Genomic DNA, 112,128 nt, shown 5'->3' with positions numbered 1-112,128 from the left:
GCGGCCGTTGGTGAACTCCTCGACCTTGTCCTGCTCCTTCATGGTGAAGCTGCCGGGGGCGATCACGCCGTCGTCCCAGAGTCCGCCGATGAAGTCGACGGCGGAGGTGACGTCCTCGTTGGTGAGGTCCGGCTGGCCGTCCTTCAGCATGGTGCCGCCCGAGGCCCAGGCCCAGGACATGACGTCGTTCTGCACGCCGTTCGGAGCCTCGAGGGAGAGGGGGAGCACCCAGCCGGAGGCGTCGCCGTCGAGGTCGGAGACCTTGCCGGCCGCATCGGCGAACTCGGTGCGGGTCTCCGGAGGTGCTGCCACGCCGGCCTGGGACAGGAGGTCGTCGTTGGTGAACATGGGATAGACGAAGTTCACGACCGGGACCATGTAGGTCTTGTCCTCGACCTTGACCTGGCTCACGAGCTGGCTGTCGTCGAAGCCAGCCTCGTCCAGGAGCGGGGTCAGGTCGGCGATGACACCCTGCTCGGCGAAGTCGCTGACCCAGGCGCCGTCCAGGCCGACGACGTCCGGCATGGTCCCGGAGGCGGCTCCCGCGAACAACTGCTCCTTGGTGGAGGCGTAGGGGCCGCTGACGAGGTCGACGGTGATCTCCGGGTTGGCCTCCTCGAACGTGTCGATGAGGGCGCGGAACTCGCCGTCGGGAAGTTCGGGTTCCCACCACTGGGCGAATTCGATGGTGACATCTCCGCCCGCTTCCTCGGCGCCGCTCGAACCGCCTGAACCGCAGCCGGTGAGCGCGACGATCGATACCGCGGTGGTGGCAATGCCCGTGAACAGGGTGACTCGGTTACGCATACGCCGATGGGTGGACATCAGGTCTCCTCGTTGAGATAGTGCAGGATTTCGCTCGCTTATGCTGTTTCTTGCGTCTTTCACCACGAGTGTGCACTTGCTCCTGCTCCTCCGTCAAGGGTTTCCGGGTCGCGATTACGCGTCGGATCGGTATCGGATGCCCACTGAAGGCGCCAGAGTCTGCAGTTTCATGCGGTTATGCTGCATCTTCTGCAGGGCGTGTGTTACGAATGGGTGCATGACTTCGCAGGAACTGCAGCGCTCGCGGCGCCTCCCGGCGGGCAGGAAGGCCGATCTGGCCGCCTATGTCGACGAGGTGGGGCGGGTGACGGTCGCGGACCTCGCCGCCCATTTCGATGTGTCCATCGACACCATCCGGCGGGACCTCGACCAGCTCGACCGCGAGAACGTCCTGGTCCGTACCCATGGAGGGGCCGTGAGCGCCGCCGAGCGGGCAGGGCGCGACCGGGAGATCGACGTGCGGCTCAGCATGCAGACCGCGGAGAAGGAGGCGATCGCCCAGCTCGCCGTCGAACTGGTGACCGACGGATCGGTGCTGATGATCAATGCGGGCACCACGAGCCTCGCCGTGGCGCGGGCCCTGCGGAACCACCGCAACCTGACCATCGCCACGAACAACCTGCGCATCCCGGCCGAGATCTCGCCGGCGGTGTTCCGGGATCTCTATCTGTTCGGCGGAGCCGTGCGCACCCTGACCCAGGCGACCACGGGTCCCGTGACCCTCAGGATGAACGCGAACACGCCCGAGGTGGACATCCGCTGCGACATCGCGCTCATCGCCGTCGGAGCCGTGGACGCGTCCGGCTACTCGGCGTCGAACCTCGGTGACGCGACGATGATGGCCGACATGGTGCGCCGGGCGGATCGCACCGCCATCCTCGCGGACTCCACCAAGCTCGGCCGCCGGCTGTTCGCGCAGATCGTCCCGCTGGAGGGTGCCGACTACCTGGTGACGGACAAGGCTCCCGACCCCGCGCTCGCGGCGGCGCTCGAGGCGGCGGGGGTGACGGTGCTGGTGCCCGAGGCGGGGTGACTCCCAGCCCCGCCCCGGGCCGCGGACCGGCCTGCTAGGAGCCCGCCTTCTCCTCGATGATCTTCACGAGCGCGGCGTCGTCGAGCTTCTGCCACGGTGAGGCGTCCGAGCCCTGCACGGCGGCTTCCGGGCTGTCGCTCTGGCTCCACCACTTCGCCTCGTACACGCGGCCGTCCACGAGGATGCGGGCGCCCCGCTCGTACACCGTGGCCGGATCCCACGCGGGGTACAGGTCGGCGGGAGCGGTGACCGCGGGAACGGGACGCTCGTCGGGCAGCACCGGCCCGAGCAGCGTCCAGGGGGTCTCCTCCGCCTGCAGCACCGGATCGTTGGGCAGGTCGCCCTGCGTCCAGTACTTCGCCACGTACACGTTGCCCTGCCACACCACGCGGTCGTCCTCGCGGTAGGTGCCGACGTCGGACCAGATCGGGTAGGGGCTCGTCTCGGGATCGTCCTCGACCAGGGCCTCCGGCGACTCCTCGGCCACCGGCACCTCGGCGAGCGTCGCCGCGCGGCCGGTGAAGCCCTCACCGAGCAGCGGTGCGAAGAGCATGCCCTGCTGGTCGACTCCGCTGCACGCATCGGAGACCACCGTGGTGTCGGCGTAGTTCTCGCTGCAGGTGCCGTCGCGGTTGAGCGACCACATGGACATGCGGCCCACACCGCGCTCGGCGGCGAACGTGTTGAAGGCCTTCGCGTCGTCGAGTGTGAAGACCTCGCCCTTGACGTCGTTCTGCCCGATCATCGGCGTGAGGCCGATCTTCCGCCACGCTGCCTGCGGCCCGAGCTCCTTGCCGGCCCGCTCGTACAGCACCTGAACCTGGCGGTGGGTGGCATCGGCCGCGTTCTGCGACGCCGTGAGCATGTCCGTGCCCTCCGGGCGGCTTCCCCCGTAGTCCATGGTCATGACGTTCACGCCGGCGAGGTCCACCCCGGCCTCGAGGAACTGCGCGACGGCGGCGGTCCCCTCGGCGGTCAGTCCCGTGGGCGCGACCGGCAGGGTCAGCCAGACATTCAGGGGGGTGTCGGTGTCGGCGCGCTCGGCCTGCAGGGCGGCCATGGCCTCCGCGCGGCGCTCCCCGGCGGCGGTGTCCTTCAGGTTCTCGCCCTCGATGTCGAGGTCCACCGTGGACAGCGAGTACCGGTCGACGACGGCTTCGTACGCGTCCTTCAGGTCCTCGGGGTCGGTGCACGCGGTCGCGAGCTCGTCGTTGAGCAGGCCGCCGAACGAGACGGTCACCTCGCCGCCGTCCTGCACCAGGCGGGCCACGCGCCGGTCGAGATCGAGCGCCACCTCTGCCTCGTCGAGTCCGTAGAAGGTCCCCCACGACGGCTCGCACGGGTCTGTCGTCGAGGCCACGATGAAGGACAGCATCACCGAGTTCCCCGCGTCCGCGGACGGGACCTCGAACGCGTAGGCGGGTGTGGCCGTCACGTCGACGTAGCCTGCGAAAAAGGCGCCGGTGCTCTCGGCGGACTTGGCGTCCTCCCAGCGGTTGAAGCCGGTGAGGCCGCCGACGGCGACACCGCCGAGCACGACGGACAGGACAGCGAGGCGGACGACGGACAGCTTCCGGCCAGGAAAACGAGCAGACACAGGAACCCCAGATGACAGCCTCGAACGAGGCGGGAGAGCGCACTTCGGATGCGCGAGACGCTTGAAGCGTAGGGGAAAAAAGGGCCGCCGTCACCCCTGTCGCTAACGCCGAACCGATGCGGGCCGATGGTGGAGAGTGACGCTGTCTGCCGCCGGGGCGATGGAAGGCGTTCACCCGTCCCACGACCGCCGAGGAAGCAATGTCCAGATCCCGCGATGCCGCCGAGTACCGAGCCTCCAGACGACAGGCACGAGCGCAGTCCGACGCAGCGCCGGCCGATGCGGCCGGCGCGTCCGCGATGCCGTCGTCGCCCGCCGCCCAGACCGCCATCCTCGAGCTGGCGGCCGCGGCCGCCCCCGATACGGCACCGCCGCGCCGACGCCAGTGGGGTGCCGAGCGGCGCTCGGAGCCGCTGTCGATCGTGCACCCGACGCCGTCCTCGCGGAAGATCGCCCTGGGCCGGCTCGGCATCGTCATCACGGTGCTCGCCTGGCTCACCTACATCGTCACGACGATCCTGCGCCAGTTCGCCAACAACCCGAACGCGGGCTTCCGGTTCCAGGTGGAGGCGACGTCGTACCTGATCGTGGTCACGTTCCTGACGTTCTCCGCGCTCATGTACCTGCTGGCGCGCCAGGGTGCGCTGTACCGGTTCCGGGACCACAAGCGCGTGCCACGCGGTGAGCTGGACCGCCACTTCGCCGACCACCACGAGGGCATCACCGTGCTGGTCCCCTCGTACGCGGAGGAACCCGCGGTGGTGCGCGCGACGCTGTGGTCCGCCGCGCTGCAGGAGTTCCCCAACATCCGTGTGGTGCTGCTCCTCGACGATCCGCCGCATCCCACCGACCCCGCGGTCCGCCAGCGCCTGGACGCCACCCGGGCGCTGAGCTTCGAGATCGAATCGAGCCTGCTCGAGCCCTCCACCCGCGCGACCGCGGCACTGGCCGCGTTCGAGGCGCGACTGGCCGCCCACGACGGCGACGACGCGTCGTGCTCCGAACTGCCGGCGGTCATCGCCGCCTACGAGGACGCCGCGGCGTGGCTCGAGGACATGGCCGACTCCGAGCGCGTGGAGGACCACGTGGACGAGTTCTTCGTGGACCTCGTGATCATGGGCCTGGCGCGCGAACTGCGGCTCACCATCTACGCACTGAACGCCGCCCACGCGCAGTCCCAGGCGCCCGAGCCGGCACGCGTCCGCGAGCTGTACGTGCGCCTGGTGCGGATCTTCAACACGCGGCTCGAGACGTTCGAGCGGAAGGCATACGCGTCCCTGTCCCACGAGGCGAACAAGGCCATGAACCTCAACGCCTACATCTCCCTCATGGGGCAGCGGTGGCAGAAGGAGCACACCGCCGCCGGGACGGTGCTGCGGCCCATGGGTGCGGCGGACGGCGGTGACGTGGCCGACGACGTCCTCGACGTGCCCGACTCGACCTACCTCCTGACCCTCGACGCCGACTCGCTGCTGCTGCGCGACTACTGCCTGCGGCTCGTGCACCTGCTCGAATCCCCTGGCAACGAGCGCATCGCCGTCACGCAGACGCCGTACTCGTCCTTCCGCGGAGCGCCCACGCGCATCGAGCGGGTGGCCGGCGCGACGACGGACATCCAGCACATCCTGCACCAGGGCATGTCCTACTACGGGGCCACCTTCTGGGTGGGTGCGAATGCCGTGATCCGTAAGCGCGCGGTGGAGGACATCGTCGAGGTCGACAACGTGGGCGGCTTCGAGATCAAGACGTACATCCAGGACCGCACGGTCATCGAGGACACCGAGTCCAGCGTGGACCTCGGCACGCACGGCTGGACGCTCATGAACTACCCCGAGCGCCTCAGCTACAGCGCCACGCCGCCGGACTTCGGCTCCCTCGTGGTGCAGCGGCGGCGCTGGGCCAACGGTGGCCTGCTGATCCTGCCGAAGCTGTGGAACCAGCTACGCCGGCGCCGCCACCTCCGTGAGCAGGTCCTCGCCCGCGAGGTGCTGCTGCGCGTCAACTACATGGCGTCCATCGCCTGGGCGAGTTTCGGGCTGCTGTTCCTGCTCGCGTACCCCTACGACAGCAGGCTCCTCAGCCCGGTCGTCTTCCTGGCCGCTGCCCCGTACTTCCTGGCCATGGGCAGCGACCTCCGCGACTGCGGGCACCGGTTCTCGGACATCTTCCGGATCTACGGCTTCAACCTCGTGCTGCTGCCCGTCAACCTCGCGGGCGTGCTGAAGTCCATCCAGCAGGCGTTCACGGGGGAGAAGATCCCGTTCGTCCGCACGCCCAAGGTCAAGGACCGCACCGCGGCGCCGGGCCTCTACGTGGTCATCCCGTACGCGATCGTGGCGTTCTCGCTGCTCACCCTGGCCCGCGACGTGATGGAGCGGAACTGGGGCAACGCCGTCTTCGCGGGGCTCAATGCGCTGCTCGCGGCCGGCGCCATCCGCGCGTACATCGGCATCAAGAACTCGATGGTCGACATGGGGCTCGGCGTCCTGAACTGGCTGTACGTGTCGCCGCGGAAGAAGAAGGTCGAGGAGTCGAAGGTCATCGCGAAGACGGCCGAGGAAGCCGACTGGGAGTCGATCCTGTACCACGGCGACCGCCGCCTCAACCGGGACCTGCGGTCCGGCAACGACCGCCGTCGTCGTGCGGGGGTGCGGTAGGGCACCTGTCGGCCCCGCGGCTCCACCTCGGGAGCCGCGGAATCGTATCGTCCGCGCATGAAGACGCCCCGGGAGTCCATCCCGGGGCGTCTTCGTTCTCCTGCCGGTGGACCGGCCGCTCAGCGCTGCAGTGCCGGCCGCTTCGGGTTGAAGGCCCAGCCCGGGAGGAGGAACTGCATGCCCACCGAATCGTCCCGGGCGTCGAGCCCGTGCTGCAGATACAGTTCGTGGGCGGACTGCAGCGCATCCCGATCGAGCTCCACGCCCAGGCCGGAGCTGGCCGGCACCTCGATGTAGCCGCCTTGGATCTGCAGCGGCTGCTTCGTGAGGGGCTGGCCGTCCTGCCAGATCCAGTGCGTGTCCAGAGCCGTCACCCGCCCCGGTGCTGCCGCGCCGACCTGGGTGAACATGGCCAGGGAGATGTCGAAGTGGTTGTTCGAGTGGGAGCCCCAGGTCAGCCCGAAGTCGTCGCACAGTTGCGCCACCCGCACGGACCCCTGCATCGTCCAGAAGTGGGGATCGGCCAGGGGGATGTCCACGGCGTTCGAGCGGATGGCGTGGGCCATCTGCCGCCAGTCGGTGGCCACCATGTTCGTTGCCGTCTGCAGTCCCGTGGCCCGCTTGAACTCCGCCATGACCTCGCGACCGGAGAAGCCGTTCTCCGCGCCGCACGGGTCCTCCGCGTAGGCGAGGACGTCCTCCAGGCCCGAGCACAGCCGCACGGCTTCGGCCAGCGACCACGCACCGTTGGGATCGAGGGTGATGCGAGCGTCGGGGAAGCGGGCGGCGAGCGCCGTGACCGCAGCGATCTCCTCGTCGCCGGCGAGGACGCCGCCCTTGAGCTTGAAGTCCTGGAACCCGTACCGCTCCTGTGCGGCTTCCGCCAGTGCCACGACGGCGTCGGGCGTCATCGCTTCGCTGCGCCGGAGCCGACCCCACCGGTCCGACGGGTCGTCGCCGTCGAGATAGGGCAGGTCCGTCGCTCCCGCATCACCGATGAAGAAGAGGTAGCCGAGCATCTGGACGCGGTCGCGCTGCTGGCCGTCGCCGAGGAGTTCAGCGACGGGAACGTCCAGATGCTGTCCGAGCAGATCGAGCAGGCAGGACTCCAGGGCGGTCACGGCATGGATGGTGGTGCGGAGGTCGAAGGTCTGAAGTCCCCGCCCTCCGGCGTCCCGATCGGCGAAGGTCCGGGCGACGGTCCGCAGCAGGCTGCGGTACGCCGCGACCGGTCGGCCCGCGAGGAGTGCCGCAGCATCCTCGATCGTGGCGCGGATCGCTTCACCGCCCGGCACCTCGCCGAGGCCCGTGCGTCCGTTGCTGTCCGTCATGATCGCGATGTTGCGGGTGAAGAACGGGCCGTGCGCGCCACTGAGATTCAGCAGCATGCTGTCGTAGCCGGCGACCGGCACGACCTCGACCGATGTGATGACGGGTGCCTGATCGGACACGGTTCAGCCCTCTGCCCGGACCGTGCCGTCGATCCGACGGTTCAGCGACCACGGGTTCGCATCCTGCAGCGCTGCCGGAAGGACGGCGTCGGGAAGATTCTGGTAGCTCACCGGACGCTGGAAGCGGGCGATGGCGAGCGTGCCCACCGAGGTGGAGCGTGAATCCGATGTCGCAGGGAAGGGGCCGCCATGGACCATGGCGTGGCCCACCTCCACCCCGGTCGGCCAGCCGTTGAAGAGGATGCGCCCGACCTTGCGCTCGAGCACGGGCAGGAGGTCCGCTGCGGTCGGATGGTCGCCGTCCGCCGCATGGACCGTCGCCGTCAGCTGGCCCTGCAATGCTTCCAGGCCCATGCGCAGCTCCTGCTCGCTCGCGTAGCGGACGAGGACTCCCGCTGATCCGAAGACCTCTTCCTGGAGCGTCGGGTCAGCGATGAAGGTGCTGGCCGAGGTACTGAACAGGGCAGGTGCGGGGGCGTTCTCGGTATCGCCCGGCCGACCTTCCGTGACCAGGTCCACGCCGTTCCTCGTCCGGAGATCGTCGATCCCGGCCTGGCAGGACGCGGCGATCCCAGCGGTGAGCATGGTGGCACCCTGTGCGTCGCCGAGCAGGGAAGCGGCCGCGGAGACGAAGGCGTCCCCGTCGGCCCCGACAGGTACGAAGACCAGTCCGGGATTCGTGCAGAACTGGCCGGCCCCCATAGTGAGGGAGGCGACGAAACCGGCAGCGAGCCCCTGCGGGTCGGCGAGGAGTGCTCCCGGCAGGGCGATCACGGGGTTGATGGAGGACATCTCGGCGTAGACCGGAATGGGCTCGGGCCGCGCTGCCGCTGTCGTCATCAGGGCGATGCCTGCGGCGCGCGAACCCGTGAAGCCGATGGCCTTGATGCGCGGATCGGCCGCCAGCGCCTGTCCGACCGAGGCTCCGGCGCCGAAGACGAGGGAGAAGACGCCTGCCGGCAGGCCGCTCTCGGCAACCGCCTGGCTGATGGCCTGGCCGACGAGCTCGGCGGTCCCGGGGTGAGCGTTGTGGGCTTTCACGACGACGGGGCACCCGGCGGCGAGAGCCGAGGCGGTGTCGCCGCCTCCTGTGGAGAACGCCAGGGGGAAGTTGCTGGCTCCGAAGACGGCCACCGGACCGAGCGCGATGTGCCGCTGGCGGATGTCGACCCGCGGCACAGGCGAGCGGTCCGGTTGTGCGGGATCGATCCGGGCCTGCAGGTGGTCGCCGTTGCGGACGACGCCCGCGAAGAGGCGCAGCTGGCCCACGGTGCGGCCGCGCTCACCGGACAGGCGGGCGGCAGGGAGTCCCGTTTCCAGGACGCCGCGTTCGGTCAGTTCGTCCCCCAGCGCGTCGATGGTGTCCGCGATGCGCTCGAGGAGGGCGGCCCGCACCTCCGGGCTGGTGGCGCGAAACACGTCGAAGGCCTCGGCTGCCGCCGTCGTCGCTGCCTCGAGCTCGCTTCCGGTCACCAGGCCGAAGGCCGGCTCGAGGTCCTGCCCGGTGGCCGGATCGACGGCACGGATGGTGCCGGCGGATCCGGTGACGGGGGTTCCCGCGATGATGGATCGGCCGGTGACGGCGGGGCGGGTCGTGGTGTCCATGGTCGGGCTCCTAGCTGATTCGCTTGATCAGGCCGGCGAGTTCTGCGCGGTCGGCCTCGGTGAGATTCTGCAGGGGCGGCCGTACGGGCCCGCCGTCGCGCCCTGCGCAATCGAGGCCGGCCTTGATGATCGACACCCCGTAACCCTTCACCCGGTCGCGGATGTCGAGGTAGGGGATGACGAAGTCGTTCAGCTTCTCGTAGACCGCGGTGCGGTCCTGGGCGATGACCGCCTTATAGAAGGACAGCGCGAATTCGGGGACGAAGTTGAACATGGCGGAGGAGTAGGTGCTGACGCCGAGCTGGAGCAGCGGGAGCGCGAAGGTCTCCGCCGTCGGCAGGCCCCCGATGTAGATGAGACGATCCCCGACGCGGGCGTAGATACGGGACATCTGTTCGATGTTGCCGATTCCGTCCTTGAAGCCGATGAGGTTCGGGTTGCGGCTCGCCAGGATGTCGACGGACACGTCGGTAAGCACCGCGTTGGCCCGGCTGTAGACGATGACGCCGAGGGACGTCGAAGCGCAGACGGCGCTGACGTGTTCGATCAGGCCGGCCTGATCCGCTTCGGTGAGGTAGGGCGGCATGAGCAGGATGCCGTCGGCTCCAGCTGCTTCGGCAGCCCGGGCGTGCTCGATGGCGGAGAACGTGCCGCCCGTCGCGGGAGCGATGACGGGCACCTTGCCGGCGACCTCGTCCACCGCGACCCGGACGACGGTGTCGAGTTCCTGTGTGGTGAGCGAGAACCCTTCGCCGGTGCCGCCCGCAGCGAAGAGCCCGGCGACGTCGAAGCCGGACTGCCAGGCCAGGTGCTCCCGGTAGCGCGTTTCGTCGAATTCGAGGGTCGGCGTGAAGTGCGTGACCGGGAAGGAGAGCAGACCGGACTTCACGGTCGTCGCGAGTTCAGCCGGATTCAGTGGAGCCACGGGGATGTCCTTTGGGATGCGGCGCTGCAGTGCGCCGGGAGGGGGGTGGAATGGGTTCAGCGTAGGGATGGCCGGACGAGGGTGTCCAAGACCGGCTTCGCATCCGCGGATACCCGACGGGTATCGATGGAGGGCAGGGACCTGTTTCGGAGCATCAGTGTTTGTCGTCGCGCAGCCGCGGTTTGACCGAATGCACGGCGCACCCGGCCTCGAGGATGACGCGCTGCGCGGTACTCCCCAGGAACAGCTTTCCCACCCGGGAGCGCCGCCGCACCCCGATGACGACCAGCTCGACGTCGTCCTCGTAGGACAGATCGATCAGGGCGTCCGCGGGATCCTCGTCGGCCCGGAGCGGATGCAGGCGGGCTGTCGGGCCGGCGGCAGAGGCCTGGGCCAGCAACTGGCGGATCTCCGCGTCGGCCTCCGGCGTCTGCTGATCGGTTGCCGGTCCCACGACGAGCAGGTCGCAATTGCGCAGGAGCGCTTCGCTGATGGCGGCGAGGGCGGCGGTTCTGCCCTCGTCCGTTGGTACATAGCCGACAAGAATGCGCATGCGGTGCTCCTGGGATAGCGGATCGGTCTAGGTCACGGGCGTCAGCAGGGTGCCGTCCGCGAGGTATTGCCGCAGATTCTTCAGGGTCAGGTCGGCCATGGCGGCACGGGTCTCGTGCGTGCCGCTGCCCAGGTGCGGAAGGAGGACGACGGACTCGAGGGCCATCAGTTCCGGCGGCACCGCGGGTTCGTCCTCGAAGACGTCGAGTCCCGCTCCTGCCAGGGCGCCGGTGGTGAGGGCCTCGACGAGCGCACTCTGGTCGACCACGCTTCCGCGCGCGACGTTGATCAGGTAGCCACGTGACCCGAGGGCGCTGAGTTCGGGAGCCCCGATCAGATGGTGCGTCGAGGCGCCCCCTGCGGCGGCGACGATCAGGACGTCGGAGGTCTGGGCGAGCTGCAGCAGGGACGGTACGTATTCGTAGGGACTGCCGGTCACCTCCGACCGATTGTGGTACCTGATCGTGCAGTCGAAGCCTTCGAGGCGTCGGGCGATGACCGACCCGATTCTTCCGAGGCCCACGATGCCGACCTGGCGGTGGCTTGCCTGGGTCGCGAGGGGGAAGTTGCCCTTCGTCTGCCAGTCGCCCCGGCGGACGAAGCGGTCAGCGGCGCTGATTCCCCTCAGCACGTCGAGGTAGAGTGCCAGCGCCGTGTCGGCCACGCAGTCGTTGAGGACCTCCGGTGTGTTGCTGACGGAGATACCCCGTTCGACGGCCTGCTCGACGTCGGTGGTGTCGTAGCCGACGCCGAAGTTGATCACTGCGCCGAGGTTCGGCAGGGCCTGCATCAGGTCCGTGCCCACGCCGGTGCGGCCTGACGTGACAGCGACGGTGATGCTGCTCGCGTGGTCGGCCAGGAACGCGCTCCTGCCCGCGCCGGCGGGCAGCTCCAGGGCGTCGTGGTCGCGGGTGATCGCGGTCTGCACCATCGGCATGAGTGGACCCACTTGCAGCACTGCATTCTGGACTGTCATGAAACGAGACTAGATTTTGTATCGATGCACTAACAACACGAAAGTAGCATCATCTGATACCTCGGAGGCATGGATGGTGAGATCGATGGCGGAATCCGCGGAATGGCGGCGATGAGTGGCGCCGATCACAGCCCGAGCGGGCATTTCCGGCTGGAATCGGCGCATTTCGGGCGTCTTGACGGGTCTGGGGCCTCTCGCCATGCTTCTAGGACCAGCACGGCCGTCGTCCATTCGGGCGGATCCCGCAGCACAGGCACCCAGACACCAGCCTGCTACACACCCGAGGAAACCAATGAAGTCTTCTTCTGCATCGCACGCCCCGCGATCGAATCCCGTCATCCTTTCGACCGTCGCGGTGGGTAGCGCGCTCCTCCTGAGCAGCTGCTCCGTCGCCAACTCGGAACAAGCCGAAGGTGACGGTGCAGCAGCATCGGACACCATCCGCGTCGTCCTCTCCCAGGAGCCACCGACCCTGGAGGCCTGCGAGGCGAACCTCACCTCCACGGGAGTCGTCGTCCGGTCCAACGTGACCCAGCCACTGGTCGAACGGAATCCGACGACCGGCGACCTCGAGCCCCTGCTCGCCACGGAGTGGGAGGCGACCTCGGACACCGAGTGGACCTTCAAGCTCCGCGACGACGTCACCTTCCATGACGGCACGCCCTTCACCGCGGAAGCCGCCGCCTTCACGATCGACCGGGCGGTGAACTCGGATCTCGGGTGCAACGTGGAGGGTTACGTCTTCGGTGACGACGACCTCGTCGTCGAAGCCGTCGACGACACCACGCTCACCGTGACGACGGCCACGCCGGACCCCATCCTCCCCCTGCGCCTGTCCTTCGTGGAGATCGTCCCGACATCGACCAGCACCTCGGAGAAGGTCCGCGAGCCGATCGGGACGGGGCCGTACGCGATCGAGCAGTGGGATGCCGGCCAGCGCATCACGCTCGCCGCGTACGAGGACTTCTGGGGAGACGCCCCGGCCTACTCGAAGGCCGAGTACCAGTGGCGCTCGGAAGGAACCGTTCGCGCCGCGATGATCACCAGCGGCGAGGCGGACGTCGCCATGGGCATCGGGCCCGACGACGGTGTCGGCGATCTCGGGGTCAGCTACCCCAACAACGAGACGATCGCACTGCGCCTGACCGGCGACATCGCCCCGCTCGACGACATCCGCGTCCGGGAGGCCATCAACTACGCCATTGACAAGGAGACCATCGTCGGCAGCCTGTACGAAGGCACCGACAAGGTCGCCGCACAGCTCGTCCCCGCGGGCATCGTGGGTCACGACGAGGACCTCGAACCCTGGCCGTTCGACCTCGACCGCGCCAAGGAGCTGGTGGCGGAGGCCAAGGCCGACGGTGTCCCCGTGGACACGAAGATCACCCTCGTCGTGCGGAGCGCGCAGTTCCCCAAGGTCACGGAGCTCTCCCAGGTCCTCCAGGAACAGCTCAGCCAGGCCGGCCTCAACGTCGAGCTCAAGACGGTCGAGACCTCCCAGCACCTCCAGTACCAGCTGCGGCCCTTCGTCACGAACGAAGGCCCGATCGCACTCCTGGTCCAGCACGGCAACCAGGCAGGAGACGCGGCGTTCACCGTCGAGCAGTACATGCTCAGCACCGGAGCCCAGAGCACGTTCGGGACCCCGGAATTCGACGCTCTCATCGCGGACGCCGGGCTGACCGAGGGAGAGGACCGTCAGGCGGCCTACGAGGAGGTCTTCGGCTACCAGAACGAGAACGTCGTGCAGTTCGCCACGATCGCCCACCAGACCGGCATCATCGGGAAATCCGCGAACGTGGACTACGAGCCGAACTCCTCATCCGGGGACGAGCTGCGCCTGTCCGAGATGACCCCGGCCAACTGATCACACCCTTCACCGGACCGAGGACGGAATCATGCTCGTCTACCTGAGAAAACGCATCATCTCCAGCCTGTTGCCGCTCGTCGTCGTCGTTGTCGGGGTCTTCGCGCTCGCAAGGCTCACCGGCAATCCCGCGAGCCTCTACCTGCCGCTGAATGCGACCGACCAGATGCGAGCGGACTTCACGGCCCGGCAGGGCCTGGACCAGCCATTGCTGGTCCAGATGGCGGACTACTTCGGTGGCGTCCTCCGGCTCGATTTCGGTGAATCGCTGCGCACGGGGGAGCCTGCCGCCGCGATGGCGCTCCGCGCGTTCCCCGCGACCCTGCAGCTCGCCGCGACCACGATGGTGATCGCCATCGTGGCCGCGGTGCTGGTGGGATGCTGGGCTGCGCTCAAGCCCAACGGGATCGCCGACCGCATCTCCAGTTTCGTGTCCATGGCTGCCGCGTCCATCCCGGACTTCTGGCTGGCCATCGTCGGGATCTGGATCTTCGCGATCACCCTCGGGTGGCTCCCGACGTCGGGGGTCAGCGGTGGGGAGGCGTGGATACTGCCGATCGCAACGCTCATGCTGCGGCCCTTCGGCGTGCTCGTCCAGATCGTCCGCGGCGCCATGGTGTCGGCCCTCTCCGAGCCCTACATCAAGCTCGCCCGCAGCAAGGGGGCCAGTGACGCGCGGGTCGTGAGCCACCACGCCCTCCGCAACGCCGCAGCCCCTGCCCTGACGGTGGCCGGCGACCTGACCGTGGGCCTGGTCAACGGCGCCGTCGTCGTGGAGACCATCTTCGGGTGGCCCGGCATCGGCAAGCTCATGATCGACTCCATCCTCCAGCGGGACTTCGCCGTCCTGCAGGCAGCGGTCCTCATCACGGCGATTGCCATCTTCGTCCTGAACATCCTCATCGATCTCGGCTACGCACTGCTCGACGCGCGCGTCCGACCCACCGTCAAGGCCTAGGAGGAACCATGGCTACGCCTCTGCTGCAACCCGAAGGCCACCAGCATCCCGAGACCGACCCGCCCGCGCCGGCCACCGCTCCGGCCGCGGACGTCCGCCCGGTCCCGGCGCCTCCGGCACAGGACCTGGGGGACAAGAAGCTGTCCCTCTTCCGGCTGCTGCTGCGCGACAAGTTCGCGACCCTCGCCGCGCTGGTCCTGGTGTTCGTGGGACTCGTCGCGGTCCTCGGGCCGATGCTCGTCGGGGATCTCGCCACCCGGCAGGACCTGCTGGCCGCCAACAAGCCGCCGTTCTCGCTCGAGGACGGCTGGGGGTATGTCCTGGGCAGCGACTCGCTCGGCCGGAGCATGCTCGGCCGCCTGGTCATCGCGACGCGGACCACCATCTCCGTCGCGCTTCCCGCCGTCGGGATCGCCCTGGTCATCGGTTCACTGTGGGGAGTCTGGGCCGGCTACCACCGCGGCCTGCGGGAGACCATCTCGATGCGGATCGCCGACGTCATCATGAGCTTCCCGTCGCTGCTGCTCGCCGTCGTGGTGCTGTACGTCTTCAACCCGAGCCTCGGCAACATCATCCTCATCCTGGCGATCACCCGGATCCCGATCTACCTCCGGACGGCGCGCGCCGAATCCGCTGAGCTGCAGAGCCGCACGTTCGTCGATGCGGCCCGGACGTTCGGCTCCAGACCGACCGCCATCATCGGCCGGCACGTGATCCCGATCGTGCTGCCCACCCTGCTGACCCTCGCGACGCTCGAGTTCTGCTACGTCATGCTCGCCGAATCGTCCCTGAGCTTCCTGGGCATCGGCATCCAGTCGCCCGATGTCAGCTGGGGCCTGATGGTGTCCCAGGGCCGCCAGTACCTCCAGACGGCGTGGTGGCTCTCGATCTTCCCCGGTCTGGCGATCGTCATCACCACGATCGCTGCGAACATCCTCGCGGCCTGGCTGCGCATCGCCACGGACCCCGCCCAGCGCTGGCGCCTGTCGCTACCCCGCACACGTGGAGGCCGGCGCTTCGGTACGGCCCTGAAGGGAGCTACCAAGTGAGCACCATCGATACGGCATCCACCCCGAGCCCCGTCCTGGACGTGAAGGGGCTGTCCGTCACGCTCCGCACACCGCGCGGAACCGTCCGGGCGGTCAACAACGTCAGCTTCCAGGCCCAGGCGGGGAAGACCCTGGCGCTGCTGGGCGAGTCCGGATGCGGGAAGTCCATGACCGCGAAGGCCATCGCCGGTCTCCTCGACCCGGTGGCCGAGGTCGAGGAGGGCCAGATGATCCTCGACGGCCAGGACCTCGCCACCATGACGGCGCGGCAGCGCCGGAAAGTCGCCGGTCCCCAGCTCGGCATCGTCTTCCAGGACGCCCTCACGGCCCTGAACCCCGTCTACAAGGTGGGGACCCAGCTGGGAGAGGCTTTCCGCATCCACCAGAAACTCTCCGCCCGGCAGGCACGCAGCAAGGCCGTCGAGCTGATGCAGAGAGTCGGCATCCCGGAACCGGAGTCCCGGGTCGACGCGTACCCGCACCAGTTCTCGGGCGGCATGCGCCAGCGCATCCTCATCGCCATGGCGGTGGCCCTGAACCCGAGCCTGCTGATCGCGGACGAACCCACGACAGCCCTGGATGTCACTATCCAGGCCCAGATCATGGCGTTGCTCAGGAGCCTGCGGGAGGAGAACAACCTCGCGGTCGTCCTCATCACCCACGATCTCGCCGTCGTCGCCGAGGAAGCGGACACGGTCGCCGTGATGTACGCCGGGAACGTCGTCGAGACGGGGACCGTGGCCGAGGTCTTCGCGAATCCCCGCCACCCCTACACCAGGGGCCTGCTCGAGTCCGTACCGGTGGACGCCGTCCGCGGGTCCACCCTGTCCTCCATTCCCGGGAACCCCCCGGAACTGCACAACGTCCCCTCGGGGTGCGTCTACCAGTCCCGTTGCCCGCTGGTGCAGGAGGTCTGCAGGATCACCCGGCCCGAATTGCTGCCGGTCCGTCCGGCGTCCGCCACTGCCGCACCGGGCGTGCACCTTCCCGGCACCGTCGCGCAGGCGGCAGCCTGCCATTTCAGCGAGGAGCTCGCGCATGTCTGAAACACTCGTCGGAGCCGTCCGCGACCAGCAGCCGCCGTTGCTGGACGTCAGGGACGTGACGAAGACCTTCCACGTCGCCAAGAGTCCCTCGGGCAACAACCGCCTCCGTGCCCTGGACGGCATCAGCCTCACGCTCGGCCGTGGCGAGACGCTCGGACTCGTGGGGGAGTCCGGGTGCGGCAAGTCGACGCTGGCGCGGACGCTGATGATGCTCGAACGACCCGATGCCGGCACGGTCCTGTTCGACGGCACCGATCCTTTCGCGATGCATGGCAAGGAACTGCTGGCCTGGCGGCGCCGCGTCCAGATGGTGTTCCAGGATCCCTTCGCGTCACTGAACGCGCGCATGACCGCCGGTGAGATCATCTCCGAGCCGTGGCGGGCGCACCGGGACATGTACCGTTCGTCGAAGGATCGTGAGGCCCGGGTCCACGAACTGCTCCACCTGGTGGGCATGCGCCCCTCGGACGCGCGGAAATCCCCGCAGGAATTCTCCGGTGGCCAGCGCCAGCGCATCGGCATCGCCCGCGCACTGGCGCTCGACCCGGACGTCATCATCCTCGACGAGCCCGTCTCCGCCCTGGACCTCTCCGTCCAGGCGCAGGTCCTGAACCTGCTCAACGAACTCCAGGAACGCCTGGGCGTGTCCTACATCTTCATCTCGCACGACCTCTCGGTGGTCCGCTTCGTCGCCGACCGCGTGGCGGTGATGTACCTCGGCCGCATCATCGAGACCGGAACCGCCGAGGAGGTGTTCGACAGCCCCCGCCACCCCTATGCGGCGGCCCTCACCTCCGCCTCGCCCCGGCTGGACCGCTCGACCGCGGGACGGGAGAAGATCATCCTCCGCGGTGAGATACCGTCCCCGCTCGATCCGCCATCGGGCTGCCGCTTCCGCACGCGGTGCTGGCAGGCACAGGACATCTGCGCCGAACAGGCACCCCCTGCGGACCAGGCGCCGGGCAGCCCCCTGCACCTGTCGGAATGCCATTTCCCGCTCGACACCATCCGGGTGCGGAGTGGGGAGCTCACCCCGACCCCTTGAGCCCCGCCGACTACGCCCTCATCGGCGCGGTGATCTTCGCGGCGACCGCGCTCCAGGCCTCCATCGGGTTCGGCATGGGCATGCTGGCCGCCCCGGTGATCGCCCTCGTCGATCCGCACCTGCTGCCCGGCACGGTGATCCTGCTCGCGCTCATCGTCACCGTGCTGGTCACCATCCGGGAGCGCGTGGACCTCGATCTCCACGGGGCGGGGTGGGCGCTGGTGGGACGCATCCCGGGCAGCGTCGCCGGGGTCCTCCTCGTCGTCGCACTCCCCGGCCCGGGTCTGTCGCTGCTGGTGGCCCTGGCTGTCCTGTCAGGGGTCGCGTTCGCCGTGCTGGGGTGGACACCGGCGCCCAGGCGGAGGAACCTCATCGCGGCGGGAGCGGCGTCCGGGGTGATGGGAACCGCCACGTCCATCGGTGGTGCCCCCATGGCACTGATCTGGCAGAAGCTCGACGGCGCACGGCTCCGCGGCACCATGAGCGCCTTCTTCATGGTCGGCAGCGCCGTGTCGCTGGGCGGCCTCGCCCTCGCCGGCGCGATCACCCGGGAGATCCTGCTCCTCGCCCTGTGGATGGTCCCGGTCGTCCTGGCCGGATATGTGGCCTCGCGCTACCTCAACCGGTTCCTGGACCAGGCCCGGCTCCGACTCCTCGCGCTGACCGTGTCGGCCCTGGGAGCCGTCCTCCTGCTGGGCCAACTCGTGCTCGGCTGAATCAGCGGCCCGCGCGGACCACATTCACCAGGGGCACCCCGTCGGCCAGGCGGGCGACATTCGCTGCGATGTCCGCCGCCCGCCGCTCGAACGTCACCGACGCGTGTCCGGAGTAGTGCGGCGTGAGGACGGCGTTGTCCAGGGAGGTGAACGGATGCCGGGCGGGTGGCATGCCGCCTCCTGGAGGCGCCTCCCACCACACATCGATCGCCGCGCCCGCGATGGATCGGTCGCGCAGGGCGGCGAAGAGGGCGCCTTCGTCCACGATCGGGCCCCGTGCCACGTTGATCAGCAGCGCCGAGTCCTTCATGGCGGAGAGCTCGGAGCTGCCGATCAGGCCTCGCGTGGCCTCGTTCAGGGGTGCCGAGATGACGACGACGTCGGATGTCGCCAGCAGCCGGGTCAACTCCGCCGTCGATCCCACCCAGTCGAGGACCAGGTCGGCAGGCGTCGGTCCCTCGGGATGACTCCGCACCGCGTGTACCCGCATGCCCAGCGCGGACGCGAGGCGCCCCACCTCGGCGCCGATGGAGCCGAGTCCCACGAGGCCCAGCACCTTTCCCTCCAGCGTGGGATGGAACGGGACGTCCGGCGACGTCGCGATCGTCCTCCACACGCCCGAGCGCAGCTCCCGGTCCACCGGGAGCACCCGACGTGTCAGCATGAGTGTCACCATGAGCACGTGCTCCGCGATCGGACGCGCATGGTGGAAGGTGTTCACCACCGATGCCTCCGGCCGGAGAGCGTCGAGTGCGATCTTCTCGAAGCCGGCGCCGGTGACGTGCACCATCCTGACGCTGTGGGCGGCGGACGCCAGCTCCTCCGGGAGGCGGGAGCAGACGACGACGTCGGCGTCGCCCAGTGCCTCGCGCTGCTGCGTCGGATCCGAGCCGGCGGCCATGACCCACTCGTGGTCCCCGGTGGACCGCAGGACGGATTCGAACCGGCTGATGATCGGATCGGTCACGACCACCTTCAACGGGGAGCGGCCGCGGTTCACCACCGGGGGCTCGCCGGCTCGAACTCCGGGTGGAGGCTCTGCATGTACCCGGTGTCGTCGCGGCTTCGCAGCCCGCACTCGAGGTACTGCTGGTGCAGGGAGTGCAACGCGTCCTCGTCGAGTTCGACGCCGAGTCCCGGCAGGGTGGGCACGGCGATGGAGCCGTCGACGATCTCGAGCGCGCCGGGATGGATCACGTCCTCGCCCGGTTCCTTCCACGGCCAGTGCGTATCGCACGCGTAGTCGAGGTTGGGTGTCGCGGCGGCGAGGTGGACCATCGCCGCGAGACTGATGCCCAGGTGCGAGTTCGAGTGCATCGACAGGCCGAGACCGAAGGTGTCGGTGATCGAGGCCAGTCCCTGGGAGCGCCGCAGGCCTCCCCAGAAATGATGGTCGGACAGGATCACGTCCACCGATCCTGCCGCCACGGCCGGTGCCACATCGGCGAAGCTCACGACGCACATGTTCGTCGCCAGCGGCATGGGGACACGCTGTCGGACCTCGGCCATGCCCGGTATCCCCGGCGTCGGATCCTCCAGGTACTCGAGGATCCCGGCGAGTTCCGTCCCCACTTCCACCGAGGTCTCCACGGACCATGCGGCGTTGGGATCGAGCCGGAGCGGTAGCTCGGGGAACTCGGCGCGCAGGGCCCTGATCGCCGCAACCTCCTGGTCGGGGGCGAACACGCCGCCCTTGAGCTTCAGGGCCCTGAACCCGTAGGTGCCGACCATGGTGCGTGCCTGCCGGACGATGCCCTCGGGATCCAGCGCCTCCCCCCAGGAATCCGGGGCGGCGCCGGGGTGGTTGGCCCATTTGTAGAACAGGTAGCCGCTGAAATCGACGGCGGTCCGGATGGCGCCGCCCAGCAGGTCGCTGACGGGACGGCCGAGGAGTTTGCCCTGGATGTCGAGGGCTGCGACATCGAAGGGGGACAGGACGCGGTCGGCGGTGCTCGATCCCGTGACCATCCCGCTCATGCCGTGGCCGCCCTGGGTGGTGTCGGCGGCCAGGGCCGCCGCGACGCGGGCCCTCAGTTCGTTGATGTTGAAGACGTCGCAGCCGAGGACGGCATCCGCAGCACGGTGGAGCCGGGCAAGATGCGCCTGATCGCCGTACGTCTCGCCGAGACCGGAGACCCCTGCATCGGTGGTGACCTGCAGGATGGCGCGCAGGGCGAAGGGTTCGTGGACTCCTACCGTGTTGAGCAGGGGTGGGTCCCTGAACGCCACGGGCGTGATCTCCACGCGGGTGATGGACACGAGTCCGAGCGAGGTTTCCGGGGCGATGTGCTGACTCACTGTGTCTCCTACGGATGGAAGCGTCGACGCTGCTGCTCTGAGTCGACGGTAGGCCAGGATATTGATGCGCGTCCAAGCTAATGTGGACACCACCCGATGCAGGAAGGGTATCGATGTTCACTCTCATTCAGCTCCAGTCCTTCGTCGCGGTCGCCGAGGAGCTGCACTTCGGAGCAGCCGCCGAGCGCCTCAACATGACGCAACCTCCGCTGAGCCGCCAGATCCAGATCCTCGAGAGGGAGGTGGGGTCGCAGCTCTTCGACCGCAGCAGCCGGCGGGTGGAGCTGACCGCTGCCGGCACCGTGCTGCTCCCGAGTGCGCGGCAGATCCTCGATCTCGCCGCGAAGACCGAACTGGACGTCCGCCGGGTCGCCAACGGCAGCGCCGGATCGGTGACCATCTCGTACACGGCGATCGCGGGCCAGACCGCACTGCCGCAACTCCTGCGCCGGACCGCCGAGGAGCAGGCCGGAGTGTCCCTGGTGCTCCGCGAACTGGTGTCGACGGACCAGATGGACGGGCTGGTGAACGGCAGCGTGGACATCGGACTCCTGCGCCCCATCGTCGTCCGGCCCGGCGTCCTGACCCGCCCGATCATGCAGGACCGCCTGGTCATCGCGACACCCGCGGACAGCGACATCGCGGTGGACGGCGACTCCCTGCCGTTGAGCGCCCTCAGGGACAGCCCGCTCATGATGTACTCGACGGCCGAGGCGCGCTACTTCCACGACCTCGTGCTGCGGCTGTTCTCCAGCGCCGACGTCCACCCCCGGATCACCCAGTACGCGAGCCAGGTGCCCGCCCTGCTCGCCTTCGTGCAGGCGGGCCTGGGGGTGAGCCTCGTTCCGGCGTCGGCCCGATCCTTCGCCCCGGCGGACGTCAGGTTCTACGAGATCGAGGACTCACGCACCGTCCGCAAGCTCAACCGGGTCGAACTGGACGTCGCGTGGAACGAGAACACCACGAACCCGGCCGTCCTCAAGCTCCTGGACCTCCTGCCCTGAGCTGCGGGGTGCGGGTGCCGGCCTCAGGTCCCGCAGTAGGTCGTGTATCGCCCGAAGTCTCCCGGTGCCCCGGCGGCGTAGCGCTCCAGGCCGGGGCGCTCGTCGAAGGGTGCGCGGACGACGTCGACGAGCAGGTCGAGCGGCTCGAGGTTCCCCGCGGTCGCGGCCTCGAGGGCCTCCTCGACGAGGTGGTTCCGCGGGATGTACACGGGGTTCGCGCGGTCCATCGCGTCCGCGTCGGGGCCGAGCGCGAGCCAGCGCGCGGCCCACGCGTCGAAGGCCGCGACGTCGAGCACCGTGTCCCGTGCCGGCCGGGCGTCGCCGCGGACCACTGAACCGAGCCCCCGGAAGAAGGACGTGTAGTCCACGTGGTTGTCCTGCAGGAGGGTCAGCACGTCATGGGCCAGCGGGGAGGCGACCTCGTCGGCGACGTCGTCGGGCAGTCCCAGCTTGGTCCTCATGCCGGCGAGCCATGCGCCGCTGTAGCGGGGGCGGAAGGTCTCGAGCGCACCGACGGCGAGCTTCACCGCCTGCTCCTGGTCGTCGAGCAGCGGTACCAGCGCCTCGGCGAGCCGGGCGAGGTTCCACTCGGCGACGATCGGCTGGTTGGCGTAGGCGTACCGGCCGCCGTGGTCGATGGAGCTGTAGACCGTGGAGTAGTCGAAGACGTCCATGAACGCGCAGGGACCGTAGTCGATGGTCTCGCCCGAGACGGTCATGTTGTCCGTGTTCATCACACCGTGGATGAAGCCGGCGAGCATCCACTGCGCCACGAGCGACGCCTGCACGGCCACGACCGACTCGAACAGGGCCAGGTACGGGCGGTCAGCGGACGCAGCCTCCGGGTAGTGCCGGCTGATGGCGTGGTCGGCGAGGCGCTGCAGGAGGTCCTGGTTGCCGGTCGCCGCCGCGTACTGGAAGCTGCCCACGCGGAGGTGGCTGCTCGCGATGCGCGCCAGGACGGCGCCGGGGAGCAGGGTCTCACGGCGCACCGCACGCCCGGTGGCGACGACGGCGAGCGAGCGGGTCGTCGGGATGCCGAGCGCCTGCATCGCCTCGCTGACGATGTACTCGCGCAGCATGGGGCCGACGGCGGCGAGACCGTCACCGCCGCGGGCGAACGGGGTGCGCCCGGACCCCTTGAGGTGGAGGTCGCGGAGTCGGCCCTCGGTGTCGGTGAACTCGCCCAGCAGCAGCGCCCGCCCATCACCGAGGCGCGGGTTGAAACTGCCGAACTGGTGCCCGGAGTAGGCCTGGGCCACCGGCGTGGCGCCCTCCGGCACCGAGGTGCCGAGCAGCAGGGCCAGGCCCTCGCGGGTGCGGAGGAACTCCGGGTCGAAGCCGAGCTCGGCCGCGAGTGCTTCGTTCAGGGCGAGCAGCTGCGGATCGGGGGCCTCCTCCGCCTGCCAGGCCACTGCCATCTCGGGCAGTTCCCGCGCGAAGCGACCATCGAAGGTGACCCTAGAATCTGTAGGCACGCTCATCTCTCCACCGTACGCCCGGCTCCTCGGGGTCTGTCACGCCCCGCAGCCGGTGCAGCACGCACTTGTGCCCGACCCGGGTGGCCCTCCCGCTACCGGGAACCCTACGATGGCCGACATCAGGCGCGGCCCTCGACGGCCGGCACCGACAGTTCCAGGGAGGGTTCACGGATGCCGAACGGCGACGACGCAGCACGGCGGCTTGCGGAGCGGATCCTGCGGGAAGCCGTGGGCGCGCGCGTCATCTGGGACTTCGACGGCGTCGTCGGGCACACCGAGCCGCTGCACGAGGCGAGCTACCGGGACCTGGCGGAACGGCGCCGTCACGAGTTCGCCGACGGTTTCTTCGGGGATCTCGTCGGGCACACCGAGCAGTGGATCTGGGAGCGTGTGATCTCCGAGGGTTTCCCGGCGTCCGAGCAGGAGATTCCCGCGCTGCACAGCGAACGCGGCGAGGTGGTCGCCGCGTCCGCGCTGCGCGGGCTGGACCCGTCCTGGCTCGCCGCCTCCCTCATGCCGGCCCTCGACGGCACGGCCTCCGAGCAGGTGGTGGTCTCCAACGGGGACCCGGACCTGATCGCGGCGCTGCTCGGGCAGTGGGGGCTCGCCCGGTTCGTCCGGATCGCCCGCCGCGAGCACGGGCGCGACAAGGAGGCCATCTTCCGCGACCTGTGCGTTCCGCCCTGCGTCGTGCTGGAGGACAGCGACACCTATCTGGCGCTCGCGCGGACCGCGGGGGCCGTCACCGTAGGTGTCCGGCACTCCCACAATCCGCGCGCGGTCCTCGACGCGGACCTCGTCACCCACCTCTGAGGACCGGGGCGGGCTGGTCACACGAGGCTGGTCAGCCCGCCCTGGGCGGCGACCGCCCGCTCTGCGAACTCGGAGAACCGGCGCGTCGCCGGCGAGAGGTATCCGTGCTTCCGCTGGACGAGGGCGATCGTGTCGTAGAGGGGATCGGCGAAGGGGAAACTCCTCACAGTGTCCTCGCGCCGCAGGGACTCGAGGATGCCGCGGGCCATGAATGAGTCCCCTGCCCCGGCGGCCACGAGACTGTAGGCCGTCTCCGCGTGCTCGACCTCCATGTCCGCCTCGATCGAGAGGCCCGCCAGGTTCGCCCGGTCCTGCAGTTGCCGCCGGGTGGGATCCTTCCACCCGGCATGCGCGTCGTAGAGGACGAGTTTCGCGGACGCCAGTTCGTGGATGCTCACCGGCCCGGCCTCGGCGGGCCGGGTGGAGGAGATGAAGCGCACCTCGTCCTGCGCCAACTGGCGCACCTCGAGATGCTCGGTGTCCACGGGCAGCACGACGAGACCGCACTCGATCTCCCCGCTGGCCACCGAGGCCGCGACGACGTGCGAGTTCAGCCCGATCATCCGGACCCGGACGCCCGGGTACTTCTGGTGGAACTGCACGACGAGGTCCGCGAGGTCGTAGTTGGCGGCGTATCGCAGCACCCCGAACGTCGAGACTCCACCGTTGAGTGTCCTCAGTGCCTGCACGGCCTCGGACCCGCGTCGCGCCGAATTGACGCAGTCCAATGCATGGGGATGCAGTTCCTCGGCCGCAGGAGCGGGGGAGAGGCCCTTGGAGTTGCGGGTGAACAGCGGCACACCCAGCTCCTGCTCGAGACGTGAGATCAACTCGGAGGCCGATGCCTGGCTGATCCCCAGCTCCCGGGCGGCAGCGCTCAGCGAGCGGCAGCTGTAGGCGGCGAGGAATGCGCGGAGCTGATTCAGCGTCATAGGGGAAGGCTATATCCTGCATCGGCGAAGGGTGGGTTCCCCTATGCATTTTCCCGCCCTAGGCTCTGCGCATGGAACTAGACGCACACCACGCCTCCTTCATCGGAGGTTCCTACGAGTGCCTGAAGACCGCCGCGATCGGTGGAGTGCCGGCGCAGCGGCTGCCGAAGGTCGTCGAAACGGTATCGGAGATGCTGTCGGTCATCGAGAAGGGCGGGCGCGACGCCGTCACGGAGTACTCGCGGGTCCTCGACGGGTGGGGCGGAGGCGACGTCGAGATGGACGCGGACTCGCTGCGCCGGACCGGCGACGCCCTGACGCCGGAACTGCGCGCAGCCCTCGAGGCCGGTGCCGAGCGGACGCGGACGTTCGCCAGCCTGCAGCGCCGGCACCTGCAGGACTTCGAGGCGGAAATGATGCCCGGGGTGGTGGTCGGGCACAGGTACATCCCGGTCCAGCGCGTCGGCGCCTACCTGCCGGCCGGGCGGTTCCCCATCCTCGCCAGCGCCTTCATGACCGTGGGCGTGGCGAAGACGGCGGGCGTGCCCACGGTGATCGCCTGCTCCCCGCCCACCTCCCCGACGGCCGGCAATCCCGCGGTGTTCTACTCCGCCCACCTCTCGGGCGTCGACCGCGCCTTCGTGGTCGGGGGTGTCCAGGCCCTGGCGGCCATGGCCTTCGGGCTGCTGGGCGAGCAGCCGATGGACATGCTCGTGGGCGCCGGCAACGCCTACGTGACCGAGGCGAAGCGGCAGCTCTTCGGGCGGGTCGGCATGGACCTGCTGGCGGGTCCCTCCGAGGTGGCCGTCATCGCCGACGACACGGCCGATCCCGTGATCGTGGCGGCGGACCTCCTCGGCCAGGCGGAGCACGGCCCCCAGTCGCCGGCCGCCCTCGTCACGACGTCACGGGACCTCGCCCTGGCCGTGATCGCCGAGGTGGACCGCCAGCTCGTGGACCTCAGCACGCGTGACATCGCCGGGGCCGCCTGGCGGGACTACGGGACCGTCTACGTCGCCGAGGACAACGCGACCGCCGTCGAACTCATGGACGTGCTCGCCCCCGAGCACCTGGAGGTCATCACCGCTGACGACGACTACTTCCAGCAGAACCTGACGAACTACGGCTCGCTCTTCCTGGGGCCCTGGTCCACCGTCGCCTACTCCGACAAGGGCATCACCGGGACCAACCACGTCCTGCCCACCGGTGGTGGCGCGCGGTCCTCGGCGGGACTGTCCGTGTCGAGGTTCCTGAAGCCCCTCACCTTCCAGCGCATCGATCGTTCCGCGACGATGCAGCTGGCCCCCCTAGTGTCCGAGATCTCCGCCTACGAGGAGATGGAAGCGCATCAGCGCACGGCCGACCTCCGCATCACCCGATTCGGGAACGACTCAGCATCGACCAAGGAGCAACCATGAACAGCAGGCGCGCATTCACGTCCTTCGCAGCCGGTGCACTGGGGATCGCACTCACCCTGACCGCATGCGGCGGTGGGGACTCCGGCGGCAGCGAGGGTGGCGGAGGCGACGGCGAAGCCATCGAGTCGATCACCATCGCCACCTCCAACGACGCTCCCTTCTCCTTCACGGACGACGCCGGCGACCTGCAGGGCATCGACGGCGAGATGATCAACTGGATCGCGGACAAGAAGGGCTGGGAGGTCGAGGTCTTCGTGTCCGAGTTCGCCACCCTGATCCCGGCCATCAAGGCAGGGAAGGCCGACGCCGTCGTCGACGCCATGTACATCACCGATGTCCGCAAGGAAGAGGTGAACTTCACGGACACCTGGTACCAGCAGGGCGAAGGCATGGTCGTCCCGGGAGACTCCACCATGACCAGTCGCGACGACGCCAAGGGCACCGTGATCGGCGTCCAGACCGGCACCACCTTCATCGAGCTGGCGGAGTCGCTGGAGCCGGAGGAGATCAAGTACTTCGACTCCCAGGCCGCCCTGCTGACGGCGGTCGAGAACAAGCAGGTCGACGTCGTCTTCACCGACGCCGCCGTCGTCGCCTACAGCCTGGTGCAGAACCCCAACGACGCCATCAAGATCGTCGACCCCTACGAGCCCTACTTCCCCGGCCTGATCGGTGCCGCGGTGCCGAAGGAGAACACGCAGCTGCTGGAGGAACTCAACTCCGGCCTCGCCGAGCTGAAGGCGTCCCCGGACTACATGGAGATCCTGACGAAGTACGGTCTGACCGAGAGCAACGCCGTCGACTGACCGTCCCGTCCCGTTCCACCGAGGTTGAGAGGAAGGTCCGGTCATCGAGTTCATCCAGAGCACGCTCAGCTACTTCCCGCGCCTGCTGGCAGCCGCACCGATCGTCATCCAGCTCGCCCTGGGGGCGATGGCCCTGGCGCTCGTCCTCGGGCTGCTGCTGGCACTCGCGCGGATCTCGAAGTCGAAGATCCTGCGCGGCATCGGCCTGGTGTACATCGAGGTCATGAGGGGCACGCCCCTCCTGGTCCAGCTCGTCTACATCTTCTTCGTCCTGCCCGCCATCGGGGTGAACATCGATCCGGTCCCGGCGGGGATCCTCGGCCTGGGCCTGAACTATGCGGCCTACCTGTCGGAGGTTTTCCGTTCGGCGATCCTCTCCGTCGAGGCCGGCCAGACGGAAGCCGCCCTGTCCCTCGGCTACACGCCCGGCCAGGCGCTGTGGAAGGTCGTCCTGCCGCAGTCCTTCATCGTGTCGCTGGGGCCGATCGGCAACTACTTCATCGCGATGGTGAAGGACACGGCCCTGACGTCGGTCATCGCCGTGACCGAGATCCTGAAGACCGCGAACGTCATCAACGCGCAGACGTTCGAGACGACGCAGGTCTACACGGCGGCCGCCTTGCTGTACCTGCTGATCAGCCTCCCGCTGTCCCGCATCGTGAGTGCCCTGGAGAAGAGAGCGAGGGTCCATGTCTGACGAAGTGATCGTGAGTGCGCGGGACGTCCACAAGACGTTCGTGGTGACCAAGACCCCGAGCCTGCTGCAGCGCCTCCGGGGGCAGCGGCGGGAGGTCAATCGGATCGAGGTCCTGAAGGGCGTGGACCTGGACGTCCACAAGGGCGAGACCGTCGTCATTCTCGGCTCCAGCGGGTCCGGCAAGAGCACCCTGCTCCGCTGCATGAACAAGCTCGAGACGATCGACGACGGCCGGATCCTGGTCAACGGCCACCTCGTGGGATACGAGGAGCGGGACGGGAAGCTCGTCGACGAGAAGGCGTCCATCACCGCGCGGAAGCGGACCGACCTCGGCATGGTCTTCCAGCAGTTCAACCTGTTCCTGAACAAGACCGCCCTCGGCAACGTGATGGCACCCCTGCAGGACGTCAAGAAGATGTCCCGGGACGAGGCGCAGCAGCACGCGCTCGACAACCTGAAGAGGGTGGGGCTGCTCGACCGGAAGGACAACTACCCGTCGAGGCTGTCCGGAGGTCAGAAGCAGCGCGTCGCGATCGCCCGCGCCCTCGCCATGGATCCGAGCGTCATGCTGTTCGACGAGCCGACGTCGGCCCTCGACCCGGAACTGGTGGAGGAGGTGCTGGCGGTGATCAAGGCGATCGCCGCCCAGGGCACCACGATGGTGATCGTGACCCACGAGATGCAGTTCGCGCGGGACATCGCGGACATCATCGTGGTCATGGACCAGGGCGTCATCGTCGAGAAGGGGACGCCCGACGAGGTCTTCTTCCGGCCGAAGCATCCGAAGACCTACGCGCTGCTCCGGCGGTCGGGGCTGACCGTGGAACCTCCCGGGACGGCCTAGCACCCGGGCACCGGAGTTCCCTCCCGCTGTCTGGCCGCGACCGGGCGGGCGGCGTAAACTCGTAAGCCACCTGATGTTTCGGGTGCAGAGGCGGAATCGAAGGAGATCGGCATGGGCATCAGCAACATGGTCAAGAACGCAGCGGGCCGCTACCTGGGCAGGTCGGGAACCGGCACCACACCCACCACCGGTCGGACGCGAGGCGGCGGGATGAACGCCGGACGGCGCGGCACGCCGATGCCGTCGGGCAAGGTGGGCGGCATCCTCCGCAACCTGCTGAACCGGAGGTAGTAGCCGGGCCCGGGCGCTTCCCCAGGGAATAGCGCCCGGGCCCGCCGCCGTTCTACCGGACATGCAGATAGAGATCTGGTCCGATGTGAAGTGCCCGTGGTGCTACGTGGGCAAGCGCCGTTTCGAGAAGGCCCTCGCGACTTTCCCGCACAGGGACAGAGTCGAGGTGACCTGGAAGAGCTACCAGCTCGACCCGGACCTGCCCGACCACTACGAGGGCACCGAGCAGCAGTACCTCGCCGAGCGCAAGGGCATCGCCCCCGAGCAGGTCACGCAGATGTGGCAGCACCTGGCGCAGCAGGCCTCGGGTGAGGGCCTGGACTTCGACTTCGACCGCATCGTGGTGGGCAACAGTTTCACCGCGCACCGCTTCCTGCACCTCGCCAAGTCCCGGAGTCGGGGCGACGCGGCCAAGGAAGCCGTGATGTCCGCCCACTTCGAGAAGGGGCTGGACACGTCCGACGTCGATGTCCTCGTCTCCCTCGGCACGGGCATTGGCCTCGACGAGGCCGAGATCCGCGACACCGTCGCCGGTGACCGCTTCGCCGACGACGTGCGCCGGGACATCGAGGAGGCCCGCACCCTCGGCGTGCAGGGCGTGCCGTTCTTCGTCGTCGACCGCAAGTACGGGATCTCCGGCGCCCAGCCGACCGAACTGTTCCGCCAGGCTCTCGACCAGGCCTGGCAGGAGTCGCACCCGCTGGTGTCCCTCACGCCGTCGGCCGACGGACCGGCGTGCGGTCCCGACGGCTGCTAGCGGTCCACACCGGACGACGGCGGCCGCGCGGCCACCGTCGCAGCGGCCGTCAGCGCCGCGAGGAGCCCCGGGCCATCCTCTTCAGGTCGTCCTGCACGCGCGCTAGTTCCCGCTGACGCTGGAGCTGCAGTTCGTCGGCGCTCGGCTGATGGGGCCGAGCCGGCTCGGGCTCGGGCAGGGGCGGCGCATCCGCCTCGTCCTGCAGGGGGTCGAAGAACAAACCGTCGCGGTGCATGAAACCTCTTCCAGCTGTCGGTAGCTGTCCCCGACACTAGCGTGGCCGTGTTTCCGGCTTTTTTCGTACCGCTCGGAGGTCAACCGGCTCCGGAGAGGCGCGCGACCACCGCTCCGCCGTCGTCGAACCGGGTGATGGCCCATCCGATGCCGCCCACCGCGTAGAGCGAGACGGGCACCAGCAGGCACCACTCCCGGACCGACCCCGCATTGCCGAGGAGCGGTACCGCGATATTGCCGTTCGGCCGCCACACCTGCGCGATGACCGGCAGGCCCGCCAGGCTCCGCGGCCGCCGGATGCGGAACGGGTACACGGGATTGCAGCCGCCGGTGGTCAGCATGTCGCCGAGGATATGGACCACGACGCCGATGCCGACCGCGAGCGGGAACCAGAACTGCTCCTCGGGGGCGAACGCGGTGACGAACGCACCCGCGGTCAGCCCGACGGCCCACGGCGAGCGACGCATGCTGTCGGGGATGATCTTCAGGGCCTTCGCCGCGAAGGACACGAGCAGGACCGTGAGCAGCCCCGCACCGGGATAGATGGTGCCGAAGTCGGTGGTCCCGACCGTCCAGAGTCCGGCGACGAACGCCACGGCGACGAACGCGGCCACGCCGAGCAGGGAGTGGGTGCCGCGGCGATGGCCGCCGGAGATCGCGCCGACACCGGCGCAGAACAGGTTCGACAGCGGCGGCAGGGAATGGGCGATCGTGGCGCTGTGGTGGTCGGCGTCGGGCAGCAGTGCCGCGCCCGCGGTGACCAGTGCGCCGGTGACGACGCCGACCGGGCTGACATCGAGCAAGCCGAACCCGAGGGTGACCGACTCGGGCAGCGCCGACAGCAGGAGGCCCGGATGCACGTCGATCCGGGTGGTGGCGGCAACCCAGGCGGCGGCGCCGCAGGCAGCATGGTGGGCGCCCATCATGGCGGGGAGTCCTTTCGGTGAGACCACGCCGGGCCGCGGGGAGCGGCCGGCGGTGAAATCCCATCCTGACGCGTGCCACCGTCATTCCTGGAACCGCTGCGGGAAGCGCTAGTGCGGGCGGTCCTGCCGCGTCCGCGCACCGCGCGGCGTGCCGGCCGACCGCAACCAGGCCTCGGCGTCGTCGCCCGTGCCGGTGGGCAGGTCGATCTTCTCGAGGCGCTTCTGGTAGCTCGCCGTGATGTCCCGTTGGATCCGCAGGCGGGCCTCGTCGCCCGGGAGGGCACGGCCTCCCGCGATCCGGTCCGTGATCTCGATCCGCCGCGCATAGGAATCGGCGATGCGCGCCGCGAGATCGTCGAGCTGCGCCGACTGCGGCTGGTGCGTGGTGGGCGCGGGTGAGCCGAGCACCCGACGGCGGATCCTGGTGACGATCTTCATGGTGCTGACCCCGCTGCTGATCCGGGTCTGCCGCACCCCGTTGTCCGGCGGACCCAGGCGCCGTCGCCGACGCCTGTCCGGCAACACTATCGGAATGACGCCGGACCGTCATCGGTTTCACGAAGTATGTCCCTTCTCTTCACCGGCCTGTCCGTCCTCGACCGCGCACAATCCCGGCTCGGTACTCCCGAGGCGGAGACCCTCCAGCGGGTCGTCGAGCGCGCGCGGCAGGCCGAACGGCTCGGCTACCGTCGGTTCTGGGTGGCGGAGCACCACGGTGTGCCCGGCATTGCCGGGTCGGTGCCCGCGGTGCTGGCGGCGGCCGTCGCGTCCCGCACGACGGCGATCCGCATCGGTACGGGCGGCATCATGCTCCCGAACCACCAGCCCCTGGTCGTAGCCGAACAGGCCGCCACGCTGAATGCGTTGTTCAGCGGTCGCTTCGACCTCGGCATCGGGCGCTCGCTCGGCTTCACCCAGGCCGTGCGGACGGTGCTGCGGGCAGGCAGGGAGGAAGCGGACCGGTTCGAGCAGGACATCGCCGAACTGCTCGCCTTCCTCGGCGGCACGGCGCCGGTCACCGCGCGCCCGCAGGATGGCGGGCGCACGCCCGTGTTCGTCCTGGCCACCGGCCAGGGCCTGGACATCGCGGCACGGGCCGGCCTCGCCGTCGTGCTCGGCGGGCCCGCCCTGTTCCGGAACGGCAATGCGGCGCTCGAGCGGTACCGCACCGCCTTCCGCCCGTCACCGTGGTGGGAGGAACCCCACGTGACGGTGTCCGTCAACGTCGCGGTGGCGGCCACGACGGCGCAGGCGCGGCAGCTGCTCCTGCCCGAGGCCCGTGCGCTCGCCGTCTCGCGGACCCGGGGCTACTTCCCGCCGCTCGAGGCCGCCGGCGACGAGCCCCTCTCCGCGCGGGAGGAGGGGTACGTCGCCGAATCGCTCGCGACCGCCGTGTACGGGACGCCCGGCGAGGTGTCGCGGCAGCTCATCGACCTGCAGGCGCGGACGGGCGCCGCCGAGCTGCTCGTCGCCGGTGGCGCGTTCGACCTCGAGGGGCAGGCGGCGTCGGACGAGCTGCTGGCGGAGCTGGCAGCGGCCTAGGCCGTGCCGGATCCCGCGACGACGGCGCCGCCCGGGAGTCGAGCTGCTGCGCTGCTCCGCTCCAGCGACGCCCTTGCCCGTCCCCCGGAGGGGATGTCCACCGCCACGCCGATTAGTAAGCATGCTTGCTATAACGTGGGCGCCGCTCCTACCCTGAGGTTCACCCGCTCCTCGCGGCCGATACCGACGACAGGACTCCGCATGCTCACGATGAACGACCTCGACCCGCTGCTCAGGCACCGCAGCACGGTGGTCACCGGCGAGGGGGACAAGGTGGGCACGGTGGGCGTGGTGTACCTCGACGATGCCGATGACCGGCCGTCATGGGTGACCGTCCACACGGGCCTCTTCGGGACCCGGGAGTCATTCGTGCCCCTCGAGGGTGCATCCGTGCACGGGCGCGACCTCGTGGTGGCCTACCCGCGCGACCTCATCAGGCACGCGCCGTCCGTCGACCGCGACGGCCACCTCAGCCCCGAGGACGAGGCTGCGCTGTACCGGCACTACGGGCTGCGCGGAGCGGCTCCGGTCCCTCGGTTCGCCGCCGCTGAGCCGGTAACCGAACACGCTGCCGTGCGTACGACGACGCCGGCAACCGAACACGCCGCCGACGAGGCGGCGACCGAACACGCCGCCACGCGCACGACGACGCCGGGAACCGAATCCGCCGTCGCCGGGCCGGCAACTGAACATGCCGCCGCCGAGCCGGCGACCGAATCCGCCGCCGCGCGCACGACGACGCCGTCGGCCGCTCCGGAGGCTGCTCCGGGGGCCGCTCCGGACGCGGCGACGGGGGAGACCGCAGCACGCGCGATGCACACGGCAGGAACGTCCGACGCGACACCGGCGCCCACGACCGCCCGGACGCAGGGTGGGACGCACACGCATGACGAGGGCGGCACCCCCTGGGTGGTCCGCTCGGAGGAACGACTGCGCGTCGGGACCGAGCAGTACGAGGCCGCCCGCGTGCGTCTCCGGAAGTACGTCGTGACCGAGGAGGCCACGATGACCGTCCCGCTGAAGCGGGAGGAGATTCGGATCGAGGTGGAACCCATCTCGTCGCCCGTGCGCCTGGAGGCCGAGGGCGTACCGTTCCAGGAGCAGTCCGTGGAACTCGTGGCACACGAGGAACTCGCCGTCCTGAGCAAGGAGACGGTGCCCGTCGAGCGCGTGAGCATGAGGACGGTCGAGGTGGCCGGCAGGACCACCGTGCGGGAGGAGGTGCGCAAGGAGCGCATCGCCAGCAGCGCGGACGGGGCTGCGTCGGTCGGCAGGGGCCGGGGGCTCGGTTCCTCCAACCGTGGAACCACCGCCGGTGCGGATGCCGACGCGTCGACGAGGATCGCGACGAACAGCACGAACGCGCTCCTGAAGGGAAGGAAGAAGCGGCGCTGACGCGGGTCTTCCGGTGGTCCCGGACCGTAGGGTGGACTGCATGGGAGCCACGCAGGACGACGCCGCACTCTTCGCCGCCTACCAGGGCACCTTCTCGGAGGCTCCCGGGTATCTGAACTTCGCGAGCTTCGGCCCGCCGTCGACCGCCGTCCGCGACCACGTGGCGCACCTCATGGAGACGGCCGGAGAGGCAGCCGTCGGCGCGAGCAGCACGCTCGAAAGCGAGGACAAGCGGGCGCGGGAGGCCTTCTCACGGCTCAGCGGATTCCCGCTCGAACGGGTGGGGCTGACCGGCAGTACCTCGCTCGGCCTGTTCCAGGTGGCCTTCGGTCTGGCCTCCGGCACGGTGCTCGTCGGCGCCGGTGAGTTCCCGTCCAACACCTATCCCTGGCTGCGCACCGGGGCGGCGGGCCGTGCACGCGTCGACCTGATGGGGGAGCCCGGCACCCGGGTGACCCCCGACGTCGTCGCCCACCGGCTGACGGACGACACCGTTGCCGTGAGCGTCAGCGCCGTCGACTTCCGCACCGGCTACCGGGCCGATCTCGCCGGGATCCGCGACGCGATCGGCCCCGACCGCCTCCTCGTGGTCGACGGCATCCAGGGGTTCGCTGTCGCCGATCTGGAATGGACACTCGCCGACGTGCTGATCGCCGGCGCGCAGAAGTGGGTGCGGGCCGGCTGGGGCGTGGCCGGGATCGCGATGTCGCCACAGGGCCTCGAGCGCATCGAGCCCCTGCTCGCCGGCTGGACGGGGGTCGCCGACGCTCGACGGTACGACGGCGAGGAGCACGCGCCGCTGCCGGGGGCCGGGCGCTTCTCCATCTCGAACCTGTCCCCGTACGCGACCGGGGCGTTCGCGGAGGCCCTCGAACTGATCGAGCCGGTGGGTGTGCCGGCCATCGAGGGCATCATCGCGACGCACGCGGGTGCCCTGATCGACCAGCTCGACGCCGCAGGGGTGCCGGTCCTCTCGCCCCGGGAGCGGGAGGACCGGGCGGGGATCGTGGTCGCGGGCCTTCCGGGGCGGGCGGCCGAAGCGCACGCGGCGCTCGCCGCCGCCGACATCTCGGTGACGCTGCACGGGCCGGACCGCATCCGCCTCTCGGTGCACGCGACGACCCGCTCCGAGGTCCTCGGCGAGGCGGCGGGGGTGCTCGCGGATTTCGTCTGAGGGCGGGGTGCCACAGGTGCCCGGGCTCGTCCGCGGGTGCGCGCTCACGGTCCGCCGCGGGCCCTGCACTATAGGGCGTGCCGTCCCGGTATGCCAGAGCACACCAGAGAGATGGTTCATAGAACGCAACCGACCTCCGAAGTGTCCCCGGGCGGTGCTAGCGTCCCTGCCAGAACATGTGACCTAGGCAACATGTTCGTAACCTCGGGCACCTAACCTGAGGGTGTTCTGCATCAGCTGGGATATTTCACTAAGGAGAACCCTTGAATCTCACACCTCGTACCCGGGGGCTGCGGTGCGCGATGGCGCTCGCCGTGACCAGCGCCGTCGTGCTCGCTCCCGTGAGCGCACAGGCCACCACCGGCACCGCGGCGGACGCACCGACCGCGACGTCGTCCTTCACCTCCTCGCCCAGCGCCGACGGCTCGGCCGCGAAGCTCGACGACCGTTCCGACCCTGCGGCCGAGGAGCGCCGCGACCTCAACCAGCAGGGCCTGGCGAAGGTCCTCTCCGGAGAGGCCAAGGTCGAGGACCGCGGCGGCTCGAAGGCCGTCAAGGTCGCTCCCGGCCAGTGGGCACAGTACGGCCTGCAGGACAGCGACCAGATCCTGTCCTTCCTCGTCGATTTCGGCGACAAGATCGACCCGCGCTTCCCGACCTCGACGGCAGGCCCGACGCACAACGCCATCAAGGAGCCGAACCGGGCGGTGGACAACTCCACCTACTGGTCCGACACCTTCGACCGCGAGCACTACCTCGACATGTTCTTCAGCGAGGAGGGCGAGTCGCTGAAGGGCGTCTACGAGGAGATGTCCAGCGGCCGGTACACGGTCGACGGCGACGTCAGCGACTGGGTGACCGTGCCCTACAACTCGGCGAGCTACGGCGAGACCGAGAGCCAGGCGGACATGACCCGCTTCGTGCAGGACACCGCGAACGCCTGGTACGACTCGCAGGTCGCGGCCGGCAAGACCGCAGCCGAGATCGACGCCTACCTCGCGACGTTCGACCAGTGGGACCGCTACGACTTCGACAAGGACGGCGACTTCGACGAGGCCGACGGCTACATCGACCACTTCCAGGCCATCCACGCGGGCGAGGGCGAGGAGGCAGGCGCGGCGTCGTCCGCCATCTGGTCCCACCGCTGGGCCGTCGGCCAGGCGGGCCGCGGCACGTCCGGCCCCGCGGCCAACCCCTTCGGCGGCATCAAGATCGGCGATTCCGACATCTGGATCCGCGACTACACCACGGAGCCCGAGAACGGCGGCCTCGGCGTCTTCGCGCACGAGTACGGTCACGACCTCGGCCTGCCCGACCTGTACGACACGAGTGGCGGCGAGAACGGCACCGGCTTCTGGACGCTCATGAGCTCCGGTTCGTGGCTCGGCCACGGGGACGGCTCCATCGGCACCACCCCGAACCACATGGGTGCCTGGGAGAAGCTGCAGCTCGGCTGGCTGGACTACGACGTCGCCACGGCGGGCGTGAAGTCCACCCACAAGATCGGCCCCTCGTTCCACGCCACGAAGGCCCCGCAGGCAGTCGTCGTGAACCTGCCCAAGGACGCGGCCGGCAAGAACCGCTTCTACATCGCCGAGAACCGCGTGTACGCGGGCTACGACGCGACGCTCGCCACCGGCCCGTACAACTTCGGCTGGGGCGTCACCGCGCCGGACACCGTGGAGCACTACGCGTACCAGGACGGCCTGAGCGTGACCTACTGGAACACCGCGCAGACCAACAACAACACGCGCCAGCACCCGGGCGCCGGCCTGGCCCTGCCGGTCGACGCCCACCCCAAGGCGCTCACCTGGTCGGACGGCACCGTCGTGCGCAACCGCATCCAGAGCTTCGATGCCACCTTCGGCAAGCAGGCGACGGATGCGCTGAACCTGCACCGCGAGACCGCGGCGGGCATGACCACGCTCACGGCGCCCTCGCAGCCGGGCGTCGCCGTCTTCGATGACACCGACCCCAACGCCTACTACGACGCCACGAACCCGCAGGGTTCCGTCGTCGTCGCCGGCACCGGGACGAAGATCGAGGTCGTCCAGTCCAACTCGACGGGCATGCTGACCCTCCAGGTCCGCTAGCCCCGTAAGCCACACACAGAAGGAGCCGGGAGATCCTCCCGGCTCCTTCTGCATGTTCCTAGTGCGTGTGCCGCTTCCGGCGCGGTTGCGAGACGACGGCGATCCCCAGGGCCAGGGCGACCGCCACCAGGCTCAGGATGCCTGCTGCCACATAACGTGCAGACAGTGCGTCCCCGGTCCGGGCCTCCGCTTCGGCCACCGCGTCCTCGGTCTGCGGCCGGCCCGAGGAGACGTCCGGTCCCGTCACGACAGGGCCGGTGACCGGATCGATCCGCGTCGGCGACAGTGCGGGCGCTTCCATCCCGCCGACTCCGCCGGCGTTGTCGCCGGGGACCACGACCGGTGCGGGCGACGACTCCGTGGACGATTCCGGCGGTGCCGTACTGCTGCCCGACGCCGACGCGCGCGGGGACGGCGAAGCAGGGGTCGCACCCGGCTCGGGCTCGGTGCTCGCCACCGTCGGCTCCGGCTCGGGCGGGGCGACGGGAGACTCGGACGGCGCGGGTTCTGCGGCCGGAGGATCGACCGTCGGCGTGGGCTCCCCCGCGGGTTCCGTTCCGGGGAGTGTGCCCGGATCGGCCGGCGGCGGAGCCGGGTCCGTCACCACCGGTTGTCCGGGTACGACCGTCGGCGGTGCGATGGCCTCCTCCGGACCCGGAGTGGCCGGGACCAGCGGGTCCACCTGCGCTGCGGGCAGGGTCATCGGCATCGCGGACTGCGCGGGAGCCGGTCCGGCCGCGGCGAGCAGGAGTCCGCCGCCGAGGGCCAGGGCTGTGAGTGCGGTGGGGGCGCGGATGGCGGAGTCTTTCAGGAGGTGGGGGAACGACGGCGGGAAGGGCAGGGCCTTCCGAAGCATGCTGACTGTCAGTTTCTACCCTACGCCGGGGCGCGAGCCGTGCCCATCCCGGTCGGCGTGCCGTTCATCGCTTGCCAGGGTTCGACGGGATCGTTCAGGAACCCGCGGCGCAGAGCGTCGCGGTCGCGGCCGGCAGTGCGGGGCGGAAGACGAAGAACCGGTAGGCCACGTAGCGGAAGACGTTGCCGAGGAGGACCCCGACGACGTTCGCCGAGATGTTGTTCGCCAGGGGGCTCGTCAGCCCGAGGAGGTAGTGGGACACGACGAGGCAGGCGGCGGCTATGCCGAGCCCGACGAGGTTGGTGAGGGCGAAGAGGATCGCCTCCTCGCGCTTCGGCCGTCCCGCGAACGCGCGGAAGGTCACATAGTGGCTCCCGAGCCACGAGACGCCGGTGGCCAGCGCCACCGAGACGACCTTCGAGGTGATGGGCCCGACGCCGAAGCCGAGGGCGAGGATGTTGAACACCGAGATGTCGACGAGGAAGGCCACCGTTCCCACGGCGGCGAAGGATCCGAGCCTCTGCAGGGCTTCGCGCACGGTCTGTGTCCTTTCCTCGACAGCAGTCCATTCTACTCTTAGGTTGCCTAAGCAACTGGCGATCGGTGGAGAGACATGGCGCACAGCGGCGGGTCAAGGCGTTCCTCCACCCCGGGGCCCCTCGCCCACGCTGGCTAGCATGAAAGCGCCCCATCACCCATCACGGAGGACCCATGAACGAGACCATGCTCGCCGGAAGGCTCAACGTCAGCACCGGGACCTTCGAGGTCAGGGAGGTGCCGGTACCCGTCCCCGGGCCGGGGTTCGTCCGGATCCGGGTGCAGGCTGCCGGTGTGTGCCTGTCCGACGTCCACCTCATCGAGGGACTGCTCAAACCGCTGCACCTGCAGGGCGACGAGGTCACCCTGGGGCACGAGGTCGCCGGCAGCGTCGACCTGCCGGGCGACGGGGTCGAGGGCTGGGCCGAGGGTGACCGCGTGGTGCTGCAGGCGGGGTACGAGTACAAGGGCGTCACCCTCACCATGGGCGTCGACTACGACGGCGGCTGGGCCGAATACGTGGTGGTGCCCGCCGGAGTGCTGGTGCCGTTGAGCGCGGACTTCTCCTACGAGCAGGCCTCGATCATCCCCGATGCCGTCTCGACGCCCTGGGCCTCGATCGTGTCCACCGGCAAGGTCCGTGCCGCGGAGGCCGTGGGGGTGTGGGGTGTCGGCGGGCTCGGTGCCCACGGCGTGCAGTTGCTGCGCATGGTGGGTGCCGCCCCGATCATCGCCGTCGACCCGCTGCCCGAGGCACGCGAGCGGGCGCTCGCCTTCGGCGCCGATGTGGCGCTCGATCCGCGCGCCGACGACTTCTCGGCCGCCATGGCCGCCGCGACCGCCGGGCGCGGTCTTGACGTCGCCTTCGACTTCGCAGGCGTGGACGCCGTGCGCGCCCAGGCCCTCGCCAGCCTGGGACTGCAGGGCCGGCTCGTGCTGGTGGGACTGAGCGGCAACCCGATCACCGTCTCCGACAGCACCGCCTTCTCCTACACGCGCAAGCAGGTCCGCGGCCACTACGGGTCGGAGGCCCACCACGTACCGCAGCTCGTGGCGCTCACCGAGCTCGGGCGCCTCGACTTCGCCCGGTCCATCAGTGACACCCTTCCGCTGCGTGATGCCGCAGCCGCCGTCGCGCGCCTCGAGCGCAAGGAGGGGAACCCGATCCGCCTGGTGCTGGTGCCCTGAGCCGACCGCATCTGCGCGCTAGTGCGCGACGGTGCTCCTGCGCACGATGAGCGAGGGCTCGAGGGTGATGCGGCGGTGTTCATGGGTGCGGGGATTGTCGATCTCGTCGATGAGTAGCCGCAGGGCCTCCTCGCCCATCTCGTGGCCCGGCTGGCTCACCGTGGACATGGGGATGGCGGCCTCGGATGCGAACTGGTTGTTGTCGTAGCCGATGACGGCGACATCGGACGGTACGGTGACCCCGGCGTCCGTGAGTTCGTGGATGAGTCCGGCCGCCAGCTGGTCGGCCGGAGCGAGGATGCCGTCGGGAATGGCGCCGTCCTCCAGGAGCTGCCGCCCGATCGAACGGCCGCTGGCGCTCTTGAGGTTGCGGCTCGGGATCACCTGGAGGGTTACTCCGTTCCCGCGTTCCCGCACGGCGCGCTGTGCACCCTCGCGGCGGGCGTTCACGGCGTGGAGGTCGCTCGGCCCGCCCGCGAAGAGTAGGCGGGTGCGCCCCAGGTCCATGAGGTGCGTGGCGGCGAGGTATCCGCCGTGCTCCTCGTCGACCACCACGCTGCAGCAGTCGGTGCGGTCCCCCGCGTAGTTCACGAGCACGATGTTGCGGCCGTGCCTCCGCACGCGATCCACGCCGTCGAGACCAGCGTCGAGCGGTGCGAGGATGATGCCGGCGACACGGGCCTCGTCGAAGATGTCGAGGTAGGACTCCTGCTTCTCGAACGTCACGTCGCTGTTCGCCAGGAGCAGGGAGCGCCCCGCCGAACTGGCCGCCCGCTCGGCACCCCGGGCGATATCCACGAACAGGGAGTTGCCCACATCGGTCAGGATGAGCCCCACCGTGTTGCTCCTCCCCGCAGCGAGCGACCGCGCGGCATCGTTGCGGACGAACCCGAGTTCGTCGATGGCGGCCGTGACACGGGCGATGGTCTTCGCCGACACGATCTCCGGCTTGTTCAGCACGTGCGAGACGGTGCCGAGCGAGACCCCGGCGAGGCGTGCGACGTCGTTCATGCTGGGGGCAGCGGACAAGTCATCGCTCGCTGGCTGGACGGCTGGCACGGCACCTCGATCGGAGTTCGCACGGGGGACCATCCCGGAACGGGATGGCGATTCGGGCAGGGTATCCCTATGGTAGGCGACCCCTAGCGCGCCGCAGCCAGCTGGACGAACGTGTGCGTACCGGACCCGACGGATACGGGGGCCCGGCCCGGGAGGTCGACGACACCGGTGGAGCCGGTGGGCACCGTTACCTCCACCGACAGGTTGCCTGCCTCGAGCGTCCAGGTGATCGACGCCGAGCCGTAGGGGGTCTCGTGCCGGGCGCTCGCAGAGGTCAGCCCGCCTCCCGGGCGCGGCCGGAACAGGATGCTGCGATACCCCGGGGCGGCCGGCGCGAGACCGGCGACCACGCGGTGCATCCAGTCGGCCACGGCGCCGAGCGCGTAGTGGTTGAACGAGGTCATGTTGCCGGGATTGATGGAACCGTCGGGCAGCATGCTGTCCCACCGTTCCCAGATGGTGGTCGCGCCCTGCCCCACGGCATACAACCAGGACGGGCATTCCTCCTCCAGCAGCAGGGCATAGGCGGTTTCGACGTCGTCGACACTCGTGAGGGCGTCGGTGACGAGCGGGGTCCCGGCGAACCCGGTGGCGATCCGGTTCCCCGCGTGGCCCACGAGTTCCGCCAGCCGCTCGCCGCCGCGGCGCCGCTGCTCCTCGGTGGGAGCGAGCCCGAAGGCCAGGACGAGTGCATACGCCGTCTGCGCGTCGCTGACGACACGGCCGGACGGGGAGATGAACTCGCAGGCGAAGGCGTCACGCACCTTCCGTGCGAGCTCACGGTACTGGAGCTCGTCGGCGGTATGGCCCAGAACGCTGGCGATCTCGGCCAGGTGCTGGGTCGACCAGGCGAAGTACGCGGTCGAGACGAGGTAGCGGTCGGTCGTGGCGTCGGCCGGATCATGGGGCGGCGCAGCGGGATCGAGCCAGTCCCCGAGCTGCATGCCGGTGTTCCAGAGATACGAGTCCCCCGCACGAGCGGCCATCAGGTCCACCCAGGCCTTGGCGCTGGTGTACTGGGTGGCCAGGACGCCGGTGTCGCCGAAGCGCTCGTACAGCTTCCAGGGGGTCAGGACGGCGACGTCCCCCCAGACCGCACCGGGCTGGATGGGCGTCCACTCCTCGCCGCCGGGGATCACGGGCACGTACCACGGCACCGTCCCGTCCTCGAGCTGTTCGGCGGCGACGTCCTTGAGCCACGAGCCGAGCATGCCGGAGCAGTCGTAGAGGAACGTGGCGGTCGGGGCGAAGACCTGCAGGTCGCCCGTCCAGCCCAGCCGCTCGTCGCGCTGCGGGCAGTCGGTGGGGATGTCCACGAAATTGCCGCGCATGCTCCAGCGGACGTTCTCGTGCAGGCGGTTGACGCCGTCGTGCGAAGTCTCGAACCAGCCCGTGCGCTCCATGTCCGTGTGGTAGACGCGGGCGGTGATGGCGGTCATCGGGTCCTCACCCGTCCAGCCCGTGAGTTCGGCGTACCGGAAGCCGTGGATGGTGAAGCGTGGTTCCCACTCGGCGTCGTCGTCGCCGGCCGCGATGTAGGCGTCGGTCGCCGCCGCGCCGCGCAGCGGTCGCGTGCCCAGTTCGCCGTCCTCCAGGACCTCCGCATGGCGCAGGCGGATCTCCTGTCCGCGCGCGAGGCCCGACAGGCGGAGCCGGAGCCGGCCCACGAGGTTCTGCCCGAAGTCGACAAGGGTCTTGCCCGACGGGGAGGTGGTCACCGCGACCGGCGGGAGTTCCTCCGTGCAGCGGACGGGTGGACCGTCGGGTGCCACCAGGGTCGCGGGATCCCGCGGCATGACCCGCACGGGCGTCCATGCTGCGTCGTCGAACCCGGGAGCGGACCAGTCAGCCGGCATCTCGCGCGCGTCATAGTGCTCACCCTCGTACAGCCCGGTGCTGAGGATCGGTCCGAACCCCGCACGCCACGTCTCGTCCGTTCCGAGCACCGTGGTGGAACCGTCGTCGTGCGTGATGTGCAACTGGGCCAGCAGTGCGATGTCACTCCCGTACAGGTTCGGGTAGCCGCCATGGAAGCCGAGGCGTCCGCGGTACCAACCGTCGGCGAGCCATGCGCCGATCGCGTTGCTGCCGGGCACCAGTGCGTCGCTCACGTCATAGGTGGCGTAGCGCAGGCGCCGGCCGTACACCGTCCAGCCCGGCGCGAGTGCCTCGTTGCCGATCCGCTGCCCGTTGATCTCCACCTCGTAGAGCCCGTGGGCGGTGACATACAGGCGTGCCTCGCGGACGGGCTTCTCGAGGGAGAAACCGCGGCGGAGGAGGGGAGGGCGGCGCAGCGCCTCCGGGTCCTCGTCCCATTTCGGTGCCACGGCGCGCGCTGTCCAGTCCGTCGGGTCGAGCAGGCCGGTCTCGGCGGTGGCGGCGGGGCTCCACGCGCTCGGTTCGACGTCGTCGGCCCCCCACACCCGGACGCGCACCGTGACGGCCGTCCGTGACGGGAGGTCGCCTGCAGGCCAGGGCACCAGGACCGACTCGGGGGACGTGACGACCACGGACGACCACGTGTCGGTGCCGCGGACGACCTCGATCTCGTACCGCTGCTGCACCCAGCCGGGCTCCGCCCGTGTCTTCCAGCTCAGTCGGGGCCGCCGCTCGCCGATCCCGAGGGGCTCCCGGTGGTGCTCGAAGGAGACAGGGCTGACGGTGGTTGGCATGGGAGATCCTTTGGTGGTGGCCACCGGGGTGGCGAAAGCGGGTGCTGCACAGCGGGGGGGGGAAGGGGTCAGCCCTTGACGGAGCCGGCGGCCAGGCCCTTCATGACGCGCTGGTTGAGGAAGAGATAGATGGCCAGGGTGCCGAAGACGTTGATGCAGATAGCGGCGAACAGCGGACCGTACTGCACTGCTCCGAACTGCCCGGTGAAGTTGAGCAGGCCGACCTGGATGGTGCTGAGGTCGCTGTTGTTCGCGAAGGTCAGGGCGATCAGCAGGTCGTTCCAGATGAAGAAGAACTGCACGAGCGCCACGGTGAAGACCGCGTTGCGGACCATCGGGAACCCGATCGAGAGAAAGGACCGGATGATGCTCGCGCCGTCCAGGGTCGAGGCCTCGAACACCTCGCGAGGCACGGCGCGGAAGTAGGTGGCCATCATGAACACCGTGAGCGGAAGGCCGGTGGCGGTGTAGGTGATGATGAGGGGCCACAGCGTCCCGGTCAGGCCCGCATTGAAGTACGCCGAGAAGAGGGGGAGCAGGATCATCTGGCCCGGCACCATGATGCCCGTCAGGAAGATCAGCAGGACGCCGTTGCGCCCCTTCCACACCATGACCTCCAAGGCGAAGCCGGCGGCCACGCCGAGCACGATGATCAGCGCCAGCGACGGCAGCGTGGCCATGAGCGAGTTCGCCACGAAGACTGCGATGTTGCCGGTGGTCCAGGCCTCTATGTAATTGTCGAAGTTCAGCGACCCGGGCAGGGACCAGACCGGATCGTTGAGGAACTCCTGCTGCGTCTTGAACGAGCCGAGCACCAGCCACAGCAGCGGATAGAGCTCGACGACGAGTAGCAGGGCGATCAGCAGGTGGACGGGAACCTTTGCGAGGCGTTTGCCGGCGCGGGAGCGCGAGCGATGCGGCTCCTGGCGCTGCATCGCCTCGAGCGGGGCCTTGCGGGCGGGTACCTGGGTGCTCATGGCTCAGTCCTTGGTGAGGTCGCGGCGCGAGGACCGGAAGATGAAGATGGTCACGATGAGGCACAGCAGCGTCAGCAGCAGGGCGATCGAGCTGCCGTACCCGTAGTCGCCGAAGGCGAAGGAGGTGCGGAACATGTACAGCGTCAGCGGGGTGGTCGAGGACCCGGGGCCGCCGTTGGTCAGCGCCACGATGGAGTCGAAGACCTTGAGGGTGCCGTTGATGCTGAAGATGATCGAGGACAGCAGGACGGGCATGGACAGCGGGAGCACGATGCTCCTGATGAGCCGCCAGCCGGTGGCGCCGTCGAGCCGCGCCGACTCGAGCATGTCCTCCGGGATGTCCACGAGGCCCGCGTACAGCAGCACGGCGTAGAAGCCCATGGACCGCCAGATGTCCATGAGGACGATGACCCAGAAGGCGCTCGACGCGTTGCCGAACCAGTCCACCGATTCGATGCCCACACCGTTGAGCAGGCTGTTCACGAGCCCGTTCTGCGGGGCGATCTCGAACATCTTCTGGAACAGCAGGGCCACGGCGACGGTCGGCAGGACCACGGGGAAGAATACGAGCGTACGGATGATGTTCGAGGACTTCTTCAGGATGAACACGTACATCAGCGAGAGCAGGTAGCCCATGACGATCTGCCCCACGGTGATCACGACGGCGTAGCGGACCGTGAAGGAGAGTGCCGTGCGGACCTCGGGATCGGTGAACAGCCGCGTGAGGTTGTCCGTACCGGCGAAGGTGAATCCCGAGATCGCATTGCCGCTGAAGAAGGTGTAGCCCATCGACCAGAAGATGGGGACGAGCATCACCAGGGAGTACACCAGCAGCGCTGGGCCCAGGAGGATGACGAGGGCTTTCTTGTCGCCCAGTACTGACTGCATGGTGGTCCTTTGGTCTACGTCTGCCGACCGCTCCTTGCTGCGGCCCGCGAGAGAGCGGTGGTAGAAGCGTGGGGGAGGGGTGGGCCCCCTCCCCCACGCGGCGGCCCTACTTGAGGGCGGACTGGACCGTGTCCATGAACTGCTCGGGGCTCATGCTCCCGGTCACCAGCGGCGCGGCGTTGGTCTGGCTCGCCGTCGTCGCCTGGGTGCCGAAGAGGGCCTCGAACCAGAGGACGCTCTCGCTCGTGTCCGAGATGGTCTGCTGCACCGTCTGGGTGAGCGGGTCGACGTCGACCTCCTCGTTCACCTTGAAGCCCGAGATGGAACCCTGGTTCGCGAGAGCCGAGCTGCCGTAGTTCTCGGTGATGCACTTCAGCCACTCACCGGCCTGCTCGTTGTAGGCCTTCTCGGAAATGGCCATGGGCAGGCCCACGTTGGCCGCGTACTGGTTCTCGATACCGGCGCCCCCTTCGACCCGGGGGAACGGCATGAAGCCGATGTTGTCGAGGCCGATCTGGTTGGCTGCCTCGTCGTTGAAGTTCGCGAGGACCCAGCTGCCCATGTAGAGCATGCCAGCCTCACCGTTGAGGAACTGGTTGATCGCGGTGTCGTAGTCGATCGATCCGACGCCCTCACCGAAGTAGCCCTTCTGCCCGAGGTCGGCGACGGCTGCTGCGGCCTCGACGTACTCGGGGTCGGTGAGCTTCGCCTCGCCGTCGGCGACCTTCTGCAGGGCGTCCTTGCCGAGGTCGCTGAACAGGTAGCCGCTGATGAGGCGGGTGAGCGGCCACCCCTGCTCGCCCGACGCGGAGAGGGGCGTGACGCCGGAGGTGTCGAGGGTGTCGGCGGCCGCGACGAAGTCGTCCCAGGTCTGCGGCACCTCGATCCCGTTGTCCGCGAAGAGCTGCTTGTTGTACCAGATGCCCTCGACGTTGTACTGGTAGGGCAGGACGTTGAAGCCGCCGTACAGGGCCTTGATCGTGTCGATCGCTGCGGGCTCCACCTGGTCGAGCACGCCGAGGTCGGTCAGGGTCGCTTCCAGGTCGAGGACGTTGCCGGAGGCCGCCAGCTCCTTGGTCAGTGCGGGAGCGTTGCCGGCCGCGTACTGGAGGGGGAGGGCGTCCTGCCCTGCCAGCAGCTGGAGCTGCTGGTCCAGGTTGGTCTGGGGCACCGTGTCGACCTTGAGGGGCATCGCGTCCGCGGCGGTCTTGCACTGGTCGCCGGCGAGGGTTTCCAGCTCGGTGGGGATGGTGGTGTTCTCGACATTGGTGAGGAAGGAGAATTCTCCCGCCCCTGCTTCACTGCCTCCGCCGTCGCCCGAGCTGCCTGCTCCGCAGGCGGTCAGCAGGAGCGATGCAGTGCTGAGTCCTACGCCCAGGAGCAGCATCCGGTTCTTCCTCCGCATGGTGGCCACGTTTTCCTCCTTGAAAGTGTGCGCCCCGTTTTGAAGCGTTTCAATTATCGAGAGTAGGGCTGCCAGGCAGGTGTGTCAACTGTCACAGTCGAAAGTTTCGTTCCTCCGGCAGGCCACGCCCTCGAGTGCCTCGTCGACGCCGTTGAACGCCTGCCAGGCCGCGGCAGGGGCCCGCTCGTTCAGGGTCGACGGGCGGCCCTCGCGTGGATCATGGCAGAGTTGCCGTGGCCTCAGCCCAGCAGCGACCGCTCGTCCAGGCGATGGTAGGACCGGTTGTGGTAGACGAGCGGCGCGACGTCGTCGTCCGCGCCCTGTTCGATGGACAGGACCTCGGCGGCCAGGATCATGGAGCCGCCCACCGATAGCCGGTGCAGGATGCGGCAGCGCAGGGCCCACGGCGCGTCGGTCAGGAGCGGCTCGCCCGAGGGGAGGGGATGCCAGTCCACGGCTCCGCCGAAGCGGTCGGCGCCCCGGGCCGCGAAGAGGCGGGCGATGCCGAGTTGGTCGGCGCCGAGCAGGTGCACCACGAGGGTGTCCGCCTGGACCAGGGCTGCGGCCGACGACGACGCCGTCGAGACCGAGAAGGCGAGCACGGGCGGTTCCGCCGAGACGGACGACACCGAGGATGCCGTCAGGCCGACCGGGCCCTCGGGGCCCTGCGCTGTGAGGACGGCGATGCCCGCAGGGTGGGCCCGGAACGCGTCCTTGAAGAGCTCGGCGGTGGGGAGGGCGTGACCGGTGGGGGCTGTCATGCCTTTCACGCTAGGACCTCAACAATGGTTGAGGTCAAATCCGCGGTTCAGGGGTCGAGGAGGGTCGAGCGGATGCCCTTCGAGCCGGCCGCGTCGTCCGGATTGACGAATCCGCAGGTCGCGAGCGAGAGGCAACCGCAGCCGATACAGCCTCCGAGCCTGTCCCGGAGGTGCTCGAGCTGGGCGATGCGCTTGTCGATCTCCTGCTGCCATGCGGCGGACAGCCGCTGCCAGTCCGCCTGGTCCGGCACCCCGTCCCTGGGCAGTTCCGCGAACGCCGTCGCCACGGTGGAGAGCGGGATCCCGGCACGGTGGGCTGCCGCGATGACGGCGACCCGGCGGAGGACGGAGCGGTCGTACCGGCGCTGGTTGCCCGAGGTCCGGCGGCTGTGGATGAGGCCCTGGCGTTCGTAGAAGTGCAGGGCGGAGACGCTCATGCCGCTGCGCGCAGCCAGTTGTCCTACGGAGAGGTCCTGATCGGGCACGGAACCTTCCTTCCTGCTCGGGCGGAGACGTTACTGCGCGGCGTCGTGCACGGCGTTCGGACCGCGATGAGTGGATCCGGCGGCGTGTCGCCCCGCGACACGCACTTCGCCCCCAAAAGCCGTGCACGACGCCGCAGCGACAGCAATCGAGGCGCTACGAAACTCGGCACGACGCCGCGGCGGCGGTCGACGCGCTACGCGCCCAGCAGCTCCCCGACGTACTGCTTCAGCGGCGTGGTCGGGCGGCCGATGATGCGCGACAGGGTGCCGTCGCTGTCGGCGAGCAGCCCGGCGGCGATGTTCGCGTCGAGTGCCGCGGCGAAGCCGGCCGAGCCCTCGTCGACCCCCAGGCCCGTGAGGGCGGCGACGTGCTCGTCGGTGGACACGTTGTTCACGGTGACGGGAGTGCCGGCGAGCTCCGAGACGGTGGCAGCGAGTTCGTCGGCGTTCCAGGGCTCGTCACCGCCGAGTTCGAGGATCTCACCGGTGTACTGATCGGACAGCAGCACGACGGCGGCCGCCTCCGCGTAGTCCCCCCGCGTCGCGCTGGCGATCCTGCCGCTCCCGGCGCTCGTGAGGATGGTCCCGGTCGAGGCGGCCTGGCGGATCGTGTCGTCGTAGTTCTCGGTGTACCAGTTGTTGCGCAGCACGGTGTAGGTCAGCCCGGAGCCCTCGAGCAGCCCCTCGGTGGCCTTGTGTTCGGGCGCCAGGACGAGGTCCGACGTCGAGGCCTTCGGTGCGCTCGTGTAGACCAGTTCGGCATCCACCTTGCGGGCGGCGTCGATCACGGCCTTGTGCTGCACGGAGCGCCGGCCCACCTCGTTGCCGGAGATGAGGAGGATCTTGTCCGCGCCCGCGAAGGCGGCGTCGAGCGTCGACGGGTCGGCGTAGTCCACGCGCACCGTGCGGACGCCGTGCGTGGCGAGCTCGGCCAGGGCTGCCTCGTTGCGGCCGCCCGCGACGACGGTGGACGGGTCCACCCCGCGTGCCAGCAGCTGCTCGACGACTCGGCGGCCCAGGTGTCCCGTGGCTCCGGTGATGACGATGGTCATGTGTCCTCCTGTTCGTGCACCTTTTCGGTGCGTCTACAGGCGGTAACGAGGCGGATGGGCAAAGACTTCCCGGGCGCGCTGCGCCGGGTTACCCCACTGCAGGTTTCGTGCTCCTGGCGGACCGGATCCGGAAGCACGTGGACAGGAGCCTCGGCGAGGCGGTAGGACTGCTGGAGGGGCTCGTACCGCAGCCGCCGGACCCGACAGCGAAGGATCGCATCCTTGGACGAGCACGCGAGCCACGAGAAGGCGGGCGACGCGCCCACGACGACCGGCCGGCCCCGCCTGAGGGTCGGCGTGGTGGGCATCGGCTGGGCCGGACGCCAGCACCTCCGGGCCTACGCGAACAGCGAGGACGTCGAGATCCTCGGCCTGGCCGGCATGGAGCCGGATCTCCTCGCCGAACTGGCGGACGAGTACGGGATCCCGCACGCCGTCGCCCGGTGGGAGGACCTGCTCGCCCTCGACGGGCTCGACGCCGTGAGCGTCGCCGTGCCCACGTTCCTCCACGCGCCGATCACCGTCGCCGCCCTGGACCGCGGACTCCATGTCCTGAGCGAGAAGCCGATCGCCCGCAACGGCGACGAGGGCCAGCTGATGGTCGACGCCGCGCGAAAGGCCGGGCGCGTGCTCGACGTCGCCTTCAACCACCGCCGCCGCGGTGACATCACGGCGCTCAAGCGCATCATCGACGACGGCGAGCTCGGCCGGCCCTACTACGCCAAGGCGTCGTGGCTGCGCCGCTCCGGCATCCCCTCGCTCGGCAGCTGGTTCACCAACCGGGAGATGGCGGGCGGGGGGCCGCTCGCGGACATCGGCGTCCATGTGCTCGACTACGCACTGCACCTGCTGGGCGAACCGGCGGTCCTCTCCGTCTCGGCCTCGACCTACTCGGAGCTCGGGCCGCAGGGCCGGGGCGGCGGGACCTACGGCGCGCAGGGAGCGGGATCGGCCTTCGAGGTGGAGGACTTCGCCTCGGCCTTCCTCCGGCTCGACGGCGGCGCGACGCTCCTCGTCGAGGCCGGCTGGGCGGCCTACCGCCATGCGGACGACCTCCTGGACTTCCGGCTCTACGGGACCGACGGAGGCGCCGAGCTGAGCCGGGTCGGGGGACCGGAGGACGCCGTCGAGTCCCTCCACGTCTATTCCGAGCGCGGCGACTACGTACCGGACGTCGGACCGTCGCTGGGCCATCAGGGCGTGATCGACGATTTCCTCGCCGCGATCCGCGCGGGTGAGTCCGAGTGGGGCCGGCACGACGGCTCCCTGGCCCTCAGCCGCGCCCGGGTCATCGACGCCTGCTACGTCTCCGCAGCCCAGCACCGGGAGGTCCAGCTCTGATGGCGAACGACACGGCGAACGACATGGCGAACGGTACGGCGAACGGCACGGCGCCCGACGTGACCTTCGACGGCAAACCGACGATCGTCGTCTGGAACGAGGGCGTCCACGAGGCCCGGAACGAACCCGTGACCATCGGCGAGATGTATCCCCGGGGCATCCACGGAGCGATCGCCGACTCCCTCGCCCGCTACTTCCCGGGTTCGGACATCACGACGGCGACCCTCGCCGATACCGACCACGGCCTCACCGAGGAGCGCCTCGCGGGCACCGACGTGCTGCTGTGGTGGGGGCACATCGCCCACGGCGACGTGTCCGACGACGTCGTCGAGCGGGTGCACCGCCACGTGCTGGGCGGCATGGGACTGGTGGTGCTGCACTCGGGACACTTCTCGAAGATCCTCACGCGCCTGCTCGGCACCACCTGCTCGCTCATGTGGCGCAACGACGGCGAACGCGAGCTGGTGTGGACGGTCAAGCCCTCGCATCCCATCGCCGCCGGCGTCGACAGCCCCATCGTCATCCCGGAGCAGGAGATGTACGGGGAGCTCTTCGACATCCCCGAACCCGACGACCTGATCTTCATCAGCTCCTTCGAGGGCGGTGAGGTGTTCCGCTCGGGCGTCACGTTCTCGCGGGGCAAGGGCCGGATCTTCTATTTCAGCCCCGGCGACCAGGAGTACCCCGTCTACCACCATCCGCAGATCCAGCGGGTGCTCGCCAACGGCGTCGACTGGGTGGCGCAGCAGGGCGTGCACCGCACCCCTCCGGGCGTGGAGAACCCGGCGCGCGACTGGTTCCTGGCGGACGAGGGGCGGACGAGGGGCGGACGAGGGGCGGACTAGGGGAGCCGCCAGTCCGAGCAGTCGAGGACCCGGTCCGCACGCGGTCCGGAGGCGTCGACGAGGACCGCGTTCGGCTCGTCCACGTGCCGCACCCACTCCTCGGCGGCACGGGGTGATTTGCCGAACCGGACGTGGCGTTCGACGAGCCGGCGACGGCGGACGTCCGGGTCGACGCCGACGAACCAGACCGCGTCCAGGAGGTCCCGTGCCTCGCGCCAGCCGGGCTCGTCGAGCAGCAGGTAGTTGCCCTCCGTGATCACGAGCGACGCGGAGGGTGCGACGGGCAGGGCGTTGGCCAGTGGCTGCTCGAGATCGCGTTCGAAGGACGGTGCGTAGACCGCATGACCCGGGTGGGCACGCAGCCTCGCCAGCAGCGCCGCGTAGCCGTGGGCGTCGAAGGTCTCCGGAGCACCTTTCCGGTCCAGCAACCCGAGGCGCGACAGTTCCTGATCGGCGAGATGGAACCCGTCCATGGGCACCTGCGCCGAGCGTGCCGGATCGAGGGCCGCGAGCGCCGTCGCGACCGTCGATTTGCCCGCTCCGGGCGGGCCGGCGATCCCCAGCAGCACGCGCCCGCCGTCCTGCCGGCGGGGCAGGAGCGGCACGAGGTCCTGCGGTCCGGTGACGACGACCGTCGATCCCATGCCTGCCCTGCCTTCCTGACGAACCTGCCTACTCCATCTTGCCCTTCGATGCCACCGACGCGCGCAGTGGTGGCACCGGAGGCCCGAGGACGACGATGAAGCAACCGATCTATCAGGAGGCCGCATGGCACACGTGGTGCTGCTCGGGGATTCGATCTTCGACAACGGGCGGTACGTCGATGGTGGCCCCGACGTCGTCGAGCAGGTGCGGGCCGTCCTGCCGGAGGACTGGAGGGCCACCCTGCTGGCGGTCGACGGCGACGTCACCTCCGGCGTCCCGCGCCAGCTGCGTTCGCTACCGCCGGACGCCACCCATCTGGTGGTCAGCGTGGGTGGCAACGACGCCCTCGGCTACCAGCATCTGCTGCAGCGGCCCGTGCGCGGTGTCGCGGATGCGCTGCTCGCCTTCTCCGGGGCGCAGGATGACTTCGCACGGGACTACGAGGCGATGATCGACGCCGTCGCGTCGGTGGGCCTGCCCCTGGCCGTGTGCACGATCTACGACACGCCGTCCTCCGAACCCGGCCACGCCGTGATCCGCACGGCCCTGGCGTTCTTCAACGACTGCATCACGAGGTCGGCCTTCGCCCGGGGTGTGTCCGTCGTGGACCTCCGGCTGGTGTGCGACGACGACGGCGACTACGCCAACCCGATCGAGCCCTCCGTCCAGGGCGGCGGGAAGATCGCGGCGGCCATCTCCGCGTTCCTCCTGCCCGACCCCGGCGTGCGGCATTCGGCGGTCATCGCCCGGGGTGGCCTGGCTACCCGGCAGGGCGCAGCGATGTGATCATGGCCCGGATGTCCTGGTACTCCTCCGTCTCCATGTAGGCGTGCGGGGTGTCGACGTGCTGGGGCTGCCCGGGGTACACCTCGAAGGGGTCGTAGACACCGCCGAACGCTGCTCCCGACGGAGGCCACGTGAAGAAGTGCGAGATCGGGCACGCCGTCGGACCGGTCGGCTCCGGCGCTGCTGTGATGCCGTAGGCCAGCACGGAGGCGGCCATCGGGTCGGGAACGGCGGGATCCGTGCGCCCCTCGAACACGAACCGCGGCGCCCCCGAGCCCGCGTCGAGGGCAGGGAGCACCTCCGCATCGAGCAGCGCGTAGGGCAGTTCCGCCGGGCACACGGCACCCGTGACGAGGTTCGTCTGCAGGGTCGCGAGCTGCCGCCCACCGGCATCGCCGACGACGACCGCCACGCCCTCGGGCGGGGCTTCCGGAACGGCGGCGACGGTCCAGTCCGCCGGGTGGTCGAAGGACAGGCTCCCGTCCGTCGTCGTGTACGTGGTCCAGTCCCCGTCGAGGGCGGGCTCGGTCGGTTCGACGGACGGTTCGACGGAGGGGGAGGCGGAGGGTGCGGCGGACGGTGTGGGATCGGGGGACCCGGTGTCGGACGCCGGCTGCGCCTCCTGGCTGTCCGGGGCTGCGGCGTCGGAGCCGGCCTCGGGGGTGCCGCAGGAGGAGAGGACGAACGCGAGGCACAGCGCCCCTGCGGACAGTAGTGCCGGAGTTGCTGAGCGACCCATGATTACTCCTTCGTAGGTGGGTGGATCGCTCTATCCTGAGCCCGGCGCCCGTACCGGAACAGGGGTGCAACCGAACCGTGGCCGGGGACGGGCGATCGTGTCCGAACCGTGTGCGCGTCGTGATGCCGCAGTGACCGTCGGGCCCGGTGCCGGGTCGTCGACGCCGCGGACAATGCGTAGGGTCGGACCATGCAGCCCGAGAAGATCAGAGCGCTCCGCCGCCGGTTCCATGCCCACGCCGAGCCCGGTTTCCTCGAGTACCGGACGGCGTCCGTGATCCTGGCGGAGCTCGCGGCGAGGGGCGTGCCGGCCACCACGGGGGCCGGGGCGATCGACGTCGGGCGCATCGCCGTGCCACCCACTCCGACCGAGAAGGACGAGTGGGGACGGCGCGCGGTCGCTGCCGGGGCTCCGGCCGCCGACGTCGCGTACTTCCAGGAACACGGCACGGCGATCATCGCGGAGCTCGAGGGGAACCGCGACGGCCCCACCTGGGGTCTGCGGGTGGACATCGATGCCCTGCCGGTGGACGAGGAGACGGCCGCCGACCACGCGCCCGTCGCCGGCGGCTACCGCTCCACGACCCCCTTCATGCACGCGTGCGGCCACGACGGCCACGACGGCCACGCCGCCATCGGGATCGCGCTCGCCGACCGCCTGTGCGACGGGAACTTCCCCGGACGGGTCCGGATCCTCTTCCAGCCCGCCGAGGAGGGCGTCCGCGGCGCCCAGCCGATGATCGACGCCGGCGTCACCCGCGGGGTGGACCGCATGCTCGCCGTGCACCTCGGTGGAGATCTGCCCACGGGGACGGTGGTCGGCGGCGTCACGGACGCGATGGCGACCACCAAGTGGCGAGCCACGTTCGAGGGTGAGGCGGCACATACGGCGGCCTCGCCGGAGAAGGGGCGGCACGCGCTCGCCGCCGCGGCGCAGGCCACCCTCGCGATCCTCGGTCTTCCTCGCTTCGCGGAAGCCGACACGCGCGTCAACGTCGGCACCTTCCACGCGGACGGGAGCGCCAACATCATCCCCGCCCTCGCGACGATCACCTACGAGACCCGCTCGACGTCGAACGCCGTCCTCGACGACCTCGACCGCCGCGCCGAAGCCGCCGTGCAGGGCGCGGCCGGCATGTACGGCGTGACCGCGACCACGAAGGCCTACGGCAGGGCAGCGGTGTCGATGCCGGACGACGCACTGCTCGACGACGTCGCGCGTGCGGCCCGGGGTGTTCCCGCCATCACGGCCTACACGCCCAGCGGCGCCTCCGGAGGCGGCAGCGACGACGCCCACCTGCTCATCCGCGAGGTGCAGGAGTCCGGCGGACTCGGCACCTATATCTTCGTCGGCGCGTCCAATCCCGCCCCGCACCACCACCGCCGGTTCGACCTCGACGAGGACGCCCTCGTGATCGCCGTCGACCTGCTCGAGGCCCTCTTCCGGGGCTGACACCGCCGAGACTCTGGACCGCATGGGCCGGCAGTGCCAAGGTGGGTCCATGGTCAGCGAAGACGATGTGCGGTCCGTGTGCCTCGCCCTGCCCGGGACCTCGGAGAGGCTGAGCTGGAGCCGGCCGGCCTGGTTCGCCCGCGCCCTCTTCGCCCGCATGTGGGACGACACGGTGCTGACGGTGAAGACGGAGGAACGCCCGGCGCTGCTCGCCACCGCGCCGGAGATCTTCTTCCTCCATCCGCACCACGAACGGTACGAGGGACTCGTCCTCGTCCGCCTCGATCCCCTCGATCCCGGCGAACTGTCGGAGCTGCTCGCCGAGTCGTACCGGATCGCGAACGGACGCCGAGCCGGCCAGAACGAGCCCGATCCGGTGCGGAAGTGAAATAAGTCACCTTCCGGTAGAGGTGTTCCTTCGCAGCCCCCGCGCCATTCCGGGCGAGCAGGTGTTTTCCGTCGTGATCTGCGAGTACTTCGGATCCTTTTCCACGTAGCCGGGTGCCCGAACGGCCACGGCCTGCGGAGGGAGTCACGTGGGTCGTACTCGTGAAGCAGTCGCGGTCCGGCCGATAGCTTGACAACGGTGCTCGCTGGTGATGCCGGCGACGACGCATCCATCCCGTCCGGATGGGCGTACGACCGGGACTGCTCCACGCAGGCGCCCCGCATCCGTCTCACACCTGTCTCACTCACGTCTCACACGAGGCCGTCATCCCGTCCTGCGCGGCGGGCGGCCCAGGGGAAACCATGACCTCTCTGCAGTCCCTCCTTCAGGACTCCTTTGCCCGACGCCGCACGATGGTCATCATCGTCGCGCTCCTCCTGACGGCCCTCGTGCCGATGGCCGACACCATCCTCCCTGCGGGCTGGTCCTACGCCCTGCTGGCCGCCGGCGTCCTGCTGGTCATGGTCACCCTGCTCCTGCTCGCGCGACCCGGCGCCGCCGGCTCCGGCAGCGACCGGGTGGCGGCCGACAGCGGGGCACGGCCGGGCGCCGGCCTCCTGCTGTACCTGGCTCCGGTCATCCTTCTGAACCTGGTGTACCCGCTCGTCAGCCCGGCGATGGCCGCGGTCGAGGTGGGCGGCGTGCAGCTCACCCTCGTGGTGCTGGCCTCCTCCATCACCGTCCCGTGGCTCGCGCAGGCCGCCTGCCTTCCCGCCTACCGCGCGATCGGCGACCTGATGGCGGAACGCGACATGGCGGCCATCACCCGCCGCTTCTGCACCACCTGGCCGGCGATGTTTGTCCAGGCCGTGCCGCTCGTGGTGGTCTTCGCCGTCCCGCTCTGGCTCGCGACACGCTGGTCCTTCTCGGCCCTGGCCACCTACGCGGCCCTCTGCGCCCTCCACCTCCTCTTCGTCCAGTCCCTCATCCTCGCCAACGTCGGCGACCGGCGCGGACTCTGGGCCATCGCCTGGCTCGCCTACGCCGCGGCACTCTTCGCGGCGCCCACCGTCTGGTGGCTGCCGCCGCTGCTCGGAGCGCTCACGCAGATCGCCGCCATGGGACGGGGACTCGCGTCCATCAGCCTCACCCAGCGCCTCGGTGCCCGCGACTTCTCGACGGACCTCGTCCGCGGACTCCTGCTCGGCGCCGTCCTGTGGGCCGACAAGTTCGTCCTGTTCCTCGTCACGGGCGGGGATTTCCAGGTGGTGATCGTCTTCCTCGCGATGCTGCCCGCCGTCATCGCCTACAACTACTACTTCGTGAACCTCGCTCCACGTGTGGACGAGGCCGTCGCGACCCTCCACCGGACCATCGCCGAGGAACCGCTCACCGTCCTCGCCCTGAGGTCCAAGCGGCTGAGCCGCACGGTGGACCGCGCCATCCTGAGCACGGGCGCCGTCGGCATGGTGCTCACACTCGTCATCTCGCTGCTCCTCGAGGGCATCCAGCCCGTGAGCGTGCTCCTGGCCGTCACCGTCGGAGTCGCATCGTGGGCGTTCATGATCCTGACGCTCCTCAGCTACGAACTGGACTACATCGGCGAGAAGGTCCTTCCGCAGGTCCTGGGCGGCATCCACCTGGCACTCTGCGTGGGAGCCTTCCTGCTGGTCGAGGCGACGCAGAGCGCCGCCGGCGCGGCCCTCGCGTACGGTGCGCTCGTGGTGGCGGACCTCGTGCTCGTCGCCGTCGCCTGGGTGCTGTACAAGCGGCACTGGACCCAGCCCGAGTACACGCTGTTCTGGCGCCACGCCACGTCCTGGTAACCGTCCCCGCCACGCCTCCCTCCACCAGCCCAGCCCACAAGGAAGAGCCATGTACGTGTTCAAGACCCCGAAGGCCCGTCGCGCAGCACTCGAGCAGTCCCCGGCCGTGATCCCTCCGGCCCTGGCTGCAGGGCAGGTCCACTACGAGGACGTGGACGTGGCGATCGTCATGGAGTCCACCTACCCCTACCTCAAGGGGGGTGTCTCGGCCGTGGTCCACGACATCGTCACGCACAACCCGGACCTCACCTACGGCATCATCCACATCACGTGGGACTCGGCTTCCCCCCAGGACGATCTCTACGGCATGCCCGACAACGTGGCCTGGGTGCGCCCCGTCTACCTGAGCATGCAGGAGCACCGGCACGACTTCATGGCGGTGTCCTCCAAGGACCTCGGGATGGGGCCGGCGGAGCGCGCGGAGCTCGCGGACCGCCTGTTCGATGCCCTGTACGCGCTGTCCGAGCGGCGCGAGGTGGAGCCGCTCTGGCAGCTGATCGACGAGGGCTTCAACCCTCGCACCCGCACTTATCCGCTGTGGGCCCTCCTGGGGACGAGGGAGTTCATGGAGGCGCTCTCCGTGCGGATGCCACAGCTGGACCTGTCCCTCGCCGACTCGTTCTGGACCCTGCGGAACTTCCTCTCGCTCGCCTTCGCCATCCTCGGCGAGACCATGCCGAAAGCACGCGTCTACCACGCACACACCACGGGCTACGCCTCCCTCCTGGGGGCGGCGGCCGCCCGGGACCACGGGACGTCGTTCCTGCTGACGGAACACAACCTCTACGTGCGCGACACCGTGAACACCCTGCTGGACCGCAACATGGCGCTGTCCATCACCTCGGAGGACTACCGGACCTTCGACGTCACCCCGGAGCAGCGCGCCTGGATGGCGTGGTGGACCGAGATGGGGCACTTCTGCTACCCGAGTGCCAGCCTCATCACCTACCTCTACCCCACGGCCATCACGGAGGCGGCACGCCTCGGGACCGACATCGACAAGTCCGTCGTGGTGCCCAACGCCATGGTCATCGAGGAGTTCGAGCAGAAGTACCGGGCACGGCTCGCCGCCCAGCAGCACCTGGTCCAGAATGCAGCCACCCACACCTGGAAGCTCGTCTACATCGCCCGCGTGGTGCCGATCAAGGGCCTCCTCGACCTCCTTTCGAGCATGGATATCCTGCGCCGCGGCGGCTTCCCGAACCTCCACCTGGACGTCCTGGGCCCCACGGAACACGTGCCCGAGTACTACGAGGCCTGCCTCGCGAAGATCAAGAGCCTCAGCCTCGAGGACCACGTCACCATCCACGGGACCGTCAACGTGCGGGACATGCTCGACCAGTTCGACCTCCTCGTGCTGCCGAGCTACAACGAGGGCCAGCCGATCGTGGTGCTCGAGGCCATGGCCGCGGGGATCCCCACGGTGGGCACGGACGTCGGCGGGATGCGGCAGCTCATCGGCGAGCAGCTCCGGACCGGGGACGGCCGGTCCGTCGGCGCCTGCGGTGAACTGGTGAACGCCGGTGACGTGCAGCAGATGGCGGACAGCATCCGGACGGTGATCGGCGACACCGCGCTCTACGGCGAGTACGCGGACAACGCGCGCATCCGCGTCCAGGAGTTCTTCCAGATGCACGAGATCATGTCCTCCTACAACGAGATCTACCGGACCGTCGGGGACATCACGGACATGCGCAACCTGACGCCGGCGGATCTCGCGGACCTCAGCAGGGCAGGCTCATGACCGGGGTCGGTGCGTGGATCCGGTACGGCGAGCCGATCCTGGCCGGGCAACTCGAGTTCGCGGCGGAGCACTACAGGGTGGCGATCCTCCAGCCGTGGGAGAGGACGGCGGCCGAGGAGCTCAAACGGCTCCGCCCCGACATGACGGTGCTCTGCTACAAGTGCCTGTCCTCGGTGCGCAGCTACGAGCCCGGCCCGGTCTACACCTCGGGCGTCTCCTTCGCCGAGGCGGAGGAGGACGGCGGCTGGTTCGCCACGCGGCTCGACGGCTCACGCATCGAGTGGGAGCGGTATCCGGGCCACTGGCAGATGCGTGTGTGGGACTCCGCGTACCAGCGCCGCTGGGTGGACAACGTGGTCGAGGAGCTCCGCGATTCACCGTTCGACGGCGTGATGGCGGACAACGACGTGTTCGAGGACTACTACGGCCTCCAGCTGCCGATCGAGGGCGCTGCGGACATGCTCGCGATCCGGTCCGCGCTGGGTGAGCTCGTGAGCGCCGCAGGGACGGCGTTGAACGGGGTGGGGAAGATCCTCGTGCCGAACATCGCCGAGTCGCGCCGCGAGGCCGGGCGCTGGGCCTCCCATGCCGCGTACGGCGGAGGCTTCGAGGAGGTCTGGCTCGGCTACAGTCCCGTGCACCTGTTCGATCCGGTCACCGCCGAGGCGCAGCTTCCACAGGCGGCCGGACCGGGGCTGTCCATCCTCCGGGTCCCCACCGACGGCGACGACCGCCACCCCAATTTCACCTACGGCCTCTCCGCGTTCTGGATCTTCGGGGAGGGCCGCGGAGCCTACTCCGCCACGGCCCACGACGACTACAGCCGCACCCAGCACGCTCCCGAACTCGATTGGCAGCTCGGCGCCCCACGGACCGGACCGCAGGGCACGAACCACGCCTGGTGGCGTGAGTTCGAAGGTGGCTTCGCAGCGGTGAACTTCAACCGGGACGGCAGGCGGCGCCGCAAGGTGCGGATACCGGCGGGTCTCGTCGACTCCGAGGGCCGGCCCGCGCCACGCTCGGTCGTGCTCCAGCCGCACCGAGGGGTCCTCTTCCGGCGTCCCGCTCGATGACGGGCAGCCCCGCGCACTGACGGGCGGTCCTTTCGGCAGGTTCTCCTCAGGATTGCGTCCAGTAGGGCTTTCCGGCTGTCCGGCGGTCGCCGGCTCGCCGATCATGTGGGTATGAAACTGAATGCCGCTGGGGCAACCTTCGTTTCCGCGGCACTCGCTGCCGTCTTCGCCGTCTGCTCGCTCGCCACCCCCGCGAGTGCCGGCAGCCTGACCACGAGTTCCGGGCAGCAGCTGCCCGCGTACCTGCAGGGCTACCGGCAGGGCCAGCTGCTCTGCCCCGGGGCCGCACTCACGGGCAAGGTCTCCGTGGCGATCGTCGATCCCATGATGGCCACGACGGACGCCCCCGGGGACTGCACCCTCTCCGACATGAAGGCCGCCAACCCGGGAACCACTTTCCTCGCCTACCTGAACATCGGCGCCATGAGGGACTTCGAGTCCTGGAACGGTGTCTTCCAGAACTCGTGTGCGGACACCGCGACGGCGGCGGGCCGCCAGTTCGCCGTCACCACCTCCAACACGAAGGTGGCACGGAGCGAGGACGGCTTCGCCGGCTACCCGGACTTCCCGTACCTGACGGTGGCGAACCTGTCGCCGGCCTACGCCGACGCCTGCGCGGCCACGGCGCGCAAGATCCTGAACACCGACGCCCAGCGCGGGACGACGAACGCGGCTCCCGCCCGGTTCGACGGCTTCTTCCTCGACGACGCCTCGATGTCCCCATCCCACGGCCAGGACATGGTCGATGTCGGGCAATGGGGCCCCTGGGCCGATGACGACGCCTACGGCCGCGCGCTGATCGCCGCGGTCAAACGGTTCGACGCCACCCTGACCCGCACGATGGGCCGCGACATCCCCGTCGCCGTGAACCTCGGCGTCTACCCGGCATGGAGCAACCAGGTGAACCTCGCCAAGGAACTGGCCGCCACGCGCACCGTCGACTTCGCGCTCCGGGAGCATGTGGTGGCCAACGGCACGGGCCGTCCGCTGCCGCTGGTCGACCTCGAGCAGGCGAGCACGGCGTACCAGGCCATCACCGCGGCCGGCATGCCGGTGGTGGAGCACGACTACTCGGTGCCGCTGCGCGAACTGCCCACGACCGCGTACGGCCAGGGCAAGGACATCGGCAGCTCGGCCCCGTGCCTGCGCGACGGCTTCGGGACGAGGGCGGCCGTGGTCTCGGCAGGGAAGACCCGGCGGACGCTCGACCACCGCATGACGCTCGGGCACCTGCTCCAGACCCGCACCGCGGCCGCCCGCCCGATGACCGTGACCCTCTCGCAGGCCGAGTCCACCTGTCAGGACAACGCCTGGGACGACGACGCGAACTTCGAGACGGTCACCACGGCGTCGGTCACCGCGGCCGACACACAGGTCACGGCCCTCACGAAGGCCGTCACATCGGGCGCCTACGCCACCGCCGCACCGCTGAAGTACTCCGGCGTCACCGTGGTACGGCTGTCCAGCGGCAGCGTCGTCGCAGTCAACACCACGACCGTCACGCGCTCCGTGACGGCCTACGGCAAGACGCTCAGCGTCCCGGCGCGGTCCGCGACGATCGGCTGACACCGGGCTCGGAGCCCGGATCCTGCCGCAGGTGCGTGGGCAGGATGCTCCCGGGCGCCCGGCTGCGGATCAGCAGCAGGCTCCGGGCGTGCTCGTGCAGCCGGCGGTCCTCGTCCGAACGCGGCACCCAGACAGGCACGGGCACGGCCGTGCCCTCGTCGTCGCGCGCCACCATGACCGTGAGGCAGGTGGTGGTGAGCGCCATCTCCCGCGACCTCGGGCTGCCGGACCGCACGTGGACCGCGACGTGCATGCCCTTGTGCCCGGTGTAGACCAGGCGCGCCTCCACCTCGACGACGTCGCCGATCCGCAGGGGCTTGAGGAACCGGACACCGCCGGAGAAGACGGCCACCGTGTCCAGTCCGCAGTACCGCGTGGAGCAGACGTAGGCGGCCTCGTCGATCCAGTCCATGACGGTACCGCCGTGGACCTTCCCGCCCCAGTTGACGTCGGTGGGTGCTGCGAGGAACCGGAGGACCGTGCGCTCCGCGGTGCCGGCCTCCGTGTACTCCTGGCGGCGCATCTCCTCGACGATCGCCTTCCGTACCTCGATGCGCGCGAGGGCATGGTCGCTGTCCAGCCGCTCGGCGTCCGTGCGGGGCTCGAAGGCGGGGACGGGCACGGGCTTGCCGTCGGGTCCGACCGCGACGAAGATCACGAGGCACTCGCTGCGCTGCCCGCCGTCGTCGCCCGACACGGAACCGGACGAGACCACCGTGCGGATGTGCATCGAGGACGTCCCGGTGTGGACGATCGTGGCCTCGACCTCCACCAGGTCGCCGACCGCCACCGGGTCGGCGAAGTGGATGTTCCCCACGTACGCGGTGACGCAGTAGGTCTTCGCCCAGCCGACGGCGGCGGCGTAGGCGGCTTTGTCCACCCATTCGAGGACGGTGCCGGCGTCCACCGAGCCGCTGTGTCCGAGGTCGGTGGGGGAGGCGAGGAACCGGAGGGTGACGGAATTCGCCGCGGTCTCCATGCCGGCCACCTACGCCCGCTGCCAGGCGGGTACGAGCTCCTCGAAGCGGCCCCGCTTCCGGTGGGCGAGCGGGTGGTCGGGCTGCTCGAGGACGGCGTCCACGGCGGGGGAGGGAGCATTCATGACCCAGTATCACCACGCGCGACCTCCAACCGGAAGCCCGGGCGCTATGCGTCGGGCGTGATGAGGCGTCGGACGGCGAGCGAGATCAGGTGCCGGCGGCGCTCGTGCTGTTCCTCGTCGTCGTCGGGAGAGGCGGCGACGGTGGTGCTCACCGGCGACCACGCCATGGACAGCGCGATCACCAGGGAGAACAGCTCGGCGGGTGGGATCCCCGGGTCCACGAGACCCTTCGCCTGGGCCGCGGCGATCGATGCGAACTTCGCCTGGTCGAGCGTGCCGATCTCGGGTCCGAGCCCGCCGAAGGGGGCGCGCTCGAGCCGGGTCCAGACGGCGAGCTTCACGACGAGGGGATGCGCCAGGTAGTCGTCGTACAGGCGCACCGCATAGCCGGGCAGGTCCTCGCCGTCGATGGGGACGGCGTCCACGATCGCACGGAGTCGCTCGCTCAGCACCGCGCTGAACAGCTGCTCCTTGTTGCCGAAGTAGGCGTACAGCTGCGCCTTGTTGGCCTGTGCCAGGCGGGCGATGCGGTCGATGCGCGCTCCGGCTATGCCGTAGTGCGCGAATTCCTCGGTGGCAGCCTCGAGGATCCGCTTCTTGGTCGCGTCGCTGTTTCCCATCCCTCCAGCATATTCCAACCGGTTGGTTTCTTTTTCTTCCGCACGGGAGTAGTCTGGGCCGAAAGTAACCAGGCAGTTGGAAAAGTGGAGGAGCACCCATGCGGCAGGTCAGTGGTTTCGCATCGCACCAGGGGTCGGACGGCGTCACTCCGTGGGACTTCGAGCGGAGGGACCTGCGTCCCGACGACATCCGCGTGGCGATCGACTACTGCGGTGTCTGCCACAGCGACCTCGACGCGATCGCGTCGGCGGCGCAGGGTGAGGACCGGCTCGTCCCCGGCCACGAGTTCACCGGCAGGGTGGCGGCCGTGGGCTCCGCCGCCACACGCTTCGCCGTCGGTGACCGCGTCGCCGTCGGCAACATCGTGGATTCCTGCGGTCGCTGTGCAGCCTGCCGGGCGCACCAGGAGAACTACTGCCACGACTTCCCGACCCTCACCTACGGTGGTCGCGACCGGCACGACGGCAGCCGGACGCAGGGCGGGTGGTCAGGGGAGTACGTGGTCCGCGAGGACTTCGCCTATTCCGTGCCACCGGGGCTCGATGCTGCGGCCGTCGCCCCGCTCATGTGTGCGGGGATCACGGTGTGGGAACCACTGCGGCGCTGGCAGGTGGGTCCGGGCAGCACCGTGGGCGTCGTGGGCGTCGGCGGCCTCGGGCACCTCGCGGTCAAGCTCGCCAAGGCGCTCGGCGCGCACGTCGCCGTCTTCACCACGTCCCCCGCCAAGGCCGACGCCGCGTACGCGCTCGGGGCCGATGACGTCGTGCTCTCCACCGACGCCGCTGCGATGGCTGCGCGGACCGACTCCTACGACCTCGTGCTGGACACGGCGTCGGCGCCCCATGACCTGACGCCCTACCTCCGTGTGCTGTCCATGGATGGCACGCTGTGCGTCCTGGGGATCGCCGAGCGCCTGGACTTCGATCCGATGGCCCTGCTGATCGGGCGGAAGAGCCTTGCATCGGCGGGCAGCGGCGGTACCGCGGCCACGCAGGACCTGCTCGACTTCTGCGGCGAGCACGGCATCACCGCCGACGTCGAGGTGCTTCCGGTGGGCAGGATCGACGAGGCGCTGGACCGGCTGCGCCGCAACGATGTGCGCTACCGCTTCGTGCTCGACCTCGGCGCCGCGGCGTCATGAGCCCGTGTCGATGACGGTGATCCCGCCCGCCGAGCGGTCACCGGCCATGGCCACGAGGGCGTCCGGCACCTCCGCCAGGGAGATGGTCCGCTCGATGAGGTCCTGCGGACGGAGGCGCCCGGTGGTCACGAGGTCCAGCAGCCCGGGGTAGTCCCGGGCCGGCATGCCGTGACTGCCCAGGACGGAGAGCTCCCCGCCGATGACCGCGGCCATGGGCACCACCGGGTCCGAGGGGAACAGGCCGATCTGCACATGCCGTCCGCGGGGCCGCAGGGAGAGGATCCCCAAGGCGGCGGTCTCCTCGCGTCCCAGCGCATCCACGGACACGTCGATGCCCGACGACGGTGCGGCCTCGCGCACGGCCGCGAGGGCCTCCGTCCGTGACAGCCCGCTCGAGTCGAGCGTCCGGGCCGCACCGAACCGCGCTGCGCGCGCCAACGCCGCGTCGTCGATGTCCACGGCGATCACCTGCGCGCCGAGTGCCGCGCCGATCATCACGGCGCTCAGTCCCACGCCGCCGCAGCCCACCACGAGGAGCGTCTCCCCGGCCTGGAGGTGCGCCTGGTGCATGAGTCCGCGGTACGACGTCGCGAACCGGCAGCCGAGCAGGGCTGCCGCCCCTGCGTCGAGGGACGCCGGCACGGCGATGAGGTTGGTGTCGGCGTCGTGCAGGGCCACGAGGTCCGCGAACGACCCCCAGTGCGTGAAGCCCGGCTGCGTCTGGTTGCGGCACACCTGGCCGTTGCCGGACAGGCACTCGGGGCAGGCGCCGCACGCGCACACGAAGGGCGTCGTCACGCGGTCCCCGACGGAGAACCGGCGCACCTCCCCGCCCACTGCCGTGATGGTGCCCACCAGTTCGTGGCCGGGGACGTGCGGGAGGGTGATACCGGCGTCGTGCCCGAGCCAGCCGTGCACGTCGCTGCGGCACAGGCCGGTCGCCTCGACGCGGACGACGACGCCGCGTGGGGACGGAGCGGGTTCGGGGACGTCCCGGAGGACGGGACGGGCGGAGAACCCGTCGAAGCAGACAGCGCGCATCGCACCATTCTGCCCCGGGAGTTCCCCGCCCGGCACATCACCCTGAGGGTGCGTCAGGAGTTCGGCTGGACCGTCCTGCGCGCGGCGCGCGATCCGGTGCGCCGCGCGCCGGTCACGAGCGGGTCCTTCGACAGGTCCATCATGAGCGCCACGCAGAGCCCGATCATCACGAGGAGGAACGGGGCGGCGGCGATGATGGTCAGCGTCTGCAGGGCCTCGAGGCTGCCCACGGACAGCAGGACGGCGGCCACTCCTCCGGTCAGTGCGCCCCACAGGATGGTGAGCCATTTGCGCGGGACGGCTGCGCCGAACGAGGACAGCGAGCCGAGCACGATCGAGGAGGCGTCGGCACCCGAGATGAAGAACACAGCCACGAGGACGACCACGAGGATGGACGTCACCGACGCCAGCGGGTACTCCGCGAGGAGCGCGAACATCGCCGATTCCTGGCTCTCCGCGTTCGCCGCGGCGATGTCCACGCCGTTGTCCTGCAGGTTGAGGGCCGATCCGCCCCACACGCCGAACCAGAGGACGCTGATGACGCTGGGGACGGCGACGACGCCGATGATGAACTCGCGGATGGTGCGACCCCTCGAGATCTTCGCGAGGAACGAACCGACGAAGGGCGTCCAGGACACCCACCACGCCCAGTAGAAGATGGTCCATGCCGCCAGCCATGCGTGGCCGCCGAAAGCGCCGGTACGGGACGCCATCTGCGGCAGGCCGATGAGGTAGTTGCCGCCCGACGCCGGGATGAGTTCGAGGATGAAGACCGTGGGGCCGACGACGAACAGGAAGAACAGCAGCGCCAGCGCCAGGACCATGTTGCCGTTCGAGAGCCACTTGATGCCGCGGCTGACGCCGCTGACCGCGGAGATGATGAAGCAGACGGTGAGAACCGCGATGAGGGTGATCTGCAGGGGCAGGCTGCTGCCCACACCGAAGACCTCCGTGAGGCCGCCGTTGATCTGCAGCACGCCGAGCCCGAGGGACGTGGCCGAGCCGAAGAGGGTCGCGAAGATCGCGAAGACGTCGATGGCGCGCAGGGCCTTGGGCGTGGGACGGCCGCGGAAGAGGGCCGTGAAGGCGCCGCTGAAACCGGTTCCCCGGCCCTTGCGGAAGGCCGAGTAGGCGAGCGCCAGACCGACCACGGCGTAGATGGCCCACGGGTGGATGGCCCAGTGGAACAGGGTGTAGTTCATGGCCTGCCGGGCCGCTTCCGGCGTTCCCGGCGCGATGCCGTCGACAGGAGGGGTGAGGTAGTGGGAGATGGGCTCGGTGACGCCGTAGAACATGAGGCCGATGCCCATGCCGGCGCTGAACATCATCGCGATCCAGGACGCCCTGGAGTACTCCGGCTTCTCGCCGTCCTTGCCGAGGGGGATGCGCCCGTACCTGCTGAAGGCGAGGAAGAGCGCGAAGACCACGAAGCCGGTGGCCGTGAGCACGAAGGCCCAGCCGAAGTTCGCCACGAGTCCGTTCAGTACGGAGGTGGTGATGTCCGAGAACGCCGTGGGGAAGAGCACGGCCACGAGCATCAGCAGGATGACGATCGAGAGCGAGACGAAGAGGACCGGCCTGTCCAGCGCAGCCTTCGCGGGGGCCTCTCCGGGAGGAGCCTCGAAGGGCGTGTCCTCACTGGGCGGTGATCCTTGGATGGGCTCGGTGGAATTAGACATACGGCTTAGGGTACGCGGGTGGCGGCGGCGGGGTCCGGTGGGGGGCGGGCCCGAATGGTCCTTGCACAGACGCCTCGCGGAGGGCCGGGCCGTCGCCGGTGCGCGCCGGGGGAGGAGCGCGGCCGGCCACCCCGGGCGCCGCTGCTTCGCCGTCATTCCGCCGATCGAAGCCCGGCGGGCGGACGGCCGGGGCATCGGCCGCGGCTCACCCCCGGGGCGCGGAGCCACGGCCCGCGGCGAGTCCCGAGGAGGCCCTGCCGGAGCCGCCCGGATGTGACGAAGCACCCATCGACGGGAGCCGTCCGATGCCGTAGGACGGGCTCAGGCGGCGCGCAGGCGGTGCCGTTCCCTGCGGTCCTTCACGGTGTCCGTCGCGAGGCTGAGTCCCAGCCCCACGGCGACCAGGGCGATCAGCACGAACGGGAGGACCTCAAGGCCCGCTCCGTCGAGCAGGAGCCCGCCGAGGAGCGCGCCGCCGCCGATGCCCACGTTGAACGCCGTCGTCTGCAGGGCGGCCGCGAGGTCGCGTGTCCGGAAGGATGCCGTACGCAGCATACGGGTCTGCAGCATGGCAGGGATGGCGCCGAAGGCCGCGCCCCAGACGATCACGGCCACCAGCACCACCACGGTGTTGGTGGTGGCGAGGGCCAGCGCGAGGACGGCGGCCATGACCACCAGGACGACGCCGACGAAGGCCTTCCGGGGGAAGCGGTCGGCGGCGTACCCGGCACCGACGAGGCCGATGATGCCCGCTCCGCCGTACAGGAAGAGGACGAGCGCGACCGAGCCGGGCTCGAAGGACGAGACATCGGTCAGCCAGGGCGCGATGTACGTGTAGAACGTGTTCTGCCCGGTCAGCAGGATCAGGATGACGGTGCACAGCAGGATCACCGCGCGGAAGCTGGGGTCCCGGCGCAGCGGCACTCGCTCCTCCCCGGGTGTGCGCTCGCCGTGGTGGTCCACCGGTGGCAGGAATTTCACGATCACGAGGGCCAGGACGGCGACGACCACCCCGATGATCGTGAAGGCGGTGCGCCAGCCGAGGGCGTTGCCGATCGCCGTTCCCACCGGGACACCGAGCACGAAGGCCGCGGTTCCGCCGCCCGCGGTGATGGCCACGGCCTTGCCGAGCTGGTGGGCCGGGACGAGGTGCGCGGAGTACGCGGCGACCACGGCCCAGAAGAGCCCGTGGGCCAGGCCGCCGAGGATGCGCGCCGCGACCAGGACACCGTAGGTCGGCGCGACCGCGGCGAGGACGTTCGCGAGGGCGATCACGAGGAGGACGACGACGATCAGCGACTTGCGCGAGTACCGCTGGGTGATGGCGGCGAGGGGGGTGGTGGCGACCACGACGGTCCCCGCGAAGATCGTGACGAGGAATCCGGCGGTGGAGAGGCTGACATCGAGGTCCCGCGCCATGGCGGGCAGCAGGCCCGTGGGCAGGAACTCGCTGGTCACGGACACGAAGATCGCGCCCGCGAGGGAGAGCAGTCCGACGTAGGGGAACGGCGCGGTGGTCTTCACCGGCGGGGAGGAAACAGACAAGGGGTACCAATCATGGGAGATCCGGAGGTCGGGCCCCGGCTGCTCCGTTGAAAACCGAAGGGCTTACTTCAGTCAAGACGAGAATGATCCTTGACCCCTGTCGCAACGCCGATGGCGCGCGCGGCATTCCTGCGGCGTTACTGCCGTTCGGCGTCGTACCAGGACCGGCCGGGGGCGGCGCCGGCGGAGATACCGCCTTCCTGCCGGGCGGCGGTATCCGATCCGGTGTGCCCGTCGCCCGACGGTGCCTCGTCCCCCTCGGCCTGGTGCGGCACGAGCGTCAGGCGGGGACCGGCCTCGCGGTCGTCGAGTTCCTCGGTGAGCTCGTCCTTGCGGGACGCCGTCTCGGCGTCGATCTCGCCGTCCGCGGCGAACTCGTGCTCGATCTCCCGGTGGACCTTGCTGTTCAGGATCTCGACGTCCTCGGTCCGGAGCCGGCCGAGGTCGGCCGGAAAGGGCTCGTCCGGTGAGATCCTGCTGTCCATGCCCATCCCGTCCGTCGGCCGGAGGGGGAACGGCGACCTTTGAATGGTAGGGCCGGGACGTGCGCCGGACAAGCTCCGGTACCGGGTTCCCGCTCCGCGCCCGAGCCCGGGGCCCGTCGTTCAGGCGAGGAGGGCGGCGACGACGACGAGCGCGGGGATCGCGAGCACCGAGGACAGCAGCACGGAATCGCGGGCCAGTGTCATGCCGCGGTCGTAGCGGCTCGCGAACATGAACACGTTCTGTGCCGTGGGCAGTGCGGCCACGACGACGGCGCCGAGCAGCCTCTCGCCGTCGAGCCCGAAGAGGAAGTGGGCGATCAGGTAGGTGGCGGCCGGCATGACGGCGCTCTTCAACGCCGTGGCCGTGAGGACCTGCAGTCGGTCCGGGCTGGGCCTGAGCGGTCGGCTGCCGGGCAGCGACATGCCGAACGAGATCAGCACCATCGGGACGGCCGCCCCGCCGATCAGGGCGAGGGAGTCCCAGACGGGAGCGGGCGGTCGCCAGCCGGTCGCGGACACCGCGACGCCCAGCAGCGACGCGATGATCATGGGATTCCGGAACGGCTGAGTCAGCACCGCGCGCACCGAGGGCTTCCGGCTCGAGGTGAGGTCGAGGATCGTCAGATAGAGGGGAGCCAGCACCAGGAGCTGGACGAGGAGCACCGGGGCGATCAGCGTCGCGTCGCCGAGGGCGTAGACGGTGATGGGGATGCCGATGTTGTTCGCGTTCACGTACGAGCTCGCCATGGCGCCGATCGCCGTCTCGGCAGCGGGCCGGCGGAAGAGGAACCTGCTGATCAGCACGTAGAGGACGGCGATCGCGAGCGAGGAGACGAGCGCGATCGGCATGTACTCGGAGAACACCGATCCGAGATCCGCGTCGGCCAGGACGGTGAAGAGCAGGGCCGGGTTGGTCACGAAGAACGCCACCTGGTTCAGGGCGAAACCGGCCTGGGGCCCGCCGATGACCAGCCGTGCGGCGATGTAGCCGACGAGGATCACGGCACCCACGACGGCGAATCCGCCCAGCACTCCCAGCATGCGTCCTCCTCCCGCGCCGTCGGCATTCCCGCACGGCGCCCCTTAAGAACCTAGTGCGTCCACCGACGGACAGTGGACGCGCGAGGCCCTGCGAGCCGCAGGTTACGGCGTCCGGCGGGGTTCCGGCTCGGGAGCGAACCCGGTCAGGGCCGGCTCTTGGAGCAGTCGTCGACGCTCGACGCCGTCCGGCCGTCGCGCTGTCCGGCACCGGGCCCGGAACTGCTCAGGGCCCTTGCTAAGCTTCCGACGGGATCATTCCGACTTCGAGGGAGCAGGCAGTGGCGGAGAGTGCACGGGCGGACGTCGACGGTCTCGAGAAACCGAAATGGCGGATCGTCGGGCCCGGACTGCTGGCAGCGGCGACCGGCGTCGGCGCGGGCGACCTCGTCGCCACGCTGATCGCGGGCAGCCAGTACGGGTACGCGCTCCTGTGGGCGGCGGTGATCGGCTGCGTCCTCAAGATCATCCTCGTCGAGGGCGTCGGCCGCTGGTACCTCGCCACGGGCAAGACCATCTTCCAGGGGTGGCGGACCCTCGGCGTCTGGACCAGCTGGTACTTCGGCCCGTACATCGTCATCTGGGGCTTCGTGTACGGCGCGACGGCGATGAGCTCCACCGCGTTGCCCCTGCAGGCACTCTTCCCTGCGGTCCCGCTGAACGTCTTCGCGGTGGCGTCGGGCTTGATCGGCCTGGCCCTGGTGTGGTTCGGCCGGTACGGGCTCTTCGAGAAGATCATGACGGTGATGATCGCCATCATGTTCATCTCGGTGGTCGGTTCCGCCGTCCTCGCCCTGCCGAACATCCCGGCGATGCTCACCGGACTGGTGCCCACCCTGCCCGCGGGCTCCGTCTTCTACGTCCTGGGGCTGGCCGGCGGCGTCGGAGGCACCATCACCCTTGCCGCCTACGGCTACTGGCTGCGGGAGAAAGGGTGGAACCGACCCAGGTGGATGAACGTCATGCGGGTGGACAACACCGTGGCCTACACGGTGACCGGGATCTTCGTGGTCTGCATGCTCATCCTGGGCGCCGAGCTCCTCTACACCGCCAACATCTCGCTCCAGACCGGCGACCGCGGCCTGCTCGACATGGGCGAGGTACTCGAGGACCGCTACGGCGTCGTCTGGGCGAAGGTCTTCCTCATCGGTTTCTGGGCGTCGTCGTTCTCCTCGCTGCTGGGCGTCTGGCACGGCGTCAGCCTCATGTTCGCCGACTTCTGGGCCAACTTCCGCAAGAAGGCCGACGACCTCTCCGACGACGACGCTCCCGGCGCCACCAGCAAGCCGGCCCGTGCCTACATGCTGTGGCTGACGGTCCCGCCGATGCTGCTGCTGCTCATCGGACGCCCCTTCTTCCTGATCCTGCTCTACGGGGTCCTCGGCTCCCTCTTCATGCCGTTCCTCGCCATCACGCTGCTCGTCCTGCTGAACAGCACCCGTCTCGCCAAGCAGTGGCGGAACAAGTGGCTGTCGAACGTGTTCCTCGCCATCACGACCGTCGTGTTCCTCGTCCTCGGCGCGAACGAGCTCGTCAAGGCGGTCGCCGGAGGCTGACCTCCGGCGGGGGCGCGTGCCAGACTGGGACCATGCTCGTAGCCTTCAGCGTCGCCCCGTCCGGTTCCTCCGAACTCTCCCGCGAGAACCCCGACGGGTCGGTGCACGACGCCGTGGCCGCCGCTGTCGCCGTCGTCCGCGAATCGGGTCTGCCGAACTCCACCGACTCCATGTTCACCACCATCGAGGGCGAGTGGGACGAGGTGATGGCCGTGGTGAAGAACGCCACCGACGCCGTGGGCTGCTACGGCAGCCGCGTATCGCTCGTCCTGAAGGCGGACATCCGGCCGGGGTGGACGGGCGAGCTGACGGGGAAGGTCGAGCGCCTCGAGGCGGCACTCGCCGAGCAGGAGCAGTTCGAGGGCCACTCCTGACGCCTGGCGGGTCCCGCCACCGATCCCCGCGCAGAACCGAACCGGGACTCCGGCGTCCGCACCTCCGGGACCTTCGTCGCGACTCACCCGCGTGAAGTCGCGACTCACCCGCGTGAAGGGGGGCTCATCCAGGCCGTGCTGCAGAGTCCGCGGGACTGGCATCCCCGGTCCACCGCGTGCACCGACCCCGCAGGCACCGCCTCCGGTCGGACGGCCGGTAACGGGGTAGTAACAGAGGTGGTGATACTCCTTCGTCATGCGGTGGCCCGCAGGCAGGCCGCCCGAGGAGATGGAGGCCCGCGGTGCCGAAAACGCTGCCAGCCGGAGTGGTCGAGTTCAACGGGGCCACCTTCCGGGCGAACGTCATGCCCGATGTCTTCGATGCGAGGGACCTCGAGTACCGGCCACGGCTTGCTCCGTTGCCCGCCGTGCTCGACCGGCGACCCCCGGGCACGCTCGTCCTGAAGCAGGAGGGTAATTCCTGCACGGGGCACGCCCTCGCAGCGATGATCAACACGGTGGTGACGGCGAAGGACGCCCCCGACGGGGTGAGCCCCTACATGCTCTACCGGATGGCGCGGCGCTATGACGAGTTCGACGGCGAATCAGACGAGGGATCCTCACTCAGGGGAGCCTTGAAGGGCTGGTTCTACCACGGGGTGCTGCCCGCCGCGGACTGGCCGGGGCTCCTGGACGACCCCGATCTGGACGGCGATCCCGTCCTCAGCGACAAGGCGTTCGCCCGTCCGCTCGGCGCCTTCTACCGCGTCCACGCCCACCGGCTCGACGACATGCAGTCCGCGATCAACGAACTGAACGTCATCGTCGCCTCGGCGCTGATCCATACCGGCTGGATCCAGCCGACCGGGGTGGCCAAGCCGGGGAGGTCGGACGTGCACCTGATCGAGCGGACACCGGGGGCCGGCCAGCTCGGCGGCCACGCCTTCGTGATCGTCGGCTACAACGACATCGGGTTCCTCGTGCAGAACAGCTGGGGGACCGAGTGGGGCTCCGGTGGCTTCGCGACGCTGCCCTACGACGACTGGCTGGACTCCGCCTACGATGCCTGGGTCGCCCGGCCCGGGGTACCCGCCGTCATCCGGACCAGGGACCGCACGAAGACGGTCGAGGGGACCTCCGGCGCACTCGTCCGCGGAGCCGGACCGGACCTCGTGCGGCTCTCCCGCCACGTGGTGAACCTCGGGAACGACGGGAAGCTCTCTGATACGGGTCGTTTCACCAGCAGCCCCCGGCAGCTCGACCGGATCATGCAGCGCATGGACGAGTACCACCGCTTCTGGCAGGAGAGCGATCCGGCGGGAGGACGGCCCGTGCGGCGCGTGGTCCTGTACGCACACGGCGGTCTCGTCGACGAGCGCTCGGGACTGGCGAGTGCGCAGGCCCAGCTGAACTGGTGGCTGAACAACCAGGTGTACCCCATCAGCTTCGCGTGGCAGAGCGGCCCCGTGGAGACCATGATCAACCGGCTGGACGACCTCATCCGCAGCAAACTCCCGTTCGGCAGTATCGGGTTCGACCTCATCGAGCAGGCCGATCGTTTCGTCGAGAAGTTCGCCCGCGCGAACCTGCGGTGGATGTGGGCCGAGATGAAGGAGAACGCGGCAGCCGCCTCGCGCCCCCTGCCACCGGAGGGGGCCGAACGCGGAGCGGCCGGCGACGAACAGGCAGGGCTCCCCGGTGCTTCCCTCCTGGTCCGGCGCCTCGCCGACTACGCCAGGGCGACCGGTGGCGACGACCTCGAGGTCCACCTCGTGGGGCACAGTGCGGGTTCCATCTTCACCGCGAACCTGCTGCCCAGGCTCCAGGACGAGGGCGTGCCCGTCGCGTCCCTGACCTGGCTCGCTCCGGCGATCCGCCTCGACGAGTTCGACCGTGCGGTACTGCCGCACCTGGTGTCGGGACACGTCCGCAGACTCGCCTCCTTCGGCCTGGGCGACCACCAGGAGATGAACGACGTCGTCGGTACGGGGAAGGTCAGCATCTACCAGAAGTCGCTGCTCGTGCTCGTCTCGCACGCCCTGGAGAGCGGCGCAGACAGCCGGAGCGGTGGGGAGGTGCCGCTGTTCGGCATGGAGCGTTTCCTGACCAGCCCCCTCCAGGGCTCCACCCTGGCCGACATCCTGCCGACGCTGCCCGCGGAGCTGGTGTTCTCTCCCAGCGAAGGACCGGCGGCCGCCCATTGCGCGGCGACGACCCACGGAGGATTCGACAACGACGCCGCGACGATGACGTCGGTCCTGCTCCGGATCCTCGGTCGTCAGGACGTGGCCGAGCGCACCCGGTTCGAACCACACACGCCGTTGCTCGATCCCGCCCCCGCGATGGGCCGGCGGCCGGAAGCATCCCTCTCCGCACCTGCCCGCGTTGTCGTCGTCGAGCACGCGGGAACGGTCCCGGTCACGCGAATGGCCGCACCCCAGCCCGACCACGTGAGCGTACCTGCCTCGAACGGTGTACTGCCCGAGGAGCACGTGGCGCCGATGACCAGCAGCCCCGTCATGGATGCCCTCACCCGCGACGGGTGGGCTGCAGCACCCGCTCACCCGCGAAACGATGCGCCACCACGATGAGCTCGCGCCAGGCACCTGCACAGCTTCCGTTCGGCAGGCCGACCAACTCCACGTGGCGTGAGCACACGGTCGCCAGTGCGGCCCAGGTCCGCACCCTCGCTGCCTGGCTGACGAAGATCGACCCGCCGACTGCAGGCGATCCCGCATCGAGCGCCGGGAACGCCGTCCTGGATGCTGCGATCACCGGTCACCTCGACGAGGCGATCAGGATCGCCGCGAACCGATCGCCGATACTTCAGGTCTCCTACAACGGCGCCAGGGTCGAGCGCGCGCTGAGCCACCTCGAAGCCGCGCAGGTCGCCCTCCTACGACGGGCACCCGTCTGGTTCGTGCAGTCCGAACTGCCGAACCTCCAGGCGCACGCACGCCAGCACCTGCCGCCCACCGATCCCCAACGGGCGGTCATCGAGCGGGCCGCCAGGACATCACCCCAGGCGGCGGCCCTGGACGAGGCCACCCGCATGGCGGTGGTGTCCGCCTACCGGGCGGCGTGCTTCGAGGCGCGCCAGGAGTTCTCCCGTGTACGGAGCTTCCGGAACATCCTCCTGATGAGTGCCCTCGTCCTCACCGTCCTGGCTGTGGTGCTCGCGGCTGCGGGCTGGTTCCGCCCGGAGGAATTGCGCCTGTGTTTCGGGGCGCCCGACCAAGTGGCCTGCCCCACCGGATCCGAGGCGCGTCCCTGGGACATGCTGTTCATCGAGTCCTTCGGCCTCATCGCTGCGGCGGTATCAAGCTCCGCGGCACTACGCCACGTACGGGGGACCTCGACGCCCTACGGGCTGCCCCTCGCGCTCGCGGTCCTGAAGCTGCCGGCCGGAGCACTGACAGCGGTGCTCGGCCTGCAGCTGATGCGCGGCGGGTTCGTGCCGGGCCTGAGCGCACTCGACACCCCCGCTCAGATCGTCGCCTGGGCGATCGTGTTCGGAGCCGCTCAGCAACTCTTCACGGGCCTGGTGGATCGCCAGGCCCAGACCGTCCTCGACGACGTCGGTGGGAAGGACGGCGCGAAGGACGGCGGGAAGGCGGCGGGTGCGTGACGTGGGCTACTGGACGGCGTCGCCCGGGGAGGGCAGCCGATAGGTCAGCTCCTCGTCCACCGCGGCCACCCCGTCGATCGTGCCGAGCCCGGCCAGGAGAGCGGCCGTCACCGAACCGGTGATCATGCCGAGTCCGGGCAGCACCCGGTCGACCACCATGCCGCGGAGGCCGAGCTGCTCTGCGACATGGTGGATCGATGGGCGGTGCTCGTCGTCGACCGTCACGGTGACCTTCATGCGGCTATTCCTGCGGCGCCATCGCAAGCCCCGAACCGACGTCCACCGACGGTGCCTGCAGTCGGGAACTCTCCTGCACCAGCACGGACCACAGCTCCCGCCCCCGGTATCCGGTGGCTTCGGCCCACAGTGCCGCGATACCCGCGACGTGCGGCGTCGCCATGCTGGTCCCGCTGATCGTGTTGTAGCGGTCGGGCATCAGCCAGGAGGAGTGCACCCGGTAGCCGGGACCGGCGATGTCTACCTGCCCGCCGCGCACGGGCAGTGTCCGCGCCGAGAAGTACGCCAGATCCAGTTGCTCGTCGAGTGCGCCCACCGCGAGGATGAACGGACTGTTGGCGGGTGCGCCGACGAAACCGAAGTCGTTCTGGCGCCGGTCCGCGTTGTTCCCGGCCGCCGCGATGATCAGCGAACCCTGGTCGAGCACCCGCCGCCCGATGGCGGTGTACGGCGGATGAACCTGCGCTATATCGGCTCCGAGGGACATCGAGATCACGGCGCAGCCGTTCACCAGCGCCCACTCGATGCCGGCGATGATTCCACCGTCACTGCCGGAACCGGAGTTGCTGAGCACCTTTCCGGCGTAGATGTCGGCTTCGGAGGCCACGCCGTAGCCCGGTCCTTCACGGGAGGAGCGCGGCCCGCAGGAGGTGCCGATGCAGTGCGTTCCGTGCCCGTGCCCGTCCTGCGGGTCCTCGCCGGGGATGAAGGACTCGACCGTGACCTGACGGCCCGCGAAGTCCGGATGCGACGAATCGAAGCCGGTGTCGAGCACCGCCAGCCTGATGCCCTTGCCGGTGCGGGGGGACGTTGCGGCGCCGGTCGCCTGGAGGCCCCACGTGAAGTGCTCGGTGTCCTGGAACAGTGCCGAGGGTGGGCTCAGGGTCCCCTGCGACAGCGCGTGGTGCACGAGTTCCGGCGAGATGGACTCGATGTTCGACTGGTCCGACGACATGCGCAGCGCCCCGGCTTGCTGGGGATCCGCGGTGACGACGGCGACGCCGAGGGAGGCGAACACCGTGGCATCGGCATCGCCGGCCGTCGCCGGGTCGACCGGCCCATGGCCGAAGTCGCGGGAGTCCGCCACGTTGGACAGGCCGGCAGCCGACCTCAAAAAGGCAGGCGGATCGGCTTCGGTCTCGGCGAAGACCACGATGAAGCGTCCGGTGGTTTCCGGTGCCGAGCCGGAGGGCCGGTCGCCGGAGGAATCTGGTTCGATCATGTCACTCAACCTCAGGGGTGTCGGGGTGGATCCTTCAGGGGCAGGAGGAAGTCCTGCGGTTCGGGGCGAGCCCGGAGTCGGCCCGGCTCCCCGATGGCGGGAAACTGGGCTCGCGCGTGCCTACGGCCAGGTGTTGCGCGCCCAGTGCAGCAGGTTCGTCAGCGCATTGCCCCCGGCGGCGACGTTCTGTCGTGGTTCACCGAAGTTGTCCTCGCCACCCGAGTGGGTGCCGACGATATCGGGAGACCCCCCGAACCACCCGAAGACGGGTGCGCCGCTCTGGCCGCCCTCGGTGTCGGCGCGGTATTCGAGCTCCACGCCGGCGCCGTCGTTGTCGTCGTCGATGATCGGGAAATTGAGGAAGAGCCACGGCCGGTTGCCACCGTCCTTGTCCCACGGGTAACCGGGCAGAGTCCACACACTCTGGTCCTCCCAGCCCGGGTTGTAGGTCCGGAAACCGAACCACCCGAGGCTGCTGCCCAGCGCGACATCGAGCCGCATGACCGCCATGTCGTCGCCCTGCGCGTGGCTGCTGTACCCGTGGGCGCCGGTCACCCAGGACGCGGCCCACGCGCCATGGATGGATGCGCCGTCGTAGAAGGCCGGCACGAAGAGCGCCTTCCAGTTCGCGGAGCCCCAGGGGACCACGTGGCTCGCGGTCAGGATGCTGCGGGCTCCGATCAAGGACGCCGTACCCCACCATGTCCAGTTCGGTGCAGCGGCATCGGTCCAGACGAAGATACGGCCGACGACGGAGAAGGGGTAGGCGTTGGGGTAGTACGCCGACCTGCCGTCGCCCTCGATGACCCATTCCGGGCGCACTTTCGCCCCGTTCCTGCGGACGAGGCGGGTCGGTTCGACCACGGGGGCGAGGACCGGCGTCGGCGCGACGGCGACCCAGTCCGGAATGTAGGAGGAGCCGGCGCTGCCCGCCGGATCCTCCTGGCCCTGCAGATCCGTGACGGCGGCCTCGACATCCGACAGGGTCGACGGTTCCACCGCCTTCACCACGATGCCGAGGACCGTCCCGGGATCGCTGACCGTCATACGCCCTTCCGCGTTGGTGCGGAAAGCGCTGGACGCATCGCCGAGCACAGCCGCGGAGGGCAGGCGGTCGAAGACGAGGTAGTTCCGGGGGTCGTGCAGTTCGGAGGGCGGGTCGCCCTGTTGCGGGCGGGTGCGGGACATGATGCGGTCCAGCGGTTCCGGCGAATCGTTCGTCATGGTCTCTCCTCGAGCGGCGGTGCGTGGGTGCCGGCCATCAGCCGGTCCGTCGTCGCCTGGCGCGACCCGTGGCCTACACGGGACAGTGAACCAGCCGGAGTTCACCCGGCTCCTCAGCCGGTCGGCGCCGGAGCGTGCGATCACCCTAGGCCCGACGGCGTTACCGCCGCGTTATGGTCGCGTTACCGGCCGGGCGGGCGCCATGAGGAGCACCACCGCACCTCGGTGGCCTGGGGCCACTAAACTGGGGAAGTGACACAGCCCCTGCTGACGCTTCCCTACCTGATCCGGCCGGCCACGGTGGACGACGCCGAGGCGTACGCGCGTACCCACGTGGCAGGGCTGCACGAGACGTACGAGCAGATCATGCCGCGGGAGTACCACGAGTTCTACGACGCCGAGCTGCCCGCGATGATCGAGCGGCAGCGCGAGGCGTTCCAGCACGCGGAACGCACCCGCGGCAGCGCGCGGAGCTGGCTGGCGTTCGACGACGACGGCGCGCCGGTCGCGATCGCGACCTCCGGTCCTGGACGCGACGAGGACCGCCCCGACTTCGAACTGCACCACATCTACACCCTCCGCTCCACGCACGGGACGGGGCTCGGGCAGCGCCTGATGGACATCGCGATCGGCACACGGGCGGCCTACCTGTGGATCCTGAACGGCAACCCGCGGGCCGAGCGCTTCTACCGCCGCAACGGCTTCGAACCCGACGGCACCTCGATGCTGTGCGGGCCCACCTGGCACCATCGGCCCATGTTCCGCATGCACCGTCCGGACCAGCGATGAGAGGGTGCACCTGATGGCGAAGCCCTCGGGGGCACGACCCGAGATCGGCGAGTTCCCCATCGACACCGGGACCTGCGAGCTCGAACCCGATCCGTACAACCCGAACGGCTGGGTGCTGCGCATCAACGGCGTACCCAGCTCCCACATCGACCTGGCCGATCCGCTGCAGCTGGATTTCGAGTACATGCGCTGGATCGCATCGCTCGTCGATTCGCGCTGGGCGTCCACGGACAGGCTCCGCGTGCTCCACCTCGGCGGGGGAGCGTGCTCGCTCGCACGCCGTTTCGCCGCCTCCCACCCGCCGGCGCGCCAGGTCGTCGTCGAACTCGACGGGCGGTTGGCCGAACTGGTGCGCCAGTGGTTCGACCTGCCCCGGGCACCGCTCGTGCGCATCCGCGTCGGTGAGGCCCGCGCCGTGACGGAGTCGCTCAGCGAGGACAGCCGCGACCTCGTCATCCGGGATGTCTTCGCGGGCGCCGTGACCCCGGTGCCCCTGACGACCCAGGAATTCACGCGGGCCGCCAAACGCGTCCTCGCAGCCGACGGGGTCTATGTGGTGAACTGCGGCGACAGCCCGAACCTCGCGATGGCCAAGCGGGAGGCCGCGACGATCGGCGCCGAGTTCGCGCACACCGTGATCATCGCCGATCCGGCCATGCTGAAGGGCAGGCGCTACGGCAACGTGATCATCGCAGGGAGCGATGCGCCCCTCGGCGAGGATCCGGGGCTGGCCCGGGAACTGCTGGGCGGGGGAGTGCCCGCCCACCTCTGGCAGGACGCGCGGGTGCGGATGTTCTCGGCCGGCGCGCAGCTCCTCGCGGACTGACCGCCCGCGGAGGCGTGCGCGGCCGGCCGTGCGGACCGCTGCGCGGACGGCGTCCGCCACGTCGCAGCGATGCCGACCTCACGGGCGGCCCGTCGGGCGCGCTCCCCGGCCCGCCGCTCGACCGGCCGCGCTGCCGGATCGAGCGCCGTAACGCCCTCGGCCCCTCCCGTGAAGGGGCGCCGCCGTCGCGCGTACGGCCGCCGGACGCGGTCCGTCCACACTAGGCTGGCAGCGTGGAACTGGGACTGCTGGGCATCATCGGGATCGCCGTCCTCGTGGCGGTCGCGGTGCTCTCCAGGCGCGTGGGCGTCGCGGCTCCCCTCATCCTCGTCGTCGTCGGCATCGCGCTCTCCTTCGTGCCCGGTGTCCCGAGCTTCAGCATCCCCGACGAGTGGATCCTGGCGGGCATCCTGCCGCCCCTGCTGTACGCCGCGGCGATCAAGACGCCCGTCACGGACTTCCGCCGGAACGTCACGCCGATCGCCAGCCTGTCCGTCGCACTCGTCGTGATCTCCGCCTTCGCCACCGGACTCCTCCTCCACGCGCTGCTGCCCGGCCTGGGTCTCGCCGCCGCGGTCGCGCTCGGCGCGGTGATCAGCCCGCCCGACGCCGTCGCCGCAACCTCGATCGGCCGCCGGCTGGGCCTCCCGCCCCGGCTGCTCACGGTGCTGGAGGGCGAGGGCCTCGTCAACGACGCGACCGCGCTGGTGCTCCTCCGCAGCGCCATCGCGGCGTCCGCCGGGGCACTGAGCGGCTTCGGTGCGGCCGTCGGTGACTTCGCGTACGCCGTCGTCGTCGCCGTCGTCGTCGGCTACGCCGTGGGCGTGGTCACGGTCTTCCTCCGGTCCAAGCTCGACGATCCGGTGCTGGACACGGCGCTGTCCCTCGCCGTCCCGTTCGTCGCCTTCCTCCCCGCCGAGGAGCTCGGTGCGTCCGGGGTGCTGGCCGTGGTGGTCGCCGGGATCTACACCGGTCACCGCAGCGCGAGCCAGTTCGACGCCCGGGCCCGCATCAGCGACAACGTGAACTGGCGGACCGTGCAGTTCCTGCTGGAGAACGGCGTGTTCCTCCTCATCGGGCTCGAGGTCAGGACCCTGCTGCAGAACATCGACGAGTCCCTGCTGACGGTGCAGCAGACGGTGCTGATCGGTCTCCTCGCGACGCTCGCCCTGATCGTCCTGCGGTTCCTCTGGGTCTTCCCGCTCGTGCTGCTGATGCGGAGACTGCCGAGCCGGGCGGAACGGCGGACGCTGCAGCTGCGCCGCGGTCTCGGCCGCCTCAAGAAACAGCCGACGCTCGACGCCCGGCAGGAACGCCGCAAACGTGCCCTCACGAGGCTGTACGAGCGCCGCCGGGCCGACCTCGAGCTCGAACGGCGGGAGGGGTTCGGCTGGAGGGGCGCCACCGTGCTCGGCTGGTCGGGAATGCGCGGGGTGGTCACCCTGGCGGCCGCGCAGTCCCTGCCGGAGTCGTTCGCCTACCGGGAGCAGCTCGTGCTTATCGCGTTCACCGTCGCCGTCACCACCCTCCTGGTGCAGGGCAGCACCCTGCCCGCACTCATCCGCGTCCTGAGGATCGAGGGCATCGACGCGGACACCGACCGTGAGGAATCCGCCACCCTCTTCGACGAGCTGCGCACCGAGGGGCTGCGGATCCTGGACGACCCGCAGCAGATCGTCGGTGAGGACGTGCAGGTGGACGAGGACGTGCTGGAACGGGTGCGGACCGACACCGGCATGCGGTCGGAATTCGAGTGGGAGAAGGCGCGCCTGCCGGAGCAGAAGCTGGTGCGCTCACCGCACCGCCAGTACCGGGACCTCCGGCTGGCCGTGCTCGAGGCGGAACGGCAGGCGCTTTTGGCAGCGCGGGCACGCGGCACCTACTCGTCCCGCGTGCTGGCGAAGGCGCAGCGCATCCTGGACGTCGAGGAGACCCGGCTGCGTCCGCGGGGCGGATCGTCCTAGCGCCGTCCGGGTGCTGCCCCGACGCGTGCACGGTCGCCGACATCCGGGAGGAGCATGCCGGCCGCGACGACGATCACACCCCGCCCGACCGGCCCAGCAACTGCGGCTCCAGCGCCTGCGTCCCCTCCCGCAGCGCCTCCACCACGGCGGCGACGGCGGGTTGCCGCAGCGCGTCGGGACGCACCACCAGCCAGTAGTCCAGCTGCTCGGCGACCAGTCCGGGCAGGAGCCGCACGAGGTCCGGATGCCGGTCCGCCATGAAGCACGGCAGGAGGCCGAGGCCCGCACCCGTCCGCGTCGCCTCGACGTGGACGAACACGTTCGTGGAACTCAGCGCATCGCGCATCGCGGGCAGCAGGCGCCGCGGTGCGTCGAGGCTGTCCACCTGGAGCATCGAGTCGATGAAGTACACGAGCGGGTGGGTGACCACCTCCGCCAGGTCCGACGGCGTGCCGTGCTCCTCCAGGTAGTCCCGGGACGCGTAGAGCCCGAGCACGTAGGCCCCGAGCCGCGTGGCCTCGGCCCGGTGCACCTGCGGTTCGCCCACCACCACCTCGAAGTCGAGGCCCGTCCGCGTCTGGGAGGCCCTGCGGGTGGCGGCGACGATCTCGATGCTCAGCCGCGGGTTGCGGGCCCGGAGCCGCGCGAAGGCCGGGGCGGCGATGAACGCGCTGAAGCCGTCCGTGGCACTCATGCGGACGACGCCGGTGAGCGCGCCGCCGTCGTCACCGGCCAGCTGCGCGACGGCCGCGGCGACTCCCGCCGCGGCATCCGCTGCCCGCCTGCCCAGGTCCGTGAGCTCCCAGCCGCCCGTGCCACGGGACAGGACGTGCCCGCCGAGGGCCTTCTCGAGGGCCGCGATCCGCCGGGAGACGGTGGTGTGGTTGAGACCGAGGCTGTCCGCCGCCGTGGTGAAGCGACCGGTCTGCGCGACGGCCCGGAGGACGAGGAGATCCTGTGCGTTCGGGGCAGCCATGTGTGCAGTATCGCAGGGTAGGCGTGCCGAAGTAGTCATTGGTCCCACTCCGTCGTGCAGGAATACTCAGGTGGTGTGCGGGGAGCGGCCCCGCCGAGCATGCGCGGAAGGAAAGCCATGAGCCTCGACGAAGCGGCGGCGACGTCCTACATCGGACCCGGGGGCAGGGCCGGCACGCAGCCCGCCGGCCGTTCCGAGGGAAGTCTCGGCGGTCGGAGGGCCGTCATCACCGGCGGCGCCAGCGGCATCGGCGCGGCCTGCGCGCGCAGCCTCGCCGCCCGCGGCGCTTCCGTGGTCGTCGCCGACCGCGACGGGCAGGGCGCGGCGGCCCTGGCGCAGGATCTGGAGGGGGAGGCCTGGGCCGTCGACCTGCTCGACACCGCGGCGCTCGAAGACCTGACCCTCGACGCGGACATCCTGGTCAACAACGCCGGCATCCAGACGGTCAGCGCCATCCAGGACTTCCGCCCCGACGATTTCCGCCGGATCCAGAAGCTCATGGTCGAGGTTCCGTTCCTGCTGATCCGCGCGGCGCTGCCGAGGATGTACGAGCGGGGTTTCGGCCGGATCATCAACATCTCCTCCGTCCACGGCCTGCGCGCCTCGCCGTTCAAATCGGCCTACGTCACGGCGAAGCACGGGCTGGAGGGTCTGTCCAAGGTCACGGCCCTCGAGGGTGGGGAGCGCGGGGTCACGAGCAACTGCGTGAATCCCGGCTACGTGCGGACGCCCCTGGTCGAGAACCAGCTCGCGGACCAGGCACGCCTGCACGGCATCAGCGAGGACGAGGTGCTCTCGAAGATCCTGCTCACGGAATCGGCGATCAAGCGCCTCGTCGAACCCGAGGAGGTGGCGTCGCTGGTCGCATGGCTCGCGGGCGACGACGCCGGGATGGTCACGGGCTCGTCCTACGTCATGGACGGCGGCTGGTCCGCGCGCTGAACCGCGCACCGACCTGCAGGACCGTCCCCCGGACAGCGACGACGGGGGCCCCCATCCGCCATCGTCGCCAGCCGTCGACGTGCGGTCCGTCGTCGCTCCTCCCACCCGGAGCGCTCGATGCGCGGGCAGGTTCGGACCCGCCCACTGATCGGCCCCGATCACCGGGCGGATCCGACGCCGGAGCGACCGACCGCCCACTGGGATCAGATGCCGAGGAGTTCCTCGATGGGGCCGATGCCGAAGAAGACCACGAAGGCCGCGGCCACGGCCCACATCAGCGGATGCACCTCGCGGCCGCGGCCCTGGATGGCGCGGATCAGCACGAAGGCGATGAAGCCGGCGCCGAGGCCGTTCGCGATCGAGTAGGTGAACGGCATGAGCGTGAAGGTCAGGAACGCCGGGATCGCGACGCCCCAGTCCTCGAAGTCGATGCGGCCGACCTGCGCCACCATCATGAAGCCGACCACCACGAGCGCGGGTGCCACGGCTTCGAACGGCACGAGGCTGATGAGGGGCGTGAAGAACATCGCGAGGAGGAAGAGCAGTCCCGTGACCACGTTCGCGAGGCCCGTGCGGGCACCCTCGCCGATACCCGCACCCGATTCCACGTAGATCTGGTTGGACGAGACCGAACCGGCACCACCGGCCACCGCGCCGAGCGCGTCGATCACGAGCACGCGATCGACCCCCGGGATGTTGCCCTTGGCGTCGACGAGCTTGGCCTCGTTGGCGAGCCCCACCATGGTGCCCATCGCGTCGAAGAAGATGCTGAGCAGGATCGTGAAGGTCAGCAGGATGGCGGCGGTGCCGCCGAGGTGCCCGAACGCCCCGAACAGGCTCACGTTGCCCACGAGGCTGAGGTCGGGCACGCCGATCCACGTACCGGAGGGCAGTTCCGGGACCACGAGGGACCAGCCCGCGGGGTTCGGCTCCTGGCCGGGGGAGACGCTGGCGCCGACGTCGAACAGGGCTTCGAGGACCACCGCGAGCACCGTCGCGGCGAGGACGCCGATCAGGATGGCGCCGCGCACCTTCCGCACCACGAGGGCGATGGTCAGGATGAGGCCGAAGACGAAGACGAGGGTGGGCCAGCCGATCAGTACTCCACCGAAACCGAGGCCCACCGGCACCGTGGTGTTGGCGACGTCGGGGACGCGGCGCACGAAGCCGGCATTGACCAGGCCGATCAGCGCGATGAACAGGCCGATTCCCACGACGATCGCGGTCTTGAGGCTCTCCGGGACGGCGTTGAAGACGGCCGTCCGGAATCCGGTCAGCACCAGGACGAGCATCGTGAGGCCGGCGAGCATGACGAGTCCCATGATGTCCGGCCAGGTGAGGCCCGGGTTGGTGGCGACGGTGATCGCCACGAACGCGTTGACGCCGAGCCCGGTGGCCAGCGCGAACGGGTACTTGGCCCAGGCGCCCATCAGGATGGTCAGGATGCCGGCGACGAGGGCGGTCACGGCGGCGACGCGTTCGAAGCCGAGCTCGCCGCCCGAGGAGTCGGCGCCGGCGAGGATGAGCGGATTCAGCACCACGATGTAGCTCATGGCGAAGAAGGTTGCGAGGCCGCCGCGGATCTCACGGGAGAACGTAGACCCCCGCTGCGTGATGTCGAAGTAGCGATCCAGCGCGGAACCAGTTTTGAGCATGGGGGATCCTAGGGCGGAAGGGTCGGGGAGCAATCGCGATACATTCTATCGCGGGCATGCCTGAAGGCTGCGTCCGTTACGCGCCCCTCCGGCCGGCGCGCTGCCGGGTCCCCAGCGCCCCCTCAGGGTCTCCGCGTAGGGTTGGAGCATGGTTGCCTCCCTCCTCCCGCCCGCCCAGCACCCGGCCACCCCGCGGCCGGGGCGTCGTCCCCTCCCTGCGGTCGCCGGGCTCGTCTCCGCCGTCCTGCTGGCACTCGCCATGCTGCTCGGTGCCGGCGGCGCAGCGAGCGCGCACGACGAACTGACCGGTACCGACCCGGCGGAGGGCACGACCCTCGACGTCCTGCCCCCCAGCCTGGAACTCACCTTCTCGAACGTGCCCTCGGGGATCGGCGCCCAGGTGCAGGTCCTCGACGAGTCCGGCGTGGACTGGGCGGACGGGCCCGTGCAGATCGTCGACCGGACCGCGACCCAGCCCCTGCGCACCGGCGCGCCGGCCGGGAGCTACACGGTCAACTGGCGCGTGGTGAGCTCGGACTCGCATCCCATCGAGGGCACGTTCGGCTTCAGCGCGCTGCAGGGTTCGACGACGGTACCGGACTCGGTGAGCACCGCCGGCCCGGTGGACACGGAAGAGGCCGAGGCCGGCGAGACGCAGACGGCGGGCGTCAGCGACTTCCCCTGGAGCATCATCCTGATGATCGCGGCGCTCGTGGCGATCGCCGTCGCGCTCGCGGTCACGGCACGCAAGCGGCTCGGCGCCGGCAAATAGGGCCGGCCGGCAGGCCGCAGCAGGGAAGGGCTATGCCCCCAGCGGCGAGATGGCCGCGAGGGGCGGCGCGATCCGGTTGAGGGCGGCCGGTCCCTGGGCCACGATGGCGTCGCTGACGAGTTTCGCCTGGCGGACGATCTCCCGGGTGGTGGGCGTCAGCAGTTCGCCGACGCCGACGAGGTGCAGGCCGATCGCGCGCAGGGCCGCCTTGAAGTCCCTGCCGATCGCGATGCCCATGGAACGGAGGAACTTCCGCAGTTCGTTCTGGGGGTACTTGGTGAGCACCACGTGGTCGGCGAGGAGCACGCCGTCGGCGGTCTGCACCGCCCATTTCTTGTGCCCCACGGGGCCCTTGATGAGCTTCGGATGCCCGATGATGCTGAGGTTCTCCGCCACGGTGGTCTGCCGGACATCGAGCTGGTGAGCCGTCGCATAACCGCGGAGGAGCCGCATGAGTTCGGTCCGTTCCGACAGGGAGACGGAGTCCGTCATGACCGTCCGCATGGCGCCGGAGTCGAAGCATTCGAGGCTCTCGACGACGATCGAATCGATGCCGCGGCGGCTCAGCTCGCTCGCGACGGCAAGTCCCGACAGCCCCGAGCCGATGACCACGGTGCTCGTATGCTCCGCGGGCGTGGGCATCGCGGACGCAGACCGGACCGGGTCGAGCGGCAAGGAATCCACCGGGTTACCTCCACTGGAAAGCATTGGTCCCGTACGGCCCGGCGCCTCTTCCGGGCCGTACGGACTCTTGGCTGCGAACGGGTCATCCAAGAGCACTTCGCGCGGGGGAAAAGGGCTCGGAAGCCTACCTCCGCGACGGGTCTTCGAAGCCTATATAACTTTTCAGACCGTGGATAGACCGATGATCTGCGGTGCGCTACAAATGGTTGACCGGCCGCTTCGGGCGGCGGAACACGCGACCGAAGGAGGCCTGCCGTGGGCAGCGAGCACACAGAGGGTTTGTCGCAGGGGCTGGCGCAGCACGGGATAGTCGTCGGCGTCGATGGTTCCGACCAGAGCACGTGCGCCCTGCTCTGGGCCGCCCAGGAGGCCGAGCGCCGCAGGGCTCCGCTCTACGTCGTGACCGCCTACACCGTCCCGGTCTTCGCGGCCTCCAGCATGGACGCCGGCTACGCCACTGTGGACGACGACGTGATCCGGGCCAGCGCGCAGTCCGTGCTCGACGACTCGCTCGGGCACCTCGATGGGATCACGGTGGATGTGCATCCGCGGATCGAGACGGGTGATGCCGCCGGCGTCCTGCTCGACCTCTCCGAGGAAGCGGAACTGATGGTCGTGGGATCCCGCGGGCGCGGTGGCTTCGTGGGCCGCCTCCTCGGGTCCGTCAGCAGCGCCCTGCCTGCCCATGCGAAATGTCCGACGGCGGTGATCCCGGTCTGCACGGGAGCCCGCCTCGGGCATCCGGAACTGGGACGGAAGTCCGTCAAGGACAAGCCGCCCGCCGTGGTGGAACCCGTGGTCGTGGTCGGCGTCGACGGTTCCGAACAGGCTCGCATGGCGTCTCTCGCCGCGGCCGAGGAAGCGCGGTCGCGGGGGCTCGCCCTCCGGGTCGTCTGCTCCGTCGCGCCCTTCAACGGCTCCCTCGCCTGGGTGCCCGCACCCGTCGACCGGGAAGCGCTCCATGCCGACCTCGCCGTCCAGCTCGCTGCCGGACGCGACTGGCTCCAGAGCCACTACCCCGACCTGGACATCCGGGTGGACCTCGTGGACGGGCCGCCGGCCGAGGTGCTCATCGAGGCCTCTGCCACGTCGGAGCTGCTCGTGGTCGGCACGCGGGGCCGCGGCGGCTTCGCGGGCATGCTCATGGGGTCCACGAGCCAGGGCGTCCTGCACCATGCCCGGGGTCCGGTGCTGATCGTCCCCGACAAGGCGGACCCGCGACTCGAGGACCGGAGCTCGTTCGGGCCGATGATCGCGCCGACCCGGTAGCGCACGGGCCGTCACCGGCCGGCCTCCGCAGGGCGGGCCTCAGCCCCAGCCCAGTTCGTGGAGCCGGTCGTCGTCGATGCCGAAGTGGTGCGCCACCTCGTGCACCACCGTCACCAGGATCTCCTCCACCAGTTCCTCGCGGGATTCGCAGAGTCGCATGAGGGGTCCGCGGAAGATGCTGATGCGGTCCGGCAGCGACCCCGCCTCCCACCACGCATCGCGCTCGGTGAGCGGGGTTCCCTCGTAGAGTCCCAGCAGTTGCGTGTCGGCAGGTTCCCCGGGCCCGGGCTCGTACTCCTCGACGACGAGGATGGCCACGTTGTCCATGGCGCGGGCGAGGTCGTCGGGGATCCGGTCGATGGCGTCGTCGACGGCTTCCTCGAACTCTGTGAGTGGGATCTCGAACGGCACGACCCGATCGTACAGAACGCACACCCGCGCCCCGGACGGGCACCGAGGGGTCGGGTGACGCCGCCGAGGCGCCGATTTTGTGTAATCGAGAATCTGCCCCTATAGTTTTATAGGTCCACGACAGGGAATGATCCGCCGGAAAAGCTAGCCCTCCGGAAGGTCGCAGGAACCCGAACTGTGGTTCTGGCCCCCATCGTCTAGTGGCCTAGGACACCGCCCTTTCACGGCGGCGACACGGGTTCGAATCCCGTTGGGGGTACGCACGAGATGCCCTCACGGGCGGTCAACCGCACGGCAAAGTGCTGGTAGGCTGGAACTCTTGCAAAACGGCAAGGAAAGATAGCAAGGCCCTGTAGCGCAGTTGGTTAGCGCGCCGCCCTGTCACGGCGGAGGTCGCGGGTTCAAGTCCCGTCAGGGTCGCTCAGGCGGCCGGATCCCCTCGGGGATTCCGGTCGGGCTGGATACGGTGATCATCGCGAAGATGGTCGCAAGGCTCTGTAGCTCAGTTGGTAGAGCGTTCGACTGAAAATCGAAAGGTCACCGGATCGACGCCGGTCGGAGCCACCGCCGAAAACCCCGCAGTTCCCCACGGAACGCGGGGTTTTTTTCTGCGCCCGATGTTCCCAGCCAACGCCGGGGTTCGAGCCGTAGCATCACGGCGGATGCCGGCAGCGGAAACGGTGGGCCGGCATGCCCGGTCCGTCCGGACCGGTCGGTACCCCCTGGGCACCCTGCGGTTGCCCAGGGGAACCACCTGGGATATTTGTGGAGCTTTCAAGCGTTGAACCCCCGGCAACCCCTCGAGACGAAAGGGCCTTCGTGAGACTCCTGCATGCGGTCCCCGGGCTGGCACTCGCCATGGCCCTGGCCGGGTGCAGCCAGGGTGCGACGGCCCCTGCCGAGACCATGCTCACCATGCCGGCCAGCCCGTCTCCCGGGCCCACGCTCCTCTCCGCGCCCCCCCAGGAGCCGGATCCGGCCGGATCCGGGGAGGGAGCGGCGGGCGGCGAGGAGACGGGGTCGGCGGTGGGCCCGGACCCGTCGGACCACTGCGTCATCGTGGCGGGCGGGGTCACCACGGCCATGCTCGCGCCGTTGAGCCTCCGCTCCAACTCGGATCCGGAGGAACTCGTCGCCCTCGAGCAGCAGATCCTCGACCTGCGGGAGAAGGTGCCGGCGGACCTGCGCGACGACTTCACCACCCTCGCCTATTCCGTCGAGGCCCCGCCGGAGGGGTCGGGCACATTCGACGAGAAGGCCTTCCGCCGTGCCATGGTCCCCGTGCAGGACTGGCTCGGCCGGCACTGCACCCACTCCTGACCGCGTCCCGCCGGTGGCGCCGGTCCTTCTGACAGGGCGCCCTGCCCCGCAGGCCGTGCCGTGGCTTAGGCTGGGCACAAGCGAAAGGGGTCGACGTCGATGATCGAGCAACCTCCAGGGCGGCCGCTGCCGGCCCTGCCGGACGCACCCGCCGGGCGGACCGTGATCGGTGACGCTGCTGCGGTGAAGATCGCAGCCATCGCTGCGCGGGCCGTACCGGGAGTCCACGCCCTGGGGCCCGGCGCCGGACGGGCCCTCGGAGCCATCCGGGACGCCGTCGGCGCGAACGATCCGGCGCACGGCGTGAAAGTGGAGGTGGGGCAGACCCAGCTCGCCGCGGACATCAGCCTCGTCGCCGTCTACGGCTACGCCCTCAATGCCCTGGCGGACTCCGTCCGGGTCGCCGTCTACGAGGCGTTGACCGATCTGGTGGGACTCGAGGTCATCGAGGTCAACGTCGAAGTCCTCGACGTGCACCTGCCGCCTCCGGCCGAGACGACCGGCGAACGCGTCCGCACGACGGGTTCCACCCAGCTGAAGCAACCGGTCGAGTGAGGCAGCCGTGACACCCACCATCATCGGTATGGCCACCGGAGCCGTCCTGGCTTTCGCCGCCCTCATCTTCGGGTTCTGGGGTTTCGTGCTGACCCTCGTGCTGGTCCTCGCCGGTGCCGTCCTCGGGCGCATCATCGAGGGCAGGCTCGACCTGCGCGGTGTCCTCGACGCCCTGTCCGGCCGACGCTCGTCCTCGTGACCACCGAGCCACTCCACGCCGCGACCACCCGTTCCATGGCTCCTCTCTCCGTGCCGCGGCACCGCGCGTCTCCCGGTGGGCACAACCGCATCACCACCCAGGCCCTGACGAGCACCGCGCAGGCCGCCGCTGCGGAAGTGCTCGGCGTGCAGCCCGCGCAGGTCCGGGCGTCGTTCACCGACGACCGCGGCCTGCTCGCCCTCCTCTTGGCCCTACCGCTGCCCGTCCCGCCCCTGGCCCGCGTGCTGGACGATCCCGGCGTCGTGGAGTCGTTCGGCGGCCCCCTGTGGGCGCGGGTGGAGGCGGCCCGTACGCCGATCCTGGAGCGCGTCGAGTCGCTCACCGGTGCACGCTTGAGCCGCGTCGACATCCGTGTCATCGGCAGCACCGTCGCCAAGGGGGCGAGGGTGCTGTGAGTGCGGATCCGCTGGACCGCTCGACACCTGCATCCACCGCCCGGCTCGTGCGCAGGGAGCTCCACTCCTCGCGGGCCATCGCCTCGGTGGGAACGGCGGTCCTGCTGATCGTGGCACTCCTCGTCCTGCTGTTCGAGGCGCTGCTGAAGGCGGTGGGGGACGAGCCGTTCCTCGTGGACCTCGAGGCCGCGGCAGCATGGGTCGGGACGCTGCCCGGTGCAGCACCCGCCTCCCTGCTCGGCGCCGGATCCGCCCTGCTGCTCGTGCTCGGAGCACTCCTCCTCCTGCTCGCCGTGCTGCCCGGCCGCAGACCCCGCTACACCATCCCGAACGAGCGGGCCGCGGTGGTCGTCGATGCCGAGGTGGTGGCGTCCTCGCTCGCCCGCAGGGCACGGGTGGCGGCAGGGGTGGCTCCCGAGCAGGTGCTCGTGACCGTGGGCCGGACGACCGTCACCGTGCAGGTCCGTCCGACGTCGGGTGTCCCTGTGGACGCCGATGCCGTGCGGGTGGCCGTCGCCGACGACCTCCGTCGTTCGAGCGTGGTGCCCGAACCCCGCATCACCGTCATCGTCGCCGAGTCGGGGGTGATCGGGCAGTGAACACCACCCCACGCGTACTCAACCGGCTCGTGCTCGCCGTCGTCGGACTCCTCGCCCTCGCCGCCGGAGCCTTCGGTCTCGCGCTCCTCGCCGTTCCCGCCGTCGCCTCCTGGTGGCGCGTCACCGCTCCGCGCATCGGGGAGGGCATCGACGGCGTCCGCGGCCGGACCACGCTCGAGGGGCAGGAGGACACCTGGCTGTGGGCTGCGCTCGCAGCCGTCCTCCTCGCGCTGGTCGTCCTGCTCGCGCTGTGGATCGCCGCACAGGGGAGGGGGCGGACCGGGGTGTTCGCCGCCGTCGGTGGGCCGGGCGGTTCCTCACCGCGTCCGGACGACGGCGGGACCGCGGGATCGGTGACGATCACCGCGGCGGCCGCCGAACAGGCGCTCAAGGCCGCGCTGCTCGAGCGTCCGGACCTCGCCGGCGCCTCGGTGAGCACCTGGGAGCTCCGGGGAGTCCCGGGTCTGCGCGTCCGGGTGTTCCCGAGGAAGGGGGTCCCGCCCTACACCGTCGCGGTCGAGGTCTCCCGCCTGGTCGAGGCTCTGGATGCGGTCACGGGGTACAGGACCCCCGTGCTCATCAGCATCAGTTCAGGGGCGCGCGTCCGCTTCACCAGGGCCGAGCGCGTCAGCTGACCCTGTGGACCAGGTCACGATTCCGTATCAAAGCCGCGTGGGGTCCCCGCCGGGTTGTCGGGCGCTTTGCAAGCGCTTACGCTGACTCTCATCATTCAGTGAGGCGGCACAACCCCGGCGCTCGGCTTTCGTGGCCGTCAGCCAGGTTCACGGAGTACCGCAAGACAAAGGAGTCTGTTTCCATGGCGAATATTCGCTCACGCAAGTATCTGCTGCCCACGGCAGCACTCAGCGTCTCCCTCTTCGCACTCGCGGGGTGCGGTTCCGGAGAATCCGACAGTGCCGGTTCGGGCGACGCGGACTGCGCCGCCTACGAGTCCTACGGGACGTTCGAGGACGCCGAGGTCAGCGTCTACTCGACGATCGTCGACGTCGAGGCTGAAAGGCTCGAGAACTCCTGGGCCGACTTCTCCGAATGCACCGGCATCGAGGTCGCATACGAGGGCTCGAAGGAGTTCGAGACCCAGATCGGCGTCCGCGCGCAGGGCGGGACGGCTCCCGACCTCGCGATCTTCCCGCAGCCGGGCCTGCTCGCCTCGCAGGCGGAGAACCTGAAGCCCGCCCCGCAGGCCGTCTCGGACCTCGTCGACGAGGGCTGGTCCCCCGACTGGAAGAAGTACGGCACCGTGGACGGCACCTTCTACGCCGCGCCGATGCTCGCGAACGTCAAGGGCTACGTCTGGTACGTCCCCGCGACCTTCGAGGAGAAGGGCTGGGAAGTCCCGACCACGTGGGACGAGATGACGGAGCTGACGGAGAAGATCGCCGGCGAGGAAGAGGAGATGAAGGCCTGGTGCGCAGGCTTCGAGTCCGGCGAGGCGACCGGCTGGCCGGGAACCGACTGGATCGAGGACGCGGTGCTCCGCGACCACGGCCCCGAGGTCTACGACCAGTGGGTGACCCACGAGATCCCGTTCGACGATCCCCGGATCGTCGAGTCCTTCGACCGCGTCGGTGACATCCTCAAGAACGACGACTACGTCAACGGTGGCTTCGGCGACTCGCGCTCCATCCTCTCGACCGCGTTCGCCGAGGCCGGCCAGCCCGTCCTCGACGGCCAGTGCGCCATGCACCACCAGGCCTCCTTCCAGGCGGCCAACTGGCCCGAGGACACCGAGGTCGCCGAAGACGGTGACGTCTGGGCCTTCATGACCCCTCCCGTCGATCCTGCCGCGGGTACGGCGATCACCGGTGGTGGCGAGATGGTGGGCGCCTACGCGGATCGCCCCGAGGTCGTCGCCCTGCAGTCCTTCATGGCGAGCGCCGAGTTCGCCAACGCCCGGGTATCCCAGGGCGGAGCGATCAGTGCCAACAAGGGACTGGACCCCGAGCTCGCAGGATCGGACCTCGACCGCCAGTCGATCGAACTGCTGCAGGACCCCAACACGGTGTTCCGCTTCGACGCCTCCGACATCATGCCCGGCGCCGTCGGATCCAACTCCTTCTGGAGCGGCATCGTGAACTGGATCAACGGTTCCTCCACGGAGGAAGTGACGCAGTCCGTCGAGGACAGCTGGCCGGCGTCCTGATGCGCTGACGGCCGGCGCCGGCACCCGAGAAGGTGCCGGTGCCGGCCGTCGCCGGTTGCTCAGGCTCCACCGCTCCGGGCGGTGGAGCCTGCCCGGCCGCACTTTTCCAAGATCACTTTCATCACGCGCACCAAGGAGGCTGGGCTGTGGAAGATTTCGCTGACAAAGGTTTACAGGTGGTGGTGGGACTCGCCATCTTCGCGGCCATCATCGGCCTCATCATGCTGGTCGTGGACCGGGCTCCGAAGTCCGGACGGGAGAAGCTCCAGGTCGCAGGGTTCCTGGCACCGGCCCTGATCCTGCTGGCCGTCGGGCTCGTCTTCCCGGCGCTCCAGACCTCGTACCTCTCCTTCACGGACCGCAACGGGGAGTTCGTCGGACTGGACAACTTCGTGTGGATGTTCACGCAGCCCGAGGCCCTGGTGACCCTGAGGAACACCCTGATCTGGGTGGTCCTCGTCCCGTTGCTCGCGTCCTCGATCGGCCTGGCCTACGCGGTGTTCATCGACCGCGCCCGGGGCGAGAAGGCGCTGAAGGCCCTGGTCTTCATGCCCATGGCCATCTCCTTCGTCGGAGCCGGCGTGATCTGGCGCTTCGTCTACGCCTACAAGGGCGCCGAGCAGGACCAGATCGGGCTCCTGAACCAGATCCTCGTGTGGCTGGGACAGGAACCCAAGCAGTTCCTGCTCGACGCCCCGGAGAACACGTTCTTCCTGATCGCCGTCATGATCTGGATCCAGACCGGTTTCGCGATGGTGGTCCTGTCCGCCGCCATCAAGGGCATCCCCACGGAGATCGTCGAGGCGGCGAGGCTCGACGGCGCCAGTGCGTGGCAGCAGTTCCGCAACGTCACCATCCCCACGATCCGTGGCTCCCTGATCGTCGTGATCACGACGATCACGATCGGGACGCTCAAGGTCTTCGACATCGTCCGGACCATGACCGCAGGCCAGTACGAGACGTCGGTGGTCGCCAACGAGATGTACACCCAGGCGTTCAGGGCGGGTGAGCCCGGACGGGGCGCCGCACTGGCACTGGTCCTGTTCCTGATGGTGCTGCCCGTGGTGGTCTACAACGCCCGGCTGCTCCGCAAGCAGAAGGAGATCCGATGAGCACCGTGCCCCTGCACAACGACAAAGAGCTCCTGCCGGACGTCAAGGACGACGCCACCGCCGGCACCCCGACCATGCAGAAGCGCGTCCGGCAGCGGCTGACATCGCGCGGGGCGACCGCTGCCGCGATCATCATCGCCGTGATCTGGACCGTCCCCACCTTCGGGCTCCTGATCTCGTCCTTCCGCCCCGAGGACAACATCAAGGGCAACGGCTGGTGGAACGCCATCCTCGACCGCCAGTTCACCCTGGAGAACTACGCCGACGTCCTCAGCCCCGGGGGCAGCCAGTCGCCGAACCTGCTCTCCTACTTCGTGAACTCCCTGGCGATCGTGATCCCCGGTACCGTCTTCACGCTGGTCCTGGGCGCCATGGCGGCCTACATGTTCGCCTGGGGCCGGTTCAGGGGGAAGGACGGCCTGTTCATCTTCGTCTTCGCCCTGCAGATCGTCCCCCTCCAGATGGCGCTGATCCCGCTGCTCCAGCTCTTCACGCAGGTCCTGAAGTTCGGCGAGTTCCAGCTGCTGCCGAGCGGCACCTACGCACAGCTCTGGGTGGCCCACACCATCTTCGGGCTGCCGCTGGCCATCTTCCTCCTGCACAACTTCATCGCGGAGATCCCCGGTGAGGTCATCGAGGCGGCGCGCGTGGACGGGGCCGGTCACAGCACCATCTTCTGGCGCATCATCGTCCCGCTGGCAACGCCGGCGCTGGCCTCCTTCGGCATCTTCCAGTTCCTCTGGCTGTGGAACGACCTCCTCGTCGCGCTCGTCTTCTCCGGCGGCGGGGCGGACGTCGCACCGATCACCCAGCGCCTGGCCGAGATCCAGGGCTCCCGCGGCGGTGAGTGGCAGCGGCTGACGGCGGGCGCCTTCGTGTCCATCATCGTCCCGCTCGCGGTGTTCTTCGGGCTCCAGCGCTACTTCGTGCGCGGCCTCCTCGCCGGCGGCCTCAAGGGCTGAGCTCATGACCAGCATCGACGACGTCGCGGCGTCCCTCGGCGTCTCCACGGCCACGGTGTCCCGCGCACTGCGCGGGCTGCCGGGAGTGGCCGAGGAGACGCGCGCGCGGGTCAACTCCACGGCGAAGGAGCTGGGGTACGTGCCGTCGTCGTCGGCGTCCGGACTCGCGTCCGGACGCACGATGGCGATGGGCGTCCTGGTCCCGGTGATCGACCGCTGGTTCTTCTCGGCCGTCCTCGAGGGCATCGACCGACGGTTGCGCGCGGCCGGCTACGACCTCGTGCTGTTCAGCCTCGGCGGGGACGGGGTGAACCGCGACCGCGTGTTCCACCGCTCCATCCTGCGACGGCGCATCGACGCCCTGCTCGTCATGTCCATGCACCTGACGCCGGAGGAGCGGAAGGCGGTCCAGCAGCTGGACTACCCGAACCTCGTGATCGGCGGTGCGGTCGAGGGCGTACGCCACGTCGGGATCGACGACGCACAGGCTGCCCGCGACGCCGTGGAGCACCTGATCGGGCTCGGCCACACGCGGATCGCCCACATGCGCGGCGGGGGGTCCTTCGACATCGACTTCGAGGTGCCGCGACTCAGGGAGCAGGCCTTCCGGGACGCCATGACCGACCACGGGCTGACGGTGCGGGAGGACTGGACGGCCTTCGGCGACTTCCGGTTCGTCACCTCGCGCGCGTCGGCCCTGGCGATGCTCGCCGATCCCCGGGACCGCCCGACGGCGGTGTTCTGCTCCTCCGACGAGATGGCGTTCGGCGTGCTGACGGCGGCTGCCGAGCTGGGCATCGACGTGCCCCGCGACCTGTCGGTCATCGGCATCGACGACCACGAGTTCGCCGAGCCGATGGGCCTGACCACCATCCGGCAGGACCCCGCGGGACAGGGCGCCTACGCGGCCGATCTCCTGCTCGGGGAGCTGATGCGCAACGAACCGGCGGACGACCCGCCGTCCCGGCCGCACGCACTGGTCGTCCGGAAGTCGACGGGGCCGGCCCCGTCCTGAGCGCCCCGCGTCCTCAGGACGCGCGGGCGAGCTGCCGGATCGGGATCCAGCGGGACGCGAGCCGCCGGTAGGACGCAGCGGCACCCATCATGTCCGCCTCGGCGAGGCTCTCGATGCCCAGGCGGACATCCATCGGCGAATCGTCCGGGAACACGCGGTCGGCCACGGGTCCGTAGTCCACCTCTACCACGGCGTCGCGCCGGAACACCTCGAGCCACTCGACGATCTCCGTGAGTTCATCGAGCAGGTCCATCTCCGGAGCCCCGATGGCGAGCTGCGCCACCGAACGGCGTCCGCGGTCGATGCAGTCGCCGATCCTCGCCGTGATCCGCACCGTCGTGACGCGGCCGTCGTCCTCGACGACCTCCGTGAGGTCGTCCTCGTGGATCAGCGCGAACCAGGCGAAGGGCACGCCCCACGTCGCCGAGCGGGTATGGAGCTTCGCCACCGAATCGGCGAACGTGTCGGGGTCCAGCCTCGCCTGGTGCGCTTCGCGTGCGACGTCGGGAACGAGGACGTCGATCAGCGGGCCGCGCAGGCTCTGGTCGAGTGACTCCGCGGCGAGTGTGGTCCGGACGGCGAGCTGGTTGGGGCAGTAGTAGGGGGCCGTCGTGCCGTTCAGGCTCGGGAAGTGGGTCACCCGGACGAGGTCCGCCTCGTGGTGCGGGAACGGGTCCGACACGCTGCGCATGATGCGCCGCAGGGACTGCTCGTGCTCGATCGACTCGGTGAGGTCCCGCTCGCGCGCCCGCTGTTCCAGGATGGCCAGCTGCTGGGCGTCGGAGAAGGCGTCGAGCGGTTCGTAGACGCGGAGGTAGGAGACGTACGGGAACGGTCGGGCACCGCCCATGGGGCTCACGCTCCGTCGAGTTCCACGATGACGGGAGCATGGTCGGAGGCGCCCTTGCCCTTGCGCTCCTCGCGGTCCACGAAGGCGTTGGTGGCGCGCGCTGCCAGGGCGGGAGAGCCGAGGACGAAGTCGATGCGCATGCCCTCCTTCTTGGGGAACCGCAGCTGCTTGTAGTCCCAGTAGGTGTAGAGACCGGGCCCGGGCGTGTACGGGCGGGCGAGGTCGGCGAAGCCGGAGTCGAGGAAGGACTGGAAGGCAGCGCGCTCGGGCGGGCTGACATGGGTGTAGCCGCCGTCGACGAAGAGGTCGATGTCCCAGACGTCCTCGTCCCGCGGGGCGATGTTCCAGTCACCCATCAGGGCGATCTGGGCCTGCGGGTCCTCGGTGATCCAGCGCTGTGCATGGTTCCGGAGGGTGTCCAGCCAGTCGATCTTGTAGGGCATGTGCGGGTCGTCCAGCGCCCGTCCGTTCGGCACGTACAGGCTCCACACGCGTACTCCGCCACACGTCGCGGCGATGGCGCGTGCCTCCTGGACCGCCTCGGTGCCCGGCTTGCCGAAGGTCGGCTGGTCGGGGAAGGTGCGCTCGACGTCGTCGAGTCCCACGCGCGAGGCGATGGCGACGCCGTTCCACTGGCTGAGGCCGAAGTGCGCCACCTCGAAGCCGCTGTTCTCGAACAGCTCCCAGGGGAAGTTGTCGTCCTTGCACTTGGTCTCCTGGATGGCCAGGACGTCGACGTCGGACCTGTTCAGCCAGGCTTCGACGCGGTCTGCGCGGGCACGGAGGGAATTGACGTTCCAGGTGGCGATCTTCACGGACCCTACGTTACCAACGGCGGTGTTTACTCCCGCCACCACGAATCGAAGATGGTCACGGGCACCGTGCGCTTGTGCCGTGTGATCCAGTAGCGGTGCTCGATCGACTTCGCGGCGTCGGGATCGACCTCGCGCCCCTCGAGGTAGTCGTCGATCTGCTCGTAGGTGAGGCCGAGTTCGTGCTCGTCGGCCCGCCCGGGGAGGTCGTCGAGGAGATCCGCCGTCGGGATCTTGTCGTACAGTGCCGCAGGCGCGCCGAGCGCCTTGAGGAGGGCGCGGTTCTGGCGCTTGTTGAGGCCGAAGAGAGGCAGGATGTCCGCGCCGCCGTCACCGAACTTCGTGAAGAACCCGGTGACGGATTCCGCGCCGTGGTCCGTGCCGACCACGAGCAGGTTGTGCTGGCCGGCCATCGCGTACTGGGCGACCATGCGGGCGCGGGCCTTCGTGTTGCCCTTGGTGAAGTCCGAGATGCGCTCGCCGGTGGTCTGCGCGTACTCCTGCTGGATGCCGTCGACGGCGGGGGCCACGTTGAATACCCGGGACGTGCGGGGCTGGATGAAGTCGAGGGCCGCCTGGGCGTCGGCCTCGTCCTGCTGGACGTTGTAGGGCAGGCGCACCGCGAGGAAATCGGCGTCGACGCCCTCGGACCGCAGCTCGTCGACGGCGAGCTGGGCCAGCTTGCCGGCGAGGGTCGAATCGAGTCCGCCGCTGATGCCGAGGACGAACCCGCGGGTGCCGGTCGACCTGACGTAGTCCTTCAGGAAGGCGACCCGGCTGCGGACCTCCGCGGCCGGGTCGATGGTGGGCCTGACGCCCATTTCCTCGATGATCTGTGCCTGGAGTTCGCGCATGCCCCCAAGGCTACTCCCGTCGGGTTTCGGCAGCGTTACGCCGTGCACCGGTCCGGACCCGGGCCGGTGCACGCCGCCGGCCGGGAACCGGTCCTCAGGCGGGTACTCCCGCTGCCAGGTCGGCATCGCTCGGATAGCGCAGGCCGATCTGGCGGCGGGCCTCGTCGAGTACCTCCATCATCCGCACGGACTCGGCGGTCGTCATGAAGGGGCTCTCGGTCAGCCCGGCCTGCAGGCAGCGCGTCACCTCGCGCAGCTCGTAGACGAAACCGCTGCCGAAGACCTCGAAGCGCTCCGTGCGGAGGGTGCCCCGGCGGGGCTGGACGACGAGCTCTCCCGGGTTGAACAGGGGGGTGGACGAGCGCAGCCAGCCTTCCGTCCCGCTGATCGTGACCACGCTGGGGCTCTCGGCCCCGATCGACGTCGTCAGCTGGGCGTGCGCACCGTCGTCGTACGTCAGGGTCAGTGCGTTCTGGAGGTCCACGCCCTCGGGGGTGAGGGTGCCGCGGGCGGCGACGGCACCGGGTTCGCCGAGCGCCCCGAGCGCCCAGGTGAGCGGGTACACGGCGAGGTCGAGCAGGGCACCGCCGCCGGCCGCCGGGTCCCAGAGCCGGGACGCCGGATCGACCGGCGCGGTGAAGCAGAGGTCCGCCTGGAGCCAGCGCACCGTGCCGATCTCACCGGACCGCACGATCTGCAGGGCGCGACGGAAGCTGGGCAGGAAGCGGGTCCAGACCGCCTCCATGAGGAACAGGCCGCGCTCCCGCGCGAGGTCGGCGAGTTCGCGGGCCTGCTCGGCGTCCATGGTGATGGGCTTCTCGCACAGCACGTTCTTGCCGGCGTGGAGCGCGGCGAGGGCGACGGCGTGGTGCTGGGTGTGCGGCGTGGCGATGTAGACCACGTCGACGGCGGGGTCCGCGAGGAGCCGATCGTAGCCGGCGGCGCCGGCCGCGTCCCAGTAGGAGGTGGTGAAGCCGAAGCGCAGCGCGAAGGCCCGGGCGGAGGCCTCGCTGCGGGAACTCACGGCGTGCAGGACGGCGTCGTCGAGCAGGGCGAGGTCCTGCACCACGCGGGCGGCGATGGAGCCGGTGGCGACGACGCCCCACCGGATCGGGCGGCCCGTCGCGGTGGACGGGGCGATGGTGCTGACGGGAGCTGGAAGCATCGGGTGGGCCTTTCGGGAACGGGGCGGCGTGCAGGAGGGCACGCTGACGCGAGGGGTGCGGTCGGAGAACCGGGCGCGAGGATCCGGGACGTGGGTCGGGGAGGTGTGGTCGAGAGGTCGGGCCGGGTCAGACGGAATCGCGGAGGACGAGCGAGGTGGGCATCCTCGTCACGCGTTCCGCCGGTTTCCCCTCGATGAGGTTCACCAGCGTCTCGGCCATCTTCTTGCCGAGCTCGATGATCGGGTGGTGCACGGTGGTCAGCGCCGGCGTCACCGAGGTGGCGAAGGAGTCGTCGTCGAACCCGACGACGGCGACGTCCTCCGGGATGCGCAGCCCCCTGCCCTGGATGGCCGTGTAGGCGCCGGCCGCCATCTGGTCGTTGCCGACGAAGACGGCGTCGATCGGCGTGCCACGGTCGAGGAGGCGGTGCATGGCGCGGGCCCCGGAGGCGAGGGTGAAGTCCCCCACCTCCACGAGCCCCTCGGCCAGGCCCGCCTCCCGGACCGCGGTCCGCCAGCCAGCGAGGCGGTCGATGCCCGGGGGCATGTCCTGCGGTCCGGCGATCGTGGCCACGTGCCGCCGGCCGCTGTCGGTCAGCTGCCGGGTGGCGCTGTAGGCGGCCTGCTCGTTGTCGACCTCCACGTAGTAGCTCTCCCTGCCGCCCACGAGGGGGCGCCCGGCGAAGACCATGGGAAGCGACCCGGAGAGGTGCGTCCAGGAGTGGTCACCGCTGTGGTGCGAGACCACGAGGACGCCGTCCACGTTCCCGCCGAGGAGGAAGCTGCGCGTCTTCTCGGGCTTCGACTCCGAGGAGATCACCATGTTGAGCGTGTACTCCGTGTCGGTGAGGAAGAGTGCGATCCCCTGCACCACCGAGGCGAAGAACGGGTCCGCGAACACCTTGGACGTCGACTCCGGGACGATCAGCGTGACGGCGTTCGCCCGGCGCTTGGCCAGCGAACGCGCCGCGCGGTTCGGCGTGTAGTCGAGCGCGAGGATGGCCTTCTTCACGGACTGCGCGAGCTCCGGGTCGACGCTCGGCGAATCGTTGACGACACGGGACACGGTCGCGCGCGACACCCCGGCCAGGGCGGCCACCATCTCCAGGGTGGGGACCGGCCGGGGCCCGCCTGTGTCCTGTGTCATCGTCATCTCCGAAGCCTCGACAGTATGGCTGAAGCCTACGTCAGGCGCTCGCCCTGGTGAGGCGCGGGGCGGTGGCAGCGGAGATCACGCCGGCATAGGCCACGCCGCTGTCCTTCACCGTCCGCTCGAACGAGTCGTAGTCCACCCGGACGATCCCGAAGCGCTTCCCGTAGCCCCAGGACCACTCGAAGTTGTCGAGGAGGGACCAGACGAAGTAGCCGCGCACGTCCGCCCCCTGGTCGATGGCCTGCCCGACGGACGCGATGTGGTCGAGGATGAACGTCGTGCGTTCGGCGTCGTGCACCGCGCCGTCCGGGCTCACGACGTCGTCGTACGCCGCGCCGTTCTCCGTGATGTAGAGCGGGGGCAGCGAGTCGTACTCCTCGCCGAGGCGGACCAGGAGCTTCCGCAGGCCGTCCGGGTTGACCTCCCAGTTCATGGCGGTGCGCGGCAGCCCGCGGCTCGGGAAGGCGATGTCCTCCGAGCCGATCCAGCACGACGACGTCGGGCGGGTGGCGCCGCCCGAGTGGCCGTCGCCGCCCTCGTCGTCCCGGTGTCCGCTGATGAGGTCGTCGTGGTAGTGGTTCACGCCGAGGAAATCGATCGGTACCCCGATGATGTCGACGTCCCCGGGCCGGATGACGTCCCGGATGCCGAACTGCTCGAGGTCGGCGAGCGTGTCCTCGGGGTACGCCCCGCGGAGGATCGGATCGAGGAAGATCCGGTTCTGCAGCGAGTCGAACCGGCGCGCTGCGTCGAGGTCGATCGGATCCGCCGGGTCGCGGGGGATCGAGTTGCTGAGGTTGAGGGTGATCCCGAGGTGCTGGGCACCCCGGCCCCGGAGCTCGCCGACCACCAGCCCGTGGGCGAGGTGCTGGTGGTGGATCGCGGCGACGGCCGCCGCCGGGTCCTGCCGGCCGGGGGCGTGGACGCCCGCCGCGTAGCCCAGCAACGACGAGCAGAACGGCTCGTTGAACGTCGTCCAGTGCTCCACCCGGTCCCCGAGGGCCGAGTAGACGTCGTCGGCGTAGTCCACGAAGCGGTAGGCGGTGTCGCGGTTCGCCCAGCCGCCCTTCTCCTCCAGGGCCTGTGGCAGGTCCCAGTGGTACAGGGTCAGCCAGGGCAGGATACCGGCCTCGAGGAGTTCGTCCACGAGGCGGGAGTAGAAGTCCAGGCCCTCCGCATTGGCTGCCCGGTCGCCGGGCCGGACCCGGGACCAGCTCGTCGAGAAACGGTAGGAGCCGAGGCCGAGTTCCTTCATGATCCGGACGTCCTCGGGCATGCGGCGGTAGTGCTGCACGGCGTCGGTCAGGGTGTCGCCGTGCGCGATCGCGCCGGGTACCCGGGCGAAGGCGTCCCAGACGGAGTCCTCCTTGCCGCCCTCGTGACTGGCGCCCTCGACCTGCGCCGCAGCGGTGGCGGAGCCCCAGAGGAAGCCCTCGGGCCAGGTCCTGGCGGCGGCCGGGTGGGAGGACGGGTGGGACGGGGTTGTTGCGTCGAGTGGCATTAGCCCTTCACTGCTCCTTGCATGATTCCGGAAATGAGTTGACGGCCCGCGACGACGAAGAGCACCAGCAGCGGGAGGGTGGCCAGGACGGCGCCGGCGAGGACGATCGAGTAGTCCACGTACCGCGCCGACTGCAGCTGGCTGAGCGCCGTCTGCAGGGTGGGGTTGCCGGGACCGAGCACCAGCAGCGGCCAGAGGAAGTCGGTCCAGGCGGTCATGAACGTGAACAGACCCAGGATCGCCATGGCGGGACGGGCGGCGGGAAGAGCGACGTGCCAGAAGGTGGAGATCATGGATGCTCCGTCCATGCGGGCCGACTCGATGAGCTCGTCGGGGATGACGTCCACGAGGTACTGGCGCATGAAGAACACGCCGAACGCCGTCACGAGCGTGGGGATGACGACGGCGCCGATCTCACCGGTCCAGCCGAGCGTGCGCATCATCATGAACAGCGGGATGATGCCGAGCTGGGTCGGGATGGCCATGGTGGCGATCACCGCGACCATGAGGCCGGTGCGTCCCCGGAAGCGGAGCTTCGCGAACGAGTAGCCGGCCAGGGTCGAGAATGCGACGACCGACAGCGTGATGATGCCCGAGATCAGCACACTGTTGCCGAGGGCGAGCCAGAACGGGATGGTGTCGAAGACCTCGCCGACGTTCGTCCAGAAATTGCCGCCCGGGAACAGGGGCGGCCAGGTCTGGCCGAGGGCCTCGTTGGACCGGCTGCCGATGATGAGCGACCACCAGAGCGGATAGGCGGAGGCGAGAAAGAAGGCGAACAGCAGGCCGTAGGTCAGGAACCCGGGCCGCCGTCCGTTGCCGAGCAAGCCCTGTCGGAGGGAACGGCTCCGGTCGTTCGAGGCGCGCGGTCGCTGCGGCCTCGTCTCGGTGACGGTCATTGCCCACTCCTCGGTGTCGTGTCTGCTGGGGTGCCGGCCGGGTCCGCGGCCGGGTCGGGTGCCGGTCCGGCAGCGGGTGCCGGCGGCTGGGGGCCCGCTGCGGGGAGGACGACGGCGGGTGCCGGGAAGCGTCGGCGTCGGCGGCTGCCGGCACCCCTGCCCGGTCCGCGCCCGTCGCCGGTGGTGGCGATCCTCTGTGAGATCAGGTAGTTCACGAGGCCGAACAGCACGATGATGAGGAACAGGAGCCACGCGATGGTGGACGCCTTGCCGAAGTTCTGCCGCTGGAAGGCCATCTCGTAGAGGTAGAGCACGGTGGTCTGGAACTGCGCCGCGGTTCCCCCGTAGGTCCGCGGATCGAAGAGACGGGGCTCGGTGAAGATCTGCAGTCCGCCGATCGTCGCGGTGATGACCACGAAGATCATGGTGGGCCGGATGCTCGGAAGCGTGATGCTGAAGAAGCGGCGGAAGACTCCGGCACCGTCGATGGCAGCGGACTCGTAGATGTCGCGGGGGACGGACTGCATGGCTGCCAGCAGGATCAGGGCGTTGTAGCCGGTCCAGCGCCAGTTCACCATGGTGGCGATCGCGATGTGGCTCGGCAGGGTCTCGTTCGTCCACAGGATGCGGTCGAACCCGAAGCTCTCCAGGATGTTGTTGATCAGCCCGTACTGCTCACCGAAGAGGTTCGAGAAGATCAGGGCGACGGCGACGGGGGTCACGATGTAGGGGAGCAGGATGCTCATGCGCCAGAACGTCCTGGCGCGGAGGTTCTGGTCCAGCACGGCCGCGATGGCCGTGGCGACGATCAGCTGCGGGATGGTCGAGAGCAGGAAGATGCTCATCGTGTTGAACAGCGAGTTCCAGAAGAAGCGGTCCTGGAGGACTTCCTGGAAGTTGCGCAGGCCCACGAACTCGCCCTGCCCCTTGAGCAGGTGCCAGTCGAAGAGCGAGACGAAGAAGGTGTAGCCGAGGGGGAACAGGCCCACCAGGGCGAAGAGGAGGAAGAACGGGGAGATGTAGAGGTAGGGCGAGGCCTTCATGTCGAAGACGTTCAGTCGCTGGCGGAAGGTGAGCGTGGGTTTCGCAGGGGCAGGGCTGCTGGCTGCCGGGCGGTTCAGTGTCGTGGTCATGGGATTCCAGACTCCAGGGGGGGCCTCCGGTGCTGCCGGAGGCCCCGCGGCCGGTGCTGCTAGTTGTTCACGACGCGGTCGTTGAGGAGCTGGACGGCTTCGTTCCAGGCCTCGTCGGCTGTGCCCTCACCGGAGTCGAGGATCTTCAGGGCCGGTGCGAAGACGTTCTCCTGGATCTCCGAGTCCTGCGGGCCCTTGAACTGGGCCACGACGCCCTCGGCGCGCGAGGCGAAGATCTCGCCGTACGGTGCGTCGTTGAAGAGCTCGTTCGGGACGGCTGCCTCGACGATCTCCGCCTGGGCGTCCAGGGTGCTCGGGAAGTTGTTCGCGGCTGCGGACTGCTTGACCATCTGTTCGGGGGCGGTCAGCCACTGGGCGAGCTTGGCGGCCTCGGCGGGGTGCTCGGAGCTCTCGGGGACGGAGAGGAAGGCTCCTCCCCAGTTGGAGGCTCCGCCCGGGAAGATGTCGGCGACGTCCCAGCCGGTCTCGGGGCCGCCACCGGCTGCTTCGAGCTGCTCCTTGATGGTGCCGAGCATCCAGGCGGGGCAGACGTGGACCGCGAAGGAGCCATCCACGAAGGCCTTGCCCTTGCCCCAGTCGAACTGCTTCTGGTTGGCGGAGAGGCCGTCGGCGGTGCCGGCAGCGAGGAGGTCGAACTGGGCGCGCATCGCCTCGTTGCCCTCGATGTTCAGCTCGCCGTCGGCCGTGTAGTAGCCCTCGTCCATCTGGTTCACCATGGAGTTCCAGACGAACGCCGACTGGTCGTACCAGGCCTTGCCCGTGGTCTCGTGGTACTGGCGACCGAGGTCGAAGTAGGTCTCCCAGGTGGCGTCGTCGCCACCGAAGAGTTCGGCGACCTCTCCACGGTCGGTGGGCAGTCCCGCTGCCTCGAAGAGCTCCCGGTTGTAGCACAGCGCCTGGGGCCCGATGTCCGTGCCTAGGCCGATCACGCGGCCCTCGGGGTCGGTGCCCTGCTCGAACTTCCAGTCCACCCAGTTGTCCTTGATGTCCGCGGCGCCGTACTCGTTGAGGTCCACGAACTGGTCGGACACCTCCATGATGGAGCCGAGCCAGCCCTCCTCGACGGCCACGACGTCGCTGAGTCCGGAACCGGCCGCGAGCTTGGTGAACGCGTCGACGCGGGCGTTGGCGCTGCCGTCGATGTTGGTCGCCTCGATGGTCACGCCGGGGTTCTGCTCTTCGTATTCGGCGTACAGATCGTCGTAGCCGAACTGTCCGAAGGTGGTGACGGTCAGGTTGACGGGGTTGTCGGCACTGGCCGGTTCGTCGCTCCCTCCTCCGCTGCAGCCCGAGGCCACGATGGCCAGGGATGCGACGCCGGCGAGGGCTGTGATTTTCCTGAGTCGCGAGAATTCCACGATCACTCCTTTGTGTGTGTGAGCGACATACGCCGACGGGCGAGAGAGCGCTCTCTGGGATGTGCAACCACTGTATGTGCGCGAAGTCACAGCGTCAAGAGAGCGCTCTCTCGCGTCTCATCCACTGAGACTTACCGAGGACGACAGGGTTTTCGGGGTGCAATGAAGGCCCCGGACGACTCTGCCCACCCCGGCATGCGTCGGGGTGGGCAGAGGAGGGAGGGCCGCGACGAAGGGCGGGAGGTCTCTACTGACTGAAGGCGGCGTCGAAGGAGGTCTCCGACGGCGCGAAGTCGAAGCGCTTCAGGAAGGCGAGGGCTTCCGGCGCCCCCTGCAGCCGGTCCATGCCGGCGTCCTCCCATTCCACGGAGATGGGCCCGGTGTAGCCGATGGCCGTCAGGGCGCGGAAGCTGTCCTCCCAGGGCACGTCGCCGCGCCCGGTCGAGACGAAGTCCCAGCCGCGGCGCGGGTCGCCCCACGCGAGGTGGGAGGAGAGGATGCCGTTGCGCCCCCCGCCCATGCGCATCTTCGTGTCCTTGCAGTCCACGTGGTAGATCCGGTCCTTGAAGTCGGAGATGAAGGCCACCGGATCGATCTGCTGCCACAGGAAGTGGCTCGGATCCCAGTTCAGGCCGAAGGCGGGGCGGTGCCCGATGGCCTCGAGGGTTCGCTGGGTGGACCAGTAGTCGTAGGCGATCTCGGAGGGGTGGACCTCGTGGGCGAAGCGGACCCCGCACTCGTCGAAGACGTCGAGGATCGGGTTCCAGCGGTCCGCGAAGTCCTGGTAGCCGGCGTCGATCGTGGCGGCGGGGACCGGTGGGAACATGGCCACGTACTGCCAGATCGAGGAGCCGGTGAAACCGACGACGGTGTCCACGCCGAGCTTCCTGGCGAGCCGCGCGGTCAGCTTCATCTCCTCCGCGGCCCGCCGGCGCACGCCCTCCGGGTCGCCGTCGCCCCAGACCTTCGGGCCGACGATCGCCTGGTGGCGGAAATCGATGGGGTTGTCGCAGACGGCCTGGCCCTTGAGGTGGTTCGAGATGGCCCAGACCTTCAGCCCGTTGCGCTCGAGGATGTCGAGCCGGTCCTGGATGTAGGCGTCGTCGTCCCAGCGCCAGGCGTCGAGGTGGTCGCCGGAGACGGCGATCTCCAGTCCGTCGTAGCCCCACCGGCCGGCGAGCTCGGCGACCTTCTCGAAGGGGAGATCGGCCCATTGGCCTGTGAACAGGGTGAAGTTGCGGGTCATGCGGGCTCCTTGGCTGGGTGGTCCGGTGGGTGTGGCGGTTCGGGCGGCGGGACTGCGGCGGGACCGCGGTGGGGTCGGCGCAGTCAGGGCCGGACGATCGCGCTCGCGTTCGCCGCGCTCGCCTCGAGCGCACCGAGGACCTGCTGCACCCTCAGGCCGTCCTCGAACGATGGCGAGGGGGCGCGGTTGCTGCGGATGGCGTCGAGGAAGTCGGCGGCCTGGCTGGTGAACGAGGAGTCCCAGCCAAGGGTGTGCCCCGCCGGCCACCAGGCGTCGAGGTAGGGGTGCTGCGGCTCGGTGACGAGGATGCGGGCGAAGCCCTGCTCCGTGCCGGGGGCGTCGGAGGCGAAGTACTCGAGCTCGTTGAGCCGTTCGAGGTCGAACCGGAGCGCACCACGGGAGCCGTACACCTCGATCTGCAGGGCGTTCTTGCGCCCGGTGGCGAAGCGGGAGACCTCCAGGCTGACGACGGCACCGGATGCCGTATGCAGGGTGGCCCAGGCGGCGTCGTCGACCGTGACGGGTTCCGGGCCGTCCGGCCCCGGCCGCTCCGTCACGAAGGTGTTCACGGTGCCGGAGACGCCGACCACCTGCGCGTCGAGGAGGAAGTGGACCTGGTCGACGGCGTGGGACGCGAGGTCGCCGAGCGCGCCCGAGCCGGCGGTCTCCCTGCGGAGGCGCCAGGTCATCGGTGCCCGTTCGTCCGCGAGCCAGTCCTGCAGGTAGCTGATGCGGACCTGCCGCACGTCGCCCACGCGGCCGTCGGCGATCATCGCCCGTGCCTGTGCGAGGGCGGGCAGCCTGCGGTAGTTGAAGGCGACCATCGACTGGACGCCGCGGTCGCGGGCGGCCGCCGCGACGGCCGCGAGTTCCTCCGCCTCCGCGACGGTGTTGGCCAGGGGTTTCTCGAGCAGCACGTGCTTGCCGGCCTGCAGCGCGGCGATGGCCTGCTCGGCGTGGAGGTGGCCCGGCGTGCAGATGTCGACGATGTGGATGTCGTCCCGCTCCAGGACGGAGCGCCAGTCCGTCGTGCTCTCCTGCCACCCGTACCGGCGTGCGGCATCCTCCACCTGCGCCGCGTCCCGCCCCACGATGACCTTCTGCTCGATCGCGGGCGAGTCGTAGAAGGAGCCGACATTCCGCCAGGCGTTCGAGTGGGCCTTCCCCATGAAGGAGTAGCCGAGGACGGCGACGCCCAGGGTAGCGGTGCGGGAACCTGCGGCGTCGGCGGGAGCCGGCACGGTGGTCGTCATGGTGTATCTCCTTGAAGGGCCAGGGCGGCCCGGGACTGGGATGGATCGGTGCGGCGGAGGAAGGCCAGGCCGTCCTCCGCCAGCCGGTCCTGGGACGGCGCCAGGGGGCGCCAGACGGCTGCGGCCGTGGCGATGCTCGCGTTGTGCGCGGTGAAGCTCTCGATGTTCAGCGGTCCGCGGTACTGCACATCGTCGAGGGCGGCGAACACGCCCTGCCAGTCCGTCTGGTCCCCGCCAGGCGCACCGCGGTCGTTGCCGCAGACCTGGAGGTGGACCAGGTGCGGTCCGGCTGCCCGGATGGCATCGGCGGACGATCTCTCCTCGATATTCAGATGATAGGTGTCGAGCGCGAGTCCCACGCCCCGCCCGAGCAGCGGCTGCAGTATCTCGAGGGCCTGCTCCACCGTGTTGACGAGCGAGGTCTCGTACCGGTTCAGCGGCTCGATCCCGAGGACCACGCCGGCCTCGACCGCCCGGTCGGCCACGGGAGCGAGGTTGTCCCGCAGCTCGGCGCAGGCGGCCGCGCGTCCGTCGTCGTCCATCCGCCAGAGCCGGCCCGTGTGCGCGTAGAAGGGGCCGCACACGCTCGCGGCACCGACGGCGGCGGCGAGGTCGATGCAGTCCTGGAGATAGCGCTGGGTCGACCGGATGGTGGCCTCCGGGGCGCCCACCAGCTCCCGGCCGGGCGCCATCGCCCCGACGATCGTGGGTACCAGGCCGGTCTCGGCCAGGATCTCGCGCAGCGCCGGGGCGGTAAGGTCCCCGGCGTCCTCGAGGGGGAGCTCCACGCCGTCGAAACCCATCCCGGCGATCCTCCGCAGGAGGGGAGGCAGGTCCGCGTCGGTCAGCGGGGATGTCCAGACCCACGTGTTGATCCCGAGGGTGCGGGCGATGCCGTCGTTCACGGTCCTGCCTCCTTCCGTTCCGTTCCGTGGTGGTGCGGCGGGCGTCAGGGGATCTGGCGGTCCTGCCAGACCTGCGGGTAGCCGGGGAGGTCCTCTCCGCCGAACTTGGCGTAGTGGCCGTCCGGCATGCCCTCGTTGGCGGTCAGGAACTCACCGCGTTCGTCCTCGGTGATCGGCGACTGGGGCAGGACCCACTCCGCCGGGACCTCCTCGCCCGCGAAGATCTTCTCCAGGGCGAGCAGCGGGGTGCGCCACTGGAAGTTCGAGTACACCGGCGCCAGCGCGTCGATGCCCGTCTCGTCCCACTTGCGCAGGAAGCTCATCTCGTCCTCGCCCGTCATGACGGGGAGGTCCGCCCCGGCGTCCTCGAACGCCTCGATCGCGGCGACGGCGCCGTCACCGGCGTCCATCCAGACTCCCTGCACGTCCCCGGTGGCGAGTTCGTCCGAGATGATCGACTTGATCTCCACCGGATCGGCACCGGTGAAGTAGTCGACCGCCTCGATGCCGTTCTCCTCGAAGATGCGCTCGGCCGCGGCCCAGCGCTGTTCCAGGACGTCGACGCCGGGGAGGATCCGCAGGGCCACCACCTTGTCGCCCTCACCGAGGCGCTCGCTGAGGAACTCCGCGGTGTCGATACCCCAGGCGAAGCCGCCGATCGGGTGGATGAAGGTGACGGCGCAGTCGGTCTGGACGCCACGGTCGAACACGATCACGGGCTTGCCGGTCTCGCACGCGCGCTCGACGGCGGGCGTCATGGCCGCCGTGGAGTTCGGGGAGATGATGAAGGCGTCGCAGTTCCCCTCGGCGATGAAGTAGTCGATGTCCGCGATCTGCGTGTTGTCGTCGTCCTGCGCGTCACGCGTCTCCATCTCCGAGATGACGCCGGAGTCCTGCAGCACCTGCAGCTGCTGGTTCATGGTGATCCAGCCCGTCTGCCGCCACGGGTTCGAGATCGACGCGTTGGAGAAGCACGCCTTCTGCGGTCCCTCGGCCGCGAAGGCGGAGGTGTCCTTCATCTCGCCGTCGATGTACTGCAGGTACGGCTGCTCGGGGTCGCCCTCGAAGGAGGCCGAGCGCTGCTGGTCCTGCTCGTCGTAGACGGCCTGGTCGAACCATTCCGTGCTGTCCTCGCTGGGTTGCGCGGCGGCGGTCTCCTCGGCGACCGCGCTCTCCTCCGCGGCCGGCGGATTCTCGATGGACGAGTCGGTGGTGCAGGCGGTCAGGGCGAGCAGCGACGTCGCTGCGATCACCGTGACCTTGCCCAGGATGCTTCCACGCATCATGTTCCTCCCTCATTGGTGCCCGGTGCGGGCTGCGGTGCTGTTATCGGACGGTGCTGGTCATGGGCCCGGGTGCTGGCGCCCCTGCGCTTGCGCTGCCAGTTCCGGGACGCCGCGGCGACGGCGACGATGATGATGGCGCCCTGCACGCTGTCGCGCCAGGTGGATTCGACGCCGAGGAAGTTCAGGAGCGTGAAGAGCAGTTCGAGGGCGAACGCGCCGGCGGCAGCGGACAGCACCCAGCCGCGACCGCCGCCCAGCACCACCCCGCCGAGGACGACGGCGGTGATCGCCGTGAATTCGTAGCCCTGGCCCACCGACGGGTGGACCCCCGCATAGCCCACGAGGATCACGCCTGCCACGGTCGCCGCGAGGGAGGACAGCATGAAGGCCCGGGTCCGGACCCACCACACCGGCGCGCCGGTCAGTGCGGCGGCGCGGTCGTTGTCGCCGACGGCCACGAGGGTCCGCCCGTAGGGCCGGCGCATGAGCCAGAAGGCGGCGGCCGCGGTGACGGCGAGGATGATCACGGGGTAGGGGAGGATCTCGAGGACGGGGACGTCCCGGATGCCGCCACGGCCGATCTGCCGGAAGCTGTCGGCCGGATTGCCGGTCGCGGCGCCGCCGGTCCAGTACAGCACCAGGCCGAGCAGCGCGAGCATGGTCCCGAGGGTCACGATGAAGCTGGGCACCTTCAGCAGGGTGGTGACGAGGCCGTTCACCAGCCCCACGAACGCCCCGAACGCGATCATCAGGAGCAGGACGGGGAGGGTGCGCGACTCGTCCTCGCCGACCAGGTTGCCGGCGATGATGACCTGGGCGGTGACCACCGATCCCATGGAGAGGTCGAACTCGCCGGAGACGATGACGAAGTACTGCC

General features: G+C 69.7%; 105 protein-coding genes and 3 tRNA genes (2 of these 108 cut by a window edge). 54 read left to right on the top strand and 54 right to left on the bottom strand.

Annotated features, from left to right (window positions below; translation table 11 throughout):
* Window positions 1-807: the 5' portion of an ABC transporter substrate-binding protein gene (locus tag AC0Z9V_RS13785; protein ID WP_133080186.1), read on the bottom strand. Its footprint begins 474 nt before the window's first position; 807 of the gene's 1,281 nt are visible here — the first part of the coding sequence; it begins with the start codon at window positions 805-807; its stop codon lies beyond the left edge, outside the window.
* A gap of 235 nt (window positions 808-1,042) precedes the next feature.
* Here AC0Z9V_RS13785 and AC0Z9V_RS13780 point away from each other — a divergent pair, with 235 nt between their 5' ends.
* Window positions 1,043-1,858 (top strand): DeoR/GlpR family DNA-binding transcription regulator, encoded by an 816-nt coding sequence (locus AC0Z9V_RS13780; protein WP_133080187.1) that lies wholly within the window; start codon window positions 1,043-1,045, stop codon window positions 1,856-1,858.
* A gap of 34 nt (window positions 1,859-1,892) precedes the next feature.
* On the opposite strand, the gene AC0Z9V_RS13775 is transcribed toward AC0Z9V_RS13780, so the two are convergent.
* Entirely contained in the window at window positions 1,893-3,455 is a 1,563-nt protein-coding gene (locus AC0Z9V_RS13775) for a chitinase (protein ID WP_133080188.1), read from the bottom strand.
* 200 nt (window positions 3,456-3,655) lie between these two features.
* Between AC0Z9V_RS13775 and AC0Z9V_RS13770 the strand changes: the two genes are divergently transcribed.
* Window positions 3,656-6,112: a glycosyltransferase family 2 protein gene (locus tag AC0Z9V_RS13770; RefSeq protein ID WP_485141841.1), complete on the top strand. Its 2,457-nt coding sequence runs from the start codon at window positions 3,656-3,658 to the stop codon at window positions 6,110-6,112.
* A gap of 119 nt (window positions 6,113-6,231) precedes the next feature.
* On the opposite strand, the gene AC0Z9V_RS13765 is transcribed toward AC0Z9V_RS13770, so the two are convergent.
* The 5 genes from AC0Z9V_RS13765 to AC0Z9V_RS13745 form a co-directional block, all read right to left on the bottom strand.
* Window positions 6,232-7,500, bottom strand: coding sequence for an enolase C-terminal domain-like protein (locus tag AC0Z9V_RS13765; RefSeq protein WP_485141882.1), 1,269 nt, complete (start codon window positions 7,498-7,500; stop codon window positions 6,232-6,234).
* 66 nt (window positions 7,501-7,566) lie between these two features.
* Entirely contained in the window at window positions 7,567-9,168 is a 1,602-nt protein-coding gene (locus AC0Z9V_RS13760) for an aldehyde dehydrogenase (NADP(+)) (RefSeq protein ID WP_485141840.1), read from the bottom strand.
* Between the two features lie 10 nt (window positions 9,169-9,178).
* Window positions 9,179-10,093 (bottom strand): 5-dehydro-4-deoxyglucarate dehydratase, encoded by a 915-nt coding sequence (gene kdgD / locus AC0Z9V_RS13755; protein ID WP_133080191.1) that lies wholly within the window; start codon window positions 10,091-10,093, stop codon window positions 9,179-9,181.
* A gap of 154 nt (window positions 10,094-10,247) precedes the next feature.
* Complete coding sequence (locus tag AC0Z9V_RS13750) at window positions 10,248-10,646, bottom strand: universal stress protein (RefSeq protein ID WP_485141839.1); 399 nt, start codon at window positions 10,644-10,646, stop codon at window positions 10,248-10,250.
* A 27-nt stretch (window positions 10,647-10,673) separates the two neighbouring features.
* The gene (locus tag AC0Z9V_RS13745) at window positions 10,674-11,621 is read right to left on the bottom strand and encodes a 2-hydroxyacid dehydrogenase (RefSeq protein WP_485141838.1); all 948 of its coding nucleotides are present in this window, start codon (window positions 11,619-11,621) and stop codon (window positions 10,674-10,676) included.
* Window positions 11,622-11,976: 355 nt separating this feature from the next.
* On the opposite strand from AC0Z9V_RS13745, the gene AC0Z9V_RS13740 reads away from it, so the two are divergent.
* Genes AC0Z9V_RS13740 through AC0Z9V_RS13715 form a run of 6 tightly spaced genes read left to right on the top strand, consistent with a single transcriptional unit; the run spans window position 11,977 to window position 18,302 of the window.
* The gene (locus AC0Z9V_RS13740) at window positions 11,977-13,488 is read left to right on the top strand and encodes an ABC transporter substrate-binding protein (protein WP_485141837.1); all 1,512 of its coding nucleotides are present in this window, start codon (window positions 11,977-11,979) and stop codon (window positions 13,486-13,488) included.
* A 31-nt stretch (window positions 13,489-13,519) separates the two neighbouring features.
* Complete coding sequence (locus AC0Z9V_RS13735) at window positions 13,520-14,446, top strand: ABC transporter permease (RefSeq protein WP_133080195.1); 927 nt, start codon at window positions 13,520-13,522, stop codon at window positions 14,444-14,446.
* Window positions 14,447-14,454: 8 nt separating this feature from the next.
* The gene (locus AC0Z9V_RS13730; protein WP_485141836.1) at window positions 14,455-15,495 is read left to right on the top strand and encodes an ABC transporter permease; all 1,041 of its coding nucleotides are present in this window, start codon (window positions 14,455-14,457) and stop codon (window positions 15,493-15,495) included.
* Window positions 15,492-16,541: an ABC transporter ATP-binding protein gene (locus AC0Z9V_RS13725; protein ID WP_459289015.1), complete on the top strand. Its 1,050-nt coding sequence runs from the start codon at window positions 15,492-15,494 to the stop codon at window positions 16,539-16,541. The genes AC0Z9V_RS13730 and AC0Z9V_RS13725 overlap by 4 nt, the downstream gene beginning before the upstream one ends.
* The gene (locus AC0Z9V_RS13720) at window positions 16,534-17,586 is read left to right on the top strand and encodes an ABC transporter ATP-binding protein (RefSeq protein WP_459268760.1); all 1,053 of its coding nucleotides are present in this window, start codon (window positions 16,534-16,536) and stop codon (window positions 17,584-17,586) included. Before AC0Z9V_RS13725 ends, AC0Z9V_RS13720 begins: the two co-directional genes overlap by 8 nt.
* On the top strand, window positions 17,583-18,302 hold the full coding sequence (locus tag AC0Z9V_RS13715; protein WP_485141835.1) for a sulfite exporter TauE/SafE family protein: 720 nt from the start codon (window positions 17,583-17,585) through the stop codon (window positions 18,300-18,302). Before AC0Z9V_RS13720 ends, AC0Z9V_RS13715 begins: the two co-directional genes overlap by 4 nt.
* A gap of 1 nt (window position 18,303) precedes the next feature.
* Here AC0Z9V_RS13715 and AC0Z9V_RS13710 read toward each other — a convergent pair whose 3' ends face one another.
* Window positions 18,304-19,269 (bottom strand): 2-hydroxyacid dehydrogenase, encoded by a 966-nt coding sequence (locus AC0Z9V_RS13710; RefSeq protein WP_485141834.1) that lies wholly within the window; start codon window positions 19,267-19,269, stop codon window positions 18,304-18,306.
* Between the two features lie 29 nt (window positions 19,270-19,298).
* Window positions 19,299-20,600, bottom strand: a complete 1,302-nt coding sequence (locus AC0Z9V_RS13705; protein WP_485141833.1) for a glucarate dehydratase family protein — start codon at window positions 20,598-20,600, stop codon at window positions 19,299-19,301.
* A gap of 113 nt (window positions 20,601-20,713) precedes the next feature.
* Here AC0Z9V_RS13705 and AC0Z9V_RS13700 point away from each other — a divergent pair, with 113 nt between their 5' ends.
* Window positions 20,714-21,604, top strand: coding sequence for a LysR family transcriptional regulator (locus AC0Z9V_RS13700; RefSeq protein ID WP_133080200.1), 891 nt, complete (start codon window positions 20,714-20,716; stop codon window positions 21,602-21,604).
* A gap of 23 nt (window positions 21,605-21,627) precedes the next feature.
* Here the strand turns inward: AC0Z9V_RS13700 and AC0Z9V_RS13695 are convergent, their stop codons facing one another.
* The gene (locus AC0Z9V_RS13695) at window positions 21,628-23,088 is read right to left on the bottom strand and encodes a protein adenylyltransferase SelO (protein WP_485141832.1); all 1,461 of its coding nucleotides are present in this window, start codon (window positions 23,086-23,088) and stop codon (window positions 21,628-21,630) included.
* A 168-nt stretch (window positions 23,089-23,256) separates the two neighbouring features.
* Here AC0Z9V_RS13695 and AC0Z9V_RS13690 point away from each other — a divergent pair, with 168 nt between their 5' ends.
* Window positions 23,257-23,898: an HAD family hydrolase gene (locus AC0Z9V_RS13690; RefSeq protein ID WP_485141831.1), complete on the top strand. Its 642-nt coding sequence runs from the start codon at window positions 23,257-23,259 to the stop codon at window positions 23,896-23,898.
* A 17-nt stretch (window positions 23,899-23,915) separates the two neighbouring features.
* On the opposite strand, the gene AC0Z9V_RS13685 is transcribed toward AC0Z9V_RS13690, so the two are convergent.
* The gene (locus AC0Z9V_RS13685; RefSeq protein WP_459268766.1) at window positions 23,916-24,830 is read right to left on the bottom strand and encodes a LysR family transcriptional regulator; all 915 of its coding nucleotides are present in this window, start codon (window positions 24,828-24,830) and stop codon (window positions 23,916-23,918) included.
* Window positions 24,831-24,901: 71 nt separating this feature from the next.
* Here AC0Z9V_RS13685 and hisD point away from each other — a divergent pair, with 71 nt between their 5' ends.
* From hisD to AC0Z9V_RS13655, 6 genes are all read left to right on the top strand, one after another.
* Window positions 24,902-26,248, top strand: coding sequence for a histidinol dehydrogenase (hisD, locus tag AC0Z9V_RS13680; protein WP_485141830.1), 1,347 nt, complete (start codon window positions 24,902-24,904; stop codon window positions 26,246-26,248).
* Entirely contained in the window at window positions 26,245-27,054 is an 810-nt protein-coding gene (locus AC0Z9V_RS13675) for an ABC transporter substrate-binding protein (protein ID WP_133080205.1), read from the top strand. Before hisD ends, AC0Z9V_RS13675 begins: the two co-directional genes overlap by 4 nt.
* A gap of 43 nt (window positions 27,055-27,097) precedes the next feature.
* Window positions 27,098-27,751: an amino acid ABC transporter permease gene (locus AC0Z9V_RS13670; protein WP_133080206.1), complete on the top strand. Its 654-nt coding sequence runs from the start codon at window positions 27,098-27,100 to the stop codon at window positions 27,749-27,751.
* Window positions 27,744-28,595: an amino acid ABC transporter ATP-binding protein gene (locus AC0Z9V_RS13665; RefSeq protein WP_485141829.1), complete on the top strand. Its 852-nt coding sequence runs from the start codon at window positions 27,744-27,746 to the stop codon at window positions 28,593-28,595. The genes AC0Z9V_RS13670 and AC0Z9V_RS13665 overlap by 8 nt, the downstream gene beginning before the upstream one ends.
* Window positions 28,596-28,706: 111 nt before the next feature.
* A complete protein-coding gene (locus tag AC0Z9V_RS13660) occupies window positions 28,707-28,886 on the top strand; it encodes a hypothetical protein (protein ID WP_133080208.1) in 180 nt (59 codons plus the stop codon).
* Window positions 28,887-28,947: 61 nt separating this feature from the next.
* Entirely contained in the window at window positions 28,948-29,643 is a 696-nt protein-coding gene (locus AC0Z9V_RS13655) for a DsbA family oxidoreductase (protein WP_485141828.1), read from the top strand.
* A gap of 49 nt (window positions 29,644-29,692) precedes the next feature.
* On the opposite strand, the gene AC0Z9V_RS13650 is transcribed toward AC0Z9V_RS13655, so the two are convergent.
* The 3 genes from AC0Z9V_RS13650 to AC0Z9V_RS13640 form a co-directional block, all read right to left on the bottom strand.
* Complete coding sequence (locus AC0Z9V_RS13650; protein WP_133080210.1) at window positions 29,693-29,878, bottom strand: hypothetical protein; 186 nt, start codon at window positions 29,876-29,878, stop codon at window positions 29,693-29,695.
* A gap of 79 nt (window positions 29,879-29,957) precedes the next feature.
* Entirely contained in the window at window positions 29,958-30,803 is an 846-nt protein-coding gene (locus AC0Z9V_RS13645; protein ID WP_133080211.1) for a metal-dependent hydrolase, read from the bottom strand.
* A gap of 108 nt (window positions 30,804-30,911) precedes the next feature.
* Window positions 30,912-31,277, bottom strand: a complete 366-nt coding sequence (locus AC0Z9V_RS13640; protein ID WP_133080212.1) for a hypothetical protein — start codon at window positions 31,275-31,277, stop codon at window positions 30,912-30,914.
* 90 nt (window positions 31,278-31,367) lie between these two features.
* Here AC0Z9V_RS13640 and AC0Z9V_RS13635 point away from each other — a divergent pair, with 90 nt between their 5' ends.
* From AC0Z9V_RS13635 to AC0Z9V_RS13620, 4 genes are all read left to right on the top strand, one after another.
* Entirely contained in the window at window positions 31,368-32,345 is a 978-nt protein-coding gene (locus AC0Z9V_RS13635; RefSeq protein WP_485141827.1) for an MsnO8 family LLM class oxidoreductase, read from the top strand.
* A 201-nt stretch (window positions 32,346-32,546) separates the two neighbouring features.
* Entirely contained in the window at window positions 32,547-33,740 is a 1,194-nt protein-coding gene (locus AC0Z9V_RS13630) for a PRC and DUF2382 domain-containing protein (RefSeq protein WP_485141826.1), read from the top strand.
* A gap of 40 nt (window positions 33,741-33,780) precedes the next feature.
* On the top strand, window positions 33,781-34,914 hold the full coding sequence (locus AC0Z9V_RS13625) for an aminotransferase class V-fold PLP-dependent enzyme (protein WP_485141825.1): 1,134 nt from the start codon (window positions 33,781-33,783) through the stop codon (window positions 34,912-34,914).
* Window positions 34,915-35,177: 263 nt separating this feature from the next.
* A complete protein-coding gene (locus tag AC0Z9V_RS13620) occupies window positions 35,178-37,007 on the top strand; it encodes an immune inhibitor A domain-containing protein (protein WP_485141824.1) in 1,830 nt (609 codons plus the stop codon).
* 58 nt (window positions 37,008-37,065) lie between these two features.
* On the opposite strand, the gene AC0Z9V_RS13615 is transcribed toward AC0Z9V_RS13620, so the two are convergent.
* Both AC0Z9V_RS13615 and AC0Z9V_RS13610 read right to left on the bottom strand, forming a co-directional pair.
* The gene (locus AC0Z9V_RS13615) at window positions 37,066-37,863 is read right to left on the bottom strand and encodes a hypothetical protein (RefSeq protein WP_485141823.1); all 798 of its coding nucleotides are present in this window, start codon (window positions 37,861-37,863) and stop codon (window positions 37,066-37,068) included.
* Between the two features lie 94 nt (window positions 37,864-37,957).
* Window positions 37,958-38,401 carry a GtrA family protein gene (locus tag AC0Z9V_RS13610; protein ID WP_133080217.1) on the bottom strand — a complete coding sequence of 148 codons (444 nt, stop codon included), beginning with the start codon at window positions 38,399-38,401 and terminating at the stop codon, window positions 37,958-37,960.
* Window positions 38,402-38,574: 173 nt separating this feature from the next.
* Between AC0Z9V_RS13610 and AC0Z9V_RS13605 the strand changes: the two genes are divergently transcribed.
* Window positions 38,575-39,588: a zinc-binding dehydrogenase gene (locus tag AC0Z9V_RS13605; protein WP_459268776.1), complete on the top strand. Its 1,014-nt coding sequence runs from the start codon at window positions 38,575-38,577 to the stop codon at window positions 39,586-39,588.
* Between the two features lie 18 nt (window positions 39,589-39,606).
* Here the strand turns inward: AC0Z9V_RS13605 and AC0Z9V_RS13600 are convergent, their stop codons facing one another.
* The 8 genes from AC0Z9V_RS13600 to AC0Z9V_RS13565 all read right to left on the bottom strand — a co-directional run bounded on the left by AC0Z9V_RS13600 (window position 39,607) and on the right by AC0Z9V_RS13565 (window position 48,887).
* Window positions 39,607-40,599 (bottom strand): LacI family DNA-binding transcriptional regulator, encoded by a 993-nt coding sequence (locus AC0Z9V_RS13600; protein ID WP_133080218.1) that lies wholly within the window; start codon window positions 40,597-40,599, stop codon window positions 39,607-39,609.
* Window positions 40,600-40,730: 131 nt separating this feature from the next.
* A complete protein-coding gene (locus tag AC0Z9V_RS13595) occupies window positions 40,731-43,319 on the bottom strand; it encodes a family 78 glycoside hydrolase catalytic domain (protein ID WP_485141822.1) in 2,589 nt (862 codons plus the stop codon).
* Window positions 43,320-43,387: 68 nt separating this feature from the next.
* Complete coding sequence (locus AC0Z9V_RS13590; RefSeq protein ID WP_485141821.1) at window positions 43,388-44,296, bottom strand: carbohydrate ABC transporter permease; 909 nt, start codon at window positions 44,294-44,296, stop codon at window positions 43,388-43,390.
* Window positions 44,297-44,299: 3 nt separating this feature from the next.
* On the bottom strand, window positions 44,300-45,184 hold the full coding sequence (locus AC0Z9V_RS13585; RefSeq protein WP_133080221.1) for a carbohydrate ABC transporter permease: 885 nt from the start codon (window positions 45,182-45,184) through the stop codon (window positions 44,300-44,302).
* Between the two features lie 106 nt (window positions 45,185-45,290).
* Entirely contained in the window at window positions 45,291-46,589 is a 1,299-nt protein-coding gene (locus AC0Z9V_RS13580; RefSeq protein ID WP_208741813.1) for an ABC transporter substrate-binding protein, read from the bottom strand.
* A 239-nt stretch (window positions 46,590-46,828) separates the two neighbouring features.
* The gene (locus tag AC0Z9V_RS13575; RefSeq protein WP_485141820.1) at window positions 46,829-47,350 is read right to left on the bottom strand and encodes a flavin reductase family protein; all 522 of its coding nucleotides are present in this window, start codon (window positions 47,348-47,350) and stop codon (window positions 46,829-46,831) included.
* A gap of 47 nt (window positions 47,351-47,397) precedes the next feature.
* Complete coding sequence (gene soxR, locus AC0Z9V_RS13570; RefSeq protein WP_208739516.1) at window positions 47,398-47,835, bottom strand: redox-sensitive transcriptional activator SoxR; 438 nt, start codon at window positions 47,833-47,835, stop codon at window positions 47,398-47,400.
* Between the two features lie 194 nt (window positions 47,836-48,029).
* The gene (locus AC0Z9V_RS13565) at window positions 48,030-48,887 is read right to left on the bottom strand and encodes an SDR family oxidoreductase (RefSeq protein WP_485141819.1); all 858 of its coding nucleotides are present in this window, start codon (window positions 48,885-48,887) and stop codon (window positions 48,030-48,032) included.
* Between the two features lie 222 nt (window positions 48,888-49,109).
* Here AC0Z9V_RS13565 and AC0Z9V_RS13560 point away from each other — a divergent pair, with 222 nt between their 5' ends.
* Complete coding sequence (locus AC0Z9V_RS13560) at window positions 49,110-50,228, top strand: Gfo/Idh/MocA family protein (protein ID WP_485141818.1); 1,119 nt, start codon at window positions 49,110-49,112, stop codon at window positions 50,226-50,228.
* Between the two features lie 23 nt (window positions 50,229-50,251).
* Entirely contained in the window at window positions 50,252-51,073 is an 822-nt protein-coding gene (locus AC0Z9V_RS13555; RefSeq protein WP_485141881.1) for a ThuA domain-containing protein, read from the top strand.
* Here AC0Z9V_RS13555 and AC0Z9V_RS13550 read toward each other — a convergent pair.
* Window positions 51,070-51,717, bottom strand: a complete 648-nt coding sequence (locus AC0Z9V_RS13550; RefSeq protein WP_485141817.1) for a nucleoside/nucleotide kinase family protein — start codon at window positions 51,715-51,717, stop codon at window positions 51,070-51,072. The two genes, AC0Z9V_RS13555 and AC0Z9V_RS13550, sit on opposite strands and share 4 nt — an antisense overlap.
* 124 nt (window positions 51,718-51,841) lie before the next feature.
* Between AC0Z9V_RS13550 and AC0Z9V_RS13545 the strand changes: the two genes are divergently transcribed.
* Window positions 51,842-52,504, top strand: a complete 663-nt coding sequence (locus tag AC0Z9V_RS13545; RefSeq protein WP_485141816.1) for an SGNH/GDSL hydrolase family protein — start codon at window positions 51,842-51,844, stop codon at window positions 52,502-52,504.
* On the opposite strand, the gene AC0Z9V_RS13540 is transcribed toward AC0Z9V_RS13545, so the two are convergent.
* Window positions 52,479-53,243, bottom strand: a complete 765-nt coding sequence (locus tag AC0Z9V_RS13540) for a hypothetical protein (RefSeq protein ID WP_485141815.1) — start codon at window positions 53,241-53,243, stop codon at window positions 52,479-52,481. The genes AC0Z9V_RS13545 and AC0Z9V_RS13540 overlap by 26 nt on opposite strands.
* A gap of 189 nt (window positions 53,244-53,432) precedes the next feature.
* Between AC0Z9V_RS13540 and AC0Z9V_RS13535 the strand changes: the two genes are divergently transcribed.
* From AC0Z9V_RS13535 to AC0Z9V_RS13510, 6 genes are all read left to right on the top strand, one after another.
* Window positions 53,433-54,695 (top strand): amidohydrolase, encoded by a 1,263-nt coding sequence (locus AC0Z9V_RS13535; RefSeq protein ID WP_485141814.1) that lies wholly within the window; start codon window positions 53,433-53,435, stop codon window positions 54,693-54,695.
* A gap of 49 nt (window positions 54,696-54,744) precedes the next feature.
* A complete protein-coding gene (locus tag AC0Z9V_RS13530; RefSeq protein ID WP_133080229.1) occupies window positions 54,745-55,083 on the top strand; it encodes an MmcQ/YjbR family DNA-binding protein in 339 nt (112 codons plus the stop codon).
* A 362-nt stretch (window positions 55,084-55,445) separates the two neighbouring features.
* A complete protein-coding gene (locus AC0Z9V_RS13525; RefSeq protein ID WP_485141813.1) occupies window positions 55,446-56,909 on the top strand; it encodes a hypothetical protein in 1,464 nt (487 codons plus the stop codon).
* 49 nt (window positions 56,910-56,958) lie between these two features.
* Window positions 56,959-58,653, top strand: coding sequence for a GT4 family glycosyltransferase PelF (gene pelF / locus AC0Z9V_RS13520; RefSeq protein WP_485141812.1), 1,695 nt, complete (start codon window positions 56,959-56,961; stop codon window positions 58,651-58,653).
* Complete coding sequence (locus AC0Z9V_RS13515; RefSeq protein ID WP_485141811.1) at window positions 58,650-59,726, top strand: putative glycoside hydrolase; 1,077 nt, start codon at window positions 58,650-58,652, stop codon at window positions 59,724-59,726. The genes pelF and AC0Z9V_RS13515 overlap by 4 nt, the downstream gene beginning before the upstream one ends.
* 111 nt (window positions 59,727-59,837) lie before the next feature.
* Window positions 59,838-61,292: a hypothetical protein gene (locus AC0Z9V_RS13510; protein WP_485141810.1), complete on the top strand. Its 1,455-nt coding sequence runs from the start codon at window positions 59,838-59,840 to the stop codon at window positions 61,290-61,292.
* Here AC0Z9V_RS13510 and AC0Z9V_RS13505 read toward each other — a convergent pair.
* Both AC0Z9V_RS13505 and AC0Z9V_RS13500 read right to left on the bottom strand, forming a co-directional pair.
* Window positions 61,258-62,271, bottom strand: coding sequence for an acyl-CoA thioesterase (locus tag AC0Z9V_RS13505; RefSeq protein ID WP_485141809.1), 1,014 nt, complete (start codon window positions 62,269-62,271; stop codon window positions 61,258-61,260). The two genes, AC0Z9V_RS13510 and AC0Z9V_RS13505, sit on opposite strands and share 35 nt — an antisense overlap.
* A 167-nt stretch (window positions 62,272-62,438) precedes the next feature.
* The gene (locus AC0Z9V_RS13500; RefSeq protein ID WP_208739384.1) at window positions 62,439-63,014 is read right to left on the bottom strand and encodes a TetR/AcrR family transcriptional regulator; all 576 of its coding nucleotides are present in this window, start codon (window positions 63,012-63,014) and stop codon (window positions 62,439-62,441) included.
* A gap of 98 nt (window positions 63,015-63,112) precedes the next feature.
* Between AC0Z9V_RS13500 and AC0Z9V_RS13495 the strand changes: the two genes are divergently transcribed.
* Window positions 63,113-64,156 carry an NAD(P)-dependent alcohol dehydrogenase gene (locus AC0Z9V_RS13495; protein ID WP_485141808.1) on the top strand — a complete coding sequence of 348 codons (1,044 nt, stop codon included), beginning with the start codon at window positions 63,113-63,115 and terminating at the stop codon, window positions 64,154-64,156.
* Here AC0Z9V_RS13495 and AC0Z9V_RS13490 read toward each other — a convergent pair.
* From AC0Z9V_RS13490 to AC0Z9V_RS13470, 5 genes are all read right to left on the bottom strand, one after another.
* Complete coding sequence (locus AC0Z9V_RS13490) at window positions 64,151-65,197, bottom strand: alcohol dehydrogenase catalytic domain-containing protein (RefSeq protein ID WP_485141807.1); 1,047 nt, start codon at window positions 65,195-65,197, stop codon at window positions 64,151-64,153. The genes AC0Z9V_RS13495 and AC0Z9V_RS13490 overlap by 6 nt on opposite strands.
* Window positions 65,198-65,250: 53 nt before the next feature.
* On the bottom strand, window positions 65,251-66,876 hold the full coding sequence (locus AC0Z9V_RS13485) for a BCCT family transporter (RefSeq protein ID WP_485141806.1): 1,626 nt from the start codon (window positions 66,874-66,876) through the stop codon (window positions 65,251-65,253).
* Window positions 66,877-67,197: 321 nt separating this feature from the next.
* Entirely contained in the window at window positions 67,198-68,400 is a 1,203-nt protein-coding gene (locus AC0Z9V_RS13480) for an MFS transporter (protein WP_459289070.1), read from the bottom strand.
* A 158-nt stretch (window positions 68,401-68,558) separates the two neighbouring features.
* Entirely contained in the window at window positions 68,559-68,906 is a 348-nt protein-coding gene (locus AC0Z9V_RS13475; RefSeq protein WP_208739533.1) for a hypothetical protein, read from the bottom strand.
* Between the two features lie 120 nt (window positions 68,907-69,026).
* Window positions 69,027-69,947 (bottom strand): AEC family transporter, encoded by a 921-nt coding sequence (locus AC0Z9V_RS13470; RefSeq protein ID WP_208739534.1) that lies wholly within the window; start codon window positions 69,945-69,947, stop codon window positions 69,027-69,029.
* 278 nt (window positions 69,948-70,225) lie between these two features.
* Here AC0Z9V_RS13470 and AC0Z9V_RS13465 point away from each other — a divergent pair, with 278 nt between their 5' ends.
* The 4 genes from AC0Z9V_RS13465 (at window position 70,226) to AC0Z9V_RS13450 (ending at window position 75,502) form a co-directional block, all read left to right on the top strand.
* Window positions 70,226-71,500 carry an Nramp family divalent metal transporter gene (locus tag AC0Z9V_RS13465; RefSeq protein WP_244185959.1) on the top strand — a complete coding sequence of 425 codons (1,275 nt, stop codon included), beginning with the start codon at window positions 70,226-70,228 and terminating at the stop codon, window positions 71,498-71,500.
* A 32-nt stretch (window positions 71,501-71,532) separates the two neighbouring features.
* The gene (locus tag AC0Z9V_RS13460; RefSeq protein ID WP_485141805.1) at window positions 71,533-71,874 is read left to right on the top strand and encodes a thiamine-binding protein; all 342 of its coding nucleotides are present in this window, start codon (window positions 71,533-71,535) and stop codon (window positions 71,872-71,874) included.
* A 302-nt stretch (window positions 71,875-72,176) separates the two neighbouring features.
* Window positions 72,177-74,465, top strand: coding sequence for a C1 family peptidase (locus tag AC0Z9V_RS13455; protein WP_485141804.1), 2,289 nt, complete (start codon window positions 72,177-72,179; stop codon window positions 74,463-74,465).
* Window positions 74,462-75,502, top strand: coding sequence for a hypothetical protein (locus AC0Z9V_RS13450; RefSeq protein ID WP_485141803.1), 1,041 nt, complete (start codon window positions 74,462-74,464; stop codon window positions 75,500-75,502). Before AC0Z9V_RS13455 ends, AC0Z9V_RS13450 begins: the two co-directional genes overlap by 4 nt.
* Window positions 75,503-75,508: 6 nt before the next feature.
* On the opposite strand, the gene AC0Z9V_RS13445 is transcribed toward AC0Z9V_RS13450, so the two are convergent.
* From AC0Z9V_RS13445 to AC0Z9V_RS13435, 3 genes are all read right to left on the bottom strand, one after another.
* Complete coding sequence (locus tag AC0Z9V_RS13445) at window positions 75,509-75,739, bottom strand: hypothetical protein (protein ID WP_459268798.1); 231 nt, start codon at window positions 75,737-75,739, stop codon at window positions 75,509-75,511.
* A 4-nt stretch (window positions 75,740-75,743) separates the two neighbouring features.
* Window positions 75,744-76,961 (bottom strand): S8 family serine peptidase, encoded by a 1,218-nt coding sequence (locus AC0Z9V_RS13440; RefSeq protein WP_133080244.1) that lies wholly within the window; start codon window positions 76,959-76,961, stop codon window positions 75,744-75,746.
* A 120-nt stretch (window positions 76,962-77,081) separates the two neighbouring features.
* Window positions 77,082-78,185, bottom strand: coding sequence for a trypsin-like serine peptidase (locus AC0Z9V_RS13435; RefSeq protein ID WP_485141802.1), 1,104 nt, complete (start codon window positions 78,183-78,185; stop codon window positions 77,082-77,084).
* A 252-nt stretch (window positions 78,186-78,437) separates the two neighbouring features.
* Between AC0Z9V_RS13435 and AC0Z9V_RS13430 the strand changes: the two genes are divergently transcribed.
* From AC0Z9V_RS13430 to AC0Z9V_RS13420, 3 genes are all read left to right on the top strand, one after another.
* Complete coding sequence (locus AC0Z9V_RS13430) at window positions 78,438-78,974, top strand: GNAT family N-acetyltransferase (protein ID WP_244186064.1); 537 nt, start codon at window positions 78,438-78,440, stop codon at window positions 78,972-78,974.
* Between the two features lie 13 nt (window positions 78,975-78,987).
* Window positions 78,988-79,800 carry a spermidine synthase gene (locus AC0Z9V_RS13425; protein ID WP_485141801.1) on the top strand — a complete coding sequence of 271 codons (813 nt, stop codon included), beginning with the start codon at window positions 78,988-78,990 and terminating at the stop codon, window positions 79,798-79,800.
* A 233-nt stretch (window positions 79,801-80,033) separates the two neighbouring features.
* Window positions 80,034-81,764 carry a cation:proton antiporter gene (locus AC0Z9V_RS13420; protein ID WP_485141800.1) on the top strand — a complete coding sequence of 577 codons (1,731 nt, stop codon included), beginning with the start codon at window positions 80,034-80,036 and terminating at the stop codon, window positions 81,762-81,764.
* A gap of 73 nt (window positions 81,765-81,837) precedes the next feature.
* Here AC0Z9V_RS13420 and AC0Z9V_RS13415 read toward each other — a convergent pair whose 3' ends face one another.
* The gene (locus AC0Z9V_RS13415) at window positions 81,838-82,740 is read right to left on the bottom strand and encodes a LysR family transcriptional regulator (RefSeq protein WP_133080248.1); all 903 of its coding nucleotides are present in this window, start codon (window positions 82,738-82,740) and stop codon (window positions 81,838-81,840) included.
* Between the two features lie 117 nt (window positions 82,741-82,857).
* On the opposite strand from AC0Z9V_RS13415, the gene AC0Z9V_RS13410 reads away from it, so the two are divergent.
* Complete coding sequence (locus AC0Z9V_RS13410) at window positions 82,858-83,682, top strand: 3-hydroxybutyrate dehydrogenase (RefSeq protein ID WP_485141799.1); 825 nt, start codon at window positions 82,858-82,860, stop codon at window positions 83,680-83,682.
* Window positions 83,683-83,885: 203 nt separating this feature from the next.
* On the opposite strand, the gene AC0Z9V_RS13405 is transcribed toward AC0Z9V_RS13410, so the two are convergent.
* Window positions 83,886-85,337, bottom strand: a complete 1,452-nt coding sequence (locus AC0Z9V_RS13405; RefSeq protein WP_485141798.1) for an NCS2 family permease — start codon at window positions 85,335-85,337, stop codon at window positions 83,886-83,888.
* Window positions 85,338-85,485: 148 nt separating this feature from the next.
* Here AC0Z9V_RS13405 and AC0Z9V_RS13400 point away from each other — a divergent pair, with 148 nt between their 5' ends.
* Window positions 85,486-86,109 (top strand): copper resistance CopC family protein, encoded by a 624-nt coding sequence (locus AC0Z9V_RS13400; RefSeq protein WP_485141797.1) that lies wholly within the window; start codon window positions 85,486-85,488, stop codon window positions 86,107-86,109.
* 30 nt (window positions 86,110-86,139) lie between these two features.
* Here the strand turns inward: AC0Z9V_RS13400 and AC0Z9V_RS13395 are convergent, their stop codons facing one another.
* Window positions 86,140-86,793, bottom strand: coding sequence for an FAD-dependent monooxygenase (locus tag AC0Z9V_RS13395; RefSeq protein ID WP_244186150.1), 654 nt, complete (start codon window positions 86,791-86,793; stop codon window positions 86,140-86,142).
* A gap of 255 nt (window positions 86,794-87,048) precedes the next feature.
* Here AC0Z9V_RS13395 and AC0Z9V_RS13390 point away from each other — a divergent pair, with 255 nt between their 5' ends.
* Complete coding sequence (locus tag AC0Z9V_RS13390; RefSeq protein WP_208740465.1) at window positions 87,049-88,062, top strand: universal stress protein; 1,014 nt, start codon at window positions 87,049-87,051, stop codon at window positions 88,060-88,062.
* A 39-nt stretch (window positions 88,063-88,101) separates the two neighbouring features.
* On the opposite strand, the gene AC0Z9V_RS13385 is transcribed toward AC0Z9V_RS13390, so the two are convergent.
* Window positions 88,102-88,473: a metallopeptidase family protein gene (locus AC0Z9V_RS13385; protein WP_244186151.1), complete on the bottom strand. Its 372-nt coding sequence runs from the start codon at window positions 88,471-88,473 to the stop codon at window positions 88,102-88,104.
* Between the two features lie 186 nt (window positions 88,474-88,659).
* On the opposite strand from AC0Z9V_RS13385, the gene AC0Z9V_RS13380 reads away from it, so the two are divergent.
* The 13 genes from AC0Z9V_RS13380 to AC0Z9V_RS13320 all read left to right on the top strand — a co-directional run bounded on the left by AC0Z9V_RS13380 (window position 88,660) and on the right by AC0Z9V_RS13320 (window position 96,815).
* A tRNA-Glu gene (locus AC0Z9V_RS13380) sits at window positions 88,660-88,732 on the top strand.
* Window positions 88,733-88,819: 87 nt separating this feature from the next.
* A tRNA-Asp gene (locus AC0Z9V_RS13375) sits at window positions 88,820-88,893 on the top strand.
* Window positions 88,894-88,964: 71 nt separating this feature from the next.
* Window positions 88,965-89,037: transfer RNA gene (locus tag AC0Z9V_RS13370), tRNA-Phe, on the top strand.
* A gap of 255 nt (window positions 89,038-89,292) precedes the next feature.
* Window positions 89,293-89,793, top strand: a complete 501-nt coding sequence (locus tag AC0Z9V_RS13365) for a hypothetical protein (protein ID WP_485141796.1) — start codon at window positions 89,293-89,295, stop codon at window positions 89,791-89,793.
* Window positions 89,794-89,892: 99 nt separating this feature from the next.
* Window positions 89,893-90,348 (top strand): Asp23/Gls24 family envelope stress response protein, encoded by a 456-nt coding sequence (locus AC0Z9V_RS13360; RefSeq protein WP_133080255.1) that lies wholly within the window; start codon window positions 89,893-89,895, stop codon window positions 90,346-90,348.
* Between the two features lie 7 nt (window positions 90,349-90,355).
* Window positions 90,356-90,547, top strand: a complete 192-nt coding sequence (locus AC0Z9V_RS13355; RefSeq protein WP_133080256.1) for a DUF2273 domain-containing protein — start codon at window positions 90,356-90,358, stop codon at window positions 90,545-90,547.
* A complete protein-coding gene (locus AC0Z9V_RS13350; protein WP_459268809.1) occupies window positions 90,544-90,963 on the top strand; it encodes a hypothetical protein in 420 nt (139 codons plus the stop codon). Before AC0Z9V_RS13355 ends, AC0Z9V_RS13350 begins: the two co-directional genes overlap by 4 nt.
* On the top strand, window positions 90,960-91,562 hold the full coding sequence (locus AC0Z9V_RS13345) for a DUF6286 domain-containing protein (RefSeq protein WP_244186121.1): 603 nt from the start codon (window positions 90,960-90,962) through the stop codon (window positions 91,560-91,562). The genes AC0Z9V_RS13350 and AC0Z9V_RS13345 overlap by 4 nt, the downstream gene beginning before the upstream one ends.
* Complete coding sequence (locus AC0Z9V_RS13340) at window positions 91,559-92,197, top strand: hypothetical protein (RefSeq protein ID WP_485141795.1); 639 nt, start codon at window positions 91,559-91,561, stop codon at window positions 92,195-92,197. Before AC0Z9V_RS13345 ends, AC0Z9V_RS13340 begins: the two co-directional genes overlap by 4 nt.
* 182 nt (window positions 92,198-92,379) lie before the next feature.
* Window positions 92,380-93,726, top strand: coding sequence for an ABC transporter substrate-binding protein (locus AC0Z9V_RS13335; protein WP_485141794.1), 1,347 nt, complete (start codon window positions 92,380-92,382; stop codon window positions 93,724-93,726).
* 146 nt (window positions 93,727-93,872) lie between these two features.
* A complete protein-coding gene (locus AC0Z9V_RS13330; protein ID WP_133080259.1) occupies window positions 93,873-94,838 on the top strand; it encodes a carbohydrate ABC transporter permease in 966 nt (321 codons plus the stop codon).
* A gap of 74 nt (window positions 94,839-94,912) precedes the next feature.
* Complete coding sequence (locus tag AC0Z9V_RS13325) at window positions 94,913-95,800, top strand: carbohydrate ABC transporter permease (protein WP_244186274.1); 888 nt, start codon at window positions 94,913-94,915, stop codon at window positions 95,798-95,800.
* A gap of 4 nt (window positions 95,801-95,804) precedes the next feature.
* Window positions 95,805-96,815: a LacI family DNA-binding transcriptional regulator gene (locus tag AC0Z9V_RS13320; RefSeq protein WP_485141793.1), complete on the top strand. Its 1,011-nt coding sequence runs from the start codon at window positions 95,805-95,807 to the stop codon at window positions 96,813-96,815.
* A gap of 13 nt (window positions 96,816-96,828) precedes the next feature.
* On the opposite strand, the gene AC0Z9V_RS13315 is transcribed toward AC0Z9V_RS13320, so the two are convergent.
* The 14 genes from AC0Z9V_RS13315 to AC0Z9V_RS13250 all read right to left on the bottom strand — a co-directional run.
* Window positions 96,829-97,665 (bottom strand): DUF8083 family protein, encoded by an 837-nt coding sequence (locus AC0Z9V_RS13315; RefSeq protein ID WP_133080262.1) that lies wholly within the window; start codon window positions 97,663-97,665, stop codon window positions 96,829-96,831.
* Window positions 97,666-97,670: 5 nt separating this feature from the next.
* Window positions 97,671-98,480, bottom strand: coding sequence for an exodeoxyribonuclease III (locus AC0Z9V_RS13310; RefSeq protein WP_208740324.1), 810 nt, complete (start codon window positions 98,478-98,480; stop codon window positions 97,671-97,673).
* Window positions 98,481-98,506: 26 nt separating this feature from the next.
* Window positions 98,507-99,331 carry an ammonia-dependent NAD(+) synthetase gene (gene nadE / locus AC0Z9V_RS13305; RefSeq protein WP_485141792.1) on the bottom strand — a complete coding sequence of 275 codons (825 nt, stop codon included), beginning with the start codon at window positions 99,329-99,331 and terminating at the stop codon, window positions 98,507-98,509.
* Between the two features lie 94 nt (window positions 99,332-99,425).
* The gene (locus AC0Z9V_RS13300) at window positions 99,426-100,496 is read right to left on the bottom strand and encodes a Gfo/Idh/MocA family protein (protein ID WP_133080265.1); all 1,071 of its coding nucleotides are present in this window, start codon (window positions 100,494-100,496) and stop codon (window positions 99,426-99,428) included.
* A gap of 127 nt (window positions 100,497-100,623) precedes the next feature.
* A complete protein-coding gene (locus AC0Z9V_RS13295; RefSeq protein WP_459268812.1) occupies window positions 100,624-101,643 on the bottom strand; it encodes a LacI family DNA-binding transcriptional regulator in 1,020 nt (339 codons plus the stop codon).
* A 40-nt stretch (window positions 101,644-101,683) separates the two neighbouring features.
* The gene (locus tag AC0Z9V_RS13290; protein ID WP_485141791.1) at window positions 101,684-103,150 is read right to left on the bottom strand and encodes a GH1 family beta-glucosidase; all 1,467 of its coding nucleotides are present in this window, start codon (window positions 103,148-103,150) and stop codon (window positions 101,684-101,686) included.
* Window positions 103,150-104,049: a carbohydrate ABC transporter permease gene (locus AC0Z9V_RS13285; RefSeq protein WP_133080268.1), complete on the bottom strand. Its 900-nt coding sequence runs from the start codon at window positions 104,047-104,049 to the stop codon at window positions 103,150-103,152. Before AC0Z9V_RS13285 ends, AC0Z9V_RS13290 begins: the two co-directional genes overlap by 1 nt.
* Window positions 104,046-105,182, bottom strand: a complete 1,137-nt coding sequence (locus AC0Z9V_RS13280; RefSeq protein WP_485141790.1) for a carbohydrate ABC transporter permease — start codon at window positions 105,180-105,182, stop codon at window positions 104,046-104,048. Before AC0Z9V_RS13280 ends, AC0Z9V_RS13285 begins: the two co-directional genes overlap by 4 nt.
* Before the next feature lie 59 nt (window positions 105,183-105,241).
* A complete protein-coding gene (locus tag AC0Z9V_RS13275; protein ID WP_133080270.1) occupies window positions 105,242-106,561 on the bottom strand; it encodes an ABC transporter substrate-binding protein in 1,320 nt (439 codons plus the stop codon).
* A 247-nt stretch (window positions 106,562-106,808) separates the two neighbouring features.
* The gene (locus AC0Z9V_RS13270; protein WP_485141789.1) at window positions 106,809-107,807 is read right to left on the bottom strand and encodes a sugar phosphate isomerase/epimerase family protein; all 999 of its coding nucleotides are present in this window, start codon (window positions 107,805-107,807) and stop codon (window positions 106,809-106,811) included.
* An 83-nt stretch (window positions 107,808-107,890) separates the two neighbouring features.
* The gene (locus AC0Z9V_RS13265) at window positions 107,891-109,060 is read right to left on the bottom strand and encodes a Gfo/Idh/MocA family protein (RefSeq protein WP_485141788.1); all 1,170 of its coding nucleotides are present in this window, start codon (window positions 109,058-109,060) and stop codon (window positions 107,891-107,893) included.
* Window positions 109,057-109,965 carry a sugar phosphate isomerase/epimerase family protein gene (locus AC0Z9V_RS13260; RefSeq protein ID WP_347876212.1) on the bottom strand — a complete coding sequence of 303 codons (909 nt, stop codon included), beginning with the start codon at window positions 109,963-109,965 and terminating at the stop codon, window positions 109,057-109,059. The genes AC0Z9V_RS13265 and AC0Z9V_RS13260 overlap by 4 nt, the downstream gene beginning before the upstream one ends.
* Window positions 109,966-110,009: 44 nt before the next feature.
* The gene (locus AC0Z9V_RS13255; protein ID WP_485141880.1) at window positions 110,010-111,248 is read right to left on the bottom strand and encodes a substrate-binding domain-containing protein; all 1,239 of its coding nucleotides are present in this window, start codon (window positions 111,246-111,248) and stop codon (window positions 110,010-110,012) included.
* A protein-coding gene (locus AC0Z9V_RS13250; RefSeq protein WP_208739959.1) for an ABC transporter permease crosses the window boundary here: on the bottom strand, window positions 111,248-112,128 show its 3' portion. Its footprint extends 214 nt past the window's final position; the window shows 881 of its 1,095 coding nt (coding positions 215-1,095); its start codon lies off the right edge, out of view; it ends in the stop codon at window positions 111,248-111,250. The genes AC0Z9V_RS13255 and AC0Z9V_RS13250 overlap by 1 nt, the downstream gene beginning before the upstream one ends.

The sequence above is a fragment of the Arthrobacter sp. UYP4 genome (assembly GCF_057291175.1).
The sequence above is the reverse complement of the archived record's forward strand: the minus strand, read 5'-3'. Positions and strand labels throughout refer to the sequence as shown.

Bases quoted from the DNA above. Each gene is read 5' to 3' on its own strand.
- AC0Z9V_RS13780 (WP_133080187.1), top strand. From the start codon at position 1,043: ATGACTTCGCAGGAACTGCAGCGCTCGCGGCGCCTCCCGGCGGGCAGG.
- AC0Z9V_RS13270 (WP_485141789.1), bottom strand. From the start codon at position 107,807: ATGACCCGCAACTTCACCCTGTTCACAGGCCAATGGGCCGATCTCCCC.
- AC0Z9V_RS13565 (WP_485141819.1), bottom strand. From the start codon at position 48,887: ATGACCATCGTCATCACCGGAGCCACGGGACACCTGGGCCGCCGAGTC.
- AC0Z9V_RS13300 (WP_133080265.1), bottom strand. From the start codon at position 100,496: ATGCTTCCAGCTCCCGTCAGCACCATCGCCCCGTCCACCGCGACGGGC.
- AC0Z9V_RS13690 (WP_485141831.1), top strand. From the start codon at position 23,257: ATGCCGAACGGCGACGACGCAGCACGGCGGCTTGCGGAGCGGATCCTG.
- AC0Z9V_RS13525 (WP_485141813.1), top strand. From the start codon at position 55,446: ATGACCTCTCTGCAGTCCCTCCTTCAGGACTCCTTTGCCCGACGCCGC.
- AC0Z9V_RS13635 (WP_485141827.1), top strand. From the start codon at position 31,368: ATGTCCCTTCTCTTCACCGGCCTGTCCGTCCTCGACCGCGCACAATCC.
- AC0Z9V_RS13285 (WP_133080268.1), bottom strand. From the start codon at position 104,049: ATGACCGTCACCGAGACGAGGCCGCAGCGACCGCGCGCCTCGAACGAC.
- AC0Z9V_RS13700 (WP_133080200.1), top strand. From the start codon at position 20,714: ATGTTCACTCTCATTCAGCTCCAGTCCTTCGTCGCGGTCGCCGAGGAG.
- AC0Z9V_RS13600 (WP_133080218.1), bottom strand. From the start codon at position 40,599: ATGAACGACGTCGCACGCCTCGCCGGGGTCTCGCTCGGCACCGTCTCG.
- AC0Z9V_RS13745 (WP_485141838.1), bottom strand. From the start codon at position 11,621: ATGACAGTCCAGAATGCAGTGCTGCAAGTGGGTCCACTCATGCCGATG.
- hisD (WP_485141830.1), top strand. From the start codon at position 24,902: ATGGAACTAGACGCACACCACGCCTCCTTCATCGGAGGTTCCTACGAG.
- AC0Z9V_RS13475 (WP_208739533.1), bottom strand. From the start codon at position 68,906: ATGGACAGCAGGATCTCACCGGACGAGCCCTTTCCGGCCGACCTCGGC.
- AC0Z9V_RS13440 (WP_133080244.1), bottom strand. From the start codon at position 76,961: ATGATCGAACCAGATTCCTCCGGCGACCGGCCCTCCGGCTCGGCACCG.
- AC0Z9V_RS13550 (WP_485141817.1), bottom strand. From the start codon at position 51,717: ATGGGATCGACGGTCGTCGTCACCGGACCGCAGGACCTCGTGCCGCTC.
- AC0Z9V_RS13530 (WP_133080229.1), top strand. From the start codon at position 54,745: ATGGTCAGCGAAGACGATGTGCGGTCCGTGTGCCTCGCCCTGCCCGGG.
- AC0Z9V_RS13545 (WP_485141816.1), top strand. From the start codon at position 51,842: ATGGCACACGTGGTGCTGCTCGGGGATTCGATCTTCGACAACGGGCGG.
- AC0Z9V_RS13735 (WP_133080195.1), top strand. From the start codon at position 13,520: ATGCTCGTCTACCTGAGAAAACGCATCATCTCCAGCCTGTTGCCGCTC.
- AC0Z9V_RS13510 (WP_485141810.1), top strand. From the start codon at position 59,838: ATGAAACTGAATGCCGCTGGGGCAACCTTCGTTTCCGCGGCACTCGCT.
- AC0Z9V_RS13535 (WP_485141814.1), top strand. From the start codon at position 53,433: ATGCAGCCCGAGAAGATCAGAGCGCTCCGCCGCCGGTTCCATGCCCAC.
- AC0Z9V_RS13435 (WP_485141802.1), bottom strand. From the start codon at position 78,185: ATGACGAACGATTCGCCGGAACCGCTGGACCGCATCATGTCCCGCACC.
- AC0Z9V_RS13625 (WP_485141825.1), top strand. From the start codon at position 33,781: ATGGGAGCCACGCAGGACGACGCCGCACTCTTCGCCGCCTACCAGGGC.
- AC0Z9V_RS13720 (WP_459268760.1), top strand. From the start codon at position 16,534: ATGTCTGAAACACTCGTCGGAGCCGTCCGCGACCAGCAGCCGCCGTTG.
- AC0Z9V_RS13675 (WP_133080205.1), top strand. From the start codon at position 26,245: ATGAACAGCAGGCGCGCATTCACGTCCTTCGCAGCCGGTGCACTGGGG.
- AC0Z9V_RS13470 (WP_208739534.1), bottom strand. From the start codon at position 69,947: ATGCTGGGAGTGCTGGGCGGATTCGCCGTCGTGGGTGCCGTGATCCTC.
- AC0Z9V_RS13685 (WP_459268766.1), bottom strand. From the start codon at position 24,830: ATGACGCTGAATCAGCTCCGCGCATTCCTCGCCGCCTACAGCTGCCGC.
- AC0Z9V_RS13290 (WP_485141791.1), bottom strand. From the start codon at position 103,150: ATGCCACTCGACGCAACAACCCCGTCCCACCCGTCCTCCCACCCGGCC.
- AC0Z9V_RS13405 (WP_485141798.1), bottom strand. From the start codon at position 85,337: ATGCTCAAAACTGGTTCCGCGCTGGATCGCTACTTCGACATCACGCAG.
- AC0Z9V_RS13770 (WP_485141841.1), top strand. From the start codon at position 3,656: ATGTCCAGATCCCGCGATGCCGCCGAGTACCGAGCCTCCAGACGACAG.
- AC0Z9V_RS13485 (WP_485141806.1), bottom strand. From the start codon at position 66,876: ATGTCTAATTCCACCGAGCCCATCCAAGGATCACCGCCCAGTGAGGAC.
- AC0Z9V_RS13615 (WP_485141823.1), bottom strand. From the start codon at position 37,863: ATGCTTCGGAAGGCCCTGCCCTTCCCGCCGTCGTTCCCCCACCTCCTG.
- AC0Z9V_RS13650 (WP_133080210.1), bottom strand. From the start codon at position 29,878: ATGCACCGCGACGGTTTGTTCTTCGACCCCCTGCAGGACGAGGCGGAT.
- AC0Z9V_RS13415 (WP_133080248.1), bottom strand. From the start codon at position 82,740: ATGGCTGCCCCGAACGCACAGGATCTCCTCGTCCTCCGGGCCGTCGCG.
- AC0Z9V_RS13760 (WP_485141840.1), bottom strand. From the start codon at position 9,168: ATGGACACCACGACCCGCCCCGCCGTCACCGGCCGATCCATCATCGCG.
- AC0Z9V_RS13575 (WP_485141820.1), bottom strand. From the start codon at position 47,350: ATGACAGCCCCCACCGGTCACGCCCTCCCCACCGCCGAGCTCTTCAAG.
- AC0Z9V_RS13585 (WP_133080221.1), bottom strand. From the start codon at position 45,184: ATGCAGTCAGTACTGGGCGACAAGAAAGCCCTCGTCATCCTCCTGGGC.
- AC0Z9V_RS13410 (WP_485141799.1), top strand. From the start codon at position 82,858: ATGAGCCTCGACGAAGCGGCGGCGACGTCCTACATCGGACCCGGGGGC.
- AC0Z9V_RS13445 (WP_459268798.1), bottom strand. From the start codon at position 75,739: ATGAAGGTCACCGTGACGGTCGACGACGAGCACCGCCCATCGATCCAC.
- AC0Z9V_RS13540 (WP_485141815.1), bottom strand. From the start codon at position 53,243: ATGGGTCGCTCAGCAACTCCGGCACTACTGTCCGCAGGGGCGCTGTGC.
- AC0Z9V_RS13595 (WP_485141822.1), bottom strand. From the start codon at position 43,319: ATGCCAACCACCGTCAGCCCTGTCTCCTTCGAGCACCACCGGGAGCCC.
- AC0Z9V_RS13580 (WP_208741813.1), bottom strand. From the start codon at position 46,589: ATGCGGAGGAAGAACCGGATGCTGCTCCTGGGCGTAGGACTCAGCACT.
- AC0Z9V_RS13695 (WP_485141832.1), bottom strand. From the start codon at position 23,088: ATGAGCGTGCCTACAGATTCTAGGGTCACCTTCGATGGTCGCTTCGCG.
- AC0Z9V_RS13505 (WP_485141809.1), bottom strand. From the start codon at position 62,271: ATGGAGACCGCGGCGAATTCCGTCACCCTCCGGTTCCTCGCCTCCCCC.
- AC0Z9V_RS13400 (WP_485141797.1), top strand. From the start codon at position 85,486: ATGGTTGCCTCCCTCCTCCCGCCCGCCCAGCACCCGGCCACCCCGCGG.
- AC0Z9V_RS13750 (WP_485141839.1), bottom strand. From the start codon at position 10,646: ATGCGCATTCTTGTCGGCTATGTACCAACGGACGAGGGCAGAACCGCC.
- AC0Z9V_RS13765 (WP_485141882.1), bottom strand. From the start codon at position 7,500: ATGCTGCTGAATCTCAGTGGCGCGCACGGCCCGTTCTTCACCCGCAAC.
- AC0Z9V_RS13460 (WP_485141805.1), top strand. From the start codon at position 71,533: ATGCTCGTAGCCTTCAGCGTCGCCCCGTCCGGTTCCTCCGAACTCTCC.
- AC0Z9V_RS13325 (WP_244186274.1), top strand. From the start codon at position 94,913: ATGCAGAAGCGCGTCCGGCAGCGGCTGACATCGCGCGGGGCGACCGCT.
- AC0Z9V_RS13730 (WP_485141836.1), top strand. From the start codon at position 14,455: ATGGCTACGCCTCTGCTGCAACCCGAAGGCCACCAGCATCCCGAGACC.
- AC0Z9V_RS13590 (WP_485141821.1), bottom strand. From the start codon at position 44,296: ATGAGCACCCAGGTACCCGCCCGCAAGGCCCCGCTCGAGGCGATGCAG.
- AC0Z9V_RS13425 (WP_485141801.1), top strand. From the start codon at position 78,988: ATGGCGAAGCCCTCGGGGGCACGACCCGAGATCGGCGAGTTCCCCATC.
- AC0Z9V_RS13655 (WP_485141828.1), top strand. From the start codon at position 28,948: ATGCAGATAGAGATCTGGTCCGATGTGAAGTGCCCGTGGTGCTACGTG.
- AC0Z9V_RS13280 (WP_485141790.1), bottom strand. From the start codon at position 105,182: ATGACCACGACACTGAACCGCCCGGCAGCCAGCAGCCCTGCCCCTGCG.
- AC0Z9V_RS13450 (WP_485141803.1), top strand. From the start codon at position 74,462: ATGAGCTCGCGCCAGGCACCTGCACAGCTTCCGTTCGGCAGGCCGACC.
- AC0Z9V_RS13335 (WP_485141794.1), top strand. From the start codon at position 92,380: ATGGCGAATATTCGCTCACGCAAGTATCTGCTGCCCACGGCAGCACTC.
- AC0Z9V_RS13315 (WP_133080262.1), bottom strand. From the start codon at position 97,665: ATGGGCGGTGCCCGACCGTTCCCGTACGTCTCCTACCTCCGCGTCTAC.
- AC0Z9V_RS13500 (WP_208739384.1), bottom strand. From the start codon at position 63,014: ATGGGAAACAGCGACGCGACCAAGAAGCGGATCCTCGAGGCTGCCACC.
- pelF (WP_485141812.1), top strand. From the start codon at position 56,959: ATGTACGTGTTCAAGACCCCGAAGGCCCGTCGCGCAGCACTCGAGCAG.
- AC0Z9V_RS13320 (WP_485141793.1), top strand. From the start codon at position 95,805: ATGACCAGCATCGACGACGTCGCGGCGTCCCTCGGCGTCTCCACGGCC.
- AC0Z9V_RS13665 (WP_485141829.1), top strand. From the start codon at position 27,744: ATGTCTGACGAAGTGATCGTGAGTGCGCGGGACGTCCACAAGACGTTC.
- AC0Z9V_RS13630 (WP_485141826.1), top strand. From the start codon at position 32,547: ATGCTCACGATGAACGACCTCGACCCGCTGCTCAGGCACCGCAGCACG.
- AC0Z9V_RS13360 (WP_133080255.1), top strand. From the start codon at position 89,893: ATGATCGAGCAACCTCCAGGGCGGCCGCTGCCGGCCCTGCCGGACGCA.
- nadE (WP_485141792.1), bottom strand. From the start codon at position 99,331: ATGCGCGAACTCCAGGCACAGATCATCGAGGAAATGGGCGTCAGGCCC.
- AC0Z9V_RS13265 (WP_485141788.1), bottom strand. From the start codon at position 109,060: ATGACGACCACCGTGCCGGCTCCCGCCGACGCCGCAGGTTCCCGCACC.
- AC0Z9V_RS13490 (WP_485141807.1), bottom strand. From the start codon at position 65,197: ATGCGCGCTGTCTGCTTCGACGGGTTCTCCGCCCGTCCCGTCCTCCGG.
- AC0Z9V_RS13660 (WP_133080208.1), top strand. From the start codon at position 28,707: ATGGGCATCAGCAACATGGTCAAGAACGCAGCGGGCCGCTACCTGGGC.
- AC0Z9V_RS13645 (WP_133080211.1), bottom strand. From the start codon at position 30,803: ATGATGGGCGCCCACCATGCTGCCTGCGGCGCCGCCGCCTGGGTTGCC.
- AC0Z9V_RS13495 (WP_485141808.1), top strand. From the start codon at position 63,113: ATGCGGCAGGTCAGTGGTTTCGCATCGCACCAGGGGTCGGACGGCGTC.
- AC0Z9V_RS13555 (WP_485141881.1), top strand. From the start codon at position 50,252: ATGGCGAACGGTACGGCGAACGGCACGGCGCCCGACGTGACCTTCGAC.
- AC0Z9V_RS13295 (WP_459268812.1), bottom strand. From the start codon at position 101,643: ATGACACAGGACACAGGCGGGCCCCGGCCGGTCCCCACCCTGGAGATG.
- AC0Z9V_RS13605 (WP_459268776.1), top strand. From the start codon at position 38,575: ATGAACGAGACCATGCTCGCCGGAAGGCTCAACGTCAGCACCGGGACC.
- AC0Z9V_RS13515 (WP_485141811.1), top strand. From the start codon at position 58,650: ATGACCGGGGTCGGTGCGTGGATCCGGTACGGCGAGCCGATCCTGGCC.
- AC0Z9V_RS13255 (WP_485141880.1), bottom strand. From the start codon at position 111,248: ATGCGTGGAAGCATCCTGGGCAAGGTCACGGTGATCGCAGCGACGTCG.